At 34.2% G+C, this 115,343-nt stretch carries 77 protein-coding genes and 3 pseudogenes (1 of these 80 running past the window's edge); 22 read left to right on the top strand and 58 right to left on the bottom strand.

All coding sequences use genetic code 11. From position 1 onward, the window contains the following. Positions 1-92 (top strand): IS3 family transposase (locus tag KHA90_RS15790; protein WP_210667439.1); only part of this gene is annotated, 92 nt, incomplete at its 5' end. 72 nt (positions 93-164) lie between these two features. Here the strand turns inward: KHA90_RS15790 and KHA90_RS15795 are convergent. The 14 genes from KHA90_RS15795 to KHA90_RS15855 all read right to left on the bottom strand — a co-directional run bounded on the left by KHA90_RS15795 (position 165) and on the right by KHA90_RS15855 (position 26,510). Further along, positions 165-2,570 (bottom strand): glycoside hydrolase family 95 protein, encoded by a 2,406-nt coding sequence (locus KHA90_RS15795; RefSeq protein WP_213302524.1) that lies wholly within the window; start codon positions 2,568-2,570, stop codon positions 165-167. A gap of 293 nt (positions 2,571-2,863) precedes the next feature. Next, positions 2,864-3,592, bottom strand: coding sequence for a sialate O-acetylesterase (locus KHA90_RS25410; RefSeq protein ID WP_244860385.1), 729 nt, complete (start codon positions 3,590-3,592; stop codon positions 2,864-2,866). Positions 3,593-3,826: 234 nt separating this feature from the next. Then, positions 3,827-4,813, bottom strand: a complete 987-nt coding sequence (locus KHA90_RS25415; protein WP_244860386.1) for a sialate O-acetylesterase — start codon at positions 4,811-4,813, stop codon at positions 3,827-3,829. A 103-nt stretch (positions 4,814-4,916) separates the two neighbouring features. Continuing rightward, on the bottom strand, positions 4,917-6,167 hold the full coding sequence (locus KHA90_RS15805) for a glycoside hydrolase family 5 protein (protein WP_213302527.1): 1,251 nt from the start codon (positions 6,165-6,167) through the stop codon (positions 4,917-4,919). Between the two features lie 301 nt (positions 6,168-6,468). Next, entirely contained in the window at positions 6,469-8,709 is a 2,241-nt protein-coding gene (locus KHA90_RS15810; RefSeq protein ID WP_213302530.1) for a glycoside hydrolase family 3 C-terminal domain-containing protein, read from the bottom strand. 47 nt (positions 8,710-8,756) lie between these two features. Further along, a complete protein-coding gene (locus tag KHA90_RS15815; protein WP_213302533.1) occupies positions 8,757-10,337 on the bottom strand; it encodes a GH39 family glycosyl hydrolase in 1,581 nt (526 codons plus the stop codon). 107 nt (positions 10,338-10,444) lie between these two features. Beyond that, positions 10,445-12,448 carry a glycoside hydrolase family 97 protein gene (locus tag KHA90_RS15820; protein WP_213302547.1) on the bottom strand — a complete coding sequence of 668 codons (2,004 nt, stop codon included), beginning with the start codon at positions 12,446-12,448 and terminating at the stop codon, positions 10,445-10,447. Positions 12,449-12,832: 384 nt separating this feature from the next. Continuing rightward, positions 12,833-15,232: a glycoside hydrolase family 31 protein gene (locus KHA90_RS15825; protein WP_213302550.1), complete on the bottom strand. Its 2,400-nt coding sequence runs from the start codon at positions 15,230-15,232 to the stop codon at positions 12,833-12,835. 243 nt (positions 15,233-15,475) lie between these two features. Beyond that, the gene (gene galB / locus KHA90_RS15830; protein WP_213302553.1) at positions 15,476-17,965 is read right to left on the bottom strand and encodes a beta-galactosidase GalB; all 2,490 of its coding nucleotides are present in this window, start codon (positions 17,963-17,965) and stop codon (positions 15,476-15,478) included. A gap of 93 nt (positions 17,966-18,058) precedes the next feature. After that, complete coding sequence (locus KHA90_RS15835; RefSeq protein ID WP_213302556.1) at positions 18,059-18,919, bottom strand: hypothetical protein; 861 nt, start codon at positions 18,917-18,919, stop codon at positions 18,059-18,061. Between the two features lie 20 nt (positions 18,920-18,939). Next, positions 18,940-20,517 (bottom strand): RagB/SusD family nutrient uptake outer membrane protein, encoded by a 1,578-nt coding sequence (locus tag KHA90_RS15840; protein ID WP_213302569.1) that lies wholly within the window; start codon positions 20,515-20,517, stop codon positions 18,940-18,942. A 12-nt stretch (positions 20,518-20,529) separates the two neighbouring features. Then, positions 20,530-23,640, bottom strand: coding sequence for a SusC/RagA family TonB-linked outer membrane protein (locus KHA90_RS15845; RefSeq protein WP_213302572.1), 3,111 nt, complete (start codon positions 23,638-23,640; stop codon positions 20,530-20,532). A 45-nt stretch (positions 23,641-23,685) separates the two neighbouring features. Beyond that, entirely contained in the window at positions 23,686-25,005 is a 1,320-nt protein-coding gene (xylA, locus tag KHA90_RS15850; protein WP_213302575.1) for a xylose isomerase, read from the bottom strand. Positions 25,006-25,016: 11 nt separating this feature from the next. Then, positions 25,017-26,510 carry a xylulokinase gene (locus tag KHA90_RS15855; RefSeq protein ID WP_213302578.1) on the bottom strand — a complete coding sequence of 498 codons (1,494 nt, stop codon included), beginning with the start codon at positions 26,508-26,510 and terminating at the stop codon, positions 25,017-25,019. 390 nt (positions 26,511-26,900) lie between these two features. Here KHA90_RS15855 and KHA90_RS15860 point away from each other — a divergent pair, with 390 nt between their 5' ends. The 5 genes from KHA90_RS15860 (at position 26,901) to KHA90_RS15880 (ending at position 32,504) form a co-directional block, all read left to right on the top strand. Next, a complete protein-coding gene (locus KHA90_RS15860; protein ID WP_213302580.1) occupies positions 26,901-27,617 on the top strand; it encodes an NUDIX hydrolase in 717 nt (238 codons plus the stop codon). A gap of 21 nt (positions 27,618-27,638) precedes the next feature. Beyond that, on the top strand, positions 27,639-28,373 hold the full coding sequence (locus KHA90_RS15865) for an NUDIX hydrolase (protein WP_213302583.1): 735 nt from the start codon (positions 27,639-27,641) through the stop codon (positions 28,371-28,373). A 164-nt stretch (positions 28,374-28,537) separates the two neighbouring features. Further along, positions 28,538-30,334 carry a translation elongation factor 4 gene (lepA, locus tag KHA90_RS15870; RefSeq protein WP_213302602.1) on the top strand — a complete coding sequence of 599 codons (1,797 nt, stop codon included), beginning with the start codon at positions 28,538-28,540 and terminating at the stop codon, positions 30,332-30,334. Positions 30,335-30,623: 289 nt separating this feature from the next. Beyond that, the gene (locus KHA90_RS15875; protein WP_213302605.1) at positions 30,624-31,247 is read left to right on the top strand and encodes an outer membrane beta-barrel protein; all 624 of its coding nucleotides are present in this window, start codon (positions 30,624-30,626) and stop codon (positions 31,245-31,247) included. A 300-nt stretch (positions 31,248-31,547) separates the two neighbouring features. Next, entirely contained in the window at positions 31,548-32,504 is a 957-nt protein-coding gene (locus KHA90_RS15880; protein WP_213302608.1) for a helix-turn-helix transcriptional regulator, read from the top strand. Positions 32,505-32,571: 67 nt separating this feature from the next. On the opposite strand, the gene KHA90_RS15885 is transcribed toward KHA90_RS15880, so the two are convergent. Together KHA90_RS15885 and KHA90_RS15890 are read right to left on the bottom strand one after the other, a co-directional pair. Continuing rightward, positions 32,572-33,051, bottom strand: a complete 480-nt coding sequence (locus KHA90_RS15885) for a DinB family protein (protein WP_213302611.1) — start codon at positions 33,049-33,051, stop codon at positions 32,572-32,574. Positions 33,052-33,337: 286 nt separating this feature from the next. Then, positions 33,338-34,270, bottom strand: a complete 933-nt coding sequence (locus tag KHA90_RS15890) for a 1-phosphofructokinase family hexose kinase (protein WP_213302614.1) — start codon at positions 34,268-34,270, stop codon at positions 33,338-33,340. A 301-nt stretch (positions 34,271-34,571) separates the two neighbouring features. On the opposite strand from KHA90_RS15890, the gene thiL reads away from it, so the two are divergent. After that, complete coding sequence (thiL, locus tag KHA90_RS15895; RefSeq protein WP_213302617.1) at positions 34,572-35,618, top strand: thiamine-phosphate kinase; 1,047 nt, start codon at positions 34,572-34,574, stop codon at positions 35,616-35,618. Positions 35,619-35,690: 72 nt separating this feature from the next. Here the strand turns inward: thiL and KHA90_RS15900 are convergent, their stop codons facing one another. From KHA90_RS15900 to KHA90_RS15920, 5 genes are all read right to left on the bottom strand, one after another. Then, positions 35,691-36,386: a response regulator gene (locus KHA90_RS15900; RefSeq protein WP_213302620.1), complete on the bottom strand. Its 696-nt coding sequence runs from the start codon at positions 36,384-36,386 to the stop codon at positions 35,691-35,693. Then, on the bottom strand, positions 36,383-38,434 hold the full coding sequence (locus KHA90_RS15905) for a tetratricopeptide repeat-containing sensor histidine kinase (RefSeq protein ID WP_213302623.1): 2,052 nt from the start codon (positions 38,432-38,434) through the stop codon (positions 36,383-36,385). The genes KHA90_RS15900 and KHA90_RS15905 overlap by 4 nt, the downstream gene beginning before the upstream one ends. Positions 38,435-38,528: 94 nt before the next feature. After that, positions 38,529-38,786 carry a hypothetical protein gene (locus KHA90_RS15910; protein WP_213302626.1) on the bottom strand — a complete coding sequence of 86 codons (258 nt, stop codon included), beginning with the start codon at positions 38,784-38,786 and terminating at the stop codon, positions 38,529-38,531. 173 nt (positions 38,787-38,959) lie between these two features. Continuing rightward, positions 38,960-39,769: a LytR/AlgR family response regulator transcription factor gene (locus KHA90_RS15915; protein WP_213302629.1), complete on the bottom strand. Its 810-nt coding sequence runs from the start codon at positions 39,767-39,769 to the stop codon at positions 38,960-38,962. Positions 39,770-40,041: 272 nt separating this feature from the next. Beyond that, positions 40,042-41,583: a glycine--tRNA ligase gene (locus KHA90_RS15920; RefSeq protein ID WP_213302632.1), complete on the bottom strand. Its 1,542-nt coding sequence runs from the start codon at positions 41,581-41,583 to the stop codon at positions 40,042-40,044. A 98-nt stretch (positions 41,584-41,681) separates the two neighbouring features. On the opposite strand from KHA90_RS15920, the gene KHA90_RS15925 reads away from it, so the two are divergent. Further along, positions 41,682-42,365 (top strand): ComF family protein, encoded by a 684-nt coding sequence (locus tag KHA90_RS15925; RefSeq protein ID WP_213302635.1) that lies wholly within the window; start codon positions 41,682-41,684, stop codon positions 42,363-42,365. 79 nt (positions 42,366-42,444) lie between these two features. Here KHA90_RS15925 and KHA90_RS15930 read toward each other — a convergent pair whose 3' ends face one another. Further along, positions 42,445-45,123, bottom strand: a complete 2,679-nt coding sequence (locus KHA90_RS15930) for a zinc-dependent metalloprotease (RefSeq protein ID WP_213302649.1) — start codon at positions 45,121-45,123, stop codon at positions 42,445-42,447. A gap of 194 nt (positions 45,124-45,317) precedes the next feature. Here KHA90_RS15930 and KHA90_RS15935 point away from each other — a divergent pair, with 194 nt between their 5' ends. The 4 genes from KHA90_RS15935 (at position 45,318) to KHA90_RS15950 (ending at position 49,669) form a co-directional block, all read left to right on the top strand. After that, the gene (locus KHA90_RS15935) at positions 45,318-46,247 is read left to right on the top strand and encodes a bifunctional riboflavin kinase/FAD synthetase (protein ID WP_213302652.1); all 930 of its coding nucleotides are present in this window, start codon (positions 45,318-45,320) and stop codon (positions 46,245-46,247) included. Between the two features lie 763 nt (positions 46,248-47,010). Continuing rightward, a complete protein-coding gene (locus tag KHA90_RS15940) occupies positions 47,011-47,448 on the top strand; it encodes a hypothetical protein (RefSeq protein WP_213302656.1) in 438 nt (145 codons plus the stop codon). A gap of 167 nt (positions 47,449-47,615) precedes the next feature. Continuing rightward, the gene (gene bioB, locus KHA90_RS15945) at positions 47,616-48,704 is read left to right on the top strand and encodes a biotin synthase BioB (RefSeq protein ID WP_213302659.1); all 1,089 of its coding nucleotides are present in this window, start codon (positions 47,616-47,618) and stop codon (positions 48,702-48,704) included. Positions 48,705-48,787: 83 nt separating this feature from the next. Beyond that, a complete protein-coding gene (locus KHA90_RS15950; RefSeq protein WP_213302662.1) occupies positions 48,788-49,669 on the top strand; it encodes a cupin-like domain-containing protein in 882 nt (293 codons plus the stop codon). A gap of 137 nt (positions 49,670-49,806) precedes the next feature. Here KHA90_RS15950 and KHA90_RS15955 read toward each other — a convergent pair whose 3' ends face one another. From KHA90_RS15955 to KHA90_RS16035, 18 genes and pseudogenes are all read right to left on the bottom strand, one after another. Then, on the bottom strand, positions 49,807-50,271 hold the full coding sequence (locus KHA90_RS15955; protein ID WP_213302666.1) for an RHS repeat domain-containing protein: 465 nt from the start codon (positions 50,269-50,271) through the stop codon (positions 49,807-49,809). A 417-nt stretch (positions 50,272-50,688) separates the two neighbouring features. After that, entirely contained in the window at positions 50,689-50,937 is a 249-nt protein-coding gene (locus tag KHA90_RS15960) for a hypothetical protein (RefSeq protein WP_213302669.1), read from the bottom strand. Between the two features lie 95 nt (positions 50,938-51,032). Further along, the gene (locus tag KHA90_RS15965) at positions 51,033-51,383 is read right to left on the bottom strand and encodes a hypothetical protein (protein WP_213302672.1); all 351 of its coding nucleotides are present in this window, start codon (positions 51,381-51,383) and stop codon (positions 51,033-51,035) included. A gap of 5 nt (positions 51,384-51,388) precedes the next feature. Beyond that, a pseudogene (locus KHA90_RS25420) lies at positions 51,389-52,261 on the bottom strand (RHS repeat-associated core domain-containing protein); the annotation flags it as partial. A gap of 21 nt (positions 52,262-52,282) precedes the next feature. Continuing rightward, a complete protein-coding gene (locus KHA90_RS15975; RefSeq protein WP_213302675.1) occupies positions 52,283-52,468 on the bottom strand; it encodes a hypothetical protein in 186 nt (61 codons plus the stop codon). Between the two features lie 769 nt (positions 52,469-53,237). Beyond that, positions 53,238-53,429: pseudogene (locus KHA90_RS25835) on the bottom strand (RHS repeat-associated core domain-containing protein); the annotation flags it as partial. Between the two features lie 4 nt (positions 53,430-53,433). After that, positions 53,434-53,862: a hypothetical protein gene (locus tag KHA90_RS15985; protein ID WP_213302678.1), complete on the bottom strand. Its 429-nt coding sequence runs from the start codon at positions 53,860-53,862 to the stop codon at positions 53,434-53,436. Positions 53,863-53,864: 2 nt separating this feature from the next. After that, on the bottom strand, positions 53,865-54,527 hold the full coding sequence (locus KHA90_RS15990) for a hypothetical protein (RefSeq protein ID WP_244860388.1): 663 nt from the start codon (positions 54,525-54,527) through the stop codon (positions 53,865-53,867). Next, positions 54,501-54,695: pseudogene (locus KHA90_RS25840) on the bottom strand (RHS repeat domain-containing protein); the annotation flags it as partial. The gene KHA90_RS15990 and the pseudogene KHA90_RS25840, both read right to left, overlap by 27 nt. Positions 54,696-54,740: 45 nt before the next feature. Beyond that, complete coding sequence (locus KHA90_RS15995; RefSeq protein ID WP_213302681.1) at positions 54,741-55,223, bottom strand: SEL1-like repeat protein; 483 nt, start codon at positions 55,221-55,223, stop codon at positions 54,741-54,743. Continuing rightward, positions 55,223-56,329, bottom strand: a complete 1,107-nt coding sequence (locus KHA90_RS16000) for an RHS repeat domain-containing protein (RefSeq protein ID WP_213302684.1) — start codon at positions 56,327-56,329, stop codon at positions 55,223-55,225. The genes KHA90_RS15995 and KHA90_RS16000 overlap by 1 nt, the downstream gene beginning before the upstream one ends. A 105-nt stretch (positions 56,330-56,434) precedes the next feature. Then, positions 56,435-56,938 (bottom strand): hypothetical protein, encoded by a 504-nt coding sequence (locus KHA90_RS16005; RefSeq protein WP_213302687.1) that lies wholly within the window; start codon positions 56,936-56,938, stop codon positions 56,435-56,437. Between the two features lie 19 nt (positions 56,939-56,957). Continuing rightward, positions 56,958-60,467 (bottom strand): DUF6443 domain-containing protein, encoded by a 3,510-nt coding sequence (locus KHA90_RS16010; protein WP_213302689.1) that lies wholly within the window; start codon positions 60,465-60,467, stop codon positions 56,958-56,960. 34 nt (positions 60,468-60,501) lie between these two features. Beyond that, positions 60,502-65,142, bottom strand: coding sequence for a DUF5977 domain-containing protein (locus tag KHA90_RS16015; RefSeq protein WP_213302692.1), 4,641 nt, complete (start codon positions 65,140-65,142; stop codon positions 60,502-60,504). An 82-nt stretch (positions 65,143-65,224) separates the two neighbouring features. Then, the gene (locus tag KHA90_RS16020; RefSeq protein ID WP_213302695.1) at positions 65,225-66,886 is read right to left on the bottom strand and encodes a T9SS type A sorting domain-containing protein; all 1,662 of its coding nucleotides are present in this window, start codon (positions 66,884-66,886) and stop codon (positions 65,225-65,227) included. Positions 66,887-67,046: 160 nt separating this feature from the next. Then, on the bottom strand, positions 67,047-70,892 hold the full coding sequence (locus KHA90_RS16025; RefSeq protein ID WP_244860390.1) for a T9SS sorting signal type C domain-containing protein: 3,846 nt from the start codon (positions 70,890-70,892) through the stop codon (positions 67,047-67,049). 173 nt (positions 70,893-71,065) lie between these two features. Next, entirely contained in the window at positions 71,066-75,718 is a 4,653-nt protein-coding gene (locus tag KHA90_RS16030) for a GEVED domain-containing protein (RefSeq protein ID WP_213302698.1), read from the bottom strand. Positions 75,719-76,202: 484 nt separating this feature from the next. Beyond that, positions 76,203-79,319: a T9SS sorting signal type C domain-containing protein gene (locus KHA90_RS16035; protein WP_213302701.1), complete on the bottom strand. Its 3,117-nt coding sequence runs from the start codon at positions 79,317-79,319 to the stop codon at positions 76,203-76,205. A 307-nt stretch (positions 79,320-79,626) separates the two neighbouring features. On the opposite strand from KHA90_RS16035, the gene KHA90_RS16040 reads away from it, so the two are divergent. Further along, positions 79,627-80,091, top strand: a complete 465-nt coding sequence (locus KHA90_RS16040) for a regulatory protein RecX (protein ID WP_213302704.1) — start codon at positions 79,627-79,629, stop codon at positions 80,089-80,091. A 360-nt stretch (positions 80,092-80,451) separates the two neighbouring features. Next, on the top strand, positions 80,452-85,029 hold the full coding sequence (locus KHA90_RS16045; RefSeq protein WP_213302708.1) for an Ig-like domain-containing protein: 4,578 nt from the start codon (positions 80,452-80,454) through the stop codon (positions 85,027-85,029). Between the two features lie 64 nt (positions 85,030-85,093). Here KHA90_RS16045 and KHA90_RS16050 read toward each other — a convergent pair whose 3' ends face one another. The 16 genes from KHA90_RS16050 to KHA90_RS16125 all read right to left on the bottom strand — a co-directional run bounded on the left by KHA90_RS16050 (position 85,094) and on the right by KHA90_RS16125 (position 104,318). Further along, positions 85,094-86,260 carry a beta-ketoacyl synthase N-terminal-like domain-containing protein gene (locus tag KHA90_RS16050; protein WP_213302711.1) on the bottom strand — a complete coding sequence of 389 codons (1,167 nt, stop codon included), beginning with the start codon at positions 86,258-86,260 and terminating at the stop codon, positions 85,094-85,096. A gap of 148 nt (positions 86,261-86,408) precedes the next feature. After that, complete coding sequence (bioA, locus tag KHA90_RS16055) at positions 86,409-87,680, bottom strand: adenosylmethionine--8-amino-7-oxononanoate transaminase (RefSeq protein WP_213302714.1); 1,272 nt, start codon at positions 87,678-87,680, stop codon at positions 86,409-86,411. A 102-nt stretch (positions 87,681-87,782) separates the two neighbouring features. Continuing rightward, the gene (gene bioD, locus KHA90_RS16060; protein ID WP_213302717.1) at positions 87,783-88,418 is read right to left on the bottom strand and encodes a dethiobiotin synthase; all 636 of its coding nucleotides are present in this window, start codon (positions 88,416-88,418) and stop codon (positions 87,783-87,785) included. 163 nt (positions 88,419-88,581) lie between these two features. Beyond that, positions 88,582-89,199, bottom strand: coding sequence for a hypothetical protein (locus KHA90_RS16065; protein ID WP_213302720.1), 618 nt, complete (start codon positions 89,197-89,199; stop codon positions 88,582-88,584). Further along, a complete protein-coding gene (locus KHA90_RS16070; RefSeq protein ID WP_213302723.1) occupies positions 89,189-89,692 on the bottom strand; it encodes an RNA polymerase sigma factor in 504 nt (167 codons plus the stop codon). Before KHA90_RS16070 ends, KHA90_RS16065 begins: the two co-directional genes overlap by 11 nt. A 7-nt stretch (positions 89,693-89,699) precedes the next feature. Next, the gene (locus tag KHA90_RS16075) at positions 89,700-90,563 is read right to left on the bottom strand and encodes a TraB/GumN family protein (protein ID WP_213302725.1); all 864 of its coding nucleotides are present in this window, start codon (positions 90,561-90,563) and stop codon (positions 89,700-89,702) included. A gap of 81 nt (positions 90,564-90,644) precedes the next feature. Continuing rightward, positions 90,645-90,839: a hypothetical protein gene (locus KHA90_RS16080; protein WP_213302728.1), complete on the bottom strand. Its 195-nt coding sequence runs from the start codon at positions 90,837-90,839 to the stop codon at positions 90,645-90,647. Between the two features lie 207 nt (positions 90,840-91,046). After that, entirely contained in the window at positions 91,047-92,201 is a 1,155-nt protein-coding gene (locus KHA90_RS16085) for an aminotransferase class I/II-fold pyridoxal phosphate-dependent enzyme (protein ID WP_213302731.1), read from the bottom strand. 71 nt (positions 92,202-92,272) lie between these two features. Then, a complete protein-coding gene (locus tag KHA90_RS16090; RefSeq protein WP_213302734.1) occupies positions 92,273-92,911 on the bottom strand; it encodes an NAD(P)-dependent oxidoreductase in 639 nt (212 codons plus the stop codon). Positions 92,912-93,094: 183 nt separating this feature from the next. After that, positions 93,095-93,376 (bottom strand): F0F1 ATP synthase subunit epsilon, encoded by a 282-nt coding sequence (locus KHA90_RS16095; RefSeq protein WP_213302737.1) that lies wholly within the window; start codon positions 93,374-93,376, stop codon positions 93,095-93,097. Between the two features lie 81 nt (positions 93,377-93,457). Next, a complete protein-coding gene (gene atpD / locus KHA90_RS16100) occupies positions 93,458-94,969 on the bottom strand; it encodes a F0F1 ATP synthase subunit beta (RefSeq protein ID WP_213302740.1) in 1,512 nt (503 codons plus the stop codon). Positions 94,970-95,201: 232 nt separating this feature from the next. Next, a complete protein-coding gene (locus KHA90_RS16105; protein ID WP_213302743.1) occupies positions 95,202-96,764 on the bottom strand; it encodes an SGNH/GDSL hydrolase family protein in 1,563 nt (520 codons plus the stop codon). An 82-nt stretch (positions 96,765-96,846) separates the two neighbouring features. After that, positions 96,847-99,636 carry a TonB-dependent receptor gene (locus KHA90_RS16110; protein ID WP_213302746.1) on the bottom strand — a complete coding sequence of 930 codons (2,790 nt, stop codon included), beginning with the start codon at positions 99,634-99,636 and terminating at the stop codon, positions 96,847-96,849. A gap of 379 nt (positions 99,637-100,015) precedes the next feature. After that, positions 100,016-101,866 carry a glutamine--fructose-6-phosphate transaminase (isomerizing) gene (glmS, locus tag KHA90_RS16115; protein ID WP_213302749.1) on the bottom strand — a complete coding sequence of 617 codons (1,851 nt, stop codon included), beginning with the start codon at positions 101,864-101,866 and terminating at the stop codon, positions 100,016-100,018. A gap of 10 nt (positions 101,867-101,876) precedes the next feature. Beyond that, the gene (locus KHA90_RS16120) at positions 101,877-103,490 is read right to left on the bottom strand and encodes a DUF4270 domain-containing protein (RefSeq protein WP_213302752.1); all 1,614 of its coding nucleotides are present in this window, start codon (positions 103,488-103,490) and stop codon (positions 101,877-101,879) included. A 21-nt stretch (positions 103,491-103,511) separates the two neighbouring features. Beyond that, a complete protein-coding gene (locus tag KHA90_RS16125) occupies positions 103,512-104,318 on the bottom strand; it encodes a glycogen/starch synthase (protein ID WP_213302755.1) in 807 nt (268 codons plus the stop codon). Positions 104,319-104,396: 78 nt separating this feature from the next. Between KHA90_RS16125 and panC the strand changes: the two genes are divergently transcribed. The 5 genes from panC (at position 104,397) to KHA90_RS16150 (ending at position 110,453) form a co-directional block, all read left to right on the top strand. Continuing rightward, on the top strand, positions 104,397-105,275 hold the full coding sequence (gene panC / locus KHA90_RS16130) for a pantoate--beta-alanine ligase (protein ID WP_213302757.1): 879 nt from the start codon (positions 104,397-104,399) through the stop codon (positions 105,273-105,275). Between the two features lie 14 nt (positions 105,276-105,289). Then, entirely contained in the window at positions 105,290-105,640 is a 351-nt protein-coding gene (panD, locus tag KHA90_RS16135; protein ID WP_213302760.1) for an aspartate 1-decarboxylase, read from the top strand. Positions 105,641-105,952: 312 nt separating this feature from the next. Then, positions 105,953-107,107 carry an alpha/beta hydrolase gene (locus KHA90_RS16140; RefSeq protein WP_213302763.1) on the top strand — a complete coding sequence of 385 codons (1,155 nt, stop codon included), beginning with the start codon at positions 105,953-105,955 and terminating at the stop codon, positions 107,105-107,107. Beyond that, a complete protein-coding gene (gene radA / locus KHA90_RS16145; RefSeq protein WP_213302775.1) occupies positions 107,107-108,468 on the top strand; it encodes a DNA repair protein RadA in 1,362 nt (453 codons plus the stop codon). The genes KHA90_RS16140 and radA overlap by 1 nt, the downstream gene beginning before the upstream one ends. A 20-nt stretch (positions 108,469-108,488) precedes the next feature. Further along, positions 108,489-110,453 carry a transglycosylase domain-containing protein gene (locus KHA90_RS16150; protein WP_213302788.1) on the top strand — a complete coding sequence of 655 codons (1,965 nt, stop codon included), beginning with the start codon at positions 108,489-108,491 and terminating at the stop codon, positions 110,451-110,453. 173 nt (positions 110,454-110,626) lie between these two features. Here KHA90_RS16150 and KHA90_RS16155 read toward each other — a convergent pair whose 3' ends face one another. After that, the gene (locus tag KHA90_RS16155; RefSeq protein ID WP_244860391.1) at positions 110,627-111,376 is read right to left on the bottom strand and encodes a LytR/AlgR family response regulator transcription factor; all 750 of its coding nucleotides are present in this window, start codon (positions 111,374-111,376) and stop codon (positions 110,627-110,629) included. After that, on the bottom strand, positions 111,373-113,193 hold the full coding sequence (locus KHA90_RS16160; RefSeq protein ID WP_213302791.1) for a tetratricopeptide repeat-containing sensor histidine kinase: 1,821 nt from the start codon (positions 113,191-113,193) through the stop codon (positions 111,373-111,375). The genes KHA90_RS16155 and KHA90_RS16160 overlap by 4 nt, the downstream gene beginning before the upstream one ends. 203 nt (positions 113,194-113,396) lie before the next feature. On the opposite strand from KHA90_RS16160, the gene KHA90_RS16165 reads away from it, so the two are divergent. The 3 genes from KHA90_RS16165 to KHA90_RS16175 all read left to right on the top strand — a co-directional run. Next, on the top strand, positions 113,397-114,557 hold the full coding sequence (locus KHA90_RS16165; RefSeq protein ID WP_213302794.1) for a vWA domain-containing protein: 1,161 nt from the start codon (positions 113,397-113,399) through the stop codon (positions 114,555-114,557). 12 nt (positions 114,558-114,569) lie between these two features. Continuing rightward, a complete protein-coding gene (locus KHA90_RS16170) occupies positions 114,570-115,193 on the top strand; it encodes a murein L,D-transpeptidase catalytic domain-containing protein (protein ID WP_213302797.1) in 624 nt (207 codons plus the stop codon). Positions 115,194-115,263: 70 nt separating this feature from the next. Beyond that, positions 115,264-115,343 carry the beginning of a DUF4139 domain-containing protein gene (locus tag KHA90_RS16175; RefSeq protein WP_213302800.1) on the top strand. It continues 1,564 nt past the right edge of the window, so 80 of the gene's 1,644 nt are visible here — the first part of the coding sequence; it begins with the start codon at positions 115,264-115,266; its stop codon lies beyond the right edge, outside the window.

A 115,343-nucleotide genomic window follows, 5' to 3' on the forward strand; every position in this document is an offset into this window, starting at 1 on the left:
AATATATAGACTATTATAATAATGATCGAATAAAACTTAATCTAAAAGGAATGAGCCCGATACAATATCGAGCTCATTATTATCAAATTTAATTATAAATTCGTCTAAACTTTTGGGTGCAGTCCAAACCTGTCGGGTTTGACATAGATGCGTTTAGATTTTTTTTACCAGTTTATTTCATGTTTTTCGCCTTTTTTCAAAACGATATTTTGTTTTTTATCTCCATTTATCAAAGTTGTTTTACCTCCGTTTTTAGAGAAAACGGAAACTCTCTTCAGGATTTTATTTTCCCAGTTCATTTCGATTTCAAATCCTCCGCGGGCGCAAATTCCTTTCACAGAACCTGTTTCCCAGGCATCCGGTAAAGCAGGTAATAATCTGATTTCGTTTTCGTCTGACTGAATCAGCATTTCGGCAACAGCTGCGGCTCCTCCAAAATTTCCATCAATTTGAAATGGCGGATGCGCGTCGAATAAATTCGGATAGGTTCCTCCTCCTCTTCTCGGCGTTTCTGTTTTTTTTCCGTCCGGATCTACGTATTTTAATAATTCACGGAACATTTTATAGGCACGATTTCCGTCCCAAAGTCTTGCCCAAAGATTGATTCTCCAGCCTTTTGACCAACCTGTGGTTTCATCGCCTTTTATTTCTAAAGTTTTCTTAGAAGCTTCGGCTAAATCAGGCGTTTTCTCGGGCGTGATATGATCACCGGGAAAAAGTCCGAATAATTGAGATTGATGGCGATGTTTGGGATCTTCATCATTCCAATCGAAATACCATTCTTGCAAATTTCCTTTTTTACCAATTTTATACGGATGAAATTTTGCAAGCGCCGTTTCTAATTTTGCACGAAAATCAGCATCTGTATTTAAAACTTTTGAGGCTTTGATCGTTTTTTCAAAACATTCTCTAATCATCGCTAAATCTGCTGTTCCGCCGTACATAGTTGCTCCAATAAATCCGTCTGGGGCAATGTATTTATTTTCCGGAGAAGTGGATGGCGATGTGATTAAATTTCCGTTTTTATCCAGAATCATCCAGCCGAAAAAGAATTGTGCTGCCCCTTTCATGATTGGATATCCTTCGCTTTTTAAGTAATTTTTATCTTGGCTAAAAACATAATGTTCCCAAATATGCGTACTTAACCAGGCGCCTGATAATGGCCAGCAAGCCCAACTTGGATCTTCTTTTCCGAATTGCCCAACCGGATTGGTCATTGCCCAAATATCTGAATTGTGTGCTGAAGCCCAGCCTTCATTTACTCCATAAAAAGTCTTTGCCGTAACTTTTCCGGTTACCGAAAGATTTTTGATAAAGCTCAAAAGCGGCAAATGCATCTCTGAAAGATTGGTGTTTTCAGCTAGCCAATAATTTTCTTCGAGATTAATATTCATTGTATAATTACTGCTCCACGGTGCATTTAAATGCGGATTCCAAATACCTTGTAAATTGGCAGGAACGCCCAAAGTTCTTGAAGAGCTAATTAATAGATAACGTCCGAAATTGAAATAGAGGATTTCAAGGTTTTTATCTTCTTTACCATCAGCGTAGCGCAATAAACGTTCGTCTGTTGGTAAATCCGGAGCGGTTGTTTTGCCTAAATCTAAAGTAAGGCGATTGTAGAATTTTTGATAATCGGCAATATGGGATTCTTTTAATTGATCAAACGGTTTTGCAAATGCTTTGTTCAGGTTTTGCAATGCAATTGTTATATCGTCTAAACCTTCGGTTACGGGATTTTTGTTAAAACCATTAAAGCTTGTTGCAACAGAAACATAAATAATTGCTTCTGTGGCATCTTTTAAGATTAAAGTTTCTCTCGAATTTGTAATTTTTCCGTCCGTTTTTTTGATTTGGATTAAAGTGGTGAATTTTGTTCCTCTTTCTTTTATGTCAAGGTATTTTGGCAAAACAGTATATCCGGCATTTTCATGAATTGGCGCAGAACCAGTCATTATCAAAGTATTATTTCTTACTTCGACGTTTGATTTTAATAAACTCTTTAAATTAATATCAAAATTCAAACCTCCTTTGTGATCGCTGGTTAATTTGATTACCATGATTTGGTCCGGTGCCGAAACAAAATATTCCCGGGTAAATTTTACACCGTTCATTTCATAACTCACTTTTGAAACCGCATTCGAAATATCCAGTTCGCGATGATAATTGACAGCTTTTCCTTTTTCGGAATTGTTGATTTCTAATGTTCCTAAAGGCGAATAGGATTCGGAGTTTTTGCCTTCTATTTTTTTGTTTAATTCGTCGGCTAGTTTGTAGTTTTCGTTTTTAAGCGCTTCACGAATTTCCGGAATGTTTTTGTAGGCGTCCGGATTCATGTTGGCATTTACGGGTTCACCCGACCAAAGTGTGGCGTCGTTCAAATAAATTTTATCTGAATTTGCACCGCCAAAAACAGTTGCTCCCATTTTTCCGTTTCCTAAAACAAGACTTTCTTCAAAAAATTCTGCAGGTTGATTGTACCATAAAACATGATTGGATTGCGCCGTTATGTTTAGGCAGAAAAAGGTGAATAGTAAAATGAGAAATGTTTTTTTTAGGTTTGATTTCATTTATTCCTTTTTTGATTTTGAATTAATTCCGTTAAATATATGCCATTCCTATGCTATAAACATGTCGTTCCTCCAGAACTCTTTTATAAAATTTTCGTCAGGTTTAGTATCCTCAATATGCGCGCGTGAGGGATAGGAGCAAACTACCGAAGTAGTGTGGATAGCCCGACCGGATTTGCGAAAGGCGCACATAAGCGGTTTGTTAAATAGCGCCTTTTGTAAGTACGGTCACGCCCTGATGATCATCTCAAAATAAGTCATTAAAACGGAACTTTTCACATTTTATCTTTAACTTATTTACTCACTTTATATTTCTCGTTTGCCGTAATCATTTCCCAATTATCGGTTCTGAATGGCGATGCGGGAAATTTTTCTTTGTTGAAAAGATTGATTTCGCTATCGTCGTCTGCCCAACCGTAATGAACGGAAACTGGATTTTTTACATTTTCGCTGGAGACGAATATTTTGTTGTTTTTAATTGTGGCTTTCGCCGAATGAAAAACTTTGTCGGCTCCGGCGATTTCGAATCCTTTTACGTTTTCTGAATTGTCAGACGTTGATAATCCACTTCCTAGATTGTCGAAAGTAAGGATTATTTCGTTTCCTTTTATTTCCTGAGATTTAAAAGTTGGTCCGCTATAAACTTGCTTTTTTCCGTAAACATTATTTAGCGCAATAGCCGCTAAACGTAATCCGACGTCTTGTTTATTTGTTGGGTGAATGTCTTTTGCGTTGCCAATATCTGTGGTTACTACAATTCCGGTATTTTTTAATTTTAAAGTTTCAAGTTGTGCTTCGCGAAGTTCTGCCCAACGGCTGCCAACTTTGCTATTGCCGTTGAACTCGTTGAAAGTCGATAATTGCACAAAATAGAAAGGAAAATCGGCTTGATTCCATTTTGTTCGCCAATCGTTGATCATTAGCGGAAATGATTTTTTGTATTCTTTTGCACGCCAAACATTTGCTTCGCCCTGATACCATAAAACGCCCTGAAAAGCATACGGAACCAGCGGATTTACCATTGCATTGTATAATAACGATGGATAACTGTTAGGCGAAACTTCGATTTTTACCTGAACAACATTAAATTTCCAAAGTCCTTCAAGCAGAATATTAGTGTCTTTGAATTGGATTTTTAAGTCGGCTGAATCTCCGTAGATTCCGCCGCCGCCTGAATAATCTGCAATTCTTACGGAGATTACGTTTTTGCCTTCTTTTAAAGTTCCTGCGGGAATTTTATAAACTCTTAATGCTTCTCAGATTTTGTTTGTTCCTACTTCAACGCCATTTACATACGTGATATCTTCATCGTCTACTTTTGAAAGATGTAAAACGGCTTCAGATTTGGCTTGTTCAGCGGTTAAAACAATTGTTTTTCGCATCCAGACAACGCCATCGATATTGCCTATTTGCTGGTTTTCCCATAAAGATGGCACTTTAATTTCCGGCCAGTTTTTATCGTCAAAATTGAAATTTTTGAATTGGTTTTCATTTTCCATTGAAACATCAAACCCCTGAACTTTCTTTATATTATCAAGAACCGATTTTTTGTACACTTCAAAAACAGCATCCATATCAACCTGAGGAACATTTGCAATCATGGCTTTGAAATCATTGCTTTTTTCGAAAGCTTCACGACTAGTCCAGGTTTCTACGTTGGTTCCGCCCCAGGAAGTATTAATAATTCCGATTGGGATTTTTAGTTCAGCGTATAATTTCTTGGCGAAGAAAAAACCTGCGGCTGTAAAGTCACGAATATTTTCTTTATTGGCAACTGCCCATTTTCCGGCTTTTAAATAGTCTTTTGGCGTTCCGCTTAAATCCTGCGCGACTCCAAAATGACGAATCATAGGATAATTTGAATCTGCCATTTCTTTTTCGGAATTCATGGTTTTGTACATCTGAAATTCCATATTCGATTGTCCGCTGCAAATCCAGACTTCACCCACTAAAACATCTTTGATAATGATTTTGTTTTTTCCTGAAATAATTAATTCAAATGGTCCTCCGGCTTTTTCAGCAGAAAGTTTTATCATCCATTTTCCATCTTTATCAGCCTGAACGGTTTTGGTTTGCTTGTTAAAATGTACCTCAACTTTTTCATTTATATCACCCCAACCCCAAATTGGAATTTCTTTGTTGCGTTGCAACACCATTCCGTCAGAAAATATTAAAGGCATTCTTACATTAGCATTCGTAAAAACACTAAATATCAACATGATAAAGACAATTATTTTTTTCATCGTTATGTTTTTAAACCATGTAAGTGATATAAGTAAATATAAGTTTTGTTTGCGAATAAACTTATATTTACTTATATCACTTATATAGTGAATTTGTTTTTTATTACTGTAATCCTTCTTTCAAAGCAGTTAATGCCTGAGTATCAAAAACAGTATTATTACTTCTGTTAAAGATTCCGAATCCTTTATCACCTAGACTTCCTTCATCCCAATAAAAAGGTAATAATCCATTTGCTTTGGCTGTTTTTACCACCGTTTTTAAATAGTAAGCTCTTGAATTTAAATGTAATGTCAATGAATTTCCGGTTAAAGTCGTTCTGCGAATTGCTCCAAATTCTCCCAGTAATACCGGAATTCCTTTATCAACAAATTGCGTTTTCATTAATTTGAAGTTTTTTGAAAGATCTGCTTCTTCTCCAAAACTTGCATTTCGATCCAATTCTGTAGTCGAATGAAAACCTGATCCCCAATAATAAAACATTTTTCCCCAGGATTCATCTTTGGTTAAACCGGCAAAATTCCACGGCGCATAATAATGTACTTCCACCATCATTTTGTTTGCTACTTTATCCGTTGGTAAAGTCAGCATTAGTTTGTTTGTTTTTTCGATGTCTGTTGTTGGTCCCTGAATTACTAAAACGCGATTGGCATTTTTTCCTCCTGTAGAACGAACGGCATCAATAAAAGTTTGATGGTACGAAGTTAAAACTGCCATTTGTACTGCATCTTCAACCGCCGGTTCATTGGCGCTAGCAAAAAGCAAATGTTCGTCGAATCCTCGTAAATGTGTTGCAATTTGTTCCCAGAATGCTTTTTGTTTCGCGTTATTTTCTACTTTTTTGGCTTCGGTAATATTATTTTCAAGCCATCCGCCGTCCCAGTGAATGTTCACGACAACGTACATATTATTATCAACGCAATATTGCACGACTTCTTTAACTCTGTTTAGCCATTCGGTTTTAATTTTGGCTGTAGCCGAATTTTCTAAATTCTGATTCCATGAACACGGAATTCTGATTGCATTAAAACCATTTGCTTTAACGGCATCGATTAAGGCTTTTGTCACTTTTGGATTTCCCCAGGCAGTTTCTCCACCGGTTGCTTCTAAAGTATTCCCAATATTCCAGCCCAATTTGATTTTTGCAGCTAATTGTACGGCTGTACTTGCCATTCCTGACGCATCAGCCGGAAGCGGATTTGTATTGTAACTTGGATATAATCCCGCAGCAGCAACTTTTTGTGTTTGTGCTTCCGCTTTTACTTCTGCATCCTTATCAGAACTGCATGCCAAAATACTTAAAAATGACAAGGATAAAATAGCACTAAAAAGATAAGTTTTAATATTATTTTTCATTTGGTTTGGTTTAAATAGTTAATTATCAGTTTAATTCACGCAATTCATTTTTATTTATTAAAATAACCCATTACCTAAAAATTTTAAACACATAGAAACATAGATTTTATGATTTTGAAAAAAGTAATGAAAAAGAAACTCGTTTCTCACACATAGTCCATAAGCCTCGGGATGTGTTAATACAAGTGAAACGCCTTTTTTGAGTTCAATAATTCTATGTTTCTATGTGTTTAAAAAAAACACCTAACGGATTAAAATAATGCTCTTTAATAAAAATTAAAGAGCATTATTGTTTCAACCTTTATTTAATAGTTACAACAACTTCTTTTTTAATATCTCTGGAAGAGTTTCCTAATTTCAACGTATATTTTCCTGGCTCAACTGTCCATTTTTTAGTAGCAACATCGTAATAAGCCAATTCTTTTACCGGAACTTTAATTGTTACTGTATTTGAACTTCCTGATTTTACCAATATTTTTTGGAAACCTTTTAATTCTTGTGCAGCACGTGTGATTTTTGAATCTGATTTTGAAGTATACAACTGAACGACTTCTTTTCCATCAATCTTTCCTGTGTTTTTCACATCAACAGAAACTGTGATTGTTTCGTTTTGAGCATAAGAAGTTTTATCGGTCTTTGCATTATCAAAAGCAAAAGTAGTGTAAGACAATCCAAATCCGAAAGGGAATAACGGCGCAATATTTTTAGTGTCAAACCAGCGGTATCCTACTAAAATTCCTTCGGCATAATTTACTGTTTTTCCTCCGGGGAAACTGTTTGTTGCATGCGCTGGAGAATCCATAATGGTTTTAGGCATTGTCCACGGTAATTTTCCTGACGGATTTACTTTTCCTAAAATTACATCTGCCAAAGCATTTCCTCCTTCAGAACCATTAAACCAACTCCAAACTACAGCTGAAGATTTTTTGCTTACAGCATCAATATCAAATGGCGCTCCGGCAACAAAAACGACAATTGTTTTTGGGTTTACGGCTAATACTTTCTGGATTAATTCTTCTTGTCCAAATGGTAATTTTAAATTTCTACGGTCAGAAGCTTCTGTTTCATAATCACGGTTTGAACCTGCAAAAATAATCGCTACATCAGATTTTTTAGCTGCTTCAATCGCTTCTTGTAATTTTGCCGGATCTAACTGATCGATTGTTACAGGACCATTTGAAGTAATATTTCCTAAGTTTCCTTTATTTTTCTCGTCGTAACGCTCTAAATATCCTTCAGCATAATTGATTTTTATTGAGGATGGCAATCTGTTTTTTAAACCTTCAAGTGGTGTAACTTCTCTTTTGGTTTTCACTCCTGCACCAAATCCGCCAAGAGCGTTTTTCTTCGTTGCGTTGTTTCCAATTACCGCGATAGATTTTACTCCGTCTAATTTTAATGGCAATGCATTGTTTTCATTTTTCAATAACACAATTGCTTCGGCAGCGATTTTATAAGCGTCCTGATAATGTGCTTCGGTTGAGATGCTTCCTTTTGCACGCTCTTTTCCGCCCATTGCTTTTACCTGAAATAATGTGCGTAAAATTCTTTTTACGTGAATATCCAATTCAGCTTCTGAGATTTCTTTGCTTTTTGCAGCAGCGATTAATTTATCGGCAAGAAAAAATTCATTGAATGGTTTTGGTGTTCCCATTTCAATATCTAATCCGCTTTTTAGAGATTTTACAGTTGAATGTACCGCAGCCCAATCTGAAACTACAACACCTTTAAATCCCCATTCGTCACGAAGGATTTTATTTAGCATATAATCGTTTTCACATAAATATTCTCCTCGAAATTTATTGTAAGCGCCCATTACGCTATACGCATGAGCTTCTTTTATTGAAGCTTCAAATGCCGGAAGATAAATTTCACGTAATGTACGTTCGTCTATTTGTACATCGACAAAATCACGATTGGTTTCCTGGTTGTTTGCTGCGAAGTGTTTTACGCAAGCCATAACATCATTATCTTGTAAACCAACAATTAACGGCACCGCAATTTTTTTGTTCAAAAACGGATCTTCAGACATATATTCGTAAGTTCTTCCTCCAAGCGGCGTTCTCACAATATTAATTGCCGGTGAAAGCAACATGTCTTTATCTCTTGCACGCATTTCCTGTCCCAGACTATTCCCAAATGTATATGCCATTTCAGCATTCCAAGTTGCGGCTAATCCTCCACCTGCAGGATAATAGGTTGCAAAATCATTTGTTAATCCTGCCGGAGCCCAGTTATCACGAGAGATTTCTTCACGAACTCCAAGCGGTCCATCGGCCATTTTAAGTTCCGGAATTCCCAAACGTTTTACACCGCCGGAAGTAAACATGCTGTTCCCGTGCAACATTCCTATTTTTTCTTCCAATGTCATTTGAGCAACCAGCTTATCGATTTCGGCATCAAATTCCGATCCAATTTCTTTTCCTTTATACTCTTTTGCTTCACCAGAATCAGCGCTTAATTCGCTTTTTGCTTCATTTTTGCAAGATGTAAAAAGTGCAAAAACCAATGCTGCTGACAGGTATATGATTTTGTTTTTCATGCTTAATAAATTTATTTTAGTTTTTTGGAATTCGTTTTTCTAGGAAATTATTGTTTTACAAAATTGAACAAAACCACGTCGTTCTCATTAATTTTATATGATGTACTATAATTTCCTTTTGCAGAAATAGTCACTTTTTCTGTAGCGATTATTGCTCCGTTATTTTTTTCTTTTATCTTTTTTAATTGTTCACGATTTAACTGACTTGGTTTTCCCATCGACAGATAATCTGCGTAAGCGTCATTTACTTTGTAACCCACTTTGTAAATTTCTAATTTGTAGGTTCCTTTTTGCAATCCTTCTACTTCAATTTTTACGCTTCCTTTTGGTTTCGCAGGTAAATCCTGAATGTAATATGCCTGATTATTTATTGAATCTCCGGGATGTGTATTGGTAAAATCCCAAAACAACAATTGAACATCGCCTTTTGAATTTTTACTTGTCCACGAAGAAGTGTCTTTATTTTGAAGTTCTGTTTCTCCTAATTTATTCAAAAATGAATAAGAAAAATAAGCCGGTTTTTTGATTCCCTGCGTATTTAATAATCCAAAACCACCGTGAAAAGGAGTGAATCTTGGACCTGCTTCTTCAAAAATATCAGTGAAAACCCAATACGACATGGAGTTTGCCGCATTGCCAACTTGTTTTAGCTTTTGCAAAATATAAGCTGCCGAATGATAACTGTCATGAACAGGATCTGCCGGCGTATATGAAGAACTCCATTCTGTGTAATGCAATTCTAATTTTGGCTTAGCCGAATTTGAAATTTGTTTACGGGAATTTATCACATCGCCACTTATACTTGCTTCGTCTTTATTCAGAATTGTTCCCGAAGTCCCAAATTCATCCAGAAACCCTTGTTTTACGCCGTAAGTATGTGTCGAAATAAAATCTAGAGGAACATTATTTTTGGTGCAAAATTCAATTGTTTCCGGAACCCAAGCTGCTCCGGCAGTTGCAGGACCACCAACTTTATAAGCCGCATTTACAGTTTTTATTCCGCGTGCTGCATATTCGTATAATTTGAAATATTCCTGTTGTGTTCCTGTCCAGAAACCCGGAGATAAATTGGGCTCGTTCCAAACTTCAAAATACCATGTTTTTACTTCTTCGGCTCCGTAACGTTCTGTGAAATGTTGGGTCAAATTTCGAATTAAATCTTCCCATTTTTTATAATCTTTTGGAGGAGTTACGTTTCCTTTCCACCAAAAAATAGTCTGACTTCCACTTGCTAATGCTGATGGCATAAATCCCAATTCAACAAAAGGTTTAATTTTAATACTTATAAGAAAATCATACAAAGCATCAATATATTGGTAATTATATTGTGGATTTCCTTTTGAATCTTCGGTATAAACTGCCATATCATCAGACAATAAACCGTGCATTCTAATGTATTTAAAATCACATTCTTGTTTGGTCATCGCCAATTGCTGTTGCCAATCGGCACGTAAACCTTCGTTTGCTCTTCCGGCTCCAATACATTCTTTAAACATTGTGTTTAATTGTCCAGATGTTTTATTGTAATCGACTTTTATGATTCTGTTTTCAGCATTGTTGTTTTGTCCAAACAAAATGATATTGTTTAGAAGTAATGAAATTAATAATATTGCTGAAAAGTTTTTCATTTGAAAATGGTTTTCTTGAATTATGTTAATCGTTGTGTTATTAAACCTGACAGGTTTTAAAAACCTGTCGGGTTTGACAATCTACATCGACAATCTTTATCTATATTTTATAGTTTTTTAAATCTAATTGCTGTTCCTCCTGCTCCGCCTAAATGTAATTTTAGTGAATCTGAAGCTTTAACGGTTTTCTTAGAAATTGCTATTGCTGATGGATTATGCGTTTCATCAGTTCCTTCGGCGTCAGCATAAATCTGAGCTTCGTAAGTTGCAGTTGGATCTAAAAATGATAATGAAACATTTACGTCTCTTGCGTTTTCATTTGTAATTGTTCCTAAATACCAGTCGGCACTATTTATATCTTTACGAACAGTTGTAATGTATTCTCCAATTTTTCCTTCTAAAACTTTAGTTTCTTGCCAATCTGTTGGAACATCTTTTAAGAATTGTAATGCCGGTTTTCCTTCGTAATTTTCAGGAAGATCCGCCATCATCTGGATTGGTGCATAAATTGTTACATACAATGCCAATTGTTGTGCTGCTGTTCCGTGAACTCTTTTTCCGGGGAAACCTTGTTTTACCTCAACATCAAAAATTCCAGGTGTAAAATCCATTGGTCCTGAAAGCAATCTGGTGAATGGAAGAATTGTCAAGTGGTTTGGCGGATTTCCTTCGCTCCACGCGTTATATTCTTGACCTCGTGCTGCTTCTCTCGAAACCATGTTCGGGAAAGTTCTGCGTTCTCCGGTATCTTTTATTGATTCGTGGTACAAAACGGCTAAATCATATTGAGCTGCTTTTTCTAAAATATATCTGAAATAATTCACTCCAAATTGTCCGAAGTGATTTTGCTTCATGTTTAATTTTGAACCTACATGTCCAATTTTAACTGAGTGCATTCCAAGTTTTTTGTACAATGCAAAACCTTCGTCAACTTCTTTTAAATAGTTAATTAAGTTTGAACCTGTTTCGTGGTAACCAATTAATGCTACGCCTTTTTTGTTTCCGTATTCTACTACTTTTTCTAAATCGAAATTATCAGCACTTTTTGTAAAACTAAACATGTGCATGTGGTTTTCGTACCAAGCTGGTGTCCAGCCTTTATTCCATCCTTCGATTAGTAAATGATGAAATCCTTCTTTTGCTGTAAAATCGATATATTCTTCGGCATGTTTGGTTGTTGCGCCTTGTTTGTCGCTTTCCCAAAAAGTATATTTCCCAATGTGCATTCCCCACCAAATCCCGAAGTATTTGTATGGTTTGAAATAATCTGTGTTTTTTAATTTGTTTGGATCATTAAGATTTAAAATCAAATAAGATGTAATTAATTCTGATGGATTTTCTCCTATTTGAAGTGTTCTCCAAGAAGATGTAAACGTGTCTTTTACACGAACTTTTACACCATCAGCCCACGGCACTAAATCAGATTTTAATTGTGTTCCGGTTGTGTTGACCAAAGTCATACTGGCGAAATCAACCAAATTTGCTTCGTGAAAACTTAAGGCTAATCCGCTTTTGCTTTCGATCGTTAATGGAGTCAAAACGGTATCCAAAGTACTTACCGGAGCATCTTTAAAAAGATATTCGTCACGGTTTTCTCTGTTTGCCGGAATCCACCATGCTTTTCCATCTTCTTTTAGGTTAAAAGTCGTTTTTTCATCCATAATGAAAATACTATCTTTTACACTTTGTTTTGGATACACATATCTAAACGCGATTCCGTCATCAAACGCACGAAACTGAATTTCTAACTTACGTTTGTTTCCTGCTTTTTGCTGTAATTGAACTGATAACTGATTGTAGTGATTTCTGATGTTTTTCTTTTCTCCCCAAACTTGTTCCCAGGTTTCATCAAAAGTGGAATTTTTCACGCTTTTGATTTCGAAATCTGTGCTTAAGTTTTCATTTCCTTTCAGTAAAAATCCCATGTCTGATGGCGTTATCACTTCGGTTTTTCCGTGTGATACCGCATATTTTGGAGCGTTTTTTACTAACTCAAATTTGATTTTGTTTTGCCCGTTTGGCGATGCCAATTCATAAGCATTTTTATTTTTCTGACTGTATCCTATCGAAACTGAAAGGATTAAAGCGGGAAGAATGAGGTAATTTTTCATGATATTTTTTTCTTAATTCATTTTTAATAAATCGGGTGTTGCTTGTGCTTTCACCCGATTTAGAAACTCAACAAAAACTTATTTTTTATCCTAAGTTGGGATGTTTTTTTTGCCACGAATTGCACGAATTATCGCGAATTTATTTTGACTGTTTTTGCCACAGATTAAAAGATTCTAAATGATTTCTTTATTTCCTGTGGGTTTATTTTTTCTCGCAGATCTGGCAGATTGAGCGGATTTTTAATTTTTAATTCTAAATTTTTAATCCTTTTAATCTGTGCAATCCGTGGCTCAATTTTTTTCACTGATTTTGAAGATTAAAAAATCTGCATGATCTGCTAAATCTGCGAGAGTAATAATTATTTTAATCTGTGGCATAACTTTTTATTTTACCCACTCCGTTTTCAGAGTCGTTTTTCCTTGAAATGGGTTTGAAGTTACGTCAAAATTGTTTCCGTTTTTGGTTACTTTTATTTCTTGTACTGCATCTCCGTCCGGTAAAAATACTTTGGCTGTCGCCGAAGTTGTTTTATCGCTTGCATATACTTTTAGTGTTAATTTACTCCAATCCATATCTTTTGTAGATTGTGCTAAAGCGATGTGGGGCAAAGCTGTTCCGTCTTTTACTAAAACTACAATTGGCACTTCTCCGGCTTTGATTTTATGCCAGCCTGATTGGTATACTTTTTTGGTTTGGTAATCAATCCACGTTCCTTCCGGAAGATAAACGTCTCTTTCTGTTACTTCTTCAAAAAGTGGCGCAACTAAGATACTTGATCCAAATAAATATTCATTGTCCACTAACCATGCGCCCGGATCATTTGGATATTCTACAAATAAAGCGCGCATCATTGGTAATCCTTTTTGTGAACTTTCTTTTGCCTGAGCGTAGATATATGGCATTAATTCGTAACGCATATTATCTGCTTTTCTAAATCCTTCAAGAAAATCTTTGCTATACAACCAAGGTTCGCGCGGAGGTTCTCCGTGGCTTCTTACGTGTGAAGTAAACATCCCGAAAGGCGCCCATCTTCTGTACAAATTCTCTGGTGATTTTGTTGCAAATCCTCCTACGTCATGACTCCAGAAACTGAATCCGCTTAGACCTAATGAAAGTCCGCCACGCAATTCTGCCGACATTGCGCCGTTTGAAGTTTCAGAATCTCCTCCCCAATGTAACGGGTAACGCTGAGATCCTGCCCAGGTACTTCTTGCCCAGATTAAAGTATAACCTTTTTCTTTTTGAGTAATTTCGGCTACAGCCTTATTGTATCGTAACGGGTATAAATTGTGTTCGTAAAAACCGGTTCTTCCTGAATGATAAATTCCGTCTGGCGGTGCTGCTTCTCCAAAATCAACTTTGAAAACTGAAACACCCTGATCGAATAATTTTTTTAATTTTGCCTGATACCAGGTTACTGTTTCCGGATTTGAGAAATCCAAAACAGCATCTTCATACGGAAGATTTCCTTTGCGGTCTCTTACGGCTAAGTTTTTTTCCATGATTTCAGGAAATAAGGTGTTTTTTGGTGTGAAATAAGGCAATTGCCATAAACAAACCTCAAAACCGTCTTTCTTCAAATCTGACATCATTTTTGTAGCATCCGGGAAACGTGCTTTTGCAAACTCATAATTGTTTCTCCAGTCTACATCAAACCAACCGGTATCAAAATGAATTACATCTGTTGGAATTTTATATTTACGTAAATCTTTTGCCACATCTCGGCCTTCTTTTTCAGAGAAATAAGTGATTCGGCTCATCCAGAAACCAAACGACCAAAGTGGTGGCATGGCGGCTTTTCCAGTCAAATCTGTATATTGGTCTAAAACGTCTTTGGGTTCTCCGATAAAGAAAAACAAATCGGCTTCATCATCTCCAATATACATTTCGTTGGCGCTTGAAAAATATTTTCCAAAGTCAACTGTAATTGGTGTTGAGTGGTGCATGAAAACTCCGTAACCGCGGCTGCTCATGTAAAACGGAATTGGCTTGTACATCGTTTCATTCTGGATTCCGTTTGCGTCATCTGTCCAAAGAACAACTTTTTGCCCGCGTTTGTTGAATTGCGTGAAAGATTCTCCACAACCAAATATTTTTTCATCTGGTTCTAAGCTAAAAGCCGCGCCCATACTTCTGGAATAATCGCTGTTTCTGCGCACATACGAGAACGGAAGTGTTGGTGTATAGGTGTTTTTAAAATCAGAATCATGCAGCGTACTTGTCAATAATTTTCCGGTTTCATCATAAATTTTTACGTGCCATGGTTTTGATAATATCTCAACAACTCCATGTTTACTGGTATATTTGTGTCCGCCTTCGATTTTAGAATATTTCCATAATTCAGGATGATTTGGCGCAACACCATTAACCAGCATTAAAGACTCTTTTTGAGGATGAAATTGTGGTCCTGAAGTCGTTTTTATTCTGATGGTTCTATCAGATACAAACTGAATCTCGAAAGGCAATTCAGGAGAAACGTCGTATTCTGTTGTTGGAAATTCGTTTGGTTTCTCGACATCAGGTTTCATCATCATATTGTTGAAAGCCTGACGTGTTTTATAGTTGTATCTTAAATACTTTATCGTTCCTTTTCCTGTTGCAGGATCAAAACCGGTTAGCTCATCGGCAAAATAAAAAGTGTTCAGATAATTCTGAAAATCTTTGCTGATATCTATTGGAGCATTTAGCACATCGGCGTTTTGAATTTGTGCAGACGCTTTTGGCGAAAGCAATAATCCAAACATAAAGAGCGAAAATAATGCTTTTAGTTGTGAGTTTTTCATTGGTTTAATTTAGTGATGACTTTTATTCAAAATAATATTTTAATATGTCGATTCTGAGTAGCAAAAAAACATTTAACACATAGAAACATAGTTTTTTATCTGTATAAAGAATACAAAAAAGAAACACATTTCTTTTCACATAGTCCCGATAGCTATCGGGATGTGTTAATGCAAGTGAAACGCCTATTTACGAACCAACTAAATCTATGTTTCTATGTGTTAAAAATTTACCGCAATGGTTATTTATTCTGCTGTAATTACAATTGTGGCTGGTTTTAATCCATTCGCTTTAGCGGTTAATTCTAATCTTCCTGTTGTATTATCAGATTGAATAATAACTAAACATTTTCCGTTAAGCGCGGTATGTTTTGAACCTTTATAAGATTCGTGACTTACCGGATCTCCGCTGCAAACGCCTACGATTTTTCCTTTTCCTTTTAATGAGAAGTTAATTTCGTTATTTGCATTTGGTGCCAAAGTTCCTTTTTCGTCTAAAATATCTACGGTTACAAATGACAAATCATTTCCGTCTGCTTTTATCGTACTTCTGTCTGCGGTTAATTTTAATTTTGATGGATTTCCGGCTGTCTTAATTTCGGTTTCCAGAACTGTTTTTCCGTTTTTACGGGAAATTGCTTTTAGTGTTCCGGGTTGAAATGGAATTCTCCACATTACGTGTAAATCTTCGCCTTTTTTACTGCGAGTTCCTACTGATTTTCCGTTAAGGAAAAGTTCAACCTCATCAGCATTATTGTAATATGCCCAGACATCAACGGTTTGTCCTGCTTTCCAGTTCCAATGCGGGAAAATGTGCAGAACGTTTTTGTCTGTCCATTCGCTTTGGTACATATAATATACATCTTTAGGGAAACCGGCTAAATCTACAATTCCAAAATAAGAACTGATTGACGGCCATTCGTATGGCGTTGGTTCTCCGATATAATCGAAACCTGTCCAGATGTACATTCCGGAAAGATAATCGTGTTTTTTAATTACTTTCCAGGTCGCTTCGTGTGTTGAACCCCACGGCGTTTGTACCTGATCGTAAGCTGAAACTGTATTATTTGGATTTCCTTCTGTAAATTTAAGATCCCAACGTACCGGCCATTTTTTAATAGTGTCTGAAACGGCATCATAATAACCACGGGTTTGTAAACCTGAAGTTGTTTCTGTTGCTATAAAAGGTGTATTTGGGAAATTCTTTTTATGATATTCATATGTTTGATGCGCATAATTGTAACCAATTAAATCTAAAACGCCAGATGCGGCAAGTGGATTAATTTGTACATTATTCTTTTCGAATTGTAACGTTACGTCATCAATATTCATGTTTACCGGCGGATTCATCGCTGCGGTCAACGGACGTGTTTTATCGTATTGACGTGTAATTGCTGCTAATTCTTTGGCAATTTCAACCCCTTTTTCGTTCCATTGTTCCGGAATTTCATTACCAATACTCCAGATAAAAATGCTGGCATGATTGCGGTCGCGAAGCAATTGATCGATTAAATCTTTCTTGTGCCATTTGTCCCAATCATTTCCGTAGTCGTATTTGGTTTTGGTTTGTTTCCACATATCAAAAGCTTCGTCCATTACAATAAAACCCATTTTATCGCAAAGGTCTAAAAGTTCCGGAGCGGGCGGATTATGAGAAGTTCTGATTCCGTTTACACCCATTTCTTTCAGGATTTCTAACTGACGTTCAATGGCGCGGGTATTAATTGCAGAACCTAACGGACCTAAATCGTGATGTAAACAAACTCCTTTTATTTTTACTTGTTTTCCGTTTAAAATAAAACCTTTATCAAGATCAAACTTAAAATCTCTGATTCCGAAATTAGTTTTGTATTGATCAACAATTTTATCATCTACTGAAATTTCTGTAACTGCTGTGTACAATTCAGGTTTTTCTACAGACCATAAAACTGGCGTTTCAACCTGAGTTTCTTGTTTAATCGTTTGGTTTGCATTTGCTGCAATGGTTATATTTTGTGTAACGGATGTTACTTTTGTATCTTCTTTAAAAATAGTGGTTGTTACTGTTGCCTTTTTTGAAGCTGAATTTTGATTCTGAATTGTAGTTTCAAAATGTACCGAAGCTTTTTGAGCAGTAACTTTTGGGGTTGTAATATAAGTTCCCCATTGTGCAACGTGTAATTTGTCAGTGGTTTCGATCCAGACATTTCTAAAAATTCCTGATCCTGAATACCAGCGTGAATTGGGTTGTTTTGAATTGTCAACCTTTACAATAATTTCATTGTTTTTGTCTGCGTAATTTAAGTAAGGTGACATATCATATTGAAAACCAATATATCCGTTTGGACGTTTTCCTAAATAATGTCCGTTTACCCAAACTTCGCTGTCTTTGTAAACACCATCAAAGGTTATTGATATTACTTTACTGCTATCAGAAGCATTTATTTTAAACGTTTTCTTATACCAGCCTAAGCCTCCGTTAAGCGCTCCGCCTCCATATCCGGCAGGACTTTTTTCATCAAATTTTCCTTCGATACTCCAATCATGAGGAACGTTTAAAGTTCTCCATTTAGTTGAAGTTCCAATAGTATCATTATCTTTTATGCTATCATTTAAATGAAAACTCCAATCTGAATTAAAAGAAACTTTGCGGTTGTCGAAAGCATCTTCTTTTTTGCTGCATGAACCCAGCAAGATAATTCCGATTAGCATTAATAATGGTAATCCACTATTTAAATATTTTCTGTTATGCTTCATTTCTAGAGGATTTTATTATTTTAAAAACAAATATAAACATACCGATAAGTGACTTTACCAATCCCCTATCGGCAGTTTTATATCTTTAAGTAATTATGGTTTTGGCTTGTAATGAAAAACGATCAAAGCAATTCCTTCGCCAGTTCTACTTTTATCTCTAATTACTGCTAATCTTAATGATGTGGCAGTAAGTTCTACTACTTTTACACTATTCCAGGTTGTAACATCACCGTGATAATCTCCTCCGTAAAGCAATTCTACTCCTCCATTAAAAGCTAACTTATTATTGGTAATATCAAATGAATATGTTCCTGTTTTTGAAGTTTGAGCATCTGTAGCAAGAGCGGTTTGTTTTACGGTTGTATTATAATTTCCGTTTAAATCAAAATGCATTTCTCCCCAGTCTTTACTTGGCATAACCCATGAATTACTTGCATAATCCGGAAACCAGTTCCAGTAATCTTTACCTTTTGGGTTTTCAGGAAAATCCAAGCCAGCCCATCCTACAGGATCAATAAAATCTAAAACCCATGTTTTACCTGCAACTCCGTTAGTTAACATTGTCCATTTTGGATCTCTAAAATAGGTTTCATCATTTTTAGAAACATTAATTACAACCGGAGCTGCATCAACAGAACCTCCTCTTGCGTAAGCGGTGTAATAAACGGTGTATTTACCAGCAAAAGGAAAAACAACCTTATCATCGCTTTTGTTTGAATGTCCTAATTCATTACCATTTGCGTCAACATATCTCCAATATGCAATGACACTTGGATCTTCATTTTTTAAAATTACTTCGTTTTCATTCGCCGTACTTTGTTTTACCGAAAATTTAATTGTTTCTGGTGTTAAACTTACAGCCGGTAAGCTGTCACGATCTTCTGCAGGCTCGCAGGAAAATAATCCAGAGCCTATGGTTATTGCAGCTATTGCTATATATAATATTCGTTTCATAATCAATTGTTTTGAGTTAATTACCAACCTGGATTTTGTTGAATAGTACCGTTAGAAAGTACAATTTGAGATTGTGGTAATGGCAACCAGCCTAAAGTTGCTGTTCTAAAAGTCACATTAAACTGAGCATCAGTTGCGGTGTTGTCGATTGCAGCTTTTGCAACATCTACACCTTGTCTGATCAAGTCAAAATAACGTTGTCCTTCAAGTGCTAATTCTAAACGACGTTCATCCATAATAACTGTTTTTGAAACTGTTACTCTGTGTGCTGTGTTTTTAAAAGCACGGTCACGAACTTTATCTAAATCGGCTTGAGCCAATGCATTATTTGTACCTAAATTCAATTCGGCAGCCATTAATAAAACATCTGCATAACGAATAATCGCGTAATCCTGATAGTTATCAATTTGAAAATTCCCTCCGTTAATTTCAACAATTGCTGTTCCTGCTGCATCTGTAATCGGGCAATATTTTTTCCATGAATATCCGGTGTATTGACGTTGTTCTCTAGCTTCGGCATTAAAGTTTAAACCTTCAGCTGCAAAATCAATAATTGTGGCATCTCTGCGTGTATCTCCAGTTTCGTATGCATTGTATAATTTTGGGTTCACTGTTGCTCCACCCCAACCTGTTGCATATTTACCAATTGATCCTCCACGAGGCGCAATATTTACCTGAAAACGGTTTCCTTCATTTAAAGCCCAGTTTCCTTTTCCTGATCCGTTGAAACGAACTGCCCAAACCATTTCGGTATTGTCTTCTCCAGCAAAATTTTCGAAAGAAGCCGCTAGCCAAAGATTAGCAAAATCAGCTACTAAACCATGTCCGCTATTACTAACAACATCATTAATATAAGCTGTAGCTTGTGCTTTTGTTACTACTCCGGCCATATCTGCTTTTTTGTAATAATCTGTGTAGAACAAAAAGGTTCTTGCTAAATAAGCTTCGGCAGCCCATTTTGTGATACGTCCGTAATTTGCATTTCCTTTTTGAGAGTAATTATCATTATTCAAATTATCAGCAGCAAATTTCAAATCATTTGCAATTAGTGCATAAGTTACCTCAGCAGCTTGTCTTGGCAATTGAAATTCACTAGAAGTGATTACGTGATCTAAAGGAACGATATCTCCAAACATTTTTGCTGCCTGAAAATGAAAATGTGCTCTTAAAAAACGGGCTTCTGCTTCGTATCTTGTTTTTAATGTTGTGTCTGCTCCCCAGTTTATTTTATCAAGATTTGCTAATAAAATGTTTGCTCTGTAAATTCCTAAATAAGAGTTTTTCCAAACATCAGTATTCATGTCTTTATTGGTCACGAATAAAAAGCGATCCCATTCAACATCTGCCTGTGCATCAGCGACGCCATATCCTCCAAAACAATCATCAGAAGCCTGCTCGCTAATCAATAACGGTCCGCCGTAAGCTTCGCGCTGTAATACATCATAAATAGCAACCAATCCCTGGTAAGCATCAGTAGGAGTTTTATAAAAATTCTCTTCTACTTTAATTGTAGAAGGTTCTGTGTCTAAAAAATCAGTGGAACAAGCTCCTAAAACGAACAAGCTTGAAACAGCAAATAATTTTATATATGTTTTCATCGTTTTCATAATTTAAAAGTTAACATTAAGACCCATCATGTAGGTTCTTGGCTGTGGATAATAACCTACGTCAATACCTTTTGCCCATGGCTGAGTTAAGTTACCGCTGCTATCTCTGTTTGTGTTTCCAAATCCAATTTCAGGATCCATTCCCTGATATTTTGTAAACGTGAACAGGTTGTTTGCCGCTACATATAATCTGAATTTACTAAAGAAGGCTAACTTGTTTGTTAATTTTGTTAAATCACATCCGATAGTGGCACTTTTAATTCTGTAGAAATCTGCATTTTGAACATACAAATCAGAGAATTTTGTGTAGTTCCCATTTGTATCTGCTCCGTAAGTAACTCTTGGTACTGTGTTAGAACTTCCTTCTGTTGTCCATCTGTTTAAAACATCAGTCGTGCTATTTGTGTACGCACGAGTTGGATCGTGAATACCAAAAACGTTTTGACTTCCAGCAACTCCATAAGTATAAATAGATAAGTCGAATGCTTTGTACGAAAGGTCAAAATTTAAACCGTAAGTAAAATCAGGATTTGGATTTCCAATTTTAGTTTTATCATCTGCATCAATTTTTCCGTCACCGTTTAAATCTACAAAACGAACATCTCCGGGAACTGCATTAGGTTGTACACCCGCAGCAACTTCACCAGCATTCTGGAAAATTCCAGCTGTTTTTAATCCGTAGAAATAACCTATTGGCTGTCCTACTTCAACACGGTTCATTTCATCAGTTCCCTGAAACAATAAGTTGGTTTCTCCGTGAATAATTCCTTCGCTGTTGGCAACTCTTAAAACTTCATTTTCGTTATGAGAAATATTTCCGTTTACAGAGAAACTCCAGTCTTTTCCGAAATTTGTGCGGTAAGCAAGTGCAAGTTCAACACCTTTATTGCTAATATCTCCACCATTAATATAAGGAGCAGTTGCTCCTGCATAAGTTGGGATTGAAGCAAGAACCAACCAGTCTTTTGTTTTTTTATCGTAATAATCAAACGTTAAAGTAAAATTAGTAAACAAAGTAGCATCAAAACCAAAATCTAATTGCTCTGATGTTTCCCATTTTAAGTTACGGTTTGAAAGTTGATCCGGGCTTGAACCTGTTTGCAATGTTTCGTCACCTGTACCAAAATGGTAGTTTTTATTGTATGAACTAATTGTTGACATATAAGAGAATGCAGGAATCTGGTCGTTACCATTTTGTCCCCAGCTTGCTCTTAATTTAAGACTACTTACTACTTTATTTTCCGGGAAGAAGCTTTCTTTGTCTATGTTCCAACCTGCAGAAACTGATGGGAAATTTCCGTATCTGTTTGTATCTGCAAAGTTTGATGAACCGTCTCTTCTAATTGTTGCTGTAAATAAGTATTTGTTATTGTAATCGTACAACAAACGTCCGAAGTAAGATTGAATAGCATAATCTGCGCGGTTTCCTTTTACTGTATTTGATGTTTGATCTGTAGCATTGCTTAAATAAGCATGTGCAAAATCATCAAAAGTTAAGTTTCTTCCTGTTGCTTCCATAAAATCTGATGTATTTTTTTTAGCAGAAGTACCTACTAATACATCAAAGTTATGCGCTCCGGCAACTGTAGCTTTGTATTGAATTGTGTTTTCAAAAATCCAACCTAATGATTTAGTTGAGTTTTGTGTTACACTTGAAACTGTGTTATTGTCATTTGAAGAAAGAGAATAAACCGGTCTGAATGAACGGTAATTGCTATCTGTCATATCAACACCAAAACTGGTTCTGTAAGTAAAGTTTTTTAAGAATTTTAATTCTGCAAAAATATTCCCAACATAGCGGTTTGATTTAGTCTCGTTGAAGTTATTGTAGTAAAGTGATCCTAATGGATTACTGATATCAGCAGAAATAACCGAATGTGCGAAATCTCCGTTTGCATCATAAGCAGCATCAATTGGCGCAGCATTTAAGAAACTTCTGATTCCGTTGCTGTAAATTCCCTGATCTGCAACACCTGAACTTTTAATGTTTGCAAATGAGAAATTTTCTCCAATTTTTAAATGATTTTCAATTACTTCAGAAGTTGAGTTTACATTAAAAGTAACACGGTTATAATCAGATTGATTTGTTACTCCGCCAATTAAACCTTCTTGTCCGTAATACGATAATCCTGTAGAAATTGTCGATTTTTTATCACCACCACTAATTGTAAGGGAGTGATTTTGTTTCATTGCGCCATTGTTGAATAAATCTTTCTGCCAATCGTGATTTGGGAAAGCCGCAATTTGAGCTTGTGTGTATAAAGGTGTTAAACCAGAGTTTACACGAGCTTCGTTCATAATAGTGGTATATTCCTGAGTGTTTAATAAATCCAGTTTTTTAGCCACTTGCTGAAAACCTGTGTACGTATTAAAAGCTACATTTATTTTACCTTCTTTTCCTTTTTTGGTTGTAACCAAAATTACTCCGTTTGCTGCTCTTGCACCGTAAATAGATCCTGCAGAAGCATCTTTAAGAACGTCAATTCTTTCAATAGCTGATGGGTCAAGATACCCGATTCCGTTATCTACCACAACACCATCTACTACATAAAGTGGCGTGCTGTTTCCAGCTGTACCAACTCCACGAATGTTTACTGCCATTCCTGCTCCCGGCTGACCTGAAGTCGAAGTAACATTTACACCAGAAGCCTGACCCTGCAATGCATTTACTACATCAAGACTCGCTACATTTTGAATGTCTTTTCCTGATACTAATGAAGTTGCAGCTGTATTTACCTTTTTCTTTTGTGTACCGTAACCGATAACTACAATTTCTTTAAGTTCAGATGTTTCTTCTTTTAGTGAAATATTGATTGTTTTTTGAGTTCCAACCGTTACTTTTTGAGTTTTATATCCAATAAAGCTGATTAATAATACATCTCCTGCTTTTGCTTCAATTTTATAATTTCCGTCAAAATCAGTTACTGTAGCTGATTTTGTTCCTTCGACCGCAACACTTGCGCCGGGAACACCCATTCCGTCAGTTGCTGATGTTACATTTCCGCTTACAGTAGATTGCGCTTGTGCAAAACCGAACTGCATCATGAATACACTAAGCAACAGCGCCATACAAAACGAGAGCGGCGTTGTTTTAATACAATATTTGCTTTTCATAATAGTTAAAAATTGGTTTAAAATTTAGTTAGTTACCTTACCTGATTAATATGCATTCGAAATAATTTGTTCAAATAATTCCTGTCTTCCACTAAGTGGTTGTGGTTCTCCACTTGCACGGGCAATTTTGCTTAGATCTTCAAGAGATAATTCTCCTTTTTCAAACTTAGCTCCGTTTCCTCCGTCAAATGAACTGTAACGCTGCGTACGCAATTTTTTGTAATCTGTATTTTGTAGTATGTGATCTGCGCAGATTAATCCTCTTGCAAAAACATCCATTCCTGAAATGTGTGCAATGAATTTATCTTCTAAATCGATTGAATTTCTTCTCACTTTTGCATCAAAGTTTATTCCTCCACCTTGAATTCCACCACCTTCAAGAATAACTAACATAGCTTGTGTAACTTCCTGAATATTAATTGGGAATTGGTCTGTGTCCCAACCATTTTGGTAATCTCCACGATTTGCATCAATGCTTCCTAACATTCCTGCATCAACCGCAACTTGTAATTCATGTTCAAATGAATGTCCTGCAAGTGTAGCGTGATTTACTTCAAGATTTAATTTGAAATCATTTTGAAGTCCGTATTTATTAATGAAACCTAATGACGTCGCTGCATCATAATCGTATTGATGTTTTGTAGGTTCCATAGGTTTTGGTTCAATTAGGAAGTTTCCTTTAAAACCTTCTTTACGAGCATAATCTTTACACGTATTTAAGAATCTGCCTAAATGGTCTAATTCTCTTTTCATGTCTGTGTTTAACAAACTCATGTATCCTTCACGACCTCCCCAGAAAACATAATTCTCACCACCTAATGCAATAGTTGCATCGATTGCGATTTTTGCCTGAGCTCCTGAATATGCCAAAACATCAAAATTTGGGTTGGTTGCAGCACCATTCATGTAGCGAGGATTACTGAATAAATTTGAAGTTCCCCACAACAATTTAATTCCGGACTCTTGTTGTTTTTGTTTTGCATATTCAACCATAGTCTGAATACGAGTTTCAAATTCAGCTAATGTTGGCGCATCATCAACAACGTCAACATCATGAAAACAGTAATATGGCAAACCTAACTTAGTCATGAATTCAAAAGCCGCATCCATTTTGTCTTTGGCTCTTAAAATTGCATTTTCATTTTTATCCCAGGAAAAAGTTTCAGTCGAAGCTCCAAACGGATCTCCTCCCGTATTACATAGCGTATGCCAGTAAGCCATTGAAAAGCGCAAATGCTCTTTTAATGTTTTTCCCGCAACAACACGATTTTCATCGTACCATTTAAACGCTAACGGATTATCACTTTCTCTACCTTCGAACTTAATTGTGTCGATGTTTTTAAAATATTGATTAGTTGTGCTCATTATTACTATTATTATTGTTCTATTTTAATTTGATTTTTCCATTCCTGATATAAATCCTGATATTGACTTGTCAGGATTTTGTTGGGTTCTATTCGGTCTAAACATTGCAATCCTGAAAAAGCTTCGTCAAGCGAATTGTAAAATCCAAAACCGTAAGCAGCGCCTCTTGCAGCACCTTCGGCTCCTGAAGTATTGTATAATTCTAAAGTAGTTTGCGTAGTATTGGTGAAGATTTCCCTGAAAACCGGACTTAAAAACAAGTTTGAATTTCCTGCACGAACTACAGTTCCTGAAACTCCAACTTCTTTCATTACATCAAAACCATAATTCATGGCAAACACGATTCCTTCGCAGGCAGCACGCACTAAATGAGATGGTTGATGAATGTTGAAATTTAAATTCTGGATTCCTGATGTTGCATTTTTGTTATTAAAAATACGTTCAACACCATTTCCGAAAGGGTAAAAACGAAGTCCGTTGCTTCCTGCTGCTACTTTTGCAGCTTCGGCATTTAGTTTTTCGTACGCAATTAATTCGGCTCTGTCAACCGACATGATTTTTCGCAACCATTGGTATAAAATTCCAGAACCATTAATGCACAGCATAACGCCATTTCGCTTTTCGCCCTCCGTATTATTGACGTGTAAAAAAGTATTGATTCTGTTTTGTTTGTCGTAAGCATCCTGATCGCTTACGGCATAAACTACTGCCGAAGTTCCGGCTGTTGTAGCGATTTCGCCGGGTTTTAAAACATTCAATGACAATGCATTGTTTGGTTGATCTCCTGCGCGGTATGTTATTTTAGCATCCGGATTTAATCCTAATTCTTGTGCAATGTCTGAGTGAATTGTTGCCTGAATTCCAAAATTTGAAACAATTTCAGGAACAATATCTGATGATAATCCCATTTGAGAAAGAATTTCTGTTGCTAGTTTTCCTTCTGAGAAATTCCATAAAGCCGCTTCTGATAATCCTGAAGTACTTATTTGTGCTACTTTGGATAATTTGGCAGCAATAAAATCTCCGGGAAGCATCATGTATTTTGCTTTTGCGAAAACTTCCGGCTGATTGTCTTTTACCCATTTTAGTTTTGAAGCAGTAAAATTTCCCGGACTTCCTAAAATTTGTTTTTGACAATTTTCAGCACCAATCTGATCATAAATTTCATCTCCGATAATTGCTGCACGACTGTCACACCAAATAATCGAAGAACGAACGGGATTCAAGTTTTCATCGGTTAAAACCAAACCGTGCATTTGATATGCAATCCCAATTCCGGCAATTTTTTTTAAATCAATATTAGATTTTGAACCTAATTGTTTGATTCCGTCTTTAACAAATTGCCACCAGGATTCAGGATCTTGTTCTGCCCAGCCAAATTCCTGAGCAATAATTGGCATTTCAAAATCAGGAACGCTAACAGCGCCAATAGTTGTTCCTTTTTCAGGATCAAACACTGATAATTTTATCGAAGAGCTTCCTAAATCAATTCCTAAAAAAAACATTTGTGGTACTTTTTATTTAGTTATAACTTTGTCCCTTTTCAACTTATAGTCAAACTGAACTTATCTTATGGTTATTTTGACTACAAGTGTAAAACATTTTTTCTATATTAACAAAATATTAGGGTTATTTTTTTTCGATTCTGATTAATAGAATGTGATTATTATGAATACAATAATATATCGGTTTAAACAGCCGAAAAAAATATCAAAAAAATAACGAATTAGCAATTTGACAATCAGCGGTTTAAGAATTATTATTTTAGAATAGCATTTTTAAACAATTCCCAAACAACTGATTGTCAGAAAATTATTTCGTTAAGAAAAATATAAAGCTTTTATAAAGGCTACTATTCATTTTATTTATTTAATTTGTCAAAATTTAAATAGCATATGGTTAAAAATGTAGAGAACGATTCGGCTTTAAAAAACGAGCCAACCGCAATGAATGCGATCACGATTGACTGTGTGATATTTGGTTTTGATAAAGGAAGTTTAGAAGTACTTTTGGTACAGCACGGAGAAGGAATCAGTAAAGGAAAATGGGGACTTCCGGGAGGTTGGATCTATAAAAAAGAAAGTACTGACAATGCCGCACACCGTTTATTGAACGAACTTACGGGTCTTGATAATATTTATCTGGAGCAGTTAAAAGCATTTGGGGATCCGGACCGTTTCCCGCTTCGACGCGTTATTACGATTGGTTATTATGCGCTTGTAAAACGGGAAGATTATAATATTAAAGCTGGTTTTACGGCTTCTGACGCAAAATGGTACAAGATTAATAGTATCCCGGATTTGATTTACGATCATAACGAGATTCTATCTTATAGTTTACAGCATCTTCGCAATAGAGTTCGTCAGGCTCCGATTGGTTTTAATCTTTTGCCTGAAAAATTTACCTTATTACAATTAATGCATTTATATGAAGAGGTTTTAGGAATTGAAATGGACAAATCTAATTTCCGCCGAAAAATTCTGCACATGAAATTATTAGTTGCACTTGATGAAAAACAACAGGACGTTTCGCACAGAGCGGCAAAATTGTACCAGTTTGATTCGGCTATTTATAAAAAACTTACTGAAAAAGGATTCAATTTTGAATTTTAATAATCGCTTATAAAAGCAAAAATGGAACCTTTACTTTCAAAAAATACACTGAAATCTGATCATGCTACAACTGTAGAAAAAAAACCTGTTATAGATGGTATTAGTATAGATTGCGTCATATTTTCCTTTGATAAAAAAAATCTTGAAGTTCTCTTAGTACAACATGCCGAAGGAGCCAGTATTGGAAAATGGGGACTTTTGGGAGGAAATTTATATCTGGATGAAAGTGTTGACAATGCAGCACTGCGAATATTATATGAACTCACTAGTCTGGACAACATCTATTTAGAGCAGCTAAAAGCTTTTACAGATCCTGACCGTGTAAAAAGCACCAGAGTTATCACTGTTGGTTATTATACTTTGGTCAACCGGGAAGATTATAATATTAAAGCCGGCAATTCTGTAATTGAAGCAAAGTGGCACAAGATTAAAGATGTGCCGAAGTTAATTTTTGACCATAACGAAATTCTCGAATTTAGTCTGATGCAATTGCGCAATCGGGTTCGTCAGGCTCCAATTGGTTTTAATCTGTTACCGGAAAAATTTACCCTATTGCAATTAATGCATTTATATGAAGAAATATTAGGAATTGAGCTGGATAAATCTAATTTCCGCCGAAAAATCCTCCATATGAAATTACTGGTTGCACTTGATGAAAAACAACAGGATGTTTCGCACAGAGCGGCAAAATTATACAAATTTGATCCTGACATTTACAAAAAACTAACCGAAAAAGGATTTAATTTCGAGTTTTAATGCTCGTTTTAAAACTCAGATTCTAACTATATAACAACGGCATTCCAGAATCCAAAACTTTGCGCTATCTTTGCGCATTAATAACACGCTCAACAGCAATTGCTACAGCGTAATTATACCCTGAAAATTACTTAAAAACTCGTTTAGAGAATTGATATATTAAAATGAAGAAGATACGTAACTTTTGCATTATTGCACACATTGACCACGGTAAAAGTACATTGGCTGACCGATTATTAGGCGCTACACAAACCGTTACAGCTCGTGAAGAAAAAGCTCAATTGCTTGACAACATGGATCTGGAACGTGAACGTGGAATCACTATTAAGAGTCACGCCATTCAAATGGAATATACTTATAAAGGAGAAGAATATATTTTAAATTTAATTGACACTCCGGGTCACGTTGACTTTTCATATGAAGTTTCTCGATCTATTGCTGCCTGCGAAGGGGCACTTTTAATCGTTGATGCTGCACAAAGTATTCAGGCACAAACTATTTCGAATTTATATCTTGCTTTAGAAAATGATCTGGAAATTATTCCGGTTTTGAATAAAGTTGATTTACCAAGTGCTAATCCTGAAGAAGTTAGTGATGATATTATCGATTTATTAGGATGTAAATTAGAAGATATTATTCATGCTTCAGGAAAAACCGGTTTTGGTGTAGAAAATATTCTTGCTGCCATTATCGAAAAAATTCCACCACCAACAGGAAATGTTGATGAGCCTTTACAAGCTTTGATTTTCGATTCACATTACAATCCGTTTCGTGGAATCGAGGTTATTTTCCGTGTGAAAAACGGACAAATTAAAAAAGGGCAGAAAATTAAGTTCATGGCGACAGGAAATGAATATTTTGCTGACGAAATTGGAACTTTGAAATTAAATCAGGTTCCTAAAAATGTAATTTCTGCAGGTGATGTTGGTTATTTGATTTCTGGAATTAAAGAAGCGAAAGAAGTAAAAGTTGGAGATACTCTGACAGATGCAAAAACGCCAACTACAAATATGATTACGGGTTTTGAGGATGTAAAACCAATGGTTTTTGCCGGAATTTACCCTGTTGATACTGAAGATTATGAAGAGTTGCGTAACTCAATGGAAAAACTGCAATTGAACGATGCTTCATTGGTATTTTTACCGGAAAGTTCTGCAGCTTTAGGATTTGGTTTCCGTTGTGGATTCTTAGGAATGTTACACATGGAAATTATTCAGGAAAGACTGGAACGTGAGTTTAATATGACGGTAATTACTACGGTTCCTAACGTTTCGTACCTGGCTTATACTAAAAAAGATCCAACGGTAGGATTTGTGGTAAACAACCCATCTGATTTACCGGAACCATCAAAATTAGATCACGTAGAAGAACCTTATATTAAAGCGACCATTATCACCAAATCTGATTTTGTAGGTAATGTTATGTCATTGTGTATCGAAAAACGTGGTCAAATTACCAACCAAACCTATTTGACTACTGAAAGAGTTGAATTGACTTTTGACATGCCTCTTGCCGAAATTGTATTTGATTTTTACGATCGTTTAAAAACGGTTTCTAAAGGATATGCTTCGTTTGATTACGCTCCTATTGGAATGAGAACTTCAAGCCTTGTGAAAGTAGATATTTTATTAAATGCTACAATCGTTGATGCTTTATCATCTTTGATTCACGTGGATAACGCTTACCACATTGGTAAAAAAATGTGTGAAAAACTGAAAGAATTGATTCCGCGTCAGCAGTTTGACATTCCTATTCAGGCGGCGATTGGCGTAAAAGTAATATCTCGTGAAACGATTAAAGCGCTTCGTAAAGACGTTACCGCAAAATGTTATGGTGGAGATATTTCGCGTAAGCGTAAATTGCTTGAAAAACAGAAAAAAGGTAAAAAACGTATGAGACAAGTAGGAAACGTTGAGATTCCGCAAGAAGCATTTATGGCTGTTTTGAAATTGAATGATTAGGTTTTTATTTTTTTAGAAGATAGAACAAAGAGTAAAGAATATAGATTTAACCCGATGACGAAAGTTGTTGGGTTTTTTGTTTATATAAAAACCCATGTTTTACTTTACAAACAACCTGTTAACTCAACAAAACCAACCTTTCTAACTTTAAAACCATATCAGTAAATACTTATTAAAGAGGCGATTTTTAACTCAATGACTTTCATTTTTAACGCAGATGACTACATTTTAAGAAAAATTAAAATTTTAAAAGATAACTTTAATCTTACAAACATTAAAAGTTATAATTATGAAAACTAAATTTTTTATTATTTTATCAATGCTTACTTTTTCATTTGCAAATGCACAACAACAAGAAGAAGTAGATTCTGAAATGAACTCAGCAAAAGGGGTTACTTTTCAACACGGAGATATGTTCCTGGAAGGTTCCATCAAAATTAGTACGGGTGGAGAAAGCGATTATTATGGGTTTAGTCCAAAATTCGGGTATTTGCTAAACGACAAATTTGCCGTTGGAGCAAAACTAAATTACTCTAGTGAAAAAGAAGAAGCAGTTCCTCAAACAAAAACCAATGTGTTCGGAGTTGGTGCTTTTGCGAGATACTACTTTTTAGAATTAGACAAAAAACGTTTTAAAGCTTTTGCTGAGGCTGGTTTAGGGTTTGGACAAAACAAAACTAAAATTGAAGGAATCGAAGACGACACTGATAACAGCATTACAGCAGATATCACTGTAGGTTTAAACTATTTTGTTACCAAAAACATTGCAGTAACTTTTACATTAGCTAATGTGTTAGCATATAATAGTGTTTCTCCTGAAAATGGTGCATCATCAGATACTTTTAATTTAAATATTAATTTATTTGAAAATATCTTCGATCAGCCACAATTTGGTCTTTTATATAGATTCTAAATTTATATACGTCAGATATTCGAAAGCTGTCTCAATTTGGGGCAGCTTTTTTTTATTTATAAAACTCGAATGTATTTTTTATAATTAATTATCCACGTATCAATTTCCGACACAGATTTGTAGAGGCGCACAGAAGTACGTCTCCCGCAAAGAATTTCGATAATTAAATGAAAAATATAGAAATTAAAATTGATTAGATTGTGGAAATCATTTTTACGGATAAATCTGTCTCAATTTGGGACAGATTTATTATTTCTTTAACCTATGAACCTTTGTATCTTTGAACCTAGAAAAGAAAAAATGGACGAAACCCCAAAACGATTTGACCGCATTGTTGCTATTCTTATTCAATTACAATCTAAAAAAATTGTAAAAGCACAGGAATTAGCGAGTCGTTTTGACGTTAGTTTAAGAACTATTTATCGGGATATCAGAACTCTTGAAGCTTCCGGAGTTCCTATTTATAGTGAAGCGGGAGTTGGATATGCTTTAATGGATGGTTACAGATTACCTCCGGTTATGTTTACGCGTGAAGAAGTCAGCAGTTTTATTGCTGCCGAAAAACTGATGCAAAAATTTACTGATCCTTCTTTGGGCTCGCATTATGCATCGGCGATGTATAAGTTGAAATCGGTTTTGAGAGGTACGGATAAAGACTGGCTTTCAAATGTTGAATCGAGAATTTTAATGCAGGCTGCAGAACCTTTATTTCATGATAGTTCGCCAAATACGCTGGCACTTTTGTTTGAAAGTATCGCAGAGAAAAAGCAAATCATTTTATGTTATAAAACTTTAGAAGCCGAAGAACCAACTAAACGAAATATAGAACCTGTTGGTGTTTTTCATGATCATAACAATTGGTATTTTCTGGGTTATTGTCATTTACGTAAAGATTATCGACAGTTTAGAACTGATCGTATCCAGGGAATTAAAAAAACCGACTGTAATTTTACAATAGAACACGATTCTTTAGAAACGTATTTAATTAAAAACGAAACAATCCCAACTACAAAAGTTCGGATTTTAGTAGAGAAAAAAGTGCTTAATTATCTTCGATACGAACAAAAATACCACGGTTTTGTTTCGGAAAAAGAAATTGGAGACCAAATCGAAATGACGTTTATGTCACGTGATATTCAGGAAGGTTTTCCCAGATGGATTTTGATGTTTGGAGATTATGCCACAATTCTGGAACATGAAATACTCAGAACCAGAGTACTGGAACTTATTGATACTTATAAAAAAAGACATTCATAAAAAAAACTCCTAAACTGAATTTGAAATTCAGTTTAGGAGTTTTTTTATTAGCAATCTGTAAAAGAATTTATCTTTCCCAGAAAAAAGGAGGTTCAATTCCTAAAGCTCTCAAATACACATATCCTTGTGCGCGGTGATGAACTTCGTTATCAACAAAATACAAGATGTTCTGAATCACCGGAAATTCGTATTGACCAAAAAGATTAAAGGTTTCATTGAAATCTTCAATAGATAATTTTTCCCAATATTGATTGATTTCGGCAGTTGCTTCGTCCCATTTTTCTAGATATTGCGCTTTAAAAATCAATTTTTCAGATTCTTCTGCAAAAGCTTTTTCTTCTTTATTGACGATTCCTTTAAGTCCCGGAACTGCAATCGCCAAAAGTTCATCTGTTAATTTAGCGAAAGATCTCATTCCTCCTATTGAGAATTCGAAGAAGTCTTTTTCAGGAAACAATTCAATTACACGACGTGTAAGGGTGCGATGACCTTGCCAGTGTTTCAATAAATCTTCGGGAGTAATTACTTGTGCAGCTAATGTTTTCATGGTTTTAAAGTTTTAATTATTTTAATACTCCAAAATTATCGAGGGTTAGTGACAACGGTTTGTCAGGAGGAAAAAATAATTTTAAATTATTTTTTCCTCCTGTATAAAAGAGAGTCAAGATACTACGTGTTTATCCCAATGAAATACATTGTGGTTATTGGGCGTGAGACGCACTGCTGTGTGGCTCTACATTAAAATCTTTACGAACAATTGTCATTGTGTGCTAAACCCGACAGGTTTTTAAAACCTGTCGGGTTTAGGACGCAACTCATAACCCATAACTTAATTACTTATTCTTCAACCATTCAAACAAACGATGGGCATCTTCATATTTGAATAATTGCGTTCCTTCGTTCATTGTTGCGGCAGATCCGCAGGCAACTCCCCAGCGAATTACTTCTTTCAGACTTTTGTTTTGCGAAATTGCCCAAACCATTCCACCAACCATACTATCTCCGGCTCCAACGGTACTTTTTTTGGCAACATTTGGCGCAGGAACATATTCATAGTCATCTTTTGTGACCAAAACTGCTCCTTGAGGCCCAAGAGAAACTACTACAATTTCGGCTCCGCCATGGGCAATTATTTTTTTAGCAGCTTCATTCACTTCTTCCATTTCCAGGCGCTCAACTCCAACTAATTTTGCTAATTCGCCTACATTTGGTTTTATCAGATAAGCCCCGGTTTCTAAAACTTTCTGTAAAGCTTCACCGGAAGTGTCTACAATTAATTTGGAATTAGATTTTTTGGCAATTTCTGCTACTTTTTGATAAAAATCAGATGACAAACCTTCGTTTAAACTTCCGCTTGCTACAAGAAATTTTGGTTTAAGATTTGAAATTGTTTCTAAGATTTTTTCAATTTCCGAATCTGATAAAACATCTCCGGTAAATCCGAAACGATATTGGGAATTTGTGTTATCATCAACTGCAATAAAATTTTCCCTTGTTGCCGTTTCTGTTTCTATGGCTTCAAAATCTACTGTTTCTTTTTTTACCAGATCTTTCAGCATTTCGCCAACCGGTCCGCCTGAAGTAAAGATTGCTAATGAACTTCCGCGTAAGCGTGAAATTGCTTTTGAAACATTTATTCCGCCGCCGCCGGCATCAAATTGCGGATCTTTGCATCTTATTTTTTGTTCAGCAATTAAACCTGAAAAATGGGTGCTTTTATCTACTGAAGGATTTACTGTTAAAGTAACTATATCGAATGTTTTCATAATTTGCTTTTTATATCTCTTAAAGATCGGAAAAAATGTTGTTTCTAAAAATAAAATTCATGACAAAGCAGAGACGCAATGTTGTGTCCTCTGCGTACAAAATTGTAAAAACCTTTTTCATAAGTTAGCGTAATTTTAAACCAGACAGGTTTTATCCGGAGGCTTAGGGACTGTCGAGTTTTGCCGATGCTATACAAAGAAGCCTTTCTTTATACATAAATAAAGCCATCAGAGATAACATCTATTAATTCGATAAAACCTTTGTACCTTTGCACCTTAATAAAATTGGAACATAAAAGAAATGATCGAAGATAAAAATCCGCAACGTACAACTTTAGCGCAATTAGGTGAATTTGGGCTAATTGAACATTTAACTAAAAATTTTGATGTTACTCAGGAATCTACTTTAAAAAGTATAGGCGATGATGCAGCTGTTCTTGATTTTAAAGATAAAAAAGTAGTCGTTTCTACTGATTTATTGATTGAAGGCGTTCATTTTGATTTGGCTTATATGCCATTAAAACATTTAGGATATAAAGCTGTCGTTGTAAATATATCTGACATTTGTGCTATGAATGCCAGACCAACTCAAATAACGGTTTCTGTGGCGGTTTCTAACCGTTTCCCACTTGAAGCATTAGAAGAATTGTTTGAAGGAATTACACACGCTGCAAAAGAATATAAGGTTGATGTTATTGGTGGAGATACAACCTCATCACAAAAAGGATTAATTATAAGCATTACTGCAATTGGAGAAGCTGATGCAGAGGAAATCGTTTATAGAAACGGTGCTAAACAAACTGATTTACTGGTTGTAACAGGTGATATTGGTGCTGCATATATGGGATTACAGGTTTTAGAACGTGAAAAACAGGTTTTTCAGGTCAATCCAAACAGTCAGCCAGATCTTGACATGTACAGTTATTTAATCGAACGCCAATTAAAACCTGAGGCACGAAAAGATGTTCGTACTTTATTACACGCACTTGAAATTAAACCAACTTCGATGATTGATATCTCTGACGGACTATCCTCTGAAATTATTCATTTGTGCAAACAATCAAAAGTAGGTTGTAATTTATACGAGGACAAACTTCCGTTAGATCCGCAATTTATTTCGACTTGTGAAGAGTTTAATATTGATAGTACAACAGTTGCAATTAATGGCGGTGAAGATTATGAATTGTTATTTACAATTGACATTAATGATTTTGATAAGATAAAAGGAAATCCAAATTTCTCGGTTATTGGTCACATGGCCGACGAAAGCGAAGGAATAAATTTAGTAACACGTGCCAATACTCAGATTCCTTTAAAAGCTCGTGGTTGGGATGCTTTGAGTGAATAAGTTTATTCAAATTTCAATGTAAAAAATTCCAAATTCCAATGCAAATGAAGTATTGGAATTTGGAATTTTATTTTACAAAAGTCCTTTGCTTTTGGCTTCTTTCACTAATTCTTCATCTGAACCTTTCACTTTGAGTAATTCTTTTAAGCTTACTCTTCGTTTTTGGATTGCGTTTAATGATATCGGAATGTACTGTGGCATATCTTCAATAGCGGTTCCTTTTGATAAATGAAATAAAATTTGTTTATCAAATTCATCAATTTCAATTGAATTATGAGGCGATTGATTGAGGATTTTCTGAACGGACTGACTGTAATATTTATCATTTTTCATCACTTTATCAAATGCAAACAGCAATTCATCAAAAGTGAGATCGTTTTTAATAACCAAGCCATTCGGTTTTATGGTTCTTATAATTGTTTTGATTTTTAGTAATTCTGTGTACATCGTTAATAAAATAACTTTGCAGCTTGGCATTTTATTTAGTATTAGTTTAGCCAAATCTTCGCCTGAAAAAATATCTTTTTCCTCATATGCCGGCATACTGATATCTAAAAATGCTACATCAAATTCAGGAGTTTTCTCATCTTGAATTAAGTCATAGCCAGATTTACAATCATGAGCCTGCAGGATTAAAAATTCATATTGATCAGGATTGTAACGTGTTATGGCATTTTTATATCCTTCGATTATAAATGGATGATCATCAACAATTAAAATATTCTTTTTAATCAATTGAGAATCTGGGGCATTTGAGTCAATTATCATGTATTGTGTAGGTTAATTTTCTGATCTATTGGGATTTTGATTACAAGAAATGTGCCTTCTCCTTTTGCAGATTTTAAAGCAACTGTGCCTTTACATTCTGCTGCTCTGTATTGTATGTTGTGCAATCCTATGCCTTTTTTTGTTTTTTGGGGATTAAAGCCAACTCCATCATCAAAAATTGAAACCACTAAATGATCTATTTCACTTTTAAATTCAATTGTAATGGTATTTGCATCTGCATATTTATTACAGTTCTGGAGCGCTTCCTGAACAATTCTGTATAAATTAATTTTAACGGCATTGCTTACCAAATCCCATTTTATATTAGAATCAAAAGTGGTAATTAATTTTGAATCATAGGTATTTTGTTGATCTTCGAATAATTTGTTTAAAATCGCAATAAAATTATTAATTAATTCGGATTTCTCTCTATTTAAATCATGGGAAATTTCACGGATATCCTGTTCAATGTTTTTGAGTTCTGTTAAATACTTTTTTCTTTTTGGCCCTGCATCTGCTTCATCTACCTTATCCAGACTGTCTAAACTAATCCTGACACCAAACATTCTGCCTAAAACGCCATCGTGTAAATCCTGCGCTACTTTTTTCTTTTCTTTAATACGAGTGAGTTCAATATCGTTTTGCTGGGAAATCATCAAATTATAAATGTCCTCGTTTGCAATTTGTTGTTGTTGTTTAAAAAGTAATTCTCTGTTTTTTGCTTGTTGTGTTTTGTAAACATAGAAAAACAAACCTATTAAAGTACAAATACTAAAAATGTAAATTAAAGTTTTATTTTTCTCTTTTAGATTTGAGTTTTGATCTTTTATTTCGCTGGTTTCATATTCTATACGGGAGAATTTTTCACCCATTTTCCTTTCAGCTTTTACTAATTTTTCATTATTCGCTATATATTCCCTTGAATATTTTGGAGCATTCTTAGGATCAACAATAGCAATTTGTTTAAGCGCATCTAAAGTATTACTTACTTTACTGGATGTTCGAGAAAGAATTAAGGCTTGTTTTGAAAATTGAACTGCTTTAAAAGTATCATTTTTAAATGCAAAATATTCTGATAAATGGATTTTATTTGATATTATTCCTGATTTTAATCCTAAACTATCTCTAATTCTTAATGACTTGAAAAACAGATCGGGTAATCCATTAGATTCTTTTAATTTAAATTTTGAATAAGCCAGATTATCTAACAGAGTTGCGTATAAAATAGTTCTCTCTTTAAACAAATTTTCTTGCTTTAATCCGTTTTGAAAATATCTTTTTGCTTCATAATATTTCTGCATATTTATATATACAAAACCAATATTATTTAATGAAGCTGCTTTTAACTGCAATTCTAATGGTATAGTTTCATCTTTAAGGATATCCAAAGCTTTATTATGAAATTCTAATGCCTTACTATATTCTTCTCTATCGTTATATAAAACCCCTAGTAGATTGTAACATTCATAAAGTTGATCATTGACATTTTTTTGTCTTTTTAAAATACGCAATGCTTTAAAAACGCCTATTTCACTTTCAAAAAAATCACCTTCATCATATTGGAGACTTGCTTTGTTAAAAAAAGTTTTTGCCAAATTATTTTCATCATCAATTAGCAAATAAATCTTTTCTGCTTTAAAAAAATTAATAAAAGCACTATCTGAAATTCCTTGAGAACTATAATAATCACCTAAATAAGTATACGCTTTTGCTGTACTTACAGAATCTTTATCGCTTATTGATCTTTCTAATATCAATTTTGATATTTCACGATACGATTTCAAATCATTCATATTATAATATCGATTCGCAACTTTAAAGAGATTAACTCTGGCTATCGAATCATTATTCTGATTTACTATAATATCAAATGCTTTTTGATTGTACTTTTGCTTTAAATCGTAAGTTAGATTTATATCATTAGCCAAAGACAAATAGACTGGCAGACTATCTTCTACTGAAATTTCAGTTTTATCTAAATGAGTCTTCTTGGTACACCCAATCAAAACGAGAATTAAAAACAATAATATTTGAGAAGTTTTTTCCAATGTCTGTTTTGAATTTAATCAAAAATACTAAAAGTAAAGACATAAAAAAAAAGCTGCCAAATTTTGGCAGCTTTTTTATTTTATAAAAAATTATTTAATCCATTTTTTTAGTAATACCAGCTGATTGTCTGTCTTGACGAAATCCTTCTGATTGATTAAAATTAATTTGAGACGTATTAGTGTTAACTTGCAAATCAAGTTTTCTTTTTCCAACCGATCCATGTGCAGTATTACCATCATCAATTGGCTGCACCTGATAATTATCTGAAGAAGAATTTGTTTTTGGAGTTTCAAATGAAGTTGCTACTATTACAGTAGAAATTAATGCGAATGTTAAAGCTGCTTTTTTCATGATTGGGGGTATTAAATTTTTGATTTTTGTTTTTGGAGAATCATCGCTTTGTGCGAATCATGGTGTAAAATTAGTTCCAAATTCAAAGAAAATTTATACAAAAAAACAAGTTTATGGTAGATCATGCCCAATTGATAGTCAATGAGCGGTAAATTAATGTAAACACTTAATTATTAGACTTCTAAGTAATTTCCTATAGAAAAATCAGCTATAATTAGATCTACATTTGGTTTATAAGTTTTAGAAAACGGAATCTTTTTTGAAGAGTTTTTTATGTAACAAACTGAGTTTCCGTTATGAATTCTCGCTATGTAATTTTTATTGATAATATAGCTATTATGAATTCGGACAAATGGATGCGATAAAATTGCTTCAAAATGCTTTAATGTTTTAAAAGCAGTTATCATTTCACCAGAATTTAAGAAAATATCTGTTGAGTTATTATCCGCCTGAAAATAACAAATATCATTTGAATTTATGTACCTGTAATCTCCATATGATTTAATACATATAATAAGCGGTTTCTCTACAACTTGTGGCGTTTGTAGAAACGGAAGCAAGGGAGAAATATTTTCGTTTCTTATTTCAACAGAATCGGTTTCTGAAAAAATTTTTTTTAATCTTAAAATTGTCTTTATAAAATCTATGGGCTGAACAGGTTTCAAAAAATAATCAAAAACACTATATTGAATGGACTCAAATGCCAGTTCTTTTGTTGTTGTTGTTATAATTATCTTAGGCAAAATGGGTAAAAATCTATGAAGCTCATTTATAAAACTAAGTGACAATTTACTGGATAAATCCTGAGGATCAATTTCTAAAAAAACAATAGCAGGTTTATGTTCTAAAACCAAATTCAATCCTTGTTCATAATTCATAGCCGATGCTGCAAAAGTTAAATCTGAAAAACCTTCTGCCATTGTTTTGGTTTCAAAAATACTTTCAGCATTATCGTCAATGATAATATACGAATACTTTTTCAATATTGCTTTCGATTGATTTTTCGTGAACACCTGACAACTATTCGATTAAGTTTGATCAATACTCGTGAAAAAAAATTATTTTTTGCGTTTTATCCCTTCATTAAAATTACGAATTTCACTTATTTAAACATTTCATTGTTAACACATTATAACCAAATGTTAAAATATAAAGATGAAGTGCAAATATCATCGACAAAATACACATTTATAATTAAAAAAAAACCCAAATTCCGATATGGAATTTGGGTTTTATATAAAATAGTTTAAAAAATTTACATTTTCATCAACCAGTTTTTCATAGAAACTTCGTTTTCAATAATATCTTTTAATTCAGAAATCTTGACGCGATCCTGTTTCATTGTATCTCTATGACGAATTGTTACGGTTTGATCTTCGATTGTCTGGTGATCGACTGTAATACAAAATGGCGTACCAAGAGCATCTTGTCTTCTGTAACGACGTCCTACAGCATCTTTTTCATCATACGCTACGCTGAAATCCCATTTTAAATCATCGATGATTTTTTTAGCGATATCCGGCAATCCGTCTTTTTTAACTAATGGTAAAATAGCGGCTTTTGTTGGTGCTAAAACTGATGGTAATTTTAAAACTGTTCTTGTTGAACCATCCTCAAGAGTTTCTTCTTTTAATGAAGTGGCAAAAACAGCCAGGAACATACGATCTAATCCCACTGAAGTTTCAACTACATATGGCACGTAATTTTCATTTAGTTCCGGATCAAAATATTGTAGTTTTCTACCTGAGAATTTTTCGTGTGCTTTTAAGTCAAAATCGGTACGAGAGTGAATTCCTTCTAATTCCTTGAAACCAAATGGGAAATTAAACTCGATATCAGCAGCAGCATTTGCGTAGTGTGCTAATTTTTCGTGATCGTGAAAACGGTAATTCTCTTTTCCTAAACCTAAAGATAAATGCCATTTTAAACGGGTTTCTTTCCAGTATTCATAAGATTGCATTTCTTCGCCCGGACGAACGAAAAACTGCATTTCCATTTGTTCAAACTCACGCATACGGAAAATAAATTGTCTTGCAACAATTTCATTTCTAAATGCTTTACCCGTTTGAGCAATTCCGAATGGAACTTTCATACGACCTGATTTTTGAACGTTCAGGAAATTCACAAAAATACCCTGAGCCGTTTCCGGACGCAAATATAGATCCATTGCAGTATCTGCAGAAGCTCCTAATTTAGTTCCGAACATTAAATTAAACTGACGTACTTCTGTCCAGTTTCTTGAACCGGTTTCAGGATCCGCAATTTCTAATTCTTCGATTAAAGCTTTTACATCTTCTAAATCTCCATTTCCTAAAGAACGTCCTAAACGCTCTCTAATTTCTGTTTCTTTAGCTAAATATTCAATTACTCTGGAATTTGTGGTTACAAATTCCTCTTCGTTGAATGCATCTCCAAAACGGGCTTTTGCTTTTTCAATTTCTTTTTTAGCTTTTAGATTTAACTTTTCAGCATAATCTTCTACTAAAACATCGGCTCTATATCTTTTCTTTGAATCTTTATTATCAATTAACGGATCATTGAAAGCATCAACGTGGCCTGAAGCTTTCCAAGTTGTTGGATGCATTAATATTGCAGCGTCAAGGCCTACAATATTCTCGTTCATCTGAACCATTGATTTCCACCAATATTCACGGATATTCTTTTTTAATTCGACACCATTTTGTGCATAATCATACACTGCACTCAATCCATCGTATACTTCGCTTGACGGAAAAATATATCCGTACTCTTTTGCGTGCGAAACCACATTCTTTAATAAATCTTCTTGTTTTGCCATAGTGATGCAAAAATATAAAAAGTCCGATTAAAAAAAAGAAAAATAACAAAGATTGAAGGATTGATTTTGTTATTTTTGTAACTAAATTCTTTCTATTTGTGTTTAATTATATTATTAACCTGTTTTTCCCTAAAGTTTGTGCGGGCTGTCATACTATTTTGATTACTGCCGAAACTGTTTTATGTACTAATTGCCGACATGAAATACCGATGACACAATATCATTTAGATCCAAAAAACGAAGCTGTCAAAAAATTTTATGGCAAAATTGCTATTGAACATGCATCGGCACTTTTATATTTTACTAAAAAAGGCATCGTTCAGGAACTCATTCACAACCTGAAATACAAAGGTCACGAAGAAATTGGTACCGTTTTAGGAAATTGGTATGTTGAGGATTTAAAGGAATTGGTTTTAGAAACTCCATTTGATGTTGTAATTCCTGTGCCTTTACATCCTAAAAAGTTCAAGGAACGCGGTTATAATCAGGTTACGACTTTTGGTTTGGCTGTCGCCGAAGGCTTGAATATTAGCTATAATACGAGTATTTTGTATCGAAAGAAATATTCTAAAACGCAATCAAAAAAGAATCTTGCAGGAAGATCGGACAATATCGAAGATATATTTGATGTCACTTTTACAGAAGGAAATCAGAACAAACACTTTTTGATTGTAGACGATGTTTTAACAACCGGTGCTACTCTTGAAGCTTGTTCACGTGCTTTATTAAAAATTCCCGGGGCTAAAATTAGTATTGTTTGTATGGCAATGGCGAATTCTTAAAAAGAAATTTCAATATTTAAATTCCAAATTCCAAATTGATCTTTCAGATTTGGAATTTGGAATTTAAAAAAATTGATATTTAATTCACAATTATTTTCTTCACGGTTCTGCGATCACCATCGATAATGGTAACAAAATACATTCCTGATGAAACATCTGAAAGCTGAATGTTTTGATTAAAGTAAGATGTGATATTATAAGAATTAGAATAAATCTGTTTTCCTAAAATATCATGAACAAAAACCTGAACTCTGTTTATAGAATCGCTTGAAAATTGAATTGTAAAGTTTCCTTTATTTGGATTAGGATACAGCACTAACTCTACATTACTTAAATCAGGCGTTCCTAAGGTAAAAGTCTGATTGCAAATATTAACAGATGCCGAGTTTATGGTTCCTCCGTTACCGGAAACTGCATCACGAACTCTAAATGTCCATGTTCCCTGAGGATTTTCACCATTAAAAGCACTTAATGCTTCAAGTGGAACAACAATTTGACTTGTTGTTTTTGAACAATCTAACGGAACTCCTGAATCATCAAACTGAAGTGCAAGTGTAGATTTTATGTTTCCGCAACTTCTATTGTAAACGTTCACAATTGTTCCTTTTGGACTTACCATTTGAATTTCAAGATCCGAAAGCCTGTCGTGTGTAACATTTACTAAAACATCAACATCAGAAACTGATCCGGTTGAAGCTGGAACATTTACGGTTCTGGTGGCAAAAGTGGTTTGAAAAGGAATTGCAAAACTATTGCCGAAACTATAAGAATCACAAGTTGTTGTAGCGGTATAACCTACTGCAAAAGGTTCGCTGTTTATGGCATAATAAATATTTGCTGTTGGAGCTACCATAAGCCTGCAATTCGTTGATGCTTGTACACTTGTAGGAATCTGAACTGTTTCAGAACCGTCATTTGCTGTGTTTGAAACTAGTGTTATCGGGAATGTTAATCCTCCGTCAGTCGATAATTTAATGTTGACATTTGAAGAACCTTGCAAGGTATTGGTATTATTTACATTCCAGGTAATGGTTTGACTTGATCCAAGTTGCCAGCTAACATCATTTCCACTTTGAGAAGTTACTGTAAATGGTCCCGCAGCTGCCGCCACATTTACAATCATTGCATCTGTACTTGTTTGAGCTGTTCCTTGCGCAGCATTATCTCTTCCTGTTAAAGTAAAATGCAACGTTCTTGCAATAGATGAAACAGATTCCCACGTTGTAGTCAGTTTATTTTCAAGAACCGTACTTAAAGTTGGCATATAACGAACCGGAGAACTTGTAGGAATCAAAGATCGAAACAACGGACCATCAGATTTTGTAGGATATGCAATACTGTTTGATGTTGAAGTTGTTGTTGCACTATCATTTTGTTCCCAAGTATAAGTAACTGTTGCACCTTCAGGATCTGAACCTGTTCCAGTTAAAATAAAAGGTGTACTTATTGGTATTGTATAATCTGATCCGGCATTAATAGTTGGCGGATTATTAGCAATCGCTGTACTAACGGGACAAGTTTTTGAAGCAAGATTATTCTGAATTTGAAAAATGCTGGCAAAAGCAAAATAATCATCAGAATTGTCCTGAACATCATAATCTGTAATTCCTGCATAACCCATAACCGTAGAACCACTTCCAGGCTCAATATTTGTTCCGGTTCCTTCAATACCATATGAAAAAGTATGAGTTGCACCTAATTGATGTCCTATTTCATGTGCTACAAAATCAATGTCAAAAGTGTCTCCTTGCGGTTTTCCATCTGATGGTGAAGTATAAGCACTTCCTTTTGCTGTGATATTTGAGGATGTTGGACTATCGCAAATACATCCTATACATCCTGCATTTCCTCCACCTCCGGAACCTCCAAATAAATGACCAAGATCATAATTTGCCTCTCCAATTACACTTGTTATATTATTTTGCGCTTCTACATTCCAAACCTGAATATCATCACGATCAGGATAATTTGCTGTTCCGTCAGCGGCGTTAGAATACGGATCTGTTGCTGGATTGGTGTAAATAATAGCATCATTAGTAGCAATCAACAATAATTGTACGGCAAGATCACGGTTAAAAACTCCGTTAACTCTGGTCAAAGTTGCATTCATTCCTGCTAATGCTCCGGTTTTTGTTCCGCCAAAAAAAGCAGTATATTCACCTGTGGCCGAAAGTGCTAATCTCAACGTTTTAAAAACTTTATTGCTCGCGGTAGTTTTTGATGTCGAAGGTTTATTTTTATTCGAAAGTAAACCTGTAGTTTTACAAGTTAGACTTCTTGAAGTTGCATCATTTTTAGCAAATACCATATACTGAGTTTTGTCATCTGGACTTTGCTCTATATATTCAGATGGTTTATCAGCACGTAATACCATTGTCTGAAATCCAATTGGTGCTACACTAAAGTGAATTTTGGCCGTTTTATCATCGATTCCGTTTCCTTCGTACGCTCTTATTTCCGGATACTTTGCTTGTAATTCCGGTTCAAAATTAGAGGATTCCCAAACTGTAAATCGTTCTAAAACACCATTAGAATTTGGAATAGTAATTTCCGTACTGCTTTTTGCTGTTTTTGCCGTAGCTGAAAGTTTATTTTTTAAAAAGTCTGTATTAAGCTTATAATAAAGTCTTTCGGGACCAGATGAATTTCCTTTTTTGGTTACAGAATTTGCACTGACTTTTTGCCACAAATCATCATTTTGTGCATGAATCGTTGTAGAACAAAAAATAAAAAATAAAAAAAGTAGATTTTTTTTCATACTTGAAGACTATTAAAGATTCAAAATTAAGTGAATTAAATTAAATTCTTACATATATACGACAATTAATGCTTTTTAGTCGATGAGTTACTTCATTTTCACAAAAAGAAAGTGAATCGCATCAAAATTCAATTGGGCTTACTATTAAATTCAAAATAGATAGTATAAATTTGCACCATCCTAAATTATTTGTTTTGAAGCTTTTTCATTCTATAAACGATTTTCAGTCAACCAAGAAAACGATTTTAACTCTTGGCACCTTTGACGGCGTACATATTGGTCACAAAAAAATTCTTGAACGAATTACTCAAAATACTGAAAACGGAAAATATGAAAGTTTAGTACTTACTTTTTTTCCGCATCCAAGAATGGTTTTACAGGAAAAATCAGAAATTAAACTTTTGAATACCATTTCTGAAAAAACAAAACTTCTGGAAGCAACAGGAATTGAAAATCTTGTGATTCATCCGTTTAACGAAAGTTTCTCCAGATTAACCGCTGAAGAATTTGTACATTCTATTTTAGTGGATCAATTTCATATTCAGAAAATAATTATTGGACACGATCACCGTTTTGGCAGAAACAGAACGGCTAATATTGACGATTTAATTGCTTTTGGCGCTGAATATGGTTTTGAAGTGGAACAGATTTCGGCTGAGGAAATTCAGGATGTATCGGTAAGTTCTACTAAAGTCAGAAAGGCTTTAAACGAAGGAAACATGGATCTTGCCAATGAATATCTGGGTTATTCTTATTTTTTATCAGGCGAAGTTGTAAAAGGAAAACAATTAGGAAGAACTATTGGTTTCCCAACAGCGAATATTAAAATTGAAGAAGAATATAAGCTGATTCCAAAAATTGGTGTGTATGCCGTTAAAGCATTAATTGGCGAAAAAGAAGTTTTCGGAATGATGAATATCGGATTTAATCCAACTGTAAACGGACAAAACCAAACTATTGAAGTGAATTTATTTGACTTTGATGAAGATATTTACGGTCAAAAAATCGAAGTTTCATTATTGCAATATCTTCGCGAAGAGCAAAAATTTGGTTCACTGGATTTACTTAAAGCTCAATTAAATCAGGATAAAAAAGATGCTTTAGCATTTGTGAGTCAATTGTAAAAAACGTATAGTCCCGATGGGACAAAATTGTCATCCATAATTATTTTTTCTACCAATATGCAATCTCTCCGAGATATCATTTTTATGCATTAATATGTGTTTTTGGGAAAACCAAATTATTTTCTACCCACATATAATCTCTCCGAGCTATCTTTTTATCCGTAAAATGCATTTTGGGAAAAAACAAATTATTTCTACCAACATATAATCTCTCCGAGATATTTTTTTTTATTATTTGGAATAAACCACATGCATTTACAATCTTCACAACATACTCCGTCAGGAGTTAAATATTGGTAGAAAATATTGGCAGAAAATTTATATCAGCCATTAACGCAAACAAAATATCCCGTAGGGCAATGTCATTAAGTTAACGGGAAATATATAAAATTACTAAACAGTTTTAATCAAGAAAGTAATTAGAAAAATCCGTTTTTATCAGCGTTTTCGCTTTAGCGAATCAGTAAAATCAGCGTCTAATTTTTGACGCGGATAAAACAGATTTACTTCGTAAAAACGCGGATAAAAACGGATTTGATTTGCAATGATTTTATTTTTTAAAAGCTTAACTTAATGACATTGCCCGCAGGGATTACACTTTTCGATCACAATTTTTAAAAACTTCTGATCTATCATTTATTAAATTCTATGATGGTCATTCTTTTACCCTACTTTTAAATCATCGTAGCTGTTTTTTCTGTAAATTTGATATAGAACTCTGTTTATCAAAGATTTAATATTAACTTCTTTAAAAATAACCACTATGAATTTACCTAAAGAAATTACCAACGGTTTTTTGATTTTCCTCGGAATAGGCATTTATTTTTTATTGATGAGTTTATTAGGGCTTTCTCATTTATTTTACCTGCGAACCCTAAATGTGTTTTTTATCTTTTATGGTGTAAACAGAACAATGCAAATGAACCTGAAGGAGGGTGAAACTAATTTTGTATCTAATGCGGTTTCTGCAATGACAACTTCTGTAGTGGGAGTTTCATTTAGTGTCCTGGGATTATTAATTTACAGTTATGCCAGAGGTGGCGATGCATATGTAGAAACGCTTTCTAAAACTTTTATGTTTGGCGGAGATCCATCTGTACCTACATATTGCATTTGTCTGCTTTTTGAAGGACTTGCCTCATCGGTAATTGTTACTTTAATGATGATGTTGTACTGGAACAACAAATATATAGCCGATTAACTTTTCAGGATAAAAACAAACCATAAACACTCTAAAATCATCAACACAATTCTATGATTTTAGAGTGTTTTTGGGTTTAGAATATCTCTTAAGAAATCATTTACAAAATTCAACGTTTGGTGATTAAAACAATTTAATTACTTTTGATTCACAAAAACAATGTATCAATGAGCATTACAAAACACAACTGGACTAAAGACGAGATAATCGCCATATATAATAAACCTTTGATGGACCTGCTTTATGAAGCAGCAACAATTCATAGAGAGAAGCATGATCCTAACGTTGTTCAGGTATCTACTTTGCTTTCGATCAAAACGGGAGGTTGTCCTGAAGATTGTGGTTATTGCCCGCAAGCTGCGCGTTATAACACAGGAGTTGAAGGAAATGATTTAATGAGTGTAAGTCAGGTTAAGGCTCAGGCTTTGCGTGCAAAATCCAGCGGATCATCGCGGGTGTGTATGGGAGCGGCCTGGAGAAATGTAAAAGATGGTGAAGAATTTGATCAGGTTTTAGAAATGGTTCGTACCATTAATAAACTGGATATGGAGGTTTGCTGTACTTTAGGTATGATTACCGAAAATCAGGCGCAACGTTTAGCAGAAGCCGGTTTATATGCTTACAATCATAATTTAGACACCTCTGAAGAATATTATAAAGATGTAATTTCAACTCGTGGTTTTGAAGATCGTTTGCAGACTATTGAAAATGTTCGTAAAACCAATGTTACGGTTTGCAGCGGAGGAATTATTGGGATGGGAGAAAGTATCGAAGACAGAGCCGGAATGCTTGTAGCACTTTCGACTTTAAATCCTCAACCGGAATCTGTGCCAATTAATGCTTTGGTCGCTGTTGAAGGAACTCCGATGGAAGAAGAAAAACCTGTTGAAATCTGGGAAATGATCCGAATGGTTGCTACAACCAGAATCATAATGCCGGATACACAGGTTCGATTATCTGCCGGAAGAACTAATATGAGCCGCGAAGGTCAGGCAATGTGCTTTTTTGCAGGCGCGAATTCTATTTTTGCAGGTGATAAATTACTTACAACGCCAAATCCTGATGTTCAGGAAGACATGAAAATGTTTGACTTATTAGGATTGATTCCGCAAAAACCATTTGTTAAGGTTTCACAGCCGCAAACAGTAGAAGCTGCGGATTCTCAATTTACTACGCTTGGTGAAAAACCAAGATGGTCAAGACCGGGACATACTATCGAACGAAACCTTGAAGCTTCGATTAAAGCAAAAATTTAATTAAATGAGTTAATATATCTCGACGACTATTTTTAAATTGCTTGTAGCACAGAGCTATAAGCAATTTTTTTATTTTTAAAGAGATGAAGTTACAACAAATCCAAAGGGTAAAAAAGATCTCGAAATCTGATTTTATTTCCCAATATGTAAAAAAGCAAATTCCCGTTGTTATTGAAGAGCTAACCGAAGACTGGCCGGCTTATCATAAATGGAAATTAAACTATATCAAAGAAATCGCCGGCGATACTGTCGTTCCTTTATACGACAACAGACCTGTTAATCATGAAGATGGCTTTAATGAAGCGCATACTAAAATGAAAATGGGCGATTATATTAATTTATTAGAGTCGAAACCTACTAATTACCGCATTTTTCTTTATAATTTAATGAAGGAAGTTCCAACTTTAAAGAATGATTTTTTATGGCCGGATATTGGTTTGAGATTAGTCAAGCAGTTGCCAATGTTGTTTTTTGGCGGTGAAAACTCAAGGGTATTCATGCATTATGATATTGATTATTCGAATATTTTGCATTTCCATTTTCATGGTGAAAAACAATGTATGCTTTTTGCGCCGGATCAATCTAAATATATGTACAAAGTTCCGCATGCTTTGATTTCGAGAGAAGACATTGATTTTGACAATCCCGATTATGTAAAATTCCCTGCTCTTGAAAATGCCGAAGGTTTTATCACAAATCTAAAACATGGCGAAATGTTATATATGCCCGAAGGTTATTGGCATTATATGAAGTATTTAACTCCTGGATTTTCTATGAGTTTGCGTTCTTTCCCTAAAAGTATTGTGAATTTATCTAAAGCGGCTTATAATATTTTTATTATGCGCCATTTCGATATTTTAATGCGAAAAGTAAAAGGTCAGAAATGGATTGATTACAAAAATGAAAAAGCAATGCAGAATACTCATGGAAATCTCGAAAAGACTTTTTTAAGAAAAGTGTCGTAATGCTTTTTATCGTTTATCATAAACGACAGTTTTCCTTGCTATATAAACACGCACGATACACGATAGCGCAGATTTGCAATCCGTGCCCACAAAGAATAGAAAAAAATCTTAGCAAAAAAATTTCAGGTTTAATAATATTAGAACGGGTACGGAAAGAATTTCCGCGCTATCGTTGAGTATATCTGAACGATCGGGTCGCTAAAATAAACCGGGTTATTATACGCAAAACGATAAGGGGAAATTGAAAAAGCTAATTCTGATAAAGCGTCAATAGAATTAAACCTTCCTAAAGCATTATCATATTGGCGGTATTCCATCCCCGTCATGTTTAGCCCTAGTTCTGTTTGTAATTCCATGCCATTAAATTTCTGCAAATAATTTGGCTGTAAATTATCCGTATTATACCCTTGATGCTTAATTCCGAATGGGTAGTACGAGTTCTCTTCTAATATTTCCAATTTATTAGTTGTTGGATTCTTAGCATAACTTACCCTAACATTGCCCAAATGATCTGTATAATTAAACACATAACCAAAAGTATATGTTGCAGGATTTGTACTCGTGTTTCTCACATAACCTTCTGCCGTTGGAAAAAATTGCAAAACATTATTTTTATATTGAAAACCTGTTAAATACTTTGTATTGGTTACAACTCCGTTTTCAGTTACATTTTTTTCTACTTTTTGGTTGGCTGTGTTGTAAAATCTTCATAGATCTTTGCGTTCACAAGCAAGATGCTCGCGCCAGCACGGGCCACACGAAAGGATTCGTGCGGGAGCTGGGGGATATTACTATAAATCATTGATTATCTAAAAATGTTATATGGAATAATTAACCACCAACACATCTGATACATTACCCCTAATTCTGATTTTGCTTAGGAGAAGGACATAATTAACCATCAATACATCTGATTCATTTTCCCTAATCTTTTGAATCAACATTGTATCCATATATTTTTACAACATCATCTTCTTTTACTAATGAAATCGTTTCTACAGCATCTGAATTACTATATTTTACATCATAAATAAATACTCTGTTTTTGGATTTGTGCCTATGACACGATTTGTTTTCCAACTTCTTAATGAATAGTCTTTAAAAACTCCTAGCTTTATGTTTTTGCTAACTAAAAAATCTTTTAAATCTTTCTTATTTGTAATTTTATAAAAAGAATCACTAAATAAGCTCATTGCTTTATCCAAATCATTTTTACTTGAATACATATAAAATGTTCCAATTACAGATTGAGCATTTTCTTTCTCCATTTCCTCATTTTCATAACTGACATTTCCATTAAAATTACAGCTTAATAGTAAATTAAAAAAAATGAAGACGTATATATATCTTTTCATGCTTAATATTATTTATAGACCTTATCATTACATTCATAATTGAATCGAAGAACGGTATCTTTTTTATGTATGCTAAAAATGAGTTCACCTTTCTTTTTAATTATAGTATCACCTTTTTTTAAATATTCTTTATACTGTATCCACCATCTCCCTATATCCTCACATTCGCATTCTTTACCCGTCAACAGATTTTTTCCTTTAGCATTTAAATAAGGTGTGCTAAATGCTGGTAATTTATCAAAAATAATTAAACATTCAGTTTCTCTATTAGAATTTGCACTTTCATCACAATTAGGTTTAAGTACATCGCCGCATGAATAAAAAAATATTAATAATATTGTAAGATAAATTTTCTTCATAAGTTTTAAAATAAAGATTTTATGCTGTTTATTCCGTCACTTGCTTTAAAAGAATATCCTGTCGATTTTGTTTTCCCGAAACCAACTGTAGGTCCGATATTTACGCTTATATTACTAACTCCATTAGGGTCTAATTCTCCATTTTTTAAAGCTGATTTTGAAATTCCTCCGCCAATACCTAGTCCTCCAAAATAGCCAACACTTGTACCACCTAATCCAGCTAATACGTCAGAACTATTACCTTCGTTATTATGGGCAGCTATACTCCATCCACCTTTAATACCAGGAAGAGATAAATCTGATTGTGGACCCCAATTTATACCGCCAGAAACAACAAGAGCTGCGTCGTCACCCGTTAAGGCAAGCCCTACTGATAAATTGGCTGAGAAAAACAAACCATTTACAGAACCACTATAAGATACACTCATTGCATCAGGCCCCATATAAGGACCGTACTCCCCTGACATAACATAACTACTTTTTTCACTTTGGATGGTTACATCATTTAAATTTATTGCTACATCTTTACTACCTCCTTCATTATAAATTGTTGATGTTCCATTTCCATTATCTTGAAAAGCTGATTTTCTAACATAAGATTCTCCTTCACCTAATTGTGTTGATGCATTTTCTTTAGTAAGGTTAACATCAAATACCATATTTCCGTTAGCATCTGTTTTCCAATCATCAGGAGACATACCATCAGGGTCTATAAAATATATAGGACTATTAAATGCATAATTATAAGGTGAGTGTCTTCTCATTTGTTCAGCTTTCGGGTCAATATTCATCCATCGACCAAGTGCAGGGTCGTAATTACGTGCTCCATAGTCGTAAACATTAAGTTGTAACTCGTCTTGAAGCTCTTTTCCGTTGTACTTATATTTATAATTTACATATTATTTTTTGTTTTCATAAGCAGCATGTTCGCTACAGCGAGTAGTTAAATATAAACCTGATAACATATCTGTTGTATAAGCAGTATATTTTCCTCCATCACTCCAAACTACTTTATCTTCAATAGCTATAGAAAAATTCTTTCTATTAGGAATTTTAATTACTGGAACGTATTTTAATAAAACCAATTCATATTTTTTATACCGCAAAATTTTCTCATAAATATTACCTGTAACTCCACGAATACTTTATAGTTTCTACATTTCTGAGCCAAAATATTTTGCATAATTAAAAATAAAAAGGCAAGAACATAAATTTTTCTTTTCATAATTATTCTCTTTTTATTGGAACATTCTCATCAATAAATAACTGCCTATAGTCAATCCCCTTCCATATAACTCCACTGTAAGTGGCAGTATTTTCAGTTCGGTTTTCGTTAGATGCTCTAACTCTAACACCATTTAGAGTATTAACTTTTTTAGCATTAGGCTCTAATTTCATCGCATCTTTATGAGCCTTTTCATAACTCCTTTCATCACTATTAAACCCTCCTGCACCCGGTGATTTTTCAGCTCCTAAATATGCTTCTAACGTTTCATGCATCGCAATAGTTCCACTAGACATACCAGTAAGATCTTCTATGATCCCTGCTTGTATTGGATTTACTACTTGTGTTGCTACAATAGTACCTTCATTAAACTCACTACCACCAAAAGCTCCACCGAAAATTACGTTATTACCTATAAAATTATCACTTGTTGCATTAATATTAACTGTTATTTCTTTACTGTTTATAGCTTCCAATAGTTTTTTATCAGCCTTCGTTTTTGCTTTACCTGTTGCAGATAACTTACCTGTTTCATCATTTCTAGTTATAGCTAAACTTGATGAAGAGTTTAATTGCTCTGTAAATTTTATAGCTTGTGAACCATTCACAATTATATCACTAGGTGCCATTCCATCGGAGTCTGTAAATCGCATAGGATTATTAAATGCATACGTGTAAGGACTAAATCTTCTCATTTTTTCCGCCAACGGATCAATGTTCATCCAACGACCAAGTGCAGGATCATAATTTCTTGCTCCATAGTCATAGAAGTTAAGCCCCAGCTCATCTTGGAGCTCCTTGCCGTTGTACTTATACTTGTAATTGTTATGGAATTAAATTTAAACCGTTTAAATTAGGTGTATTATATAAATCATCAATAGACTTTTCAGGTTCTATTGATATGTTAACATTGTACACTGTGTAGGTTTTAAGAGGGCTTCCTAAACTTATTCCACTAAAAACAGAATACAATTCAAAAGAGTATGTTTTACCAACCTCTATCTCTTTGTGATTATCTTTAAATTCTATACTATCTTCATTTTTTATTGAGACAATTTTAAAAAGCTTATTTTTATTATCAAATGCTTTAATTACATATACCACTTTAGATGAAGTAAATGAATCTATGCTTTTGATAGTTAGAACTTCTTTATTTTGATTAAAATACGCTAGATTATTCGTTTTTGATACTTTGACTTTAGAATAGCACGATATTAGACCTAATATCAATACAATTAAGATTATTTTTTTCATATTTACATTTTTTGAGGAAAGGTTTGAATTATAATTCCTTGTGTTTTCAAACTACCTTGTGTAGAAGGATTATAAACCCTTTGTCCAGGTTTCGGTGGGTTTTTATCATACTGAACTTGATCGGCAGCTTGTCCACCAGGTGAATTCTGATGAGCTTCATTATATACATTATTTGGAATTCCAATCATTGCAGCCGGTACTATCCCAATATTATCTCTTTGATTAATTTTGGCTCCGCCATATGCTTCAATAGTTTCATGCAATACATTTTCTCCGGGTGTACCTTTTACATTATCTGCCCTTTCTAAAACATTTACATTCATTTCTTGTTGTGCGGTTGCTACACCAGATATTACATCTAATGTGTTACCTTGGAATTCTCCTTGTAAAAGTGATCCTGTCACAGAAGAAACTAAATTGTCTGTAGAATTTATATTTGCAACGACAGAGTGGTCGTCGATTGCTTGGGTTAATTTTGATGCTCCTTCATTAAGTGGTCCTGTTGAATTTTGGGAATAAGAAACTTTCCCTTTATCGTTCATTGATAAAGATAATTGACTACCAACAGACTTTTGCAATTGTTCAAATGCTTTTTGTTGGTTTTCTTTTGTTCCGTTTATTATTACATCATTTGGTCCCATTCCACCTGGGTCTATAAATCTCATTGGATTATTAAAAGCATAATTGTATGGACTGTGTCTTCTCATTAGCTCCGCCAGCGGATCAATATTCATCCAACGTCCCAAAGCAGGGTCATAATTTCTAGCCCCATAATCATAGAAGTTAAGCCCCAGCTCATCTTGAAGCTCTTTCCCGTTGTACTTATACTTGTTATTCCAGACACTTTTAAAAAGTTTACTAAAAACTATCTCATTCTTTCAACGTTCACCTTCTTTTATTAATTGTTCACCTTTTATTGTATCTTTCTCTACAAATCTACCTTCTAAGTAATGATGTCCCAAAATGCTTTTACAGCTTTTATTACCTTTTTCAGCTCCTTTAATTAAATATTCTAAAGCTATTTTTCTTGTGTTTTTATCTAAATCTTCAAGTTCGGAAACATCTGCTTTGTGATCCTGACTTGTTAATGCTTCGTAAACATTCAAATAAGCCAAATGATACTCATATTTATTAGCCATTATAATTGCTGAATACAAAATACCATCTATAGGGTAATCCATATAATAGCTGTTTAAATTAAGGTATGCATTAGTATCTCCCTTTACCAAAGCTTCTTTTATATAAAAATCTCTATCAGAAGGTGTTGGACTATTTAATGGAAGGCCTTCCTCTTTTTTATTACAACTTATAAGTATTAATACAAAAATTAAACTTATAATTAAAATAGTTATTGGTTTCATTATTTTTTTTCTTTAGTTAGTTTATCCCAAATGCTAGGATCATTTTTTGGTTTCCAGTCACCTTTATAACTTCGAATTAATTCTCCATTTTTAAAAACATTCCAATTACCTGGTTCATTAGACATACTATGATCTTTAGCACCTGCTTTATACTCATCATTTTCACCCGCATATTCTGCTTTATAAGTCCCAATAGGACCACCATCTGTAAAATACACTCTTTGATCTGGCGCAATAATTTCGACATCTTTAAATTCTGAAGAGCGTGATATGTTTTGTGCAAAAGATTCTTTTTTACTAGAGCCGTCCTGATTCTTTTGATTAGCTCCAGTTCGGCAAGCATATAACGCTACTGTCATACCTTCTCCTTTTTCTTTATTTTTCCATTCATCACTATTTCTATTTAAAACAGCGTTAAGTTGGGATGCTGTTTCTATTCTACTTCCTCTAACATCATTATCTAAACGTTTAGGGTTTCCATGACCTACTACAGTAATCAATCCATTACCATTAAGAATATTCTTTGATCCGTTATAAATTTTTTGATCAGCCACTTTTTGTTGCTCTGTAGAGGATGATTTAGTAGGGTTAATTAAAACAACTTCAAGGCCTTCTAATTCCCTTCCATCTATTACTCTATTTTCAGAAAAATTATAATGTGATTGATAAGCATATTTTTCGCTCAACGGGTCAATAGACATAAACCTACCAATTGCGGGATCATAATTTCTCCATTTGTAACTATACCAACCAAGACCCATTTCATCTTGTAATTCCTGTCCTTGGTACTTATACTTGTAATTTGGCTGTAAATTATCCGTATTATACCCTTGATGCTTGAGTCCGAATGGGTAGTACGAGTTCTCCTCTAATATTTCCAATTTATTAGTTGTTGGATTCTTAGCATAACTTACCCTAACATTGCCCAAATGATCTGTATAATTAAATACATAACCAAAATTATATGTTGCAGGATTTGTACTGGTGTTCCTTACATAACCTTCGGCTGTTGGGAAAAACTGTAAAATGTTATTTTTATACTGGAAACCGTTTAAATATTTAGTACTGGTTACTACAACCCCATTATCCGTGACAATTTTCTCCACTTTTTGCCCTGCTGCGTTGTAAAATCTTCATACATCAAAAATGAACACAAAAGCGAGACGCTTGCCCCAGCGAGGGGGTTTCCAAAACACTTTTTTTTTAAAATTCTATTTCTTTTCTTTTTTCTCTATTACAATAACTTTTTTAGTAACTCTAAATTCATTTGTAATAACCCTTGTCATAGGCTCTCCCTTTTCATTTTTACCGCCATTTTCTATATTTACTTCATCTGTAACCATACCGTCAATATAATTAACTCCTAATTGCTTAAAACGAATACTGTAAAGTGGAATCATTCTATTATTCTCTGCAATCATTGTATCCGTTTCTATTTTTTTTAGATGTGTTTCGTTATAGGTAATATTTCTTGTTAGTGTAAAACCGTATTCAAGAAATCTAGGCTTATTTATATCAAGTAATTTTGTTGTTATAGTATCTAACTCATTTTTATAATTTATTTTACCATTATAATATTTACTGACATAAACTGTATCAGGAAAATCTACATTTATACTGTAATTATCTTCTTGCTTTTTTTTAATATTTTTATTTTCCTCTTTTTTGCAAGAAAACAGACAAATTAAAAAGCTCAATAACATTATATTTTTCATTTTTCTAATTTTTCATTTTTTAAAGTCCTTTTGCCTTAGCAAGTGCATCAGCTTTTGTTTGTTGTTTTTTATAATTAGATTTATTAATCCTATCAATAACATCTCTCTGCGAAGTATTTATTAATGTATCATGATATCCTTTTCTTCCTACTGAAGGCATATTATTTGGGGTATCATCTACATCATAGTGATATAAAGGTATAGTAACCATTACGGGTTCAATATTTTGAGTTTCAATTGTCCCTGGAGTTAATGTTCTGCCTGATACACTTTCAATGTTTTCCACTTTTACCCATAAATCCCATCCATTTTTAAGAGCATTAAATAATCGCTCAAATGCATTGGGTCCTTTTACTGACATTGCTGCAGGACCCATGACTGCAATATCATCAGCATTAACAGATTGACTTGCTGTCCCTCTTTTCCATCCTTCTAAATCTCCATAAGGATTACTTCCCCATAGGGCAATTCCTTCCTGTACTATTGGAGAACTTTTACTGCTTTGGGTCGCCAATGCAGCTGTTGCTACACCGTCACTGCCCATTGTACTCACTTCAATTCCTTCGCCGGGCTTAAAATACGAAATACTATTGGCTTTATCATTTATAGAATAACCTCCGTCACTATTTTTAACTATGCTTCCTGTAATATCATGTTCTCTTCTATAGGCTCTGGCTTCTTTTCTAGTTTCAAATAAACCTGTTGGGTCACTAAAATAAACCGGATTATTATACGCAAAACGATAGGGGGAAATTGAAAAAGCTAATTCTGATAAAGCGTCAATAGAATTAAACCTTCCTAAAGCATTATCATATTGGCGGTATTCCATCGCCGTCATGTTTAGCCCTAGTTCTGTTTGTAATTCCATGCCATTAAATTTCTGCAAATAATTTGGCTGTAAATTATCCGTATTATACCCTTGATGCTTGAGTCCGAATGGGTAGTACGAGTTCTCCTCTAATATTTCCAATTTATTAGTTGTTGGATTCTTAGCATAACTTACCCTAACATTGCCCAAATGATCTGTATAATTAAATACATAACCAAAATTATATGTTGCAGGATTTGTACTGGTGTTCCTTACATAACCTTCGGCTGTTGGAAAAAACTGTAAAATGTTATTTTTATACTGGAAACCGTTTAAATATTTAGTACTGGTTACAACCCCATTATCCGTGACAATTTTCTCCACTTTTTGCCCTGCTGCGTTGTAAATATAAACAATAGAATTTCCTGTAGCAAATGTTATCTTTTTAGGCAAATTCAAGTGATTATATGTTATCTCGGTTATGTTTTTATTTTGGTCTTTTATTAAATTTCCGTTATCATCATAAGTATAATCATCTTCGGTATCATTATAACCGTCGCTGTCGTCCTTAAATCCTTGCGGGTTATTGCTGTAATCCGTTACTTTCATAAGCTGGTTAGAATTCTCTTTATAAAAATAGTCCAAAATATCCATATCATCTACATATGGGTTACTGGATATTCCTGCTATAGATTTGCGCTGCATATTTGTTATATTTCCGTTTTTGTCATAAGCGGCAAATTCTCCAAAATAATTTTTGTTATCTGTAAGTTTTGGTGTTTGGTAGGTACTTACTTTCAAACGGTTTAACTTGTCATAAAGATATCCATAGCCACGAATTACACCTCCATCTGAATTTGTTGCCCAAAAAGTTTCGGCTATATTACCATTATAAAGTTCTTGAGATTGAAACATACCTCCCTGAATTTTATTGTAATTTATTTTAAAAGCAAATAGATCTCCAGGGTCATTCTCTTCTTGTAAATTATCTATATTATTAATATGTGTTAGCCAGCCTCTTATATTGTAATTATAATCAATTTTCTGAAAAGGGGCTGCCACGGTATTTCCTATTTTTTTACTAATCAATTGCCCTAATGCATCATAGGTGTTTTCTGCTAATAATTGTTCTGTGCCATAACCTATTTTGTGGGTATGGGCTAGTAAGCGGTCTTGCAGAGAATAAGTAAAATTTTCGGAAACAGTTACCGCAATAGCTGATGAGGAATGTTTATGACTCGTAACCGAAAAAAGTTTTTTTCCTGTAAAATCAAGCCGGTCTTCTACATACGAATTGCCGTCTAAATGATTGGTAATATGTTTTTTTATAGGTCTTCGCATCACATCATAAAATATTGAATTGGTTCCGCCCAAAACTTCTAATATTGTTGTGGGTACTCTTGTCCAGCCGCCTGTTACTAAACGCGTATTGGTAAATAAAACTTGTTGTCCTTGTATTGTCGAAGGCTTAGTGGCTGCGTTGGGAAAGGCATAGTTTTCATAATAAGTAGCGGTAAGAATTTTAAACCCCGATGATGGAACCTTACTGTCATTTACCGGAATACCTTCAATAGTACCTGATTTTTGGCTAGGTTCTAATACTGGATTTTCCTGATTGTATTCTTGCTGTAAAATATATCTTCCGGCACTCTCGGCCGCTTTTTTATCCCATCCTGTATATATTGGTCTGCCAAGCGCATCGTATTTTGTTATCAGCCATCCTACAGCTTTATCTTCGTGAAACGGAGAATTAGCCGGTCCGGTTGCTACAACACGGTTAAGTCTGTCGTATACAATAAACTCCCATTGTTTTCCCGGCAATTTTTTCTCAACCAAGCGGTTTCGACTATCATATTTATATTGATAACAAAGGTTGTTGAGGATTTCGTCATTAATAACTCCATCTGCTTTAGGAGGAATCACATAAGTTAAATTTCCATATTCGTCATATACATAATAAGTGTCGTGTTTTTTTTGGGATTCATAGGTTCTTCTCAAAATTATTTTCCCCTCTTTGTCTTTAAATTCTACAGTACTTGCATCTTCTTCAAAAGCATCTTTAGCCGAATTTTCATCATAACTAACGGTTTTATACAATTCATTTTTGTCATAATTTCCGTTGTCCCAAAAGGAGATATCATACAGTCCGGCTGATGCATCCCAAGTTGTGATTACTTCAAATAATCGCACTTCACCAGCTGCATTAGTCTGATACTCCATTTTTATTTCATGACCTTCATTCATCGCCCAATCGTTGCCGGGTGCAGCTTGTTTTAAAACACGGTTTAGTGGAGAATTTTCGAACTTTTTTTGAGAAAAAGGGTTTGCAGTATTATTGTATTTTTCGGTACTGTAAAAGGACAGGGTATTATTTATTGCTGTTTGCGTTTCGATTCTCGGGTATTGATTATTAGTATTAGGAAGCGAAAAAGGCAAATACTGTTTCTCTTGTCTGCCAAATCCATCATATTCTATGGGTGTAATAATATCTGATCCATCACCACCCTGGCCAATAGCAATTGTTTGAACAGGACGCCCTAAACCATCAAAATAAGTGACACTTTGAATCATATCTTCCTTTTTTAATGTTTTAAAATAATCTGCCTGCGTTGGTTTTTTGGGCTTTGCTTTATAAATAAAATTATCATCGCTAAAGTATTGTGCGGAAATATCCATACTGGGAAATGCAACTAAAATAATTAGTGCTATATATTTTTTCATCTTATTTGCTTTTAAAATCTTAAAATAGAGTGAGTTATTTAACCGTAAAAGAGTCTAGCTCAGCTGCGCCAATAAACGTAAGCGGAACCTGAAAAGTTTTCGTTTTTTGTCCAGCCGGTAAAATAAGATCTTTGCTGTAGTAGCCTATTTTATTGATTTGATATTGATACGCAATTCTTACATTGATTGTAATTGGGTCGTTGCTTGGCGGAATCGCTGTAACAGTTATCCATACCATTGACATATTCGAATCTGAATCTGACATCACAACGGTACAATTAATCATTTTACAAACAGTGTTTGTATTGGCAAAGTTCTGTCCGCTTTGTTGCAACTCTGCCTTTGCAAGATTATCTGCCTCTTCTTGTGAAATGTTTGATATATATTTTCCGGCTTCGACTTTATAAGAAACAGGGTCAGGCAGAATACTTTCAGGAGGGCAATCATTTTTTCTAAATGAACGGTGTATTTCTATATTTTTGTACGTGTAAATACACTTGCTATTTACATTAGCATATTCTTGCCCGTTTTGTTCAATATCATAGAGCGCCTGTAAATCAGCATCCTGCTGTGAAATTTTTGAAATGTATTTTCCTGCTTCTACTACATAAAAGATAGCGTCTGGTGGTATACCATTTATTTCGCAATCATTTTTAGTAAAAAGCCTGCTTAAAGCGTTATTTTTAAAAATACAAGCTCCATTAGTATTCGCATAAATCTGACCATTTTTATCTATATCATTCTGAGCTTGTTTATCAGCTTCGGCCTGCGAAACATAAGAATAATACTTACGAGCAGGAACCAAATACATTATTGCAGAAGTTACAGCACCGGAAGAGCAATTATTTTTATTAAATTGATGACTTATTTCGGTGTTCATAAAAACACAATATGAACTTCGGTTCGCATTTAATTGACCTTGTTTATCTAAATAAACCAAAGCTTGTGCATCTGCATCAGCTTGTGATATAAGTGACGTGTAATTTCCTGCCGAAACAGAAAAAATTACAGGACCAACTTGCCCTAAAGGACAGTTGTATTTGTCATAAGATTTGCTAATTGCAACATTGCTGTAAACTGGCGCTACATTTAATGAGCAATCCATAATTTGTCCTTTATAATTATAACAATATGATTCTAAAACATTTCCCTGCCAGTCTTTAACAAATTTTAATCGATTAAAACTGTCATAGTCGTAGTAAGTTGCCTGATTCGTTACATCTACTATTCGGCTAACTCCTACGAGAGGTTTATACATGTATGTGGTAATCATAGTATTGCTTAACCCTATGCTAAAATTGTAAAAATACTTAGCCAATGCAGTTGCCATATTTGTTTCACTTCCTTTATCCGAAGAGGCCGTTTGCACTTCATTAATTAAATTGACGGGAATAGTTTTGTAAGCCAGATTTTCAATTTTAACCACTGGCAGCGTTTTATTATATCCCCATACAATTGATACAGGTGTAGCACCTTCTTGCGTATACTGCAAAACATTTCCTTTATCATCGTATAAATCATAGGAGATTTTTTTGTCGATTACTGCATTCAAAGCTGCAGCTCCCTTATTTTCAAGAATATATTTAGGCAATAATAAATTGCTGGTTGCAATACTTTTATCGTAAACTGTTTTTTGCTCTGATAATTTGTTTCCACTTCTAAAGGCTTGGGTGTTTAACGGTGTTCCAATTCTGTTTGCTGCGATTAGTTCCTGTGCAAATGGCTCACTTGCCATTTCTGGGTCCTGAGGGTAAAAATATTTGCTTTCGAGAATTTCGCTGTTTTTCGAAGTAGTACTTTTAACCGACGTTAGTTCAATATTATAGGGTAAATTATTATATAAATATTCCTCACTTTCTACGACTATGCCATCAGTGAAATAATTTTTTACCGTTTTTGATTTTAGTTTATCAAAACCTGTGTAGATTTTAAAATAGGGGATTTTTAAACCCTTTGGAGCATAATTTTCAATAGTATATTTATTTGCTGCATAAATTCCATCATAAGCAAAAGAATTCAAAGCATACTTTGGAATATCTTTTAAAATATTTGGAAAGCTAACTCCTAAAGGAAAAATATGTTTAGAAACATACGAATTCCCCGTGCACAATTGATTTTGATCCATTAATTCGTAATTAATTTCATCTACATAACCTCTGTTTTTTTCAACTTCCTTTCCGTAGTAGTCATATGCTTCTTCTTTAACAATATCCTTATCATTATAAAATACTTTTCTTAGAAGTTTTCCTCTGTGCCATTCCTGAGGTTCGTCTTCACGCCTGTCATCAAACAGAGGTATTTCTGAAAATAAAGGTTCTTTAAAACTAAAATAATTATCTTCTTTTATCTCTGTTTTATTTATATTATCATAGTCTATTTGACTTACTTTGGTATACCCTACATTTGAACCTGAAGTTTTATAAAGTGGTAAAGTTGAGGATGATGATAACCTTATTCCAAGTTGATCTTCAATTTGAGTTGAATGACCTCCTTGACCCGGCTCATAATGTATACCATCAAAAACATACAGCGAAATACTTTCTACATAAGATGGTACATTCATCATTTTACCCGATGTAATTTTATCATCATTTAAGTATTTGAAGTAAGTTGTGTATTTTGCGCTATTTAAATTTTCATCGGTATATGTTTGAATATTTTTTATTCTTAATCCTCCAACTTTTACATCATCTCTTACTTTATCGCGATACTTTAAAATAAAACTTGTATTATGATAATTATTATAATCCTTAGAATCTGATAATAAGTAATTTTGTGTAACAACAACTTTCATTCGATAACTACCCTTACCTCCCAAATCAAAGTAACTATTTATATTACCTGATGGATGTTCGTCTTTAGAAATTGTACCCTGATATTTTATATCCTTATAAGTACCATCTCCTTGTTTTTCCTGCAGGTAAAACTCAACCTTATTAAATTCAGCATTTATATTTCTATAATTAGGAACCTGAAAAGGCAAATTTGATCTTATTAAAAGGTTTACTTCATTAGATTTTAACGATGTACTATAGATACTTGTTTCTAAAGGCTCGCTATAAAATACTTTATTGAACATATTCACTTCATTAGGAGCAGGATAATAATAATTTAAAGCATAGCCTGAAATTGTGAGTGATGCTTGTTTAAGCGCATATCGTTCATCTGAAATAGCATCAAAATAATTTGCAGTTGTAGCTCCAGTTAAACATTTATGATTTTCATAATCGTAATATTTAACCCCACCTTCAGGGAATTTAATACTCTTTAGAGAAAATGTTTTTGTGTATAAGGTATCTACATCTCTATTAAATCCATAACTACCCTCGACGTGATATTCTGGCAATAAATTTTCAGGAAAAAGAGAAAAGTTAGTTTCTTTACCATTAAAATAACCCCAATGATCTTGGGCTTTTGAATATTTTGAAGGAATTTTATCAAATAAATAATAATCGAAGTTATAATTCTCTACAACAGTATTTTTAGTGTCGTAAAATTTAACTGCATCAAGCTTTAAACGTTTGTTGACTTCATCCTTAGAAAAAAGATGAAGATTGGAATTAAAATAACTTTGAACTAATTCAATTTTTCTAATTAAATTATTCGAAATATCGTAAACCTCTATTTTTTCTAATTTCTTTGCACCAGTTTGTAAATCTAGTCTGTCTCCATAAATAAAATTCATTTTTCCTGAAGGAAAAATAATTTCGGAGATCAATTTTTCTTTTGTACCAGTAATATTTGACTCATAAGAACTTCCTGTTATTTCTCGCGAAGACCTAACAATTATTTGACTAACATGATTTCCCAAATTTGTATACAGCATATAATTAGCCGAAATATAATTGTAGATAATTTCTTTGTTGTTTGGTGAAATTATTCTTTTTAATTGCCAGGATTGATCAAAGGGAGTAAGTCCATATTGACTAATAGATGAAGTTCCATCTTTACCTAAAATCAGATTATAACCATTAGGTAATTTTACATTAAAATTATCAAAAAAGTTACTTTGCGGAATAGTTGATAATTTACCTAATTCGTAATTAATAGTAATATCATCTAATGGAAAAGTGATAAACTTTTTTAATTCCTGATTAAACATAAACTTTCCACTATGACCGAAGAAACTGTAGTAAAATTCATCAGGACGGGAATCATCGTTCCCGTAAATATTTCTTACATCATTTCCTGCTAAAAATGCTTTTGCATAAAACTGCATCCTGCTGCCATGCTCAGCATCATTATTACAATTCCACTCTGAACTTTCAGTAGGATCTATAGAGGTTTTTAATCTTCCAATTCCAAATGTATTTTTGTTACTATAATCCTGATGGATAAAAAAACGCTCATCTGGGGCGCCATGATTGTTTCGTGTTATTTGTCCCCCAATATTTAAACTCCAGCCTAAACCAACAGATGTAGCATCTTCTTCTACTTTAATACCTCCGGTATTATATGAAATAGAAATTGGTACTTCCACACCATCGAGGTTAATAGAATATATTGGAATATTTATAGAAGGCTGTCCCGTGTATAGAGACACATTGTTTAATAATCTTTTTTTAAACTGATAAGATTCCGGTGGCAAAGGAATATTGTAATCATATTCTGTTGATTTCTGACTGTACAAATTCAGGTTTAATAATATAAATAGTATTATAAATTTAATCTTCATGGTTATTTAGTTACTGGTTATTAACAAATTAGGAAATACGGTTTAAGATCGAAATTCCTAATTCTGTGTTCGCTTAAATCATTTAATTTTTCCCCTTTCGTATCACTTTCACTCCATCACTCTGCACATTCGTTTTTATATTCACGATATAAATTCCTTCAGGATAATTGCTTAAATTAACTGGAATAGTTTGTCCTGTAATATCAAATTGCTTTAATATTCTCCCTGCCATATCCACCACAGTTGCAGTACCGTTTTCATATTTGTACCCTATAATAATGTTGGTAAAAGTCACTACAGGATTAGGAATAGCTTCTATTCCTTTAGTTTTTACTTTGTCCGGCTTTAATCTATCCTCTAGTTTTACCACCCAAAAATCATTTCCTCCAATACTGGCTTTTTTATCTTTTGAAGTTCCTGATTTAGAAGTTCCAGCCATTAGATATCCACCATCTCTGGTTTCGAAAAGCTTTTGTAACACATCTTCACCATTACTTTTTACTGTTTTCCTCCAAATTTCCTCGCCTTTATCATCTATTTTTAAAGCTATATATCCGTTTTCTTCTTTATTTTCCCTAATAAGTCCCTTAGTTTTTCCAGCAATCCCTTCCATAGATCGATTTTCTTCTTTTTGACTATAACCCCCAATGAGGTAACTATGATCTTTGCTTTCTAATACTGAAGTCAAAATATCTGTTTTACCAAAATCAAAAGTTTTGCTCCATATGACATTTCCTTTTTTATCGAGTTTTAAAACCCAATAATCTGTACCTTTTGCCACCATACCTCCTAATGAAGTAAGCGGACTGGTACTGTTCGAATTTCCTCCTACTATATATCCTTCATCTTCTGTCTGATGTATTACATAAAGCTGGTTATCACCATTGCCTCCATAAGTTTGTTGCCATTCTATAACTCCTGCATTATTGATTTTTATAATCCAATAATCTCCTATTCCTTTATTGGGCTCTGTTTTATCTCCTGATTGTGGTGAGTTTGAATATCCTCCTAAAATGTATCCTCCATCTCTGGTTTGCTTCATGCTTCTTAATACATCAGCATATTCTCCTCCATAGGTTTTTTGCCATTCTATAACTCCTGTTTTGTCCAGTTTTACAATCCAGTAGTCCATATTACCCCGACTTTTTTCTGTTTTTGTATATAAATCCGTAGAGGAAAAATCTTGATTTACCAATAAATCATTGTCTAATAATTTTGGACTTGAAGAAGACGAACCTCCTAACATATAGCCGCCATCCTTAGTCTGGAAAGCGCATAATAATTCGTCCTGACCACTCCCGCCAATAGTTCTTTGCCATTGTTCAACGCCTGCAGCATTCAATTTAATTACCCAAAAATCATTACCTCCTTTACAGGAATCCTTTTTATCAAAGTCATTAGGAGAATTAGATGTTCCCGCCAGAATAAAACCGCCATCTGCGGTAGTTTTAATACTTTTGAGCAAATCAAAACCACTGCCACCAATACTCTTTTGCCAGTCGAGATCTCCGTTTTGATTCATCTTCCAGATCCAGTAATCCAGATCACCCTTATTATCATTTTCTTTATTCCCTGTTTTATTAGACAAAGAACTTCCCGCCAGTATAAAGCCGTAATCTGCAGTAGATTGTGCATCAAATAAATAATCTGAATTTAAACCGCCATAGACTTTTTCCCAAAGAATGTCTTGGGAATGACTAAGCAACGGGCAAAAAAGTAAGAGTAGTAAGTATTTTTTAATCATAACAATTAATTTTATGTAAGTAAAAACTTAAATTAATAACAATGATAGCTAAAGATTATCTTAAAAACAATACCGCGTTTCAGGGATTTTTTCTCACTAACTAAAAAACCCATTTCACAAAATGAAATGGGTTTTTATAAATATCAACTTGTATTTTATACTAAAACACAATCTTTCTTGTCACCATAAAATCATTTTCTAAAGTTACTTTCACTAATAAAAACTGATTATTTACTGGCAAGTTTTGAATTTGCAATTCGGCACTATTTATTTTCTTTTTATCATAAAGTAGTTTTCCTGTGATGTCAAAAACAGTAACTTCTTTTATGTTTTCTTTTGATGATTTTATGTTGATTACTTTGTTTTTAACTGAAACTAAAATTCCGTTTTCTAGATTTTTAAAGTCTTTTGTTCTTAGCGTTTTATCTGTATATTTTATAAGGAATCGATCTTCAAAAGTTCCTGCGATCGTGGTAAACGTATAATTGCTGCTTTGTAAGTTGTGCGTAATTCCGGTTGTTTTATCTTCAATATAAATTGGCTGATTACTTATATCACCATCAATATCATCAATTGATATTGTAAATTCTCCCACAATTTTTGTCTTATATCCTAACGGAATTACATCTGTATCTATAAATGGCAAAGCGCGACCCTGAATTACTAGATTTTTATGATCGGTAATACTGTAAAAATCTACATATTGATTTCCGTTAAAGGATTCGGCGTCATAATCTTCATCGTATGAATTTGTTGCTCCTTGGATGTATCCAAATAAAATTTGCTTGAAAACACCTTGTTTATTTTCAAAATTCAGCCAGACACGGTGCTTTTCAATTTGGTTTAAATTCTTTGGTTTAGTATTTTTTGAAGGTTTGAAAAAGCTTGAATTTTTGTTTTGTATTCGCATACTATTATTAAATTGGGCAATGCCTGAATTTTTACTTGCCACAAAAAAAGCCTGACCGGAAGCAATTGTTCCATCAGGAATGGTTTCATTAACTCCCGCAGAAACCGAACTTCGTGTTCCTACACCGCCCAATAAATTATAAACGGCATAGTCATTTGAAGAATATTCAGTAAAATTATATGGCGTATTATGCGTCCAGAAATAAAGCGCTCCTTTTAAATTCAGTTTATTTTCAAACAAAAACATATCAGCACTTATAGCTGATGGATACGGATTGCCGATTAGATTATAAGTATCAATCCCCACATCTAAATCAATTTTTCCGTTATGGGGAATTCCTTTAAATGTTGCTTCAAATTGTGAAGGAACAGTTGTAGAAAAATCTTGTGGTCCGCGAATAATATATCCTTTTCCGGATGTCATGATATTAGATGAATTTTCATCTTTCCAATTTCCCGATACATAATCAAAAGAAAAATATTTATCCCATAATGTATCTGGAGAAACATCAATCAATTTTTGACCCTCTACCGGAGAAGACCAATAAGTATAATCGAATTTTAAAATGGGTGAAGATTTTCTTTTTATATCCACAATTCCGGTATTTACCATATCGTCATCTGATTGATATAAACTTGCTGAATCTTCTAAAATTAATGTTCCTGATCCTGAATAATCAAATTCAAGACTTAGAGTATTCGAACTTAAAAGTGTTATATTTTTCCCGATTTCAATTGAACAACTACAAGCATTTGCCGAAGTTAAATTGGGATAATCGCCATTGAAAGTTAATTCTTTTCCGCCTGACGGAAAACCATTTGACCAGGAAATACCATTCCAAATTGTAGATTCCAGGCAAAGTTTAAGGCGTGCAATTCTATGTTTTGAAAGTCCTGAAACTGAATTAAAATCTCCACCAATCATTAATCTGTGATCTGATGAAAAGCTCATTGTATTCAGTTTTCCATTTAAATCTGCCTGAAAAGAAGCATCATAATCTCCTGAATTCATCAAACGAACTAATCGTAAAGAAGGATAAGTTTTATAAGTTCCTGAAAAAGTTCCTCCAACCAAAATTCGATCATCTGGCTGAATTAAAAGCGTTAAAACATCACCATTACTAAAACCTGAACCGGAATCAAAAGTAGTATCTAAACTTCCGTCAGGATTTAATCTTAAAATTCGTTTTTGGGAGATTCCGTTATAGCTTAAAAATGTTCCGCCAACGATTATTTTTTTATCCGATTGCAACGCTATTGTGTAGACAAATTTGTCAAAACCAGTTCCGATATTAAAATCCGAATCAATACTTCCGTCATAATTCAAACGGACTAACCGAGAAAACGACTGACCATTAAAAGTATTAAATCTTCCACCTACCAGAATTTTTCCGTTTGACTGAACCAAGATTGTTTCAATTATTGCATCTGCGCCAAGACCTGCATTAAAACCGGGATCACGTGTACCATTTTCTAACAATCTCACTATTCTTCCGGCTGGTAGATCATTATAAGTTGTAAAATTTCCCGCAACAATTACTTTTTCATCCTGCATTGCTATTGCATAAACCTGAGTTTTAAATCCCGTACCTATATTGAATGTAGGGTCAATTGCACCATCAGATAAAATTCTGACAGTGCGGTTAGAAATAATATCATTGTATTTTGTAAAATTTCCGCCTAAAATTATTTTCCCATCTGATTGTAAAACTGCGGTTTTTATAAGATTATTGGCTCCGGATTGTACTGCATTAAAGGTTTCATCAGATAAACCGTTTTCTAAAAGCCGGGTTATCCTTGGTGCAAAAAGAGTATTGAACTTAGTAAAATTTCCAAATACCATTGTTTTTCTATCTTCTAATGATAGAATTTTATGAACTGCGTTATCAAAACCAACTCCGGCGGCTAAATAGGATGTATCATGTTGTCCTTGTGCATCAACTTTGGCTAATTTACCTTGATTTTGACCGTCAAAAACTAAAAATGAGCCTCCGATATACCAAGATCCATCGGGAGCATTTTCGAAAGCAAAAACAGATGCCGACGCTGGTCCTGAACCTGTATTGAAATTTGGTTTTAGAGTTCCGTTTGAATTTAAAAGAAACATTCGGTTGACTTCACTTCCGTTATATAAACCTTTAAAAGATCCTCCAACCATTATATTCCCGAAAGTATCTGTTTTAATTACCTGAACAGCATCTGTGTTCAAACCTGATCCTGATAAAAAACTTTGATCAATTGTTGCATCTTCATTAAGCCTGATAATTCTATTAGCACTGATTCCGTTATAATCAGTAAATTTTCCGCCTAATATAATTTTCCCATTGGGTTGTAAAATCATGGAGTTTACATCTTCATTAAAACCTGAACCACTATTAAAACTGGTATCAATGCTTCCATCCGGAAGCAAACGCGCAATCTTACTTGTAGTAGCTCCATTAAATGAAATAAAGTTACCTGAGATTAAAATCTTATTATCTGAAGAAATTGCAACATCTGTAATGTTCAAAGCAGCACCTGATCCTGTATTGAAAGAAGTGTCTAAAGCACCGTTTGGTAAAATTCTGGCGATTCTGTTTACCGTTACATTGTTGTATTTTGTAAAACTTCCAACGACTATAACTTTTCCATCAGGCTGAGGACAAACTTTGTAGATGATTCCGTTAGTCGCTCCCGGCGAAGTATTGAATGTTGTATCCTGCGAACCATCTTGGTTTAACCGAATAAGTCTTCCTGAATTGTTGCCATTATAAGAGGTAAAACTTCCTGCAACGATTATTTTGCCGTCTGTTTGAATATGCGAAGTGTAAACTTTACCATTTAAACCTGTTTCCAAATCAAATTCGTCGTCAATTGTTCCGTCCGGCTTTAACCGGGTCAAATATGAAATAGGTATTCCGTTAAGATTTAGGTATTCACCACCAACTATAAGTTTATCATCTGACTGTAAGGATAAAGTTCGGACTGTTTTGTCAAAACCGTCGCCGTTTATTCCGTTATCAATGGTATTAAAAGTGATATCTAATTTTCCTTGTTGTGCCTGAATTTCGGTAAATAAAGAAAGTACTGTAAATGCGAGAATGAATTTTCTAATCAAAATTAAGAAGATTGAATTACAACTACAATTTTAATTGTAAGAATTAACTGCAATTATAGTGTTTTTCTTTCAGCTTCGCAAATCCCTTATTTTGGAAACAATTTAAATCTTCTTCAAAAAAAAATCCATTCCGCATAACGGAATGGATTTTATAAAATAAGTAATTGGATCTTTTACTTAAATATTATTTTCTTAGTTGTCGTTGAATCATTTTCAAGAATAACTTTTACTAATAAAACCTGATTACTGAATGGTAAATTTTGCAATTGCAATTCAGTTGCTCCCACTTTATTTTTGTCATAAAGCAGTTTTCCTGTTATATCAAAAATAGTAACTTGTTTGATATTTTCGTTTGTTGAAGTTACTTTGACAACTTTGTCCTTAACTGTAACTATAAGATTATTATCAGGGTTTTCGATGTCTCCAATTCCTAATGTTTTGTTTGTATAACGTAAAACCAATCGATCTGTAAAAGTTCCTATCGCAGTTTTAAAAGTATAATTACCGGCGGTTAAATCGTGAACTTTACCAGTTGTTTTATCTTCAAGATAGATATTTTGATTGCTTAAACTTCCATCAGTTCCATCTATCGAAATGGTAAAGTCACCTTCAATTGTAGTACGATATCCTAAAGAAATAATATCAGCATCTGAAAATGGCAATGCACGTCCTTGAATTACATATTTATTGTCGTTACTAAAACTATAAAAATCGATGTACGCATTACCGTTAAAAGTTAAACCATCATAATTTTTATCGAATTCATTAGTGGCTCCATCAACATAACCAACAAGTAGTTGTTTAAATGCTCCGCCATCATTAGTCATATTTAACCATACGCGATTTGCCTCAGTTCCTTTTGATGTTGTTCCCGGTTTAAAAAACTGAGTATTATCTGTCGCTCCTGAACGCATTGAATTATTAAAAGTCACAGTTCCTCCTGATGTCCCGGCGCTAGCAAAAAACGATTGACCTGCTGCAATTTTACCAGATGGTACCGCAGGATTATTTCCTGGTATACTTCCGCTTGGTGCTGCATAAGTTCCTGTTCCTCCGGTAAGATTATAAACAGCATAATCATCTGAATTGTATATATATCCAGGTGCAAAAACCACCGCCGTATTATGGGTCCAGAAATAAAGAGTACCTTTTAGAAAAGTATTTGCGGCTAAAAATTTAGCAGCATCTAAAGCTGATGGATAAGGATTTCCTATTAAGTAATATTTATTTGCTCTCAATGTTTCTCCGGAAAGGTTTCCGTTATTTGGAACTCCAATAAAAGAAGCTTCATAATCTGCTTTTACTGTTCTTGAATAACTTTGCGGACCACGAATAATATATCCTTTACCAACGGTCATTATTGTACTTGAATTTGTTCCAACCCAACCATCTCCGTCAAATCCAAAATATTTATCGAATAAAGTTAAAGGAGAAACGCCAAGTAATGTTTGAGAACTTACCGGTGTTGACCAGTATGTAAAATCTGCTACGCGAATTTGTGGTGTTATACGTTTATAAGTAATATCACCAGTATTAATAGTAGGACTATCATTTAACTGAAGCAAACTTGAATGATTTTCGAATACCAATGATCCTGTTGGTGCTACTTTTATTTCGTTTGTAACGGTTAGCGTATTACTACTAAAAACCGATAATAAAGCATTAGCATTTACCGTAAGTGCCTGCGCAACACCACTTATTCCAGTTCCCGAAATAATAGGCTTTCTGGTAACATTAGGTATTACTACACAATCTGATGCAGTTGGGATTCCGTCTGGACTCCAGTTTGCATCTAAATTCCATTTTGTATCAGTTGCACCAGTCCATGTTTTAACTGTAGCAGCATTAATATTTACTACGGTTATGGGTGATGTACATCCAGAACTGTTTCTTGCTGTAACATTGTAAGGTCCTACTGCAAGTCCTGCAAATATTCCTGTAGTATTTGTATAGGTTGATCCGTTAATACTATAACTTGTTCCAGTTCCTGTTGGTGCTGTAATTGTAATAGTTCCTGTATTTACTGAACAAGTTGGTTGAACTGTTGTTACGATGGGAGCTGTTGGTAAAGGATTTACTGTAACAGTTAAAGTAAATGGCATTCCTATACATCCCCCAGAAGTTGGAGTAACTGTATAAGTTGCTGTCTGTGGACTACCGGTAGAATTCACAAGTGTTCCTGATATGTTTATTGGCGAACCTGTACTTGCAGCACCTCCTGTCATTGATCCTGTTACTGTTGGAATTCCCCAACTATAAGTTGTTCCTGAAGGAATAGTTCCGTTAGTTCCATTTGCCGGAGTAACTGTAAAAGCTAATGCAGTACAAACTGACGCAGTCATTGGATTAATTACTGCAGAAGTTACATTCACAAAAACAGGGGCAGAATCAACTGTACTACCACAAGTAACAAGAGCACGATAATAAGTTGGAACCGTTTGTGAAGTAGTAAATGTAGGATTTGTTGAAGCGACATCTAGATAGTTAATTGTTAGATTATCTATAACATGGTTGTCTGTTGAAGCTCCTGTACGTGCTGAAAATTTAAATTTCCAATTTGATTTATCAGAACTAAGATAATTTGCTGGTAAAGTCAGATTAGAAACTACTGTGGTACCTCCAATAGAGAGAGACAACTTTCCATTGTTATCCACACTTAATACTACATTTCTAGCACTTGAAGTTCGTATATTAAATGGAACATTAATCGCAGAACTGAAGATTGAACTTCCATTATAAAGTATTCTGACACGACTTCCTGTTGCTATTCCCTCATTATCATAACTATCTAACTGTAAGATGATTCCAGAACCTTCACCACCTTCACCATTTCCTGCATTATTTACAACAGTAGGAGCATAACTCAAACTTAATCCATCAGCACCGGTGCCTCCATAAATTTTATAATCAAACTTTGTAGTAAAAGCATTTATATTTATACCAGGCGTCGATTGAATTACGAAACCTCCATAATAACTTGTATTCAATTTAGTTAAAAGCAATTCTCCTCCAGTGATAGATGTATCATTTCCGTAAAGGCTAATATTTCCAACCGTTGTATTAGCAGATTGTGCTGTTGAAAAAGTACTTGAAAAAAAAGTTGATGGTGTTGGAAGGGCATTTGTCCATGGAGCGTTACCATCTGGTGAAGTTTGCCAAACATAAGTTGTTCCATCTGCTAATGTATTTTGTAAAGACAGAGTAAAAGGAGTACCTGGACATACAGACGCAGCTGATGTAACAGTATTTCCCGGAGCTGGTGCAACTGAACATACGTCCTGAACTGTAATTAAATAATCTTCAACTTGTCCAAAACTATTTCCATCAACAGATGAGCATGGGGTTGTATTGTAAGAATTATAATGACTTATAATACGCATTCGGGTATTACCTAAAACGGCTCCATTTGGAATAGGGAAATAAACTGAAGCTATTTTTCCATCACTTCCTGTAGAATTAGAGATAGTTCCAATTGCATAATATTCTCCTGAATCATCAAAATCACCATCTTGATTCCAATCTACAAAAGCTGTATAATAAAAATTGTAATTCCCATTATATGTATTTCCATTTACAGAAATAGTGTAGCTCTGCCCTCTAATTAATGTAGTACTACTACTTGAAGCAAAATCTTCATAAGCTGTTGTACTTGATGCGGATGAGGGATTATTTAAAGTATTAAGTCTTACATTCGTAATTGGCGCAACTGCAGCAAAATTAAATGTACATCCTGCATTTACAATTCCAGAAGATGAAGCATCAAAATAGGTATTACTTTTATTTACTGCTGTTGAACCATTGCTTCCCCAAGAACCTGCAACTGTAGAAGAATTATTAAGAATAAGAGTTCCTACAGAATGAGTAAAAGAGCCAAGATTTACTTTTGCTCCTGAATCTATAGAAAAATTGTTAGCTACATTTTTTGCATTATTTAATGTAATGATTCCAGTATTTTTAATTGCTACACCTCCAGTACCAGCAAAAGTTGCAGGCCATTCATTACCAGCAGTACGATTTGTTATAGTATTATATTGTAATGTAGATGCTCCGCCATAAGTCACAGCGGTTGAAACAGTAGCAGCGTCTTCCATAGAAAGGGTACCATTTACTGCAACTCCAGAGGTTGTTTTAGCTCCACTACCCGACAAAGTTAGATTATAATAATTGTATGAACCAACGGTTTGATTTCCAGATCTATTGTAGTTTACAGTACCCGTTGAAGAAGTAAATGTTCCTCCAGACATATTTCCACCAACATTTAAAACTCCCGATCCTGAAAAATTAAAGAAATTATTATTACCCATTGTAATATTTCCTGAAGAAGTTACAATTCCAGATGATAGCGTTATTCCAGAAGTTCTCGTAGTACTAGTCGTTGCAGCTATAGCAATAGCCGTACAAGTAAGAGAACTCGTTCCTACATTAAGAATTTTATTTACTCCATTAGTACTTCCCGCATTAATTGTTACTACTCCTGAAACAGTAAGAGAATTACCTGCACTTATTGTAACATTATTTGTGGTCCCTCCACCATTAATTGTAAAGTTTTTACATACAGCATCAGTATTTATAGTAATTGTTCCAGTAACACCATTTGGTATTATGACATCATCAGTTGCTGTAGGCACTCCTGAGGGAGTCCAATTGTTATTTGCATTCCAATTGTTACTTGCAGAACCATCCCATGTTTTTTGGGAATAACTAAAGTTTACAAAAAACATCGCAACACAAAGCAATTTTAAACTCGGAATAAAAGACCTTTCTGAAGAAGAAGAATTAAATTTTAAAAATAAAGAACGAACGAACAAAAGTAATTTTTGAATCATACAGGTATTGGGGTTTTATATTTTGTTTTTGGAAAATATCTTAAAAAAGCAAAAGTGTTGTTTTTCAATAATTTATTTATTTTTCCATCAACATCGTTTTGCATTTTAATTTCTAAAATATTCTATCTTCTTTGAAAGCTTTTATTTACAAAATAAATTTTCAAAAAAAACAGGCAAAAACTAACCCAACTACATCAAAAACACAATCATTTAAATTTCAACACTTAAAAGATTTCACAATCTTGTTTTAAGAAATTCTGCTTCAAATAAACTATAAAAAAGAGTGTCTCGCAAGTGTTTTTTTTCAAAACACTTCTTTTCCGACAAACTGCAAAAATATCCGATGAAATGCATTTTATTGGTTTTTAAAAAATTGTTTCAGATAAAAAACCCTACTTTTTAAAGTGCTGTTTTTTCATTTTTTGCATAAAAAAATCCATTTATAAACCTATAAATGGATTTTTTTAACTGAAAAGTGAATTATTTAGTAAATTATTTTTTTCGAATGAATATTCTGAGAATCTAAAATGACTTTTACAAGCAGTACTTGATTCTGAACTTTTAAGTTATTAATTACTAAATTATTACCTGAAATGTCCGTTTTTTTGTAAACTTGCTTACCCGATAAATCGTAGATAAAAACGGTGCTAATATTTTGATTTCTGAAGGAATTTATTGTAATTATTTTATCCTTTACAGCAATCAGTAAATCATTATTTTCTCCTTCATTTTCTTCAACTCCTAATGACAAATTAGTGTATTTTAATACGAAGCGATCGTTAAATGTTCCAGATCGTGTTGTAAATGTATAATTACTTTCTCGCAGATCATGAATCACGCTTTCATACTTATCTTCAAGATAAACGGGCTGTGTATTTAAATCACCTTCTGCATGATCAATAGCAATTGTAAAATCGCCTGTAATTGTGCTTCGATAACCTAAAGGAACCACATCTCTATTTTGAAAAGGTAAGGCACGTCCTTGAATCACATAATTATTTTCGGTATCTACACTGTAAAAATCCAGGTATGGGTTTGCGTTAAAACTCTTCCCATCATATCTGTTTTCATAATCGTTTGTAGCACCATCAATATAAGCGACAAGTAATTGTTTAAAAGCCCCTTCATCATTTGTCATATTCAACCAAATACGATGCGCTTCAATTTCTGCATCTGAATTAGTTTCCGATTTAAAAAATTGATTGTTATTTGCGCCTCCTATTCGCATTACATTGTTAAATGCTATAGTTCCCGGAGCATTGGCACTTACAAAAAAGGATTGACCCGCAGCAATTCTACCTGATGGAGTATTGTTATTGTTTCCTGGAATACTTCCGCTGGGTGCCGGGGCTGTAGCAACTCCACCACTCAAATTATAACTTGCATAATCGTTTGAATTGTATTGATAACCCGGTCCAAAAACTACCGCAGTATTATGTGTCCAGAAGTACAGTGTACCATTTAAAAATCCATTTGCTCCCAGGAAAGTCTCGGCTTTTAAAGCAGACGGGTAAGGATTTCCTACTAAATAATAATTACCTGTTTGCACAGTTTCCGCCGAAATATTGCCATTGTTTGGCACGCCAATAAACGATGCCGTATAATCAGCACCAACAGTAGTTGAATACGTTTGTGGTCCGCGAACAATATAACCTTTTCCGACTACCATACTTGAATTTGCAACAGTAGGTACCCAGGCTGTTCCGTCAAATCCAAAATATTTATCAAACAAAGTCAAAGGAGAAACATCTACCAATTTCTGCGGATTAACAGGTGTAGACCAATAGATAAAATCAGCAAGACGAATGTTTGAGCTTGTTCGCTTATAAACGATATTACCTACGTTAACAGCAATTGTTGTTTGTAACAAACTGGAATTATTTTGAAAAGTTACAGTTCCGCCATTATTTATCAATGCATTCGTTAAAGTTAAAGTGTCAAAAGCCTGAATTGAAATATTTACTCCTGAATTTACCGTACAACTGCAAGCAGTAATATCTGCGCCGGCTCCGGGAGATGTATAATTTCCAGCAAAAATAATATTCTGATCTACGGTGGGTGTACCATTAGACCAAGAAGTAGTGTAAGTATTAGTAATCAATCCCGGCACAAAGGCACCTGTTGAACTTGCAGATGTACAGGTTCCGTTATTGACGATAAAAGTATATGTATTTGCAGAAAGTCCGGAAACAATCGCCGTGGTTCCTGAATATGGTTTTACAATAGCACCGGGATTCATAGTCAAAGTTCCACCAGAAGGCAAACCGCTTAATGCGACTGTACCAGTAGGAACCGCACATGTAGGCAGAGTTATTGTTCCGATAATTGGAGCTGCCGGTAAAGTATTTACAGTAACAGTTGCAACGCTGGAAGTAGCAGCAATACAAGGTCCGTTTTGTACAACAGCTCTAAATTGAGTCGTTTGTGTTAGTATTCCTGATGTATAAGTTGTAAGCCCCGCAGTACTTGCAATATCTGTCCATACCGTAAAAGGATTAATTGAAGATTGCCATTTTATTACAGTTCCGCTTTGTCCAGACAATAACAATGGCGCACTTGTAAAACCACTACAAATTGTACTACCTCCCGCAACTGAACCTCCTGCGCTTGCTGCTAAAATTGTTACACTTGCAGTATTAGTTGCAGAAACAGCAGAAGAACAAACTCCAGATGCTAATCCCGTAATTGTTATAGTGCTAGTCCCTACAGTTGTTAGACCCGTAGCCGTAAAAGTTCCAGTTCCAGCTGTAGCTACAGTCATTGTTGCAGATAATGCGGTCTGTACAGGAATATTGGTATTATAAGTTACGGTGTAAGTTCCTACAGGTAAATTAGCTGCATTTCCTGCTACTGTGATTATAGAAGTTCCATCTGTGGCGCAAGCATTTGTTGCTGTTGCAGCTGTCGTACTGTAGGTTGGGCAGGTATAGGTTACTTTTATTTGTCCGTTTCCGCCGTTTCCGCCTTTGTTATTGCCAATACCCAACAAAACCAGTCCGCCACCGCCACCGGGTATAGCGCCATTACCTCCAGGACCTGCTAAAGTTGCTCCTGAACCTCCGGCTCCACCTCCTGCAACAGCAGCTCCACCAGCACCACCATTTGCGTTATTACCATTTGCGGCAGTTCCTGCACTACCTCCTGCACCTCCTGAAAACAACAATGCGAGTACAAGGCTACCATTAGATCCTTTCCCGCCTGAAAAAGTGGTACCTGTACCACCTGTACCGCCAATACCTGCAGCACCTCCAACGCCACTTGTACCGCCAATGCCTCCATTAGCTGATACTGTTGAAAAACTAGATGCTGCCCCATTAATACCACTTGCTGTAGTTCCTGCTGCTCCTAAACCAACTAAATAACTTATTGAAGTATTAGGAGTTACGGTAATTGTGGCTTTACTATAACCTCCGCCGCCGCCGCCTGCTGAGTTACTCGTGTCATTTCCTCCTCCAGATCCTCCTGCTCCCCAACATTCAGCTGTTACGGATGTAAGTCCCGCCGCTACTGCAAATGAACCACTACTGGTAAATGTATTTGTGGTCTGAGACCATGAAAAAATGTAAATAAAAAAGGCAAATAAAGATAGTTTTAGTCTCATAATGGTAGGATTTAATATTAATGGCTTTAATTATTTTGTGCTATTTTTATAGGAAATACTGAAAAAAAAGATTTTTTTTGCGACTTTAGGATTAGTCTGAAATCAATATTGTTATAAAAAAGCACCGTCTCTAAGTTACTGAAATAAAGCTTTTTATACAAAAAAAAGTAATATTTACCTACAAAAATTATGAAAACTAAAATAATTTGCCTCGATTTTCCCAAAAAAATACAGCTTTAGCTCTAAATTCTTACTTTTTATATAAAAAAAACAAAATTTTATCATTTGAAAAAAAAACAATTAATTCATGACAAATAAAGAGGCTTTGTTAAAATTAGAACACTTTTGTGCCTATCAGGAAAGATGCCATGATGAGGTGGTAAACAAATTATACAGCTTAAAAATGACCCCGGATGAAATTGATGCTATTGTAGTTCAGCTAATTGAAAGTAACTTTTTGAATGAGAGTCGTTTTGCATGCAGTTTTGCAAGAGGAAAACACCGTATAAAGCACTGGGGAAGAATTAGAATTACAAATGAACTTAAAATGAGACATATTTCTCCTTTCAATATTACTTTGGCATTAAAAGAAATTTCATCTGAAGAGTATGAAACTACTTTTGAACAACTTTCTGAAAAATGCTGGAATGGTCTTCAGGAAAAAAATATTTTGAAAAAGAGAAAAAAATTCTGCGATTATATGTTACGAAGAGGTTATGAAAGTTTTTTAGTTTATGATAAAGTTACTGTTTTAGAGAAAGAATTTAATTAATTCTTAGATATGAAATATAAATAGGAAAACATATTAAATTTTCTTACTTTAGAATAACCTGATTTTTAGCATATTTTGCGAATAGTCAACGCAACTCGCTTTTTTTGGAATAAAATTTTAAAAATTCTCAGTTTTTAGCCCATAATTTACGAGTTTTCTTATATTTAAAATCCTGTATTTATAAGAAATAACATGAATATACGATTTTAAACGTGTAGTTCATCGACTTTATTTAACACTTTAACGATTATATATTAGTTCTAAAAACCTATCTATTTAGTAACACGTAGATGTGTCTATATTTGTGCGGGCAAATTTTATCCTATGCCAGCATAACAAATTGTATAGAACACATTTAACATGAAAAAAACTTTTCTTTTACTTTTATTTTTACCTTTTTTTGGATTTAGTCAAATTGACCTGGTAAAATGGAATGCCGCTAATGCTAATAATTTGAGCCCAACTTATTCTGTTGCAAATGTCACTTCGCAAGATTTGTCTCCAAATAACGGAATTAACATTGCTTATACTTCGGATAACAGTAACGAAACTTTTTTTAAAACAAGCAACTGGCCAACTCCTGCGGATAATGGTGGGGAATATAATCCAACAAAATATATTCAGTTTACGATAAAACCCAACACAGGCTATAAGGCAGATTTAAGTACTTTTACCTTTCAGGCTAAATCTGGTTCAGGAAAATTTAGAGTTAAATATTCTAAAGATGTTTCTTTTGCCACTGGTGTAAAAGATTTAATATTAGAAACTTCAACTCCAACAACATGGACAACTTATACAACAAGTTTTTCTGCAGAGATAAATCCGATATTACCAACCGAAACAGTTTACGTTAGAATCTATGCTTATAGCACTTATAATACTTTTGATGTAAAAACAGGAACTAATACAAATAATGTTGTACCACTTATTAGAGGAACTATAACAAGTTTTGACTCTTCTAAAATATTGGCTATAAATGATTATGAAAGCACACTAAAAGAAGTTGCAGTAAACATTAATCCTTTAAATAACGATGTTAAAAAAGAAACTGTTACAGCATTAACAATTTCTAATCCACCTGCATCAGAAGGGACCGCTATAATCAATCCGGATAAAACCATAACTTTTAATCCTGCCCAGGGATTTACCGGTTCATCTACTCTTAACTATACTGTAACAGCACCAACAGGAACTTCTACGGCAAGTATCAAGGTAACAATTTCAAATACTACAGATGATAATTTATCTCTCTGGAATGGTGCTTCATCAAGTTTCAATCCCGTTACAAAAACGTATGTAAATTCTAATTCACCTGTAACTTCTACCGGAGCAACACTATCTTATGTTTACCAAAATACCACAAATGCTTTTTTTCAAACCGGAAGTTGGCCGGATCCATCTCAAAATGGAGGTAATTTAGATCTTAACAAATACATTCAATTTAAAATTAATACTGCTGATGCAAATCATCAGTTAAATCTAAAACAATTTAATTTTAGTTACAGAGGATCAACAAATGGTCAACGATTTGAGGTAAGATATTCCAAGGACGTTAATTTTGCTACGGGAGTAAAAGTTTTAGTTCCTCAAACAAATAGTGCCGGAGCATGGACACCAGTAACTACTACTTTCGCTACAGATATAAACCCTGTTCTTCCTAATGAAACAGTATACATAAGATTCTACGTATCTAATACTTACAATACTTTTGATATATTAAACGGAAATGGAAATTCTGTAGGTCCAGTTATTACAGGAACAGTAAAAGACATTAATACCTTAACGGCAAACAATGATTATGTAACCCTTCCCGGAGGTCAGTCTACTGTTATTCCTATTATATCAAATGATGTTATAGGTGGTGCTGCATTACAACAAATAACTGTTACGCAACCAACAAACGGAACTGTAACTGTAAACGGTACTACAAGTGTAACTTTTACTCCTTCAAGTACTTTTGCAGGAACAACTTCATTTAATTATACATTACGAAACGCTAATTCAAATTATTCATCTGCTACTGTTGGGGTAACTTCAGCTTGTACTCCGGCTTTAACCGCAGGATCAAATTATTGGAAAGGTTATGTTTATAATTATACAGGTAATAATCCGGCTGCCACTACTTATACAGGATCTGTTGCGGAAAAAGCTAATTTTGATCGAAATATAGGCGATGGTGTAATAACCGGAGACGCTACTGTTGCAGCAGATGCATTTTGTGGTACTGCACCAAGCGACAAGTTTTTTGTACGTTATTTAATGAAAGCTACAACAACAGCAGAAACTTATAACATTACATTAGGTGCTGATGATGGAGTTAGATTATACATTGATGGAACATTAGTAAATGTAACACCAGCAAATTCATGGAGTGATCATAGTTATATTGGTTACTCGGCACAATATACTTTTACTGCCGGTACGCATGATTTGGTTTTAGAATATTATGAAAATGCAGGTTCATCAAGAGTTTCCTTTTCTTATGGTGCTGTAAAAGGTAACCCAACAGTTTACGGAGATAACAAATGGAATGTTTATGGTTATACATTAGCAGACATATCTTTACCGGCGGCAAGTTACGCAGGAACTTATGTAGATAATAATTTAAACATAAATACTCAGACATTTTGGGACAGAACTAAATCACCATCTTATACTGCTGGATGGCAAGGTGCCCCTATGAATATTGATCAATTTTCAATTGCCTATAAACGTCAGGGTTTTCCTTGTGGACGTTACCAGATACAGTTAGTAAATTGTGATGATATTGGAGAAATTTATATTGATGGAGTAAAGGTTTACACCCAATCAGGATATACTAATACTTCAGTACTAATAAATAGCGGACAACAATACTCTTTAAATAAAAACTCTAAAGTTGATGTTCGTCTTAGAGAAGATGCCGGAGATGCTAATGTAGCAATCAATTTTATTGACGTGCCTTTTAGTTATGACGGATCAACTGCTCCCCCAGCAAACTCTTCTATCATTATCAACAATAATTATACACTAACAAATGATTTGGAAGTTTGTTCATGTACAGTAGCTGCAGGTAAAACATTAACAATTGCGACTGATAAAGTCCTTACTGTAAATGAAAATATTACTGTAAATGCAGCTGGTAAAATAGTAGTTCAAAACAGTGGTTCATTAGTACAAACAAACAATAGCTCTACATATACCGGCAGCACGACTTCATTTGAAGTTAACAGAAACACAACGCCTATAAATCGTTTTGATTATACTTACTGGTCATCTCCGGTAATCAATCAAACTTTATACAATTTATCTCCAGAAACTTTGTTTGACAAATACTTAGAGTTTGACTCCTCTATTAATAACTGGAAATACTTAAATGGAGGAAATTACATAATGCAGCCAGGAAAAGGATACATTATCAGAGGGCCTCAATCTTATGCTGCAATTGGCAATCCACAAATTTATCAAGGAAAATTTATTGGTGTACCTAATAATGGTATCATTACAATTCCGGTAATAAATAAAGCTGGTAATACTACAACAACAAATTTATTAGGCAATCCATATCCATCGGCTTTAAATGCAGATCAGTTTTATGCAGACAATAGTGCTGTAATTAAGGGAACATTTTATTTATGGACGCATTCAATTACGCCGGTTCCTAATGCAAACGGTCAATTTGTTTATAGCGATTCAAGCTACATTTCATACAACGCAACCGGTTCAACAGGAACAGGAGATTTTACAAATTGTCCTACTTGCGGAGGTAATAAACTTACTGGAAATATTGCATCAGGACAAGGATTTTTTGTACAAGCTAAAACAACAGGAAATGTTGTATTTAATAATGCATTGAGAGTAAAAACAACGGCAAGTAACAATCAGTTTTCAAAAACAGCAAAAACTGTTGTGGAGAAAAACAGAGTTTGGCTGAATATTAAAAATAATGATGGCGCTTATAACGAAATGCTTTTAGGTTATATTACCGGAGCAACAAATGAATTAGATGATGCTTACGACGGAAGTACTTATGCATCAGGAACCGCTTTATATTCAATATTAGGTGAAAACAATTTAGTTATTCAAGGTCGTGCTTTACCGTTTGAAGAACAAAAAGAAATAATTCCATTAGGTTATATTGCAAGTTCAGCTACAGAATATACAATTGGTATTGAAAGTGTTGACGGACTATTTAGCAGTAAAAATGTATATTTATTAGACAAAACTACTAATGTTGTAACCAATTTATCTGAATCAAGATATACTTTCGCTACTGATCCAGGAACATTTAATGATCGTTTTGTACTTTCATTTTACAAAAAAACTACTATTGCTCCTAATGAGGAACCAAAACCGGCAGATCCGGTAACAACTGAGCCTGAAACGCCAGTAGTAACCGAACCTGAAAATCCTGTTACAACTCAACCGGAAACACCAGTAGCAACGCAACCTGAAAGTCCAGTTACAACTCAACCGGAAACACCAGTAGCAACGCAACCTGAAAGTCCAGTTACAACTCAGCCGGAAACGCCTGTAGCAACACAACCTGAGAATCCAGTTACATCTCAGCCGGAAACGCCTGTAGCAACGCAACCTGAGAATCCTGTTACAAGTCAACCGGAAACGCCTGTAGCAACACAGCCTGAGAATCCTGTAGCAACAACGCCGGGAGGAAATCCAACTCCTGAAAACCCTGTGCTGGAAATTCCTTCAATACCAGAAATCACAAGAAAACAGATTGTGATTTATCAGTCAAATAATCAAATCCTGATTGAATCTGATCTTTTAAATATTGAATCTGTGTATGTTTATGATGTTTTAGGACGAAATATTTTTAATAAGGAAAATGTACATACAACATCGTATTCAACGGATCAATTATCGATTCAACATCAGGTCATAATTGTAAAAGTCAGAACAGAAGACAACAAAATCATTACCAGGAAAGTAATTTTCTAATAACAAAAAAAACCATTCGTTGCGGCGAATGGTTTTTTTATTTCTTTTCTTTTTTATCTATTAGTTATGGTTTTTCAATCAAAATACTAACGGCATTTCCTCCAAAACCAACAGCATTAATTAAAACTCTTTCAATTGGTTTTATCTGAATTTGTTTTGTTCCAAAAGGTACTCCGATAAAAGTATCGTGCTCCAACATTAAAAGCGCCAGTTCTACACTTAATATTCCGGATGCTCCAAAAGTATGTCCGATCTTCCATTTATTTGTCGTTAATAAAGGCAATTGAGATCCGAAAACTTTTTCGATGGCTCTTAATTCTGTTAAATCACCTTTTATCGTTCCGGGAGCGTGCATGACAATAACATCAATACTTTGCAAATCAACATCTTTCAAAGCCATTTTCATCGATTTTTGAAAACAGGTTGCTTCCGCAGAAATTGAAATATTATGTTTTAAAATCTCCGTTGCATATCCAACTCCTGTAATGTATGCAATTGCATTTTCCTTTTCACCGGATTCCAAACAACAAACCGAAGCGCCTTCGCCTAAAATCATTGTATTCTGAGTTTTTTCAAAATCAAAAGCCAGATTGGGCCAAAGTTCATCGTCCTGATCGATTCTGGAATAGATTTTTAAAGCACGCATTTGAGCAATCGTAAAATCGGTTAAAGGAGCTTCACTTCCGCCAACTAAAAATTTATCTGCCATTCCTGATTTTAACCATGCAACACCATTTAATAAGGCATGAAGTGCCGTTGAACACGTTATAGAATGCGAAATTTCAGGACCATTGCTTTGTAAATCGTGCGCAATCCAAGAAGAAATATTCCCTAAAGTTGTGGTTGGAGAAGCTAAAGTTGGAGCTTTTCCAGTATTTAAATATGCCGAATAATGTTTTTCGAATAAATCTGTTGCACCTCGGGATGAACCAATATTGATTCCGAAAATATCATCTGAATTCCATCCTGCTTGTTGAACTGCCTTTCTAGAAGCTGCTATAGCAAATAAAACCGAATCATCTAAAAACTTGTATTTAATATCTGATTCTCTTAATTCAGCTATAATCAACTTTGATTCAGTATCTAGACAAGCTACCGAAGTTTCCTGCTGATCTAAAAACTGTTTAGAAAAACAATGTTGATTGTCGAGATATCTTTCCCAGATTCCTTCAGTGGTATTTCCTAAAGGCGAGATAGAAGAAAAAGCTGTTATAGCAATTTTATTATTCAAAATTGGTAATTTTTAAATGGCAAAGTTCGCGAAGTTTTGTAAAAAATGGCACACAGATGACACAGATTAAACAGATTTTCACTGTTTCTTTTCATTATAATCTGTGAAAACCCGTTTAACCCGTTTAAACCTGTGGACAAAAAAAAAATCAAACCATATCAATCGCTTCTTCAATAATCGAATATACTTTTTGAAGCTGTTCATCTGTCATAATATAAGGCGGAAGAATATAAACAATATTACCAACCGGTCTTAAAATAACTCCTTTTTCAATAAAGAAATTATAGAGTTTATTTCGCATTGAACCATAATAACTTTCCTGAGAATCTGATTTGATCTCGACTGCAAAAATAACACCCAACGTTCTGGCGGTAGAAACTTTTGGATGGTTTTCAATTTTCTTTTGAAAGATTAAATGACTTGCATTGATTCTTTTAATATTAGCTTGCATTTCATCCGTCTGCAGCAAATCCATACTTGCTAAAACTGCCGCACAACCCGTGGGATTCGCCGTAAAAGTATGACCGTGAAATAATGCTTTATTAATATCATCATCATAAAAAGCATCAAAAATTTCTTGTGTAAAAGTCGTAATCGCCATTGGGATTGTTCCGCCGGTTAATGCTTTTGATAAACAAATCATATCCGGATTTTCAGTAACATAATCCATTGCGAAGGTTTTTCCTGTTTTACCAAAACCTGTCATAACTTCATCAGCAATAGTTAAAACTTTGTTTTCTCTACAAATCTGAATCAATTTTACTAACGCTTCAGGTTCATACATTACCATTCCAGCCGCTCCTTGTATTAAAGGTTCGAAAATAAAACCTGCACAATTATGATTTTTAATCACATTTTTTAATGCATCAAAACTTTCCTGCTCCTGCCCTTTCACCGGAACCGGGATTCGGACTACATCTATAAACATTCCCTGAAAAGCTTGTGTATAAAATGAAATTCCGCTTGCCGCCATAGCTGCAAAAGTATCTCCGTGAAATGCATTTTCGAAAGCAATTATTGTAGTTCGTTTTTCATTTTTATTAAAGAAATATTGCAAAGCTACTTTTATCGCCACTTCAACAGCAGTTGATCCATTATCAGAAAAGAAGATTTTTTGCTGATTTTCAGGCAGAATCTCCATTAGTCTTTCTGCCACTTTTATTGCTGGCTCATGTGTAAAACCGCCAAACAAAACGTGTTCTAATGTCGTTAATTGCTTGTAAATCGCATTTGCAATAAATTTATTACTGTGCCCAAACGGATTCACCCACCACGAAGCAATCGCATCAATATATTCTTTTCCGTTTTCATCCCAAAGCAAAGCACCTTCACCTCTTGAAATCGCAATTGGAGTTTGTGTCGTTTTGTGTTGTGTGTAAGGATGCCAAAGATACTGGCTGTCTTTTTCGGTTAATGTCATCTTATTTAGAATATAGAAAATAGAGTATAGAACAAAGACTTTACGTCTTTGAATAGAGACAAAGATAGGAAAGTCAATTTTCTTTATTCTATTTTCTGTACTCTATAAATTTAGAAGGTTTTCTCGGAACAAGTCTGCATATTCTTTAATTACATTTCGATCAAAATACGGTTCCTGGTCAATTCTGCCAATACATTTTATTCCGGTTTTATTCAGAATGATATTTTCGGTTGATTTGTTTTCGCTTCCGCTGAAGATAATTCCCGAAACCTGAAAGCCACGATTTCTGATTGCTTCTATCGTTAATAAAGTATGATTGATGCTTCCTAAATAATGTCTCGAAACAATAATTATTTTATAATCTGTTTGAATTAAATCGATAATAGTTTCATTTTCATTTAACGGAACAAAAATTCCTCCCGCGCCTTCAATTACTAAATGATTTTCGGTTTTGGGTTCAAGAATTTTTTTTAAATCAATTGTAATTCCATCAATTTCTGCTGCCAAATGCGGACTTGCGGGCGTGTTTAATTGATAACTGTTTTCGAAAATGTGAGATTCACTTCGACTTCGTTCAGCGCCACAACTTAATAATTTCTTTACTTTAATACTATCAGAGTTTTCTAAATCTCCCGCCTGAATCGGTTTCCAGTAATCAGCTTCTAAAGCTTCAACAATAATGGCAGAAGCTATAGTTTTACCAACATCCGTAGAAATTCCTGTTACAAATATTTTCATAAGCTTTTTTTGTTTCACAAAGATGCACAAAGAAAGCTCAGAGATTCACAAAGTAGTTTTTTTCTTTATGTAGCTTTTGTTTTTCTTGGTGTTTCTCTGTGTAATAACTTTTTCAAAAATACCAATAAAAACAACAAACCCATCAATTACGATGGGTTGTATTTTATTCTTCTTTTAATTCGTCAATTACTTTTTTAATTTCTTTGGCATATTTCCCATAAAAGCATTTTACTGTCCAGTCCACAGACAATCCCATAAATAAAATACAAAAGGCAACTATAAAAAAAACACTTATCAATTGTCCATTACTTAAGTTCTCTATCTGAAATCCTCCAGGTTTCATTGAAAGTTTCTCATATACAAAACCAAGTAAAAACAATACTAAAAATGGTGTTAATGCAAAGCCGAACGTTTTGTACAATTCCATATTCAGCCTTATGTCGAAATAAGTTTCATAAAGACTGTCTCTGGTTTTTAAAGTTATATTATTTAGCCTTTTATAAAAGAAATACAACTTAGCCAAATAGTAAATGCAAACAGCTAAAAAGATACTGAAAAGCAAGTAAAAAGGTGCAATCCATTTTTCGGGAAATTCGTACATGTAGGGTATGGCTGCTAATAGAACTACACATATTGTCTGCCCAATCAAATCATTTCTCAAATTTCTTCTGATCTTGCCTAACGGTGTCTTGGCCGATTTTATTTTTTCTAAATTATCTGGAAGAACGACATTATCAGTTTTTTCATTGTTCCATGCGTTTTGTATATCGTTAAAATCCATATCCCTGATTTTTAATTATTTCTTTTAATTTTTCTTTTGCTCTGTTTAATTTCACTCTTGCGTTTCCTTCAGATATTCCGAGATTTTCTCCTATTTCTTTATGAGAAAAGCCTTCTAACTGATAGAAAATAATAGCCTTGTCAATTTTTTCCAGTTTTTGAACTGCTTTGTAAAAATGATCAATCTGACTTTCTTTAATATGCGAATCGCCTTCATCGTCTTTAATGTTTTCAGAAGCGATTTCATATTTATCAACTTTCCGTTTTTCTTTTTTCAGGAAAACAATTGCCGTATTTACTGCAACGCGATACATCCAGGTCGAAAACTGACTTTCGTTTCTAAAAGAATCATACGATTTCCAAAGCTGACAAATAATCTCCTGAAACAAATCTTGCTGATCGTCATGATTATCCATGTACATTTTAGAAACCTTGTAGAGTATTCCTTTATGACTTTCGATTCTATTTAAAAAATATTGTTCTTTCTCTTTCAAAATAGTACTAATTCATTACTGGTTTTACCTGATATCCTGCTTTTCTTAACAAATTAATTACTCCTTCTTCACCAGCTAAATGTGCTGATCCAACCGCCACAAACAGACTTTCTTTTTGCATCATTGCAGGCAATAATTTCACCCAATTCTGATTTCTTTCTTCAAGCATGTATTTTTTAGCTTTCGCATTCATTAATTTCTCAGCAGTAATATCTTTATATAATTCTTGCAAATTTTCCTTTTTATAATTCGTTACAAGTGAATTTGTTTCCTCAACATCAGATTCTTGTAACATTGCTATCATTTCACTATCAGAATAAGCATTTTCAAAACTTTTAAATTGAGATTTAACCGTTTCTAATCCGTCGACTTTTAAATTCCTTTTCTTTGCGTTTTCGATAAATTCCAATTCATAAAATTTTAAATCTGTGCAACCTAAGGTTTTCATCGAAATTAAACTCATTACTGCCATTAAACTAAAAGCATCTACTTGCTGCACGGTCATTCCGGTTGTCTTTTTTAAAATTGCATCTAATTTAGACAATTGTTCCGGATTTAATTTTTTACTTAAAGGTTGTTCGCCCATTGCCATTTGCTGCATTGTCGTCATTTCTTTTGGATCAGCCAAATTGACTTCTAATACTAATTCAGTCGAAGCATCGAGTGCTTTTTTTGTTTTATCAGATAAAAAATAATCCGGTCCGCAAATCATATGAATAGTTCCGTACAAATAAGAAGGTTTTGATAATCCATTTCCTGATACTTCCCATAAAAGTGAATTCTCAAGTTTTGGAGATTTGGTTTGTGCCTGAATTGACAAGCTAAAAACAATTGCGATTGCTGTAGCTACTGATTTGAATACATTTTTCATTTTGTTGATTGATTAAGTTGATAATTGATTGATGATTGTATTTTAATGATTGATTGATTTGATGATTGAAACCCACTGTTACTATTTAATATTTTTCTTTCGTTTCCATGAAGCGATCGAAAGCATAAATAAACAAATCATTACAACGAGTGTTTCTGTTCTTGGTTTATCAAATATAAAATGGTTTACTAAAGTGTACCCTAATCCGAGAGAAGTTAAAAATATAAATATAAAGTTTGAAGTTCTCTCGCTTTTTGAAGTTGATTCTGTTTTCATAATTATTTTGGTTTATTTGATTACGGCTCGTAAGTAATCAAACAATCAAAACGTTACAAAAAAAATTAAAGTTTTTAAAACTTTTTTAAAAAAGCGAGGAAAAACAGGGTATTCACAAAGATTCACAAAGAAAAAAAACAGAGATTTACAAAATTTTACTTTGCGAATCTCTGTGCCTACTTCGTGAATCTCTGTGAAATAAAAAATTTAAAATACAAAATCTCTCAGAAGTTCTAAAACCTGATTGATTTCTTCTTCAGAATTAAAACTATGAATACAAAAACGCAAACGCTCTTGTCCTTCAGGAACCGTTGGTGAAAGAATTGGTTTTACATCAAATCCTTTATCCTGTAATTGTTGTGCCAATTGCTTTACGTTTTCATTTCCCGGAACAATTGCTGATTGTATTGCTGATTTACTTCGAACAAACATTGGCTTTAAGCCAAGTAAATTTTTCTGCTGGTTAAACAACACAATGTTTTGACGCAATTTGCTGATTGTTTCTTTTTCGATTACTAATTGGTGATACGCTATTAAAATTGTAGCAACAGAATGTGGAGATAATCCTGTTGTATAAATAAAACTTCGGGCAAAATTCACCAGATATTCTTTAAGTTCTGTACTTCCTAAAATTACTGAACCGTGGCAGCCTAAACCTTTTCCAAAAGTCATAATTCGGGCAAAGATTCTATTATGTAAATTAAGATATTGAATTAATCCTTCGCCTTTTTCGCCAAAAACACCTAAAGTATGTGCTTCGTCAACTACTAAATAACAGTTGTACTTTTCAGCTAGTTCAACTAATTCTTCTAAGTTTGGAGTATCGCCATCCATAGAAAAAACAGTTTCGGTAATAATGTAAATATTAGTTGGAATTTGGAATTTAAAAGAGTGGTATTTAATAATAAGCCTTTCCAGATCTTCAAAATCATTGTGATCGAATTTATACGATTTGGCATTTGACATCACAATTCCATCCCGAATAGAAGCGTGACATAATTCATCATATAAAATAACGTCATTTCGTTGCGGCAGAGCGCTAAAAAAGCCAAGATTGGCATCGTAACCTGAATTAAAGATTAAAGCCGCTTCAGCTTCATGAAACTCTGCAATAAAGGCTTCTGTTATCTGATATACAGAATGATTGCCTGAAATCAAACGAGAACCCGTTGCACCGTTCTGGAAAATTTCGTTTTCCAATAAATACGCATGCGTTAATTTAAAAATAGATTCGGATTTTGAGAATCCAATATAATCATTAGAAGAAAAATCTACTAAATTATTAAACACAGGTAATTTCCTAAGCGAATTATTCTGCTTACGGTTTTCAAGCTTTTTAATCAGGTTTTCAGGTAATTTCATAAAAGCAAAGTTATGAAATTGAACTTGAAATAAACAGCGGGTTTGATGTCGCCCGCTGTCTTTATTTAATTTTAAATTGTACTTATAAAAGGCGATTGTCTTTTGTAATTAGAATCAATCATTTCTCTGACCATAAATTTTGTAATATCATGAGCGGTGATTTTATCTCCCAAACAATCTTCAGTATTAATAGAAATCTCAGTATCAATATCTGTAAATTCAATAAAAGGAACCCGAACTTGTGTCCAATTCACATCACTTTCAACCAATAAATCATAAGCCTTTTGTCGGTCTTGCTGAATTACAGGGAAATTCGCTTTCATCCAGTCTGTAGCCATTTTTGTTTTGGAACTTTTTTTATCAAATGGTGTATCAATGTTCAATCCTGCCAATAAAACAAAACGTTCAATCTGGCGATCCTTCATAACTTTCAGGATATTTTCAGTTGCACCACTCGCAACAAGAGGTTCGTCTTTACATTGTCCGATTGTACTTAAAACTGCCTCACAATCTTTAAGCAATAATTGTATCGATGCTAAATCAAGAGCATCGCCCTTGACAATTTCTATATGTGCGTGTTGAATTGAGAAGTTCTCTGGATTTCTCAGCAAAAGTTTTATGCTGAATCCTTCTTTTAACAACTGGTTTACGAGATAATTTCCAGTTCTGCCGCCACCGCCTAAAACGGCAACCTTTTTTATATTTTTCATATATTCTTTATAAAATTTGACATAGATAATTACGCTTTATCTGGTCGATAAAACGAAATAATAAAAGCTTACTGAGCTTTTATTGTACAATCAATATTTTATAAAGAGATTCTAATAGTTCAAAGATAAAACAAAAAAAGCCAAACATTACTGTCTGGCTTTTATAATAATTTTGAAATTGTATTAGTCAACTAATACAATTACTTTATTGTCTTTCATCTCGATAGTTCCTGACTGAATCTCTAATGTATAAGTCTGGTCATTTACTCTCGTGAATTTACTCGCTATGTCTTTAGAAAAATTAAAATTTGAAGCTGCAATTTTTACAGTTCCTTTTTCCAGAATAGAAACAATAGGAGCGTGATTATTCAATATTTGAAAGCTTCCATCAACTCCAGGCAAGGTAACAGATGTTACTTCTCCTGAAAATAATTTTGCTTCTGGTGATACTATTTCTAAAATCATCTTTTTTAAGTTATGAGTTATAAGTTATGAGTTATAAGTGAGTAGAAACTCATAATTTATAACTCATAATTCATAATTATATTAAGCTTCAGCTAACATTTTTTCTCCAGCTTCGATAGCATCCTGAATAGAACCTTTCAAGTTGAAAGCTGATTCCGGAAGATGATCTAATTCACCATCGATAATCATGTTGAATCCTTTGATAGTATCTTTAATATCAACCAAAACTCCAGGAATACCTGTAAATTGCTCCGCTACGTGGAAAGGTTGAGATAAGAAACGTTGAACACGACGTGCTCTGGATACTGATAATTTATCTTCTTCAGATAATTCTTCCATACCCAAGATCGCAATAATATCTTGCAATTGTTTGTATTTTTGAAGAATTTCTTTTACTCTTTGTGCACAGTCATAATGCTCAGCTCCTAAGATTTGAGGAGTTAAAATTCTAGAAGTAGAATCTAACGGGTCAACCGCTGGATAAATACCTAATTCAGCAATTTTACGAGACAATACTGTTGTAGCATCTAAGTGAGCAAATGTTGTTGCCGGCGCCGGGTCAGTTAAATCATCCGCAGGAACGTAAACCGCTTGTACAGATGTAATAGATCCTTTGTTTGTAGATGTAATACGCTCTTGCATAGCTCCCATCTCTGTTGCTAGAGTTGGTTGGTATCCTACTGCAGAAGGCATACGTCCTAAAAGTGCTGATACCTCAGAACCTGCTTGTGTAAAACGGAAGATGTTATCAACGAAAAACAATACGTCTTTACCCTGATCAGTTCCAGCTCCATCACGGAAATACTCAGCGATAGACAATCCTGAAAGTGCTACACGTGCACGAGCTCCAGGAGGCTCATTCATTTGTCCGAAAACGAAAGTAGCTTTAGACTCTCTCATTCCTGGCATATCTACTTTAGATAAATCCCATCCTCCATTTTCCATAGAGTGCATGAAATCATCACCATATTTTATAATTCCTGACTCTAACATCTCACGAAGCAAGTCATTTCCTTCACGTGTTCTTTCACCTACTCCTGCGAATACTGAAAGTCCACCGTGACCTTTTGCAATATTGTTGATCAACTCCTGAATCAATACTGTTTTACCAACACCTGCACCACCAAACAATCCAATTTTACCACCTTTTGCATAAGGCTCAATTAAATCGATTACTTTAATACCTGTGAATAAAACTTCTGATGAAGTTGACAAATCTTCGAATCTAGGAGCTTGTCTGTGAATAGACAAACCGTTTTCTCCTGTTTTTGGCAAGTTTCCTAAACCATCAATTGCATCTCCAATTACATTGAATAATCTTCCATATACATCTGGACCGATTGGCATTTGGATTGGATTACCCGTTCCAACTACTTCATATCCTCTTGACAAACCGTCTGTAGAGTCCATAGAAATGGTACGAACAGTGTTTTCTCCAATGTGAGATTGCACTTCTAGAACTAATAATGTTCCGTCTTTTTTAGTGATTTCTAGTGAATCATAAATTTTTGGAAGTTCAACATCCTTACCGTTGAAAACTACGTCAACTACTGGTCCAATGATTTGAGCAACTTTTCCTATTACTTTTGACATTACTTATGTATTTATTAAATAGCTATTTAGGTTTATCGAAAATACCTCTTTTTTCAGAGCGCAAAGATAATTTTTTAAAATATAAAATCAATATTTTTTTTATAAAAAATACTACGAATATGTTAGATTCATAAAAGTAAGGCTTCAAATAACTAAAACAGTAATTTTTATGAAAATAAAAAAAGCCACTACATTTTTCGAAACGAGTGGCTTTCTTACTAAAAAAATTGGCTTATTGTATCGTTAACGGATATTGAATTGGATATAAAGCCAAGTCAACATGACGTAAGGTCGAACCATATTTTGCATTAATTGCATCTATAAAAATATTGGCAATCAATCCGTATCCTCTAGCACTTGGATGCACTCCGTCAAGCGAAAATGCTCCTCCAACCGCATAAGAGGATGTCATTGTGAAATTACCAAAACGAAATCCCCCGTTTGAAAGCTGTGCCAACACACTTCTGGTATCTACAAAAGCTAATCCTTTTGCTTCGGCAGCAGCAGCAATTATTACATTGTAAGCATCTGTTGCTGTTTTAATTTCTGCAATTTCAGTTGGAATCAACACGTGTTTATCCTGCAATGGAAATGATATCCCAAATGCATTTAACGGAAACGCCGGAGCAATTCCTAAACCAGAGTTAGCAGCCGTTGGCGCTGTACCAATAGCATCTTTTGTAGTTAACAATATTAAATCTGTAGTTTTAGCCTGTCTTGCCTGACCAAATATCGCACCGTAAGCACCTGCAGTCTGCGCGCCTAACGTTGGTGCAAATATCGCTGCTAACTGAGCGCCAAGATTAGGCAATGTTTCATCTTTTATCAATAATGGACTTGTAGAAGTTTCGGACAATAAATTAATTCTGTCTCCGGCACCAAGAGCTGTCAAAGCTTGTTTAAGCGGACCATATAATTGCGCATTAAGCAATTTAATCGTTGCCAAACCAACTGCGTCATTATTTTTCCCAATTGATTTTGCAGTAAGTGGATTATAAGGAACTGTCGTAAAATGAGGCAAAGTTGTAATATAAGGTAAATTTGCAACAACTCCTTTTGCGCCATTTGCTGTTAAAGTTGTAACCAGTGTATTGTAAGCAAAATTAAAAGTGGCCGTTGGTGTAATATCATCTCCCAAAACCGGATCTTGGGAAGTTGGCACACCGCCATTTGTAGCATAACCCAAAACATCATTACCTCCAATAAACAAAGAAAAGAATGTAGGCGTTTGTGCTACTGCATCAGCTAAAACACTTGTAGTTGCTGATGAAGCAAAACGTGCAAAATACGGATTTGCTGTTGCAGGAGTTGCAAAAACTCCAGCAAGATTTCCGTAACCAGGCGCTATTAAGTGAAAACTTTTTGCTCCCGGAACTCCTAAATTACTAAAAGTCCCCGTTAAATGAGTCGTAATTGGTGTAGCCGAAACTCCCGGAACGTTTGCAGGCGAACTTGTAGCTCCAATAAAAGTAAGCCTTGTTGGGAATTTAGGAACCTGTAAGCCACCGGAAGAAAAACCTCCAATATTATCCAGCATTAAAGGAGTAGTAAAAGCTCCGCCGCCCGCTGCCGCAAATTGCTGAGACAATATATTAGCATATGAATTACTCTGACCTTTTGCAAACAAGGCTCCGTCACTATAACCTGCAGCAAAAGAATCTCCAAGTGCTATATATTTTGTAAAAACCGCTGATCCGGCAACAACAGGCACTTCTGCTGGAGTATCACTATCATCATTATTACATGCTACAAAGGTTAAGGAAACCAATAATAGCCATTTCATATTTTTTATCATGTTATTAAGTTTAAAATTATTAACTCTTTCTCATTTGAAATAATCAAAAGAAAGAAACCTGCTTCATCACTACTTTTAATAATTATGGATTAATTGTCCAGGAAACAAACCATTGCTGACCAATTGCCCCAGCTCCTATTACCTGAAGATAATCAGACCCGAAAAGATTTGTTGCTCCAACTTTAATTACTGATTTCAATTTTGTGAAAGCATAGTTTATCTGAGCATCAAGAACTGTATTTTCAGGAACCATACCATCTCCAAAAGAAGATTGCCATAAATATTCTGTATTCCATCTCACATTAACATTAAAACCTAAATTTTTAATCACTTTAGCATTTCCAAGAGACGCTTTAATTCTATGTTTTGGCGTGTTAAAACCTGCAATAAAACTTGGATCATCTTCCTGATTAAAATCAAATTGTGCATAATTATAATTAGCACCTAATTCGAAATCTTTGTATATTTTTTTTGATAAACCAATTCCAAATCCTAATGAAGAAACCTGAGCCGTAGTGTTTGTATAAATTTGATATACTCTTCTGTCCCCAAAAGCTAAAGCCTGATACGTTTGCTGTACCGAAGGATTAGTTGAATCCGTTCCTACAGTTCCATAATATGGAGATATTACTCTCGATGTATTCATAAAATCATTATAAATATTGTAATAAGCATTTAAATCGATAGATAAATCGTTTTGTACTACTGAGCGATATCCCACCTCAAAAGCCTGAACCTGCTCTGGTTTTACTAATCCGATATTAGCCACTTTAAGATCAGCAGGATTAGCCGAAGCCGCAAACGCCTGAACCGAAGCTACTGTATAGGCATTGCGGTAAGCATTTTGACCAGACATCCCAATAGTTGCCGGCTGACCAGCAATAGTTTGTCCGGCAGCACTTACATTCACAGTTTCCTGAAAACGATCTAAATTTTCCGGAGCCGACCCAATTAATGCGAATGGCCCAAGATCTAAACCAATATACTGATCTTGTGTTGTTGGATTACGAAAACCTGTTTGATAAGACAATCTGAAGTTATGTCTTTTAGACTCTCCGGCAGAATACACAAACGAAACTCTTGGTGAAAGATTACCATCAAAGTTTTGGCTTTTATCGTAACGCAAAGACCCTGTGAATTTCAATCTGTCATCCATGAATTTTTTAGTCAACTGCCCGTAAGCTCCATATTCTCTATAACTAATTGGACCATCATAATCTGTAAAAATAGTTCCTTCAGAATCCATTACATATTCTCTCCATGAACCACCAACCTGAATTTCTGCCCATTTGATCATATCTCTAAAATTATAATTCACATCTGAATGATATAATTTAGAATGATCTATAAATTTTGCCCCCTGAGTTAAATCAGGATTAGAAATTACTGTTGCAAGCGCACTATTAAACTGAGCCGAACCTGGTTCGAATCTAGGCAATCCTTTTGACGCAGGAATAAACGAAAGTGGCGCAGGAAGCACATTGTAGTCAGCAAAATTTCTTGCAATTGCAGCAGACTCGTTTGCATTTGTTCCCATAACAGCACCAGAAAACTGATAAGCTGTTGCGTAATTCGTAAACCATTCCTGATCAGATTTTGCAGCTCTGTTTACATTCCATGCAGCGAATCTCATATCATATGAATTTCCCGCATCTTCATCTGTAGCATAAACTCTTGCAAAAAAGTTTTTACCTTTTACCTCAATTTTACCTTGCTGCATGGTAAAATCCTTCAAGGCATATCTGTTTGCTCCCTGATAGATTGTGCTTCCTAAACCAATTTTATATTGCAGGATAATTTCTGTTTCATCTGTTGGTTTTATATGAGCAGAAAAATCAGCTTTTAAGTTTTTAACTTTATTATCTGTTAAGTCCTGTTCACGATATCCAGTTCTGCTAACTTGTCCCACATTTGGTATAAAAGTAGTTACCTCGTCACCATAAATATTTAATCCGTCGTAATTTTGATTATTTGCATGACCTACAGAACCTCCGGTCATACTTCTTGTGTCGGCAGCAATCCATTCTGTTGCTTCCATATATGTAAAGTTAGCCTTTAGTGCAAAATATTTTGTGAATGCTTTTGCAGCTCTTATTCCAAAATCATTATAATCATTAGTTCCGGCAGCTTTTTGACTTGTTTGTCCATATTTGTAGTAAACACTAATTCCTTCATTCGTAAAAGGACTTTTACTGTTCATAAACAAAATACCATTAAAAGCATTTGCTCCGTAAAGTGCCGAAGAAGCACCCGGCAAAAGCTCCACATTAGCCACATCTATATCCGAAATTCCAATTAAATTTCCCAATACAAAGTTCAATGCCGGCGATGAATTATCCATTCCGTCCACCAATTGCATAAAACGCGTATTCGCCACAGATGCAAAACCACGAGTATTAATGGATTTAAACGAAATACTGCTGGTATTAAAGTTCACCTCTTTTAAATTCTCTAAACCATCATAAAAAGTTGGAGCAGTTGTATTCCTGATTTCCTGAATTCCCATTCTCTCAATTGTAACGGGCGATTCAATTACTCTTTCAGGAGTTCTCGACGCAGAAACAACGATTTCATCCAGTTTTGTTTCTTCATCTTTTAAAATGACATTCACTTTTTGACTTGCAGATGTAACATTGATCGTCTTAGATTCAAATCCTACCGCTGTTACTTTTAGCGTAAGCGGAAGTTTGACAGAAGTACTCAACTTAAATGTTCCGTCAAAGTCTGTTGAAGTAGCACTTCGATCTCCTACAACACTTACATTAGCACCGGGGATAGATTGTTTGTTACCATCAGTAACAGAACCAGTAATTGTATTCTGCGCAAAGGTTATTCCGCTAAAAAACAACATAATTAGTAAATATACTCTCATTTAGGTTTGTTTTTGGTTAGTTTATGTAGCCAAAATACAAATAATTTTGATATTAATAAAAAAATGTTAAAAAAAATAAATATAATATATAAATTTAGTTACAATTTTAACTATTCATCAATTACTTTTATTAAATTAAAATCAAATATCAAAGTCCCAAAACAGTAAATACTATGCATACATATTATTTTTAACCAAAAAAATAAGGATTTAATAAAAATACATATCTAAGAAAAAAATATGACAATAAGAAAAGCGAGACGTGGAATATCGCTTTTTTAACATTTAGCACTGATATATAAAAAGAAAATTGAAAAAATAAGGCACAAAAAAAAGCGAGATTTACATCTCGCTTTTTTCTTATAATAATATAAAAATGTTACTCTACAGTAACTGATTTTGCTAAGTTACGCGGTTGATCTACATTACAACCTCTCATTACTGCTATATGATAAGACAATAATTGTAAAGGTATTGTTGTGATTAACGGCGACAACGCATCTGAAGTTTCAGGAATCTCAATTACATAATCAGCTAACTCACGAACCTGAGTATCGCCTTTAGTAACCACAGCGATGATTTTACCGCTTCTTGATTTGATTTCCTGAATGTTACTTACAATTTTATCATAATGCCCTTGTTTAGGTGCAATAACGATAACGGGCATATGCTCATCTATCAAAGCAATTGGACCATGTTTCATTTCGGCAGCAGGATAACCTTCTGCATGAATATAAGAGATCTCTTTAAGTTTTAAAGCTCCTTCTAACGCCACCGGAAAATTATATCCACGACCTAAATACAAACAGTTTGGTGCATCTTTAAAAGTTGCAGCAATTTCTTTTGCTCTGTCGTTAGTTTCTAAAGCTTCCGCTACTTTTTCAGGAATTATTTCTAATTCTTGTAAATATCCATGAAAGTCAGTGTTTGACAAAGTTCCTTTTGCTTTACCTAATCGCAATGCGATCATGGTTAAAACGGTGATTTGAGTTGTAAATGCTTTTGTTGAAGCCACTCCAATTTCCGGACCTGCGTGTGTATAAGCACCAGCATGACTTTCTCTTGAAATAGAAGATCCAACCACATTACAAACACCAAAAACAAAGGCACCGTTTTCTTTCGCTAATTTAATAGCCGCCATTGTATCAGCCGTTTCTCCTGATTGAGAAATAGCGATAACAACGTCATCTTTATTTATAATTGGGTTTCTGTATCTAAACTCTGAAGCGTATTCAACTTCAACAGGAATACGGGTAAATTCTTCAAAAATATATTCTGCTACTAAACCTGCATGCCATGAAGTACCACAAGCTACTATTAAAATACGTTTTGCGTTTAAGAATTTTTCTAAATTATCCTCAACACCTGCCATTTGAACAATTCCTTCATTAGCATGAAGTCTTCCTCTGTAAGTATCTTTAATAACACTTGGCTGTTCGTAGATTTCTTTTAGCATGAAGTGATCGTAACCGCCTTTTTCAATTTGCTCCAAATTCATCTGAAGTTCCTGAATATAAGGATCTACTAAAGAGTCATCTTTAATTTTTCTGACTTTTAATGGTTTGTGCAATCTAATGTTTGCCATTTCACCATCTTCAAGATAAATTGCATTTGAAGTGTATTCAATAAAAGGCGAAGCATCTGAAGCAATAAAATATTCTCCTTCTCCAACACCAATTGCTAATGGGCTACCTAATCTTGCAGCAACAATTTCGTTAGGATTTTTTTTATCAAAAACTGCAATTGCATACGCTCCTACAACCTGATTTAAAGCAATCTGAACTGCTTTTCCTAATTTAATTCCTTCTTTTTTCTGAACTTCTTCAATAAGATTAATTAATACTTCAGTATCTGTATCTGATTTAAAAGTATACCCTCTTTTGATTAATTCCTCTTTAAGCGGTGCATAGTTTTCGATAATTCCGTTGTGAATAATCACTAATTCTCCGGAATTAGAAACATGCGGATGTGAGTTTACATCGTTTGGGACCCCGTGTGTTGCCCAACGTGTATGACCGATTCCTATAGTTCCGTTTGAAGTAAAGCCTTCTTTTGCCTTAGCTTCAAGATCCGAAACTTTACCTTTTGTTTTACAAAGTTTTATACCTGTTTCGACATCATATAACATGACTCCAGCACTATCATATCCTCTGTACTCAAGCCGCTTTAATCCTTTTATAATAATAGGATAAGCCTCTCTGTGACCTATATATCCAACAATTCCACACATATATTATTTATTAATTTGGTTTCGTGTAGTATACTTGCAGTTGTAGTCTTTTAGCATAATTTGCATCGGTTGAAGGAATATTCGACCCAAACAATATTGTACCTAACGGACTCATAACCGAAGCTCTTGGCACATCTGAAATCACGTCATTTTTAAGTTTTAATTTTCCTGAAGTTATTGTATTAATATCTCCTGTAACTACTAAACCTAATCTCACGTTTTTAACAGTTGCATTTTTTATGATATTACGAATATGACTCGTTAATCTAATTTTGTACGTTGTACCTCTTTTTGTAGTTGCATCTACATTAATTATCCCGCTATATACAACCTTAGTCATTTTAGTATCAGCAGTTATGCTTGAACTTCCATCTGCGGTATAATCTACAATTGGCAGATTATTATCTAAATCATATAAGTAAACTCTTTTTGGCTCATAAGCAGGTTTCATATTATCTGAATCGATAGAAAAAATTAAATTCGCTTCATTAACCAACCACTTTTCACTTCTTATTTGTTCTAGTTGAGCACCAAAACCACTTAATTCAATTACAGCAAGCGATCCTTGACCTCCTTTTAAATAAAGTCTTTCATCTCCTGCGGTTTTGTTAGCACTTTTAACTGCAGTGTCATAAGTAACGTTTTTATTCTCCTGAAGTAATCCAGCCTGGGCACCTGTTAAATTAATTACTATTGACTTATCTTCTGTAGCATCACCATCAGTTGTTGCCGCCGTTTTCGCTTTATACTTTATTGTTATTTTAGCATTACCCGCCTTTGCAAAATCTAATAATGCCATATTTGTAGGGCTGCCGCCTGATTTTTCCACTTTGAAATACAATCCTCTAAAATATTCCTGAAAAACAGTTGAAGATGAAAGTTTTGAAGCATCAGCTTTTAGAACTTTATCCAGGAAAAACGTTTTATTTAAATTCAGGCGCATTTCCGGAGCCACTCTTGTAGTAACATCTTTACCAGCATCATCTTTAGTGATATCTACAATTTCTGCAGCACTAAAAAAGAATTGTTCATTTTGTAATGGATTTACATCATCATTAAGTAAAACCCCTTTGCTTGCATCTGCATTAAAATTAATGTCATCAGAATCCGGTGAATCCTGATTTGTATAATACAATTGTGCAAATTGAGAACCTCCATCAATAAAAGAACTACGCATTTGAACTTTAGATTCGTAAACACTCAATTTAAGTTTACCATTAACATCCCCATATATAGAATCTAATGCATAAGTGCGGCTTCCGTCAGCATTTGTAGCAGTTACATGACTAAAATAAGGAACGCTAAGCACTACGCTTTCTATTGATGTTACTTCACCAACAGTTGGCGCATAAGAAGACAAAGAAACCTGACTTACAAAATTCGATGTTGTTGTTCCGAAAACCGGATTATCAAAAATACCTAAACCATTAAGTGTTAATCCGTTTGACTGCACTGGAGTTACTTCCTGATTATAAGCTAAAACGTCATATTTTTCAGATTCAAGTCCAAAATGATCGTCACCGATCAAACCATCACCAATCGCATTAAAATCTTTGTCGCAAGAATATAAAAGAACAACTGTTGCAACTAATAGAATTTTCTTAATAAAAGAAGTATTATACATGTTTAATAATAAAGTTAAAATTTAAAGACCCATCGTTTTATAGAAATTGGTATACGCTTCTGCGAATCCATCTTTCCCGGCGAAAGGTAAAAAAGGTTTTCCTGAAGATTCTATAAATTTTGTTAAACTTGGGGATACGTTTTCAGATGCAATAATTACTGCATCAGAGTGTAATATGCTAGCCTTTAGAACGTTTTCGTAATTTGGTGTTTCTAAATCAGAGATTGCTTCATGCGGAACTCCGTCAAATTTCACCTTATTTATCATTTCTAAATCTAAATTTTCATCAAAAGATTGCCCGTAAACAGAGGTTACAATTTTAGTTTCAGAAAATAAAGCTTCATTTTTATAGTAATGCTTCATGTAGATTGGCAGCATTGCAGCCAGCCAGCCATGAACGTGAATGATATCCGGAACCCAGTTTAGTTTTTTCACCGTCTCCACAACTCCTTTAGCAAAAAATATCGCTCTTTCGTCATTATCCGGATAAAGAACACCTTCTTCGTCAGCAAAAGTTGCTTTACGTTTAAAATATTCATCGTTATCAATAAAATAAACCTGAATTCTTTCTTTAGGAATTGAAGCTACCTTGATAATCAATGGCATATCTAAATCATTCACTACCAAATTCATTCCTGAAAGTCTAATAACTTCATGTAATTGGTGTCTTCTTTCGTTGATATTTCCATATCTTGGCATGAAAATTCTTATCTGACCTCCTTGATCGTTGATCATTTTGGGAACGTCATAAGACATTAAAGAAACCTCATTTTCAGCCAAATAAGGCACGACTTCAGATGATACATATAATATCCTCTTATCTTTCATAATAGTATTTTACTTAATTTTTGGTAATAAAAACGTTGCAAAATTACAAAAATTTATGCAGTTTATAACTAATATATTATGTTTGCACTAAATTTTAATAATACTGCCATGCATATTTTCTACAGTAAAGTAGCTTTGATAGCCTATTTGAAAACTATCAAAACGGCAAATTCAACTATAGGATTTGTACCAACAATGGGCGCTTTACACCAAGGTCATCTGGCGTTAATGCAAAGATCAATCAAGGAAAACGACGATACGGTAGTAAGTATTTTTGTCAATCCCACGCAATTTAACAATCCCGAAGATCTCGAAAAATATCCAAGAACACTTGACGAAGACGTAAAAAAAATGCGCAATTTAAGTGACAAAATCATTTTATATGCACCAACTGTAGATGATATTTACGAAGGACATACGGTTTCACAGCCCTTTGATTTTGATGGATTAGAAAATCAAATGGAAGGAAAATTCAGACCCGGACACTTTAATGGTGTTGGCACCATCGTAAAAAGGCTATTTGAAATTGTAACTCCTACAAATGCTTATTTTGGAGAAAAAGATTTCCAGCAATTGCAAATTGTTAAAAAAATGGTCGAAAAAGCCCACTTACCGGTTAATGTTGTAGGCTGTCCCATTTTTAGGGAAGACAATCAGCTGGCAATGAGTTCAAGAAATGAACGCTTAACCCCGGAAGAAAGAAAAGAAGCAGCTATAATATATAAGGTATTAACCGAGGCAAAAGAAATATTCCAAACCAAGACTCCTGAAGAAACGATCAAATTCGTAGAAAATTCCTTCAAAGACAACGAGAGATTTGACCTTGAATATTTCGTTATTGCTGATGAATCTACATTATCACCTATTGATCATAAAAGTAAAGACAAAAACTACCGTGCATTTATCGCAGTATTTGTTAATTCTATAAGGTTGATTGATACCATTTCATTAAATTAATTTACCTTTGCAACATGCAAATTCAAGTTATAAAATCTAAAATTCATCGTGTTAAAGTAACCGGAGCTGATTTAAATTATATTGGCAGTATTACTATTGATGAAACTTTACTGAAAGCCTCAAATATTATTGAAGGTGAAAAAGTATCTATTGTAAACATTAATAATGGAGAACGTTTTGAAACTTACGCCATTAAAGGAGAAAAAAATTCAGGTGAAATCACACTGAATGGTCCTGCAGCCAGAAAAGTTCAGAAAGATGATATTATCATCATCATATCCTATGCAACTCTGGAATTTGAAGAAGCTAAAACCTTCAAGCCGTGGATTATTTTTCCTAATGAAAATGATAATTCATTAACCTAAGTTTTCCTTTTACACTTTATCTTACTACCGTTTGTCAAAATTATATTTGAACAAACAGGCTTGCTTTTGCCGAATAAATATCGCGCAAAATCGCAAAGAAAATGTATGTAAACTTGGCGGCTTTGCGACTTCGCGCGATTTTTTTTTAGCCGTAATTATCTGGGAAAAACTTAACTTAATGACATTGAGATTTTAGTATTCGTGCTAAACTTCATTGCTTTTTTTAAATTCCTACATAAACAAAAAAGCAAATAAAGTATTATATTGCTACACTATTTCAATACTTTTTAATTCACTGAAATGCCCCAAATCATGAAAAAAGTTTACCTGCTGTTTATCTTAATCTCAGTTTCTGTATTTGCTCAGAAAAAATTCGACAACATTCAATCTGTCAAACTTGGAGAAGAACGAAGAATAACCATTGGACTTCCAGATTCTTACGAAGCAAATCCTGAAAAAAAATACCCTGTTTTATATTTATTAGATGGTGATTATTTATTTGATCCTTTTTCCGGAGCAGTAAGTTACGGTTCATATTGGGGAGATTTACCCGAAATGATTATCATTGGAATTCATCAAAATAAAAATGACGAACGCGAAGACGATACTACAATTGATCAAAACACCGGACTTCCTTTTGAAAAAGGAGCGAACTTTTTTGAATTTATTGGAGCAGAATTAATTCCGTACATCGAAAAAAAATATCGTACAACTCCATTTAGAATTATTGCAGGACATGACGTTACTGCAAGTTTTCTGAATTTTTATTTATACAAGGAACAGCCACTTTTTAACGCTTATATAGCTTTTAGCCCGGAACTTGCCAATAAAATGGAAGTTAGAATTCCTGAAAAATTTGCCAAAGTAACGGAGCCGTTATTTTACTACTTATCTGTAGCGGATGGAGATAACAAAAAAATCAAAGAACCTATAGAAAAATTAGACAGCAATATTAAAATTGCCAATAATCCGTTGGTGAATTACAAATACGATGTATTTAAAGGCACAACGCATTATACGGAAGTTTTACACGCAATTCCAAGCGCCTTATACCACATATTTGAAGTTTACAGACCTATAAATTCTGCTGAATACAACAGCAAAATTGCTATTCTTGAAACTGGTTACGCAGATTATCTGCAAAATAAATACGATATCATGTCTAAAGTTATGGGAGTTCAGATTCCGGTAAGGATTAGTGATTTCAAAATTATTGAAACGCTTATTTTGAAAAAGAATGCGTACGATGAATTAGGTAAAATGGCAGAAATTGGAAATGTAAATTATCCAAAAGCGATGTTGGGCGAATATGAATTAGGATTGATGTACGAGAAAATGGGAGATCCTAAAAGAGCTTCTAAAAAATATCAGAATGCTTCACAAATGGAACCTATTGGCGATTTGAATAAAGATTTAATGTACGAGAAAATCGACCAGATGAAAACACTTGAAAAAACCACTAAATAATGTCTAAAGTTAAAACTTCCTTTTTTTGTCAGAATTGCGGCACCCAATATGCCAAATGGCAAGGGCAATGCAATGCCTGCAAAGAATGGAATACTATTGCTGAAGAAATCATTCAGAAGCAGGAAAAAGTAGCCTGGAAAAGTGAACCTACTTCTAACGGCAAAGCGCCCCGCCCATTAAAAATCAATGAAATCGACTCGACTCAGGAAATCCGAATGGATACTACTGACGGTGAATTGAATCGTGTTTTAGGCGGTGGAATTGTTCCTGGTTCTCTGACACTTTTGGGTGGTGAACCCGGAATAGGAAAAAGTACACTTTTACTGCAGATATCATTAAAACTGCCTTATAAAACTTTATATGTTTCCGGCGAAGAAAGTCAGAAGCAAATAAAAATGCGTGCCGAAAGAATCACGCCAAACAGCGACAATTGTTATATTTTGACCGAAACTAAAACGCAAAATATTTTCAAACAAATTGAAGCCATTCAGCCTGAAATTGTCATTATAGATTCGATTCAGACTTTACACACGGATTATATTGAATCAACTGCCGGAAGTATTTCTCAAATTAGAGAAACCACCGCTGAATTAATCAAGTTTGCCAAAGAAACCAATATTCCGGTTATTTTAATTGGACATATCACAAAAGACGGAAACATCGCCGGACCAAAGATTCTGGAACACATGGTGGATACCGTTTTACAATTTGAAGGCGACCGAAATCACGTTTACCGAATTTTACGTTCGCTGAAAAACCGTTTTGGTTCTACTGCCGAATTAGGAATTTATGAAATGTTAGGAAGCGGATTAAGAGAAGTCAGTAATCCGTCAGAAATATTAATTTCACACAAAGACGAAGAATTATCAGGAACCGCAATCGCCTCAACACTTGAAGGAATGCGTCCGTTAATGATCGAAATACAATCACTTGTAAGTACCGCAGTTTACGGAACCCCGCAACGAAGCACTACGGGATATAATGCAAAACGTTTGAATATGATTTTGGCGGTTTTAGAAAAAAGAGCCGGATTTCGTTTAGGCGCAAAAGACGTTTTCCTGAACGTAACCGGAGGAATTTCTGTTGATGATCCTGCAATTGATTTGGCTGTTGTTGCTGCAATTTTATCTTCAAACGAGGATATTCCGGTAACAAAAGGCTGTTGTTTTGCCGGCGAAGTTGGACTTTCAGGAGAAATTCGACCTGTAAATCGTGTTGACCAGCGTATTCAGGAAGCCGAAAAATTAGGTTTCACCACTATATTTGTATCCAAGTACAACAAAATTGCCTTAAAAAACACCGGAATCAAAATTGAGCTTGTCGCCAAAATTGAAGATGTAGCCGGAATTCTTTTTGGGTAATGTTGTTATAATTTTACTTTATGAAATTTCCAAAACAAAAAATATACAAAGCACTTCTAATACTTGCAATAGTATTAGTAGTGCTTTTTTTAGGTTTCTACTTTTTTCGTGATTCGCTTTTAAAACAAGCAATTGCAAAAGTGACCAACAAGATGAATACCGAATATAACAGTACATTTTCTGTAAAATCGGCTACATTTGATGGTTTGTCCGGCATTAAATTAACCGATGTTATATTGGTTCCTAAAAATGCAGATACACTTTGCCACATTCAAAAAATAGAAACCAGCGTTAGTTTATCAAGTTTGTTAATTGGCGATGTTCAAATAGGGACCTTAAAAGTAAATAACGGCTATATTCAATTAGTCAAAAAAGGAAATGTTCGCAACTTTGATGCTTTCTTGAAAAAGGACAAAACCGATTCTGATAAAAACGAAAAACGCAAATATGCGACTTTTGCCTATCGAATTATCTCTAAATTACTAAATCTGGTTCCCACAGACATGAAACTGGAAAACCTGAATTTCAGAATTGATGACAATGGCAAAAAAACCTCTGTTGCGGTAAATAAACTGGTTTTAGACAATAAACAACTTGAAACTAGTCTTCATGTTCAAAGTAAAAATTTTGACCAGCGCTGGAACATAAAAGGTTTTGCCGATCCAAGAAATAAAAAAGCCGATATTCGTTTCTTTAATTTAGATACCGGCGCAATTCGCGTTCCATATCTTGATGAACGCTATCACTTAAAAGCAAGTTTTGATTCTATTCGTTTAAACGTGGCAAACATTGAAAAAGACGGAAGCGAATTGCATATTGACGGTTATACTTCAATCGCTAATTTAAAAATCAATCATCCTAAAATTGCCAGTAAAGATGTTGTTATTAAAAATGCCCGTTTTGATTATCGCTTTTTATTAGGAGATGATTTTATTTCGATCGACAGCACCTCAACAATGCAATTGAATAAGATAAAAGTAAAACCTTATATTTCATATAATACTGAAAAAGATACCATTTATACTTTAAAAGTTGATATCCCGAAAATGAAAGCGCAGGATTTTATTGTTTCGCTTCCTGATGGATTGTTTACGCACTTTCAGGGTATGGAAGCGACAGGGAATTTTGATTATAAACTAGATTTCAAATTCAATAAAAACAGACCAAATACTCTGGTTTTTGACAGTAAACTGAACAAAGAAGATTTAAAAATCATAAAATATGGCGAAGCCGATCTTAATAAATTAAATGGTCAATTTGTTTATCGCGCCATAATTCAGAACGTTTTACAGCGTCCGGTTTTAGTTGGAAATTCAAATCCAAATTACACGCCTTTAGACCAGATCTCACCCTATTTGCGAAAATCTGTGTTAACGACAGAAGATCCTTCTTTCTTTTCTCATCGCGGATTTATAAATGAAGCATTCAAACAATCGATTTTAAAGAATATCCGAACTAAAAAATTCTCTCGTGGCGCAAGTACGATTAGTATGCAATTGATTAAAAACGTTTTTCTGACCCGTGAAAAAACACTTTCACGTAAACTCGAAGAAATTCTCTTAGTTTATATCTTAGAAAATAATCGTGTTGTAAGCAAAGAAAGAATGCTGGAAGTTTATTTCAATATCATAGAATGGGGACCAAATGTATATGGAATTGGCGAAGCAAGTCATTTCTATTTCCAAAAAAGTCCGTCGGCATTAAATGTAGACGAATGTTTATACCTGGCAACTATTATTCCCAAACCAAGAAAATTCATGTATCAGTTTAATGATCAGGGAAATTTGAGAGACTTTGCAGTTCAAAATCAGAAGTTTTTAAAAAATTTAATGTTTCGTCGAGGTCTCTTAGTGCCTGAAGATACAATAGGGCAACTACCCGTTTATATTTCAGGAAATGCACGTTCGTTGATACGCATTAAAACTCCCGATTCAACAGCTGTTCCTGCGGATTCTTTGGCTATTGGTGACGAATTTGATTTATAGATTACCCCAAAAACGCTAAGTTTTTGTCATTTCGACGGAAGGAGAAATCACACTAGTAAATAGCCAAAGATTGTCTTACGTTGCGGAGCTTCTCGTGTGTCCTTCGACTCCGCTCAGGATGACAATATTGCTTATAAAACTTTGCGCCTTTGCGTCTTTGCGCGATTAAAAACCTACTTAAAATTCCTTAAAAATTCCTCTTTATAAGTAGGTGAAACTTCAATTTCGGCTCCGTCGTTTAAAGTTACGATTCCGCCCTTATTGTATGATTTCACGCAATTCATATTAATGATATGGGATTTGTGAACGCGGATAAAAGGCAAAGGCAAAATCTCCGAAAAGTGTTTTAAAAACCTGCAAACCATTTTCTTGTTTCCGCTATTCAAATACAGATCTGTGAAATTTCCATTTCCACGTAAGCGAACGATTTCTTCCATTTTTACGACTTCAAAACCTTCTAATGTTGGTAAAATAACCTGTTGCTTTTCCGGTTTTGCTTCATGGAAATTCTCAACGATAATTTTATTTCTGTTAAAAATTTCATGATTCATAATTTGATGCTGGACTTTATTTACCGCAACAATCAATTCTTCGATACTAATAGGTTTCAGTAAATAATAAGCAGCACTTTGGTTCAGGGCTTTTAGCGAATATTCAGAAAAAGCAGTTACAAATATGGTCTCGAACTGTAGATCTTTACACGCTTCGAGAACATCAAAAGCGTTCCCAAAAGGCATTTCAACATCCAGAAAAACCAATTGTGGCTTTAAATCATGCAACATTGGAACGGCTTCTTTTATATTCTGTGCTTCACCAATAACCTCGACTTGCGGGCAATATTTACTCAAATAGTTTTTAAGTACTTCGCGCGCAGCCAATTCATCTTCGACAATTACACTTTTTATCTTCTGGATTGTCATCATATTGTATCAATTAATGGAAAAACAATTTCGACAATTGTTCCTGATTCCGGCAATTTTTTCTCTTTAATTACAAATGAAATATCCTTTTTGTACAATTCATTCAGTAAACCAATTCTTTCTTTGGTATTATTGAGACCACGGGATTCATGCACTTTCTGATTGTTGGTTTTAAGTTCCTGGCTTTTGGTTAAACCAATTCCGTTGTCTTCAATAACTACAACAACTTTTGCATCGACAAGCTGAAATTTAAGCTGTAACAACCCTTTTTTATCGAGATAACGCAAACCATGCCAAATGGAATTCTCTAAATGCGGCTGAATAATCATATTGGGAACAAAAACACTTTCGGCATCAAGCTTTTCATCAACCGTAATTTCAAAATCAAATTTATCCTGAAAACGCAAATGTTCCAGATCAAGATATTTTTTTAATTGTTCGACTTCTTTATCTAATGAAATAAAATCTTTATTGGAGTTTTCCATCATATCACGCATCAGATTTGAATAAGAAGTTAGGTATTTATTGGCTTCTAATTCTTTATTTTCAGATATAAACTGATTGACACTATTTAAACTATTGAATATAAAATGCGGATTCATTTCTCGTCGTAACGATTGCAAAGCGATTTCTTTATTCTTGGTTTTTATGGCATACAACGCTTTTACGATAAATCCGAACAAAAGTAAAAGCAATAAAATGGATCCCAAAAGAAAATAATTGAACGTGTTTTTCTTGGTAATCAATTCGTCTTTTAATGTTTTCTCTTTTTCAAGCTGACGAATTTTTCCTTCGGTAACCTGAAAAGTTTTTGCGCTGATTAAGGTTGTATCGGATTGAATCAATTCATCAAAATTTTGAACGAATTGCTCATAAAGCGCCATACTTTCTTTTTCGTTCCCTTCGGACTTGTAATATTTCACTAAAGCAGATAAAGTATTTTTGGCTTCTGCCGAATTTCCTTTTTTTGACGCAAGATCATACGCTTCTTTCAGGGAAACCACTGCTTTTTTCGGTTCTTCCTTTTTAAAATAAAGTGACGCTATAGATTGCAATTGTTTGATTTGGGTATTAAAATCTTTCTTGGTTACGGCTTCTGCCAATAATTTTTCGTTGATTCCAATTGCTTTTTCAAACTGATTGTCTGATGCGTAAACATTTGCAATTTCATTTTTGATTTTAATAACCGCTTCGGGTTTGTCTTTTGCGTAAACGAGCGCGTTTTTATAACTTTCAATTGCAACACTTTTGTCTTTTTGCTGCAATGAATTCTCCGCTTTTTGAACATAAGCTTCTGCTACTTCGCCGCTTTTCTTTTCCTTTTTCAGCAATTCAATATTAGAGTTCACATAAGTTGCCTGCATTACAGGTTCTGCCTGATTTTTTAAACGATTTGCATCATTTAAATTGATTTTTTCTTCAGATGCATCTTTTGCCAATGAACCTGCGACTTCATAATTTTTAATTGCAGATCCAAAGTTTTTCTGATTTTCCTGCACTTTTGCAAGACTTCTGGTTACTCTGGTTTTATCATTTACACGTTTGAGTTTTGTATAACTTGTAAGCGCTTTTTTAAAATATTCTTCGGCTTTTGCATTATCTCCTTTGTTGAGAAATTCATTTGCTAATTGTTCGTAGTTTTCGGCAATTTTTCCTTCATCATTTTTATCTAAGGATTTCTCTAAATTAGTAACGGCTTTACTCATTTTTGTAGCTGGCATTGCCTTCTTTTTCGCTATAGAATCCTGTGCCGCAACTCCCAACGGAAACAGCAACATTAGCATTACAGAAAATACAGATCTTAATAATAAACGTCTCATATTTTTAATTTCTTTAAGCCTTAGAAATTCAGATTTTCAGCACCTGAAAACCTTCAAAAAAACAACAATGTAAAGTAAAGTATTTTATATTCCGTTTACAACTCGTTTCACCAAATGAAAGTTGCGTTTCACCCTTTCTGCAAAAAAGCAGGGTTTTTAGTTTTTAAGTTTGGTCTGTAATCAACAATTAAAAACCAGAAATCATGAAATCAAATCTATTTATCACAGCAGTTTTAGCCACTACAATTTCATTATTAAGCTGTAATTCTTCAAATGCAAATCCGAAGAAAAGTACTGAAATAGAAAATCCAATCGCAGCAGAAAACACAAAAATACAAGTCGCACTTTTATTGGATACATCCGGAAGTATGGACGGTTTGATCGATCAGGCGAAATCAAGGCTCTGGAACATTGTAAATACTTTAACGACTTTAAAATATGACGGTAAAACGCCGGATATCGAAATCGCTTTATATGAATATGGAAATGATGGTTTATCTGAAAAATCAAATTATATCAGACAAATCGCGCCTCTTTCAACCGATTTGGATTTGATTTCAGAGAAACTGTTTTCTTTAAGTACAAATGGCGGAAACGAATATTGCGGCGCCGTAATTCAGGATGCAACAAACCAGTTAAAATGGGCGAAGGACAACAACAATATGAAGTTGATTTACATTGCAGGAAACGAAGAATTTAATCAGGGAAAAATTAATTATAAAGAAGCTATTAGCAACGCACTTAAAAATGGCATTTATGTGAATACTATTTATTGCGGAGATAAAGCGCAAGGCATAAACGAATTATGGAAAAATGGCGCTGATTACGGAAAAGGGAAATATTTTAATATCGACTCCAACGAAGCTGTAAAATATATCGCAACGCCTTATGATGTTGAAATTACAAAGTGTAACGAAAAAATCAATAAAACCTATATTAGTTATGGCGCTAAAGGTTCGGCAAAAAAGATGAATCAGGAAACACAGGATAAAAATGCGCAAAAAGTTTCTGCTTCTAATTATGCAGAACGTGCGGTGAGCAAATCAAAAGCAGTTTATAAAAATGAAAGCTGGGATCTGGTCGATAAAGTAAAAGATGACAAAACTGCTATTTCGAAAATTAAAAAAGAAGAATTACCAGCAGAACTTCAAAACAAATCTGAAGCTGAAATAAATACAATTGTCGCTCAAAAAACAAAAGAAAGAGAAACGATCCAAAAAGAAATTGGTGAATTAGGCAAAAAACGTCAGCAATTTATTGATACGGAATCTAAAAAAACCAAGAAACAAGATGATTTAGGCAATGCGATAAATACATCGATAGTTGGTTTTGCAAAAGTTAAAGGTTATACGGTTGAGAAATAAATTATCATAAAGATGAAAAAGAAAATTGTCTTTTTGCTTTTGATCGGAATTTTTGGCGTGAGTTTTGCCTGCAGTAATAAAGAAGAGAAGCCAGAAATCATTAAAAATTCAAAACCGGTTTATTCCTATAAAGAGAAACTAAAAAGTGAGACAATTGAAATCAGGAGTTTTTTGGGGAAATCTCCTAAATACAATTCAAATATTGTCTTTCTTTTAGATATGAAGATTGAGTCTGGGAAAAACCGGTTTTTTATTTATGATTTAAAGCAAAACAAAATACTCAATAAAGGTCTGGTCGGACACGGAACAGGTTCTGAAACTGGTATTCCGGGCGAATTGAAATTCAGCAATCTCAAAGATTCTCATTGTACTTCACTAGGGAAATATGCAATAGGAACTTCATATCAAGGATCGTTTGGAAAAGCTTATAAATTGTACGGTTTAGATAAAACTAATAGTAATGCCTTTGATCGCAATGTTGTTTTACACCAGTATAGCAAAGTTCCGTTTGAAGAACAGGAAAACCCAATTTGCAACAGTTACGGTTGCCCGATGGTAAATGCAACATTTTTTAATGCAATTGAAAAGATTATTGACAACTCTAAAAAGAAAATCATTCTGGTTATTTACTATTAGAATTCGATTTAATTGCAGATATTCGTAATCTAAACCTTCCAAAAAAAAGAAAATCTAAAATACAAATCACATGATTAAAAAAATAACAATATCTGTCTTATTATTGGCTTGCGCGATTGCATTTGCGCAAAAGCCAGTCTTTACAACCGC

It is taken from the genome of Flavobacterium psychroterrae (genome assembly GCF_018380615.1).
In the GTDB taxonomy this organism is placed as follows: domain Bacteria; phylum Bacteroidota; class Bacteroidia; order Flavobacteriales; family Flavobacteriaceae; genus Flavobacterium; species Flavobacterium psychroterrae.

What these genes read in the sequence shown, in the direction of transcription:
- KHA90_RS16150 (WP_213302788.1), top strand. Translation starts at nt 108,489, where the DNA reads ATGAAATTTCCAAAACAAAAAATATACAAAGCACTTCTAATACTTGCA.
- KHA90_RS15845 (WP_213302572.1), bottom strand. Translation starts at nt 23,640, where the DNA reads ATGAAAAGCAAATATTGTATTAAAACAACGCCGCTCTCGTTTTGTATG.
- KHA90_RS15855 (WP_213302578.1), bottom strand. Translation starts at nt 26,510, where the DNA reads ATGTTTTTTTTAGGAATTGATTTAGGAAGCTCTTCGATAAAATTATCA.
- KHA90_RS16035 (WP_213302701.1), bottom strand. Translation starts at nt 79,319, where the DNA reads ATGAGACTAAAACTATCTTTATTTGCCTTTTTTATTTACATTTTTTCA.
- KHA90_RS15950 (WP_213302662.1), top strand. Translation starts at nt 48,788, where the DNA reads ATGAAGTTACAACAAATCCAAAGGGTAAAAAAGATCTCGAAATCTGAT.
- KHA90_RS16015 (WP_213302692.1), bottom strand. Translation starts at nt 65,142, where the DNA reads ATGAAGATTAAATTTATAATACTATTTATATTATTAAACCTGAATTTG.
- KHA90_RS16160 (WP_213302791.1), bottom strand. Translation starts at nt 113,193, where the DNA reads ATGAGACGTTTATTATTAAGATCTGTATTTTCTGTAATGCTAATGTTG.
- KHA90_RS16040 (WP_213302704.1), top strand. Translation starts at nt 79,627, where the DNA reads ATGACAAATAAAGAGGCTTTGTTAAAATTAGAACACTTTTGTGCCTAT.
- lepA (WP_213302602.1), top strand. Translation starts at nt 28,538, where the DNA reads ATGAAGAAGATACGTAACTTTTGCATTATTGCACACATTGACCACGGT.
- KHA90_RS16140 (WP_213302763.1), top strand. Translation starts at nt 105,953, where the DNA reads ATGAAAAAAGTTTACCTGCTGTTTATCTTAATCTCAGTTTCTGTATTT.
- KHA90_RS15930 (WP_213302649.1), bottom strand. Translation starts at nt 45,123, where the DNA reads ATGAAAAAAAATCTACTTTTTTTATTTTTTATTTTTTGTTCTACAACG.
- KHA90_RS15995 (WP_213302681.1), bottom strand. Translation starts at nt 55,223, where the DNA reads ATGAAACCAATAACTATTTTAATTATAAGTTTAATTTTTGTATTAATA.
- panD (WP_213302760.1), top strand. Translation starts at nt 105,290, where the DNA reads ATGCAAATTCAAGTTATAAAATCTAAAATTCATCGTGTTAAAGTAACC.
- KHA90_RS15860 (WP_213302580.1), top strand. Translation starts at nt 26,901, where the DNA reads ATGGTTAAAAATGTAGAGAACGATTCGGCTTTAAAAAACGAGCCAACC.
- KHA90_RS15960 (WP_213302669.1), bottom strand. Translation starts at nt 50,937, where the DNA reads ATGGAGAAAGAAAATGCTCAATCTGTAATTGGAACATTTTATATGTAT.
- KHA90_RS16065 (WP_213302720.1), bottom strand. Translation starts at nt 89,199, where the DNA reads ATGGATTTTAACGATATACAAAACGCATGGAACAATGAAAAAACTGAT.
- KHA90_RS16090 (WP_213302734.1), bottom strand. Translation starts at nt 92,911, where the DNA reads ATGAAAAATATAAAAAAGGTTGCCGTTTTAGGCGGTGGCGGCAGAACT.
- KHA90_RS16125 (WP_213302755.1), bottom strand. Translation starts at nt 104,318, where the DNA reads ATGAAAGATAAGAGGATATTATATGTATCATCTGAAGTCGTGCCTTAT.
- bioD (WP_213302717.1), bottom strand. Translation starts at nt 88,418, where the DNA reads ATGAAAATATTTGTAACAGGAATTTCTACGGATGTTGGTAAAACTATA.
- KHA90_RS25415 (WP_244860386.1), bottom strand. Translation starts at nt 4,813, where the DNA reads ATGAAAAAAATAATTGTCTTTATCATGTTGATATTTAGTGTTTTTACG.
- KHA90_RS15820 (WP_213302547.1), bottom strand. Translation starts at nt 12,448, where the DNA reads ATGAAAAATTACCTCATTCTTCCCGCTTTAATCCTTTCAGTTTCGATA.
- KHA90_RS16165 (WP_213302794.1), top strand. Translation starts at nt 113,397, where the DNA reads ATGAAATCAAATCTATTTATCACAGCAGTTTTAGCCACTACAATTTCA.
- KHA90_RS15985 (WP_213302678.1), bottom strand. Translation starts at nt 53,862, where the DNA reads ATGAAAAAAATAATCTTAATTGTATTGATATTAGGTCTAATATCGTGC.
- KHA90_RS15880 (WP_213302608.1), top strand. Translation starts at nt 31,548, where the DNA reads ATGGACGAAACCCCAAAACGATTTGACCGCATTGTTGCTATTCTTATT.
- KHA90_RS16080 (WP_213302728.1), bottom strand. Translation starts at nt 90,839, where the DNA reads ATGAAAACAGAATCAACTTCAAAAAGCGAGAGAACTTCAAACTTTATA.
- KHA90_RS16085 (WP_213302731.1), bottom strand. Translation starts at nt 92,201, where the DNA reads ATGAAATTACCTGAAAACCTGATTAAAAAGCTTGAAAACCGTAAGCAG.
- KHA90_RS16170 (WP_213302797.1), top strand. Translation starts at nt 114,570, where the DNA reads ATGAAAAAGAAAATTGTCTTTTTGCTTTTGATCGGAATTTTTGGCGTG.
- thiL (WP_213302617.1), top strand. Translation starts at nt 34,572, where the DNA reads ATGATCGAAGATAAAAATCCGCAACGTACAACTTTAGCGCAATTAGGT.
- xylA (WP_213302575.1), bottom strand. Translation starts at nt 25,005, where the DNA reads ATGAGCACAACTAATCAATATTTTAAAAACATCGACACAATTAAGTTC.
- glmS (WP_213302749.1), bottom strand. Translation starts at nt 101,866, where the DNA reads ATGTGTGGAATTGTTGGATATATAGGTCACAGAGAGGCTTATCCTATT.
- KHA90_RS15865 (WP_213302583.1), top strand. Translation starts at nt 27,639, where the DNA reads ATGGAACCTTTACTTTCAAAAAATACACTGAAATCTGATCATGCTACA.
- KHA90_RS16105 (WP_213302743.1), bottom strand. Translation starts at nt 96,764, where the DNA reads ATGATAAAAAATATGAAATGGCTATTATTGGTTTCCTTAACCTTTGTA.
- radA (WP_213302775.1), top strand. Translation starts at nt 107,107, where the DNA reads ATGTCTAAAGTTAAAACTTCCTTTTTTTGTCAGAATTGCGGCACCCAA.
- KHA90_RS16020 (WP_213302695.1), bottom strand. Translation starts at nt 66,886, where the DNA reads ATGATTAAAAAATACTTACTACTCTTACTTTTTTGCCCGTTGCTTAGT.
- KHA90_RS15965 (WP_213302672.1), bottom strand. Translation starts at nt 51,383, where the DNA reads ATGAAGAAAATTTATCTTACAATATTATTAATATTTTTTTATTCATGC.
- KHA90_RS16010 (WP_213302689.1), bottom strand. Translation starts at nt 60,467, where the DNA reads ATGAAAAAATATATAGCACTAATTATTTTAGTTGCATTTCCCAGTATG.
- KHA90_RS15810 (WP_213302530.1), bottom strand. Translation starts at nt 8,709, where the DNA reads ATGAAAAACAAAATCATATACCTGTCAGCAGCATTGGTTTTTGCACTT.
- bioB (WP_213302659.1), top strand. Translation starts at nt 47,616, where the DNA reads ATGAGCATTACAAAACACAACTGGACTAAAGACGAGATAATCGCCATA.
- KHA90_RS16030 (WP_213302698.1), bottom strand. Translation starts at nt 75,718, where the DNA reads ATGATTCAAAAATTACTTTTGTTCGTTCGTTCTTTATTTTTAAAATTT.
- KHA90_RS16045 (WP_213302708.1), top strand. Translation starts at nt 80,452, where the DNA reads ATGAAAAAAACTTTTCTTTTACTTTTATTTTTACCTTTTTTTGGATTT.
- KHA90_RS15990 (WP_244860388.1), bottom strand. Translation starts at nt 54,527, where the DNA reads ATGAGATTTATAGACCCAGGTGGAATGGGACCAAATGATGTAATAATA.
- KHA90_RS15890 (WP_213302614.1), bottom strand. Translation starts at nt 34,270, where the DNA reads ATGAAAACATTCGATATAGTTACTTTAACAGTAAATCCTTCAGTAGAT.
- KHA90_RS15835 (WP_213302556.1), bottom strand. Translation starts at nt 18,919, where the DNA reads ATGAAACGAATATTATATATAGCAATAGCTGCAATAACCATAGGCTCT.
- KHA90_RS15885 (WP_213302611.1), bottom strand. Translation starts at nt 33,051, where the DNA reads ATGAAAACATTAGCTGCACAAGTAATTACTCCCGAAGATTTATTGAAA.
- KHA90_RS15875 (WP_213302605.1), top strand. Translation starts at nt 30,624, where the DNA reads ATGAAAACTAAATTTTTTATTATTTTATCAATGCTTACTTTTTCATTT.
- KHA90_RS25410 (WP_244860385.1), bottom strand. Translation starts at nt 3,592, where the DNA reads ATGGTAAATCCGCTGGTTCCGTATGCTTTTCAGGGCGTTTTATGGTAT.
- KHA90_RS15900 (WP_213302620.1), bottom strand. Translation starts at nt 36,386, where the DNA reads ATGATAATTGACTCAAATGCCCCAGATTCTCAATTGATTAAAAAGAAT.
- galB (WP_213302553.1), bottom strand. Translation starts at nt 17,965, where the DNA reads ATGAAGCATAACAGAAAATATTTAAATAGTGGATTACCATTATTAATG.
- KHA90_RS16110 (WP_213302746.1), bottom strand. Translation starts at nt 99,636, where the DNA reads ATGAGAGTATATTTACTAATTATGTTGTTTTTTAGCGGAATAACCTTT.
- KHA90_RS16155 (WP_244860391.1), bottom strand. Translation starts at nt 111,376, where the DNA reads ATGATGACAATCCAGAAGATAAAAAGTGTAATTGTCGAAGATGAATTG.
- KHA90_RS15815 (WP_213302533.1), bottom strand. Translation starts at nt 10,337, where the DNA reads ATGAAAAACTTTTCAGCAATATTATTAATTTCATTACTTCTAAACAAT.
- KHA90_RS15825 (WP_213302550.1), bottom strand. Translation starts at nt 15,232, where the DNA reads ATGAAAAACTCACAACTAAAAGCATTATTTTCGCTCTTTATGTTTGGA.
- panC (WP_213302757.1), top strand. Translation starts at nt 104,397, where the DNA reads ATGTTTGCACTAAATTTTAATAATACTGCCATGCATATTTTCTACAGT.
- KHA90_RS15795 (WP_213302524.1), bottom strand. Translation starts at nt 2,570, where the DNA reads ATGAAATCAAACCTAAAAAAAACATTTCTCATTTTACTATTCACCTTT.
- KHA90_RS15840 (WP_213302569.1), bottom strand. Translation starts at nt 20,517, where the DNA reads ATGAAAACATATATAAAATTATTTGCTGTTTCAAGCTTGTTCGTTTTA.
- KHA90_RS16120 (WP_213302752.1), bottom strand. Translation starts at nt 103,490, where the DNA reads ATGTATAATACTTCTTTTATTAAGAAAATTCTATTAGTTGCAACAGTT.
- KHA90_RS16095 (WP_213302737.1), bottom strand. Translation starts at nt 93,376, where the DNA reads ATGATTTTAGAAATAGTATCACCAGAAGCAAAATTATTTTCAGGAGAA.
- KHA90_RS16075 (WP_213302725.1), bottom strand. Translation starts at nt 90,563, where the DNA reads ATGAAAAATGTATTCAAATCAGTAGCTACAGCAATCGCAATTGTTTTT.
- bioA (WP_213302714.1), bottom strand. Translation starts at nt 87,680, where the DNA reads ATGACATTAACCGAAAAAGACAGCCAGTATCTTTGGCATCCTTACACA.
- KHA90_RS15910 (WP_213302626.1), bottom strand. Translation starts at nt 38,786, where the DNA reads ATGAAAAAAGCAGCTTTAACATTCGCATTAATTTCTACTGTAATAGTA.
- KHA90_RS16005 (WP_213302687.1), bottom strand. Translation starts at nt 56,938, where the DNA reads ATGAAAAATATAATGTTATTGAGCTTTTTAATTTGTCTGTTTTCTTGC.
- KHA90_RS15940 (WP_213302656.1), top strand. Translation starts at nt 47,011, where the DNA reads ATGAATTTACCTAAAGAAATTACCAACGGTTTTTTGATTTTCCTCGGA.
- atpD (WP_213302740.1), bottom strand. Translation starts at nt 94,969, where the DNA reads ATGTCAAAAGTAATAGGAAAAGTTGCTCAAATCATTGGACCAGTAGTT.
- KHA90_RS15805 (WP_213302527.1), bottom strand. Translation starts at nt 6,167, where the DNA reads ATGAAAAATAATATTAAAACTTATCTTTTTAGTGCTATTTTATCCTTG.
- KHA90_RS15920 (WP_213302632.1), bottom strand. Translation starts at nt 41,583, where the DNA reads ATGGCAAAACAAGAAGATTTATTAAAGAATGTGGTTTCGCACGCAAAA.